Annotated in this window: 102 protein-coding genes, 3 tRNA genes and 1 pseudogene (2 of these 106 cut by a window edge); 52 read left to right on the top strand and 54 right to left on the bottom strand. The window is 66.1% G+C overall.

Annotated features, from left to right (window positions below; translation table 11 throughout):
• The 7 genes and pseudogenes from C8J40_RS13495 to C8J40_RS13465 all read right to left on the bottom strand — a co-directional run.
• Window positions 1-742, bottom strand: partial view of an OmpA family protein gene (locus C8J40_RS13495; RefSeq protein WP_132897441.1) — the 5' portion only. The gene continues 377 nt to the left of window position 1, outside the view; 742 of the gene's 1,119 nt are visible here — the first part of the coding sequence; it begins with the start codon at window positions 740-742; the stop codon falls past the left edge of the window.
• A gap of 119 nt (window positions 743-861) precedes the next feature.
• Window positions 862-1,365 carry a DUF2793 domain-containing protein gene (locus tag C8J40_RS13490; RefSeq protein ID WP_132897440.1) on the bottom strand — a complete coding sequence of 168 codons (504 nt, stop codon included), beginning with the start codon at window positions 1,363-1,365 and terminating at the stop codon, window positions 862-864.
• Between the two features lie 57 nt (window positions 1,366-1,422).
• Complete coding sequence (locus tag C8J40_RS13485) at window positions 1,423-3,567, bottom strand: phage tail protein (protein ID WP_132897439.1); 2,145 nt, start codon at window positions 3,565-3,567, stop codon at window positions 1,423-1,425.
• Window position 3,568: 1 nt separating this feature from the next.
• Window positions 3,569-3,712 carry a hypothetical protein gene (locus tag C8J40_RS13480; RefSeq protein ID WP_207901225.1) on the bottom strand — a complete coding sequence of 48 codons (144 nt, stop codon included), beginning with the start codon at window positions 3,710-3,712 and terminating at the stop codon, window positions 3,569-3,571.
• Between the two features lie 67 nt (window positions 3,713-3,779).
• A pseudogene (locus C8J40_RS20370) lies at window positions 3,780-4,142 on the bottom strand (hypothetical protein); the annotation flags it as partial.
• A 489-nt stretch (window positions 4,143-4,631) separates the two neighbouring features.
• The gene (locus tag C8J40_RS13470) at window positions 4,632-4,937 is read right to left on the bottom strand and encodes a hypothetical protein (RefSeq protein ID WP_132897437.1); all 306 of its coding nucleotides are present in this window, start codon (window positions 4,935-4,937) and stop codon (window positions 4,632-4,634) included.
• Window positions 4,938-5,112: 175 nt separating this feature from the next.
• Window positions 5,113-5,982 carry a 3-hydroxyacyl-CoA dehydrogenase NAD-binding domain-containing protein gene (locus C8J40_RS13465; RefSeq protein ID WP_132897436.1) on the bottom strand — a complete coding sequence of 290 codons (870 nt, stop codon included), beginning with the start codon at window positions 5,980-5,982 and terminating at the stop codon, window positions 5,113-5,115.
• 71 nt (window positions 5,983-6,053) lie between these two features.
• Here C8J40_RS13465 and C8J40_RS13460 point away from each other — a divergent pair, with 71 nt between their 5' ends.
• Window positions 6,054-7,208, top strand: coding sequence for a DUF1176 domain-containing protein (locus C8J40_RS13460; RefSeq protein ID WP_132897435.1), 1,155 nt, complete (start codon window positions 6,054-6,056; stop codon window positions 7,206-7,208).
• A 175-nt stretch (window positions 7,209-7,383) separates the two neighbouring features.
• Here C8J40_RS13460 and C8J40_RS13455 read toward each other — a convergent pair whose 3' ends face one another.
• The 5 genes from C8J40_RS13455 to C8J40_RS13435 form a co-directional block, all read right to left on the bottom strand.
• Complete coding sequence (locus C8J40_RS13455) at window positions 7,384-7,704, bottom strand: hypothetical protein (protein WP_132897434.1); 321 nt, start codon at window positions 7,702-7,704, stop codon at window positions 7,384-7,386.
• Window positions 7,705-7,802: 98 nt separating this feature from the next.
• Complete coding sequence (gene egtD / locus C8J40_RS13450) at window positions 7,803-8,780, bottom strand: L-histidine N(alpha)-methyltransferase (RefSeq protein WP_132897433.1); 978 nt, start codon at window positions 8,778-8,780, stop codon at window positions 7,803-7,805.
• Window positions 8,780-10,051, bottom strand: coding sequence for an ergothioneine biosynthesis protein EgtB (egtB, locus tag C8J40_RS13445; RefSeq protein WP_132897432.1), 1,272 nt, complete (start codon window positions 10,049-10,051; stop codon window positions 8,780-8,782). Before egtB ends, egtD begins: the two co-directional genes overlap by 1 nt.
• Window positions 10,052-10,112: 61 nt before the next feature.
• The gene (locus tag C8J40_RS13440) at window positions 10,113-10,706 is read right to left on the bottom strand and encodes a cob(I)yrinic acid a,c-diamide adenosyltransferase (protein WP_132897431.1); all 594 of its coding nucleotides are present in this window, start codon (window positions 10,704-10,706) and stop codon (window positions 10,113-10,115) included.
• A 297-nt stretch (window positions 10,707-11,003) separates the two neighbouring features.
• Window positions 11,004-11,234, bottom strand: a complete 231-nt coding sequence (locus C8J40_RS13435; protein ID WP_132735390.1) for a twin transmembrane helix small protein — start codon at window positions 11,232-11,234, stop codon at window positions 11,004-11,006.
• 130 nt (window positions 11,235-11,364) lie between these two features.
• Here C8J40_RS13435 and C8J40_RS13430 point away from each other — a divergent pair, with 130 nt between their 5' ends.
• Window positions 11,365-11,715, top strand: a complete 351-nt coding sequence (locus tag C8J40_RS13430) for a DUF3147 family protein (protein WP_132897430.1) — start codon at window positions 11,365-11,367, stop codon at window positions 11,713-11,715.
• A gap of 314 nt (window positions 11,716-12,029) precedes the next feature.
• Here the strand turns inward: C8J40_RS13430 and gluQRS are convergent, their stop codons facing one another.
• Window positions 12,030-12,866 (bottom strand): tRNA glutamyl-Q(34) synthetase GluQRS, encoded by an 837-nt coding sequence (gene gluQRS, locus C8J40_RS13425; protein ID WP_132897429.1) that lies wholly within the window; start codon window positions 12,864-12,866, stop codon window positions 12,030-12,032.
• A 92-nt stretch (window positions 12,867-12,958) separates the two neighbouring features.
• Between gluQRS and C8J40_RS13420 the strand changes: the two genes are divergently transcribed.
• The 3 genes from C8J40_RS13420 (at window position 12,959) to ppc (ending at window position 16,897) form a co-directional block, all read left to right on the top strand.
• Window positions 12,959-13,525, top strand: a complete 567-nt coding sequence (locus tag C8J40_RS13420) for an HNH endonuclease (RefSeq protein ID WP_128453801.1) — start codon at window positions 12,959-12,961, stop codon at window positions 13,523-13,525.
• A gap of 26 nt (window positions 13,526-13,551) precedes the next feature.
• A complete protein-coding gene (locus C8J40_RS13415; RefSeq protein ID WP_132897428.1) occupies window positions 13,552-13,926 on the top strand; it encodes an EF-hand domain-containing protein in 375 nt (124 codons plus the stop codon).
• Window positions 13,927-14,221: 295 nt separating this feature from the next.
• Window positions 14,222-16,897, top strand: a complete 2,676-nt coding sequence (ppc, locus tag C8J40_RS13410; protein ID WP_132897427.1) for a phosphoenolpyruvate carboxylase — start codon at window positions 14,222-14,224, stop codon at window positions 16,895-16,897.
• An 84-nt stretch (window positions 16,898-16,981) separates the two neighbouring features.
• Here ppc and C8J40_RS13405 read toward each other — a convergent pair whose 3' ends face one another.
• Entirely contained in the window at window positions 16,982-17,473 is a 492-nt protein-coding gene (locus C8J40_RS13405; RefSeq protein ID WP_165911455.1) for an acyl-CoA thioesterase, read from the bottom strand.
• Entirely contained in the window at window positions 17,470-19,524 is a 2,055-nt protein-coding gene (locus tag C8J40_RS13400; protein ID WP_132897425.1) for a S9 family peptidase, read from the bottom strand. The genes C8J40_RS13405 and C8J40_RS13400 overlap by 4 nt, the downstream gene beginning before the upstream one ends.
• A 629-nt stretch (window positions 19,525-20,153) precedes the next feature.
• Here C8J40_RS13400 and C8J40_RS13395 point away from each other — a divergent pair.
• Entirely contained in the window at window positions 20,154-21,962 is a 1,809-nt protein-coding gene (locus C8J40_RS13395) for an aminopeptidase P family protein (protein ID WP_132897424.1), read from the top strand.
• Here the strand turns inward: C8J40_RS13395 and C8J40_RS20365 are convergent.
• A complete protein-coding gene (locus tag C8J40_RS20365) occupies window positions 21,955-22,092 on the bottom strand; it encodes a hypothetical protein (RefSeq protein ID WP_165911454.1) in 138 nt (45 codons plus the stop codon). The genes C8J40_RS13395 and C8J40_RS20365 overlap by 8 nt on opposite strands.
• Window positions 22,093-22,181: 89 nt before the next feature.
• Here C8J40_RS20365 and C8J40_RS13390 point away from each other — a divergent pair.
• Together C8J40_RS13390 and clpB are read left to right on the top strand one after the other, a co-directional pair.
• Window positions 22,182-22,256, top strand: a tRNA-Thr gene (locus C8J40_RS13390).
• 317 nt (window positions 22,257-22,573) lie between these two features.
• A complete protein-coding gene (clpB, locus tag C8J40_RS13385; protein WP_132897423.1) occupies window positions 22,574-25,153 on the top strand; it encodes an ATP-dependent chaperone ClpB in 2,580 nt (859 codons plus the stop codon).
• 36 nt (window positions 25,154-25,189) lie between these two features.
• Here clpB and C8J40_RS13380 read toward each other — a convergent pair whose 3' ends face one another.
• Window positions 25,190-26,380, bottom strand: a complete 1,191-nt coding sequence (locus C8J40_RS13380) for an aspartyl/asparaginyl beta-hydroxylase domain-containing protein (RefSeq protein WP_243693380.1) — start codon at window positions 26,378-26,380, stop codon at window positions 25,190-25,192.
• Window positions 26,381-26,574: 194 nt separating this feature from the next.
• Here C8J40_RS13380 and C8J40_RS13375 point away from each other — a divergent pair, with 194 nt between their 5' ends.
• On the top strand, window positions 26,575-27,645 hold the full coding sequence (locus C8J40_RS13375; protein ID WP_243693379.1) for a hypothetical protein: 1,071 nt from the start codon (window positions 26,575-26,577) through the stop codon (window positions 27,643-27,645).
• Window positions 27,646-27,686: 41 nt separating this feature from the next.
• On the opposite strand, the gene C8J40_RS13370 is transcribed toward C8J40_RS13375, so the two are convergent.
• Window positions 27,687-27,953 (bottom strand): hypothetical protein, encoded by a 267-nt coding sequence (locus C8J40_RS13370; RefSeq protein ID WP_132897422.1) that lies wholly within the window; start codon window positions 27,951-27,953, stop codon window positions 27,687-27,689.
• Between the two features lie 78 nt (window positions 27,954-28,031).
• Between C8J40_RS13370 and C8J40_RS13365 the strand changes: the two genes are divergently transcribed.
• A complete protein-coding gene (locus tag C8J40_RS13365) occupies window positions 28,032-29,678 on the top strand; it encodes a sulfotransferase (protein WP_132897421.1) in 1,647 nt (548 codons plus the stop codon).
• A gap of 86 nt (window positions 29,679-29,764) precedes the next feature.
• Here the strand turns inward: C8J40_RS13365 and C8J40_RS13360 are convergent, their stop codons facing one another.
• Window positions 29,765-32,782: a TonB-dependent receptor gene (locus C8J40_RS13360; RefSeq protein ID WP_347812470.1), complete on the bottom strand. Its 3,018-nt coding sequence runs from the start codon at window positions 32,780-32,782 to the stop codon at window positions 29,765-29,767.
• A 246-nt stretch (window positions 32,783-33,028) separates the two neighbouring features.
• Here C8J40_RS13360 and C8J40_RS13355 point away from each other — a divergent pair, with 246 nt between their 5' ends.
• A complete protein-coding gene (locus C8J40_RS13355) occupies window positions 33,029-33,559 on the top strand; it encodes a hypothetical protein (protein WP_132897419.1) in 531 nt (176 codons plus the stop codon).
• 27 nt (window positions 33,560-33,586) lie between these two features.
• On the opposite strand, the gene C8J40_RS13350 is transcribed toward C8J40_RS13355, so the two are convergent.
• Window positions 33,587-34,570, bottom strand: coding sequence for a hypothetical protein (locus tag C8J40_RS13350; protein ID WP_132897418.1), 984 nt, complete (start codon window positions 34,568-34,570; stop codon window positions 33,587-33,589).
• 49 nt (window positions 34,571-34,619) lie between these two features.
• Between C8J40_RS13350 and C8J40_RS13345 the strand changes: the two genes are divergently transcribed.
• Window positions 34,620-35,585, top strand: coding sequence for a TauD/TfdA family dioxygenase (locus C8J40_RS13345; protein WP_132897417.1), 966 nt, complete (start codon window positions 34,620-34,622; stop codon window positions 35,583-35,585).
• Here the strand turns inward: C8J40_RS13345 and C8J40_RS13340 are convergent.
• From C8J40_RS13340 to xseA, 3 genes are read right to left on the bottom strand one after another with little or no spacing between them, the layout of a single operon-like run.
• Complete coding sequence (locus C8J40_RS13340; RefSeq protein WP_132897416.1) at window positions 35,582-36,430, bottom strand: M23 family metallopeptidase; 849 nt, start codon at window positions 36,428-36,430, stop codon at window positions 35,582-35,584. The genes C8J40_RS13345 and C8J40_RS13340 overlap by 4 nt on opposite strands.
• A complete protein-coding gene (locus C8J40_RS13335; protein WP_132897415.1) occupies window positions 36,427-36,627 on the bottom strand; it encodes a DUF2093 domain-containing protein in 201 nt (66 codons plus the stop codon). The genes C8J40_RS13340 and C8J40_RS13335 overlap by 4 nt, the downstream gene beginning before the upstream one ends.
• A gap of 15 nt (window positions 36,628-36,642) precedes the next feature.
• On the bottom strand, window positions 36,643-38,079 hold the full coding sequence (gene xseA, locus C8J40_RS13330) for an exodeoxyribonuclease VII large subunit (RefSeq protein ID WP_347812469.1): 1,437 nt from the start codon (window positions 38,077-38,079) through the stop codon (window positions 36,643-36,645).
• Here xseA and purD point away from each other — a divergent pair.
• From purD to C8J40_RS13315, 3 genes are all read left to right on the top strand, one after another.
• Entirely contained in the window at window positions 38,078-39,343 is a 1,266-nt protein-coding gene (gene purD / locus C8J40_RS13325; protein ID WP_132897414.1) for a phosphoribosylamine--glycine ligase, read from the top strand. The genes xseA and purD overlap by 2 nt on opposite strands.
• Window positions 39,344-39,534: 191 nt before the next feature.
• The gene (locus C8J40_RS13320) at window positions 39,535-40,341 is read left to right on the top strand and encodes a hypothetical protein (RefSeq protein WP_132897413.1); all 807 of its coding nucleotides are present in this window, start codon (window positions 39,535-39,537) and stop codon (window positions 40,339-40,341) included.
• Between the two features lie 175 nt (window positions 40,342-40,516).
• Window positions 40,517-41,653: a VacJ family lipoprotein gene (locus C8J40_RS13315; protein WP_243693378.1), complete on the top strand. Its 1,137-nt coding sequence runs from the start codon at window positions 40,517-40,519 to the stop codon at window positions 41,651-41,653.
• A gap of 500 nt (window positions 41,654-42,153) precedes the next feature.
• Here the strand turns inward: C8J40_RS13315 and C8J40_RS13310 are convergent, their stop codons facing one another.
• Window positions 42,154-43,455 carry a hemolysin family protein gene (locus C8J40_RS13310; protein WP_056063992.1) on the bottom strand — a complete coding sequence of 434 codons (1,302 nt, stop codon included), beginning with the start codon at window positions 43,453-43,455 and terminating at the stop codon, window positions 42,154-42,156.
• A gap of 195 nt (window positions 43,456-43,650) precedes the next feature.
• On the opposite strand from C8J40_RS13310, the gene C8J40_RS13305 reads away from it, so the two are divergent.
• Window positions 43,651-44,325 carry an OmpA family protein gene (locus C8J40_RS13305; RefSeq protein WP_132897412.1) on the top strand — a complete coding sequence of 225 codons (675 nt, stop codon included), beginning with the start codon at window positions 43,651-43,653 and terminating at the stop codon, window positions 44,323-44,325.
• A gap of 138 nt (window positions 44,326-44,463) precedes the next feature.
• Here the strand turns inward: C8J40_RS13305 and C8J40_RS13300 are convergent, their stop codons facing one another.
• The 6 genes from C8J40_RS13300 to C8J40_RS13275 all read right to left on the bottom strand — a co-directional run bounded on the left by C8J40_RS13300 (window position 44,464) and on the right by C8J40_RS13275 (window position 53,668).
• Window positions 44,464-44,811, bottom strand: a complete 348-nt coding sequence (locus C8J40_RS13300; protein ID WP_132897411.1) for a tRNA-binding protein — start codon at window positions 44,809-44,811, stop codon at window positions 44,464-44,466.
• On the bottom strand, window positions 44,798-45,472 hold the full coding sequence (locus tag C8J40_RS13295; RefSeq protein ID WP_056054264.1) for a glutathione S-transferase family protein: 675 nt from the start codon (window positions 45,470-45,472) through the stop codon (window positions 44,798-44,800). The genes C8J40_RS13300 and C8J40_RS13295 overlap by 14 nt, the downstream gene beginning before the upstream one ends.
• Before the next feature lie 247 nt (window positions 45,473-45,719).
• Window positions 45,720-50,222: a glutamate synthase large subunit gene (gltB, locus tag C8J40_RS13290; protein WP_207901232.1), complete on the bottom strand. Its 4,503-nt coding sequence runs from the start codon at window positions 50,220-50,222 to the stop codon at window positions 45,720-45,722.
• Window positions 50,223-50,242: 20 nt separating this feature from the next.
• The gene (locus tag C8J40_RS13285; RefSeq protein WP_056054255.1) at window positions 50,243-51,685 is read right to left on the bottom strand and encodes an NAD(P)-dependent oxidoreductase; all 1,443 of its coding nucleotides are present in this window, start codon (window positions 51,683-51,685) and stop codon (window positions 50,243-50,245) included.
• Between the two features lie 151 nt (window positions 51,686-51,836).
• Entirely contained in the window at window positions 51,837-52,646 is an 810-nt protein-coding gene (locus C8J40_RS13280; protein WP_132897410.1) for an undecaprenyl-diphosphate phosphatase, read from the bottom strand.
• A 68-nt stretch (window positions 52,647-52,714) separates the two neighbouring features.
• The gene (locus tag C8J40_RS13275; protein ID WP_132897409.1) at window positions 52,715-53,668 is read right to left on the bottom strand and encodes a complex I NDUFA9 subunit family protein; all 954 of its coding nucleotides are present in this window, start codon (window positions 53,666-53,668) and stop codon (window positions 52,715-52,717) included.
• 112 nt (window positions 53,669-53,780) lie between these two features.
• Here C8J40_RS13275 and C8J40_RS13270 point away from each other — a divergent pair.
• A tRNA-Leu gene (locus C8J40_RS13270) sits at window positions 53,781-53,867 on the top strand.
• A gap of 346 nt (window positions 53,868-54,213) precedes the next feature.
• Here the strand turns inward: C8J40_RS13270 and C8J40_RS13265 are convergent.
• A complete protein-coding gene (locus C8J40_RS13265; RefSeq protein ID WP_132897557.1) occupies window positions 54,214-54,972 on the bottom strand; it encodes a DUF1134 domain-containing protein in 759 nt (252 codons plus the stop codon).
• Between the two features lie 238 nt (window positions 54,973-55,210).
• On the opposite strand from C8J40_RS13265, the gene C8J40_RS13260 reads away from it, so the two are divergent.
• A tRNA-Ser gene (locus C8J40_RS13260) sits at window positions 55,211-55,303 on the top strand.
• A gap of 190 nt (window positions 55,304-55,493) precedes the next feature.
• Here the strand turns inward: C8J40_RS13260 and C8J40_RS13255 are convergent.
• The 5 genes from C8J40_RS13255 to C8J40_RS13235 all read right to left on the bottom strand — a co-directional run bounded on the left by C8J40_RS13255 (window position 55,494) and on the right by C8J40_RS13235 (window position 59,864).
• Complete coding sequence (locus C8J40_RS13255) at window positions 55,494-56,561, bottom strand: 5-(carboxyamino)imidazole ribonucleotide synthase (RefSeq protein WP_132897408.1); 1,068 nt, start codon at window positions 56,559-56,561, stop codon at window positions 55,494-55,496.
• A gap of 25 nt (window positions 56,562-56,586) precedes the next feature.
• Window positions 56,587-57,063, bottom strand: a complete 477-nt coding sequence (gene purE / locus C8J40_RS13250; protein WP_132897407.1) for a 5-(carboxyamino)imidazole ribonucleotide mutase — start codon at window positions 57,061-57,063, stop codon at window positions 56,587-56,589.
• Between the two features lie 218 nt (window positions 57,064-57,281).
• Window positions 57,282-57,968, bottom strand: coding sequence for a 2,3-diphosphoglycerate-dependent phosphoglycerate mutase (gene gpmA, locus C8J40_RS13245; RefSeq protein ID WP_132897406.1), 687 nt, complete (start codon window positions 57,966-57,968; stop codon window positions 57,282-57,284).
• Window positions 57,969-58,116: 148 nt separating this feature from the next.
• On the bottom strand, window positions 58,117-59,253 hold the full coding sequence (locus tag C8J40_RS13240; RefSeq protein WP_132897405.1) for a M14-type cytosolic carboxypeptidase: 1,137 nt from the start codon (window positions 59,251-59,253) through the stop codon (window positions 58,117-58,119).
• Complete coding sequence (locus C8J40_RS13235; RefSeq protein WP_132897404.1) at window positions 59,250-59,864, bottom strand: DUF4136 domain-containing protein; 615 nt, start codon at window positions 59,862-59,864, stop codon at window positions 59,250-59,252. Before C8J40_RS13235 ends, C8J40_RS13240 begins: the two co-directional genes overlap by 4 nt.
• A 157-nt stretch (window positions 59,865-60,021) precedes the next feature.
• On the opposite strand from C8J40_RS13235, the gene ykgO reads away from it, so the two are divergent.
• A complete protein-coding gene (gene ykgO, locus C8J40_RS13230; RefSeq protein WP_003046794.1) occupies window positions 60,022-60,147 on the top strand; it encodes a type B 50S ribosomal protein L36 in 126 nt (41 codons plus the stop codon).
• A gap of 4 nt (window positions 60,148-60,151) precedes the next feature.
• On the top strand, window positions 60,152-60,766 hold the full coding sequence (locus C8J40_RS13225; RefSeq protein ID WP_132897556.1) for an HAD-IA family hydrolase: 615 nt from the start codon (window positions 60,152-60,154) through the stop codon (window positions 60,764-60,766).
• A 108-nt stretch (window positions 60,767-60,874) separates the two neighbouring features.
• Here C8J40_RS13225 and C8J40_RS13220 read toward each other — a convergent pair whose 3' ends face one another.
• Complete coding sequence (locus C8J40_RS13220) at window positions 60,875-61,474, bottom strand: L,D-transpeptidase family protein (protein WP_132897403.1); 600 nt, start codon at window positions 61,472-61,474, stop codon at window positions 60,875-60,877.
• Window positions 61,475-61,679: 205 nt separating this feature from the next.
• On the opposite strand from C8J40_RS13220, the gene C8J40_RS13215 reads away from it, so the two are divergent.
• The gene (locus C8J40_RS13215) at window positions 61,680-62,381 is read left to right on the top strand and encodes a murein L,D-transpeptidase catalytic domain family protein (RefSeq protein ID WP_132735072.1); all 702 of its coding nucleotides are present in this window, start codon (window positions 61,680-61,682) and stop codon (window positions 62,379-62,381) included.
• 262 nt (window positions 62,382-62,643) lie between these two features.
• On the opposite strand, the gene C8J40_RS13210 is transcribed toward C8J40_RS13215, so the two are convergent.
• The 5 genes from C8J40_RS13210 to C8J40_RS13190 form a co-directional block, all read right to left on the bottom strand.
• Window positions 62,644-63,804 carry a glycosyltransferase family A protein gene (locus C8J40_RS13210; protein ID WP_243693377.1) on the bottom strand — a complete coding sequence of 387 codons (1,161 nt, stop codon included), beginning with the start codon at window positions 63,802-63,804 and terminating at the stop codon, window positions 62,644-62,646.
• Window positions 63,801-66,311 (bottom strand): DegT/DnrJ/EryC1/StrS family aminotransferase, encoded by a 2,511-nt coding sequence (locus C8J40_RS13205; RefSeq protein ID WP_132897402.1) that lies wholly within the window; start codon window positions 66,309-66,311, stop codon window positions 63,801-63,803. The genes C8J40_RS13210 and C8J40_RS13205 overlap by 4 nt, the downstream gene beginning before the upstream one ends.
• A 137-nt stretch (window positions 66,312-66,448) precedes the next feature.
• Window positions 66,449-68,362, bottom strand: coding sequence for a CocE/NonD family hydrolase (locus tag C8J40_RS13200; protein WP_347812468.1), 1,914 nt, complete (start codon window positions 68,360-68,362; stop codon window positions 66,449-66,451).
• A 361-nt stretch (window positions 68,363-68,723) separates the two neighbouring features.
• Window positions 68,724-69,023 (bottom strand): hypothetical protein, encoded by a 300-nt coding sequence (locus C8J40_RS13195; protein ID WP_132897401.1) that lies wholly within the window; start codon window positions 69,021-69,023, stop codon window positions 68,724-68,726.
• Window positions 69,024-69,068: 45 nt separating this feature from the next.
• Window positions 69,069-71,894: a pitrilysin family protein gene (locus C8J40_RS13190; RefSeq protein WP_207901231.1), complete on the bottom strand. Its 2,826-nt coding sequence runs from the start codon at window positions 71,892-71,894 to the stop codon at window positions 69,069-69,071.
• Window positions 71,895-72,174: 280 nt separating this feature from the next.
• Here C8J40_RS13190 and C8J40_RS13185 point away from each other — a divergent pair, with 280 nt between their 5' ends.
• Both C8J40_RS13185 and C8J40_RS13180 read left to right on the top strand, forming a co-directional pair.
• Window positions 72,175-72,852: a DUF6445 family protein gene (locus C8J40_RS13185; protein WP_132897399.1), complete on the top strand. Its 678-nt coding sequence runs from the start codon at window positions 72,175-72,177 to the stop codon at window positions 72,850-72,852.
• Between the two features lie 237 nt (window positions 72,853-73,089).
• Window positions 73,090-74,622, top strand: coding sequence for a M23 family metallopeptidase (locus tag C8J40_RS13180; protein WP_132897398.1), 1,533 nt, complete (start codon window positions 73,090-73,092; stop codon window positions 74,620-74,622).
• 149 nt (window positions 74,623-74,771) lie between these two features.
• Here C8J40_RS13180 and C8J40_RS13175 read toward each other — a convergent pair whose 3' ends face one another.
• Both C8J40_RS13175 and C8J40_RS13170 read right to left on the bottom strand, forming a co-directional pair.
• Complete coding sequence (locus tag C8J40_RS13175) at window positions 74,772-75,299, bottom strand: DUF177 domain-containing protein (RefSeq protein ID WP_132735376.1); 528 nt, start codon at window positions 75,297-75,299, stop codon at window positions 74,772-74,774.
• Between the two features lie 8 nt (window positions 75,300-75,307).
• Window positions 75,308-75,814, bottom strand: coding sequence for a ubiquinol-cytochrome C chaperone family protein (locus C8J40_RS13170; protein WP_243693376.1), 507 nt, complete (start codon window positions 75,812-75,814; stop codon window positions 75,308-75,310).
• 133 nt (window positions 75,815-75,947) lie between these two features.
• On the opposite strand from C8J40_RS13170, the gene bamE reads away from it, so the two are divergent.
• The 6 genes from bamE to C8J40_RS13140 all read left to right on the top strand — a co-directional run bounded on the left by bamE (window position 75,948) and on the right by C8J40_RS13140 (window position 82,694).
• Window positions 75,948-76,454: an outer membrane protein assembly factor BamE gene (bamE, locus tag C8J40_RS13165; protein WP_132735062.1), complete on the top strand. Its 507-nt coding sequence runs from the start codon at window positions 75,948-75,950 to the stop codon at window positions 76,452-76,454.
• A gap of 271 nt (window positions 76,455-76,725) precedes the next feature.
• Entirely contained in the window at window positions 76,726-78,159 is a 1,434-nt protein-coding gene (locus tag C8J40_RS13160; protein ID WP_132897397.1) for a glycosyl transferase family protein, read from the top strand.
• Entirely contained in the window at window positions 78,120-79,202 is a 1,083-nt protein-coding gene (locus tag C8J40_RS13155; protein WP_243693375.1) for a hypothetical protein, read from the top strand. Before C8J40_RS13160 ends, C8J40_RS13155 begins: the two co-directional genes overlap by 40 nt.
• A 76-nt stretch (window positions 79,203-79,278) precedes the next feature.
• Window positions 79,279-80,193 (top strand): sulfite exporter TauE/SafE family protein, encoded by a 915-nt coding sequence (locus C8J40_RS13150; RefSeq protein WP_132735058.1) that lies wholly within the window; start codon window positions 79,279-79,281, stop codon window positions 80,191-80,193.
• Between the two features lie 35 nt (window positions 80,194-80,228).
• Entirely contained in the window at window positions 80,229-80,948 is a 720-nt protein-coding gene (locus C8J40_RS13145) for a TIGR02186 family protein (RefSeq protein ID WP_207901230.1), read from the top strand.
• 144 nt (window positions 80,949-81,092) lie between these two features.
• Window positions 81,093-82,694, top strand: a complete 1,602-nt coding sequence (locus tag C8J40_RS13140) for a DUF87 domain-containing protein (RefSeq protein ID WP_243643212.1) — start codon at window positions 81,093-81,095, stop codon at window positions 82,692-82,694.
• 24 nt (window positions 82,695-82,718) lie between these two features.
• On the opposite strand, the gene C8J40_RS13135 is transcribed toward C8J40_RS13140, so the two are convergent.
• Window positions 82,719-83,255: a histidine phosphatase family protein gene (locus C8J40_RS13135; protein WP_132897395.1), complete on the bottom strand. Its 537-nt coding sequence runs from the start codon at window positions 83,253-83,255 to the stop codon at window positions 82,719-82,721.
• Between the two features lie 8 nt (window positions 83,256-83,263).
• Complete coding sequence (locus C8J40_RS13130; protein ID WP_132897394.1) at window positions 83,264-85,966, bottom strand: ATP-dependent DNA helicase; 2,703 nt, start codon at window positions 85,964-85,966, stop codon at window positions 83,264-83,266.
• Window positions 85,967-86,265: 299 nt separating this feature from the next.
• Between C8J40_RS13130 and C8J40_RS13125 the strand changes: the two genes are divergently transcribed.
• The 5 genes from C8J40_RS13125 (at window position 86,266) to C8J40_RS13105 (ending at window position 91,283) form a co-directional block, all read left to right on the top strand.
• Window positions 86,266-86,571 (top strand): hypothetical protein, encoded by a 306-nt coding sequence (locus C8J40_RS13125; protein ID WP_056053958.1) that lies wholly within the window; start codon window positions 86,266-86,268, stop codon window positions 86,569-86,571.
• Between the two features lie 56 nt (window positions 86,572-86,627).
• Complete coding sequence (locus tag C8J40_RS13120; RefSeq protein WP_132897393.1) at window positions 86,628-88,193, top strand: lysine--tRNA ligase; 1,566 nt, start codon at window positions 86,628-86,630, stop codon at window positions 88,191-88,193.
• 214 nt (window positions 88,194-88,407) lie between these two features.
• Entirely contained in the window at window positions 88,408-88,965 is a 558-nt protein-coding gene (locus tag C8J40_RS13115) for a 2'-5' RNA ligase family protein (RefSeq protein WP_132897392.1), read from the top strand.
• A 91-nt stretch (window positions 88,966-89,056) separates the two neighbouring features.
• Entirely contained in the window at window positions 89,057-90,061 is a 1,005-nt protein-coding gene (locus tag C8J40_RS13110) for a histone deacetylase family protein (protein ID WP_132897391.1), read from the top strand.
• Window positions 90,051-91,283, top strand: a complete 1,233-nt coding sequence (locus C8J40_RS13105) for an MFS transporter (RefSeq protein ID WP_243693374.1) — start codon at window positions 90,051-90,053, stop codon at window positions 91,281-91,283. The genes C8J40_RS13110 and C8J40_RS13105 overlap by 11 nt, the downstream gene beginning before the upstream one ends.
• Before the next feature lie 162 nt (window positions 91,284-91,445).
• Here the strand turns inward: C8J40_RS13105 and C8J40_RS13100 are convergent, their stop codons facing one another.
• Window positions 91,446-92,675, bottom strand: coding sequence for a dipeptidase (locus C8J40_RS13100; RefSeq protein ID WP_132897390.1), 1,230 nt, complete (start codon window positions 92,673-92,675; stop codon window positions 91,446-91,448).
• Window positions 92,676-92,772: 97 nt separating this feature from the next.
• On the opposite strand from C8J40_RS13100, the gene C8J40_RS13095 reads away from it, so the two are divergent.
• Window positions 92,773-93,885, top strand: a complete 1,113-nt coding sequence (locus C8J40_RS13095; protein ID WP_243693373.1) for an acyltransferase — start codon at window positions 92,773-92,775, stop codon at window positions 93,883-93,885.
• Here C8J40_RS13095 and C8J40_RS13090 read toward each other — a convergent pair.
• From C8J40_RS13090 to sucC, 4 genes are all read right to left on the bottom strand, one after another.
• A complete protein-coding gene (locus C8J40_RS13090) occupies window positions 93,871-94,632 on the bottom strand; it encodes a TonB family protein (RefSeq protein WP_132897389.1) in 762 nt (253 codons plus the stop codon). The two genes, C8J40_RS13095 and C8J40_RS13090, sit on opposite strands and share 15 nt — an antisense overlap.
• 458 nt (window positions 94,633-95,090) lie before the next feature.
• Complete coding sequence (locus C8J40_RS13085) at window positions 95,091-96,020, bottom strand: electron transfer flavoprotein subunit alpha/FixB family protein (protein ID WP_132897388.1); 930 nt, start codon at window positions 96,018-96,020, stop codon at window positions 95,091-95,093.
• Window positions 96,017-96,763, bottom strand: a complete 747-nt coding sequence (locus tag C8J40_RS13080) for an electron transfer flavoprotein subunit beta/FixA family protein (RefSeq protein WP_056064107.1) — start codon at window positions 96,761-96,763, stop codon at window positions 96,017-96,019. The genes C8J40_RS13085 and C8J40_RS13080 overlap by 4 nt, the downstream gene beginning before the upstream one ends.
• A 233-nt stretch (window positions 96,764-96,996) precedes the next feature.
• Entirely contained in the window at window positions 96,997-98,199 is a 1,203-nt protein-coding gene (gene sucC / locus C8J40_RS13075) for an ADP-forming succinate--CoA ligase subunit beta (RefSeq protein ID WP_056053980.1), read from the bottom strand.
• 198 nt (window positions 98,200-98,397) lie between these two features.
• Here sucC and C8J40_RS13070 point away from each other — a divergent pair, with 198 nt between their 5' ends.
• Both C8J40_RS13070 and C8J40_RS13065 read left to right on the top strand, forming a co-directional pair.
• Entirely contained in the window at window positions 98,398-98,928 is a 531-nt protein-coding gene (locus C8J40_RS13070; RefSeq protein ID WP_132897387.1) for a sterol desaturase family protein, read from the top strand.
• 44 nt (window positions 98,929-98,972) lie between these two features.
• Window positions 98,973-99,302 (top strand): PilZ domain-containing protein, encoded by a 330-nt coding sequence (locus C8J40_RS13065; RefSeq protein ID WP_055874768.1) that lies wholly within the window; start codon window positions 98,973-98,975, stop codon window positions 99,300-99,302.
• A 207-nt stretch (window positions 99,303-99,509) separates the two neighbouring features.
• On the opposite strand, the gene C8J40_RS13060 is transcribed toward C8J40_RS13065, so the two are convergent.
• On the bottom strand, window positions 99,510-100,448 hold the full coding sequence (locus C8J40_RS13060; protein ID WP_132735034.1) for a ribose-phosphate pyrophosphokinase: 939 nt from the start codon (window positions 100,446-100,448) through the stop codon (window positions 99,510-99,512).
• A gap of 97 nt (window positions 100,449-100,545) precedes the next feature.
• On the opposite strand from C8J40_RS13060, the gene gltX reads away from it, so the two are divergent.
• From gltX to C8J40_RS13010, 10 genes are all read left to right on the top strand, one after another.
• The gene (gene gltX / locus C8J40_RS13055; protein ID WP_132897386.1) at window positions 100,546-101,871 is read left to right on the top strand and encodes a glutamate--tRNA ligase; all 1,326 of its coding nucleotides are present in this window, start codon (window positions 100,546-100,548) and stop codon (window positions 101,869-101,871) included.
• Between the two features lie 513 nt (window positions 101,872-102,384).
• Window positions 102,385-103,050, top strand: coding sequence for an energy transducer TonB (locus tag C8J40_RS13050; RefSeq protein WP_132897385.1), 666 nt, complete (start codon window positions 102,385-102,387; stop codon window positions 103,048-103,050).
• A 55-nt stretch (window positions 103,051-103,105) separates the two neighbouring features.
• Window positions 103,106-103,453, top strand: a complete 348-nt coding sequence (locus C8J40_RS13045) for a hypothetical protein (protein WP_132735029.1) — start codon at window positions 103,106-103,108, stop codon at window positions 103,451-103,453.
• Window positions 103,454-103,467: 14 nt separating this feature from the next.
• Window positions 103,468-104,601: a bifunctional diaminohydroxyphosphoribosylaminopyrimidine deaminase/5-amino-6-(5-phosphoribosylamino)uracil reductase RibD gene (gene ribD / locus C8J40_RS13040; protein WP_132897384.1), complete on the top strand. Its 1,134-nt coding sequence runs from the start codon at window positions 103,468-103,470 to the stop codon at window positions 104,599-104,601.
• Window positions 104,601-105,212, top strand: coding sequence for a riboflavin synthase (locus C8J40_RS13035; protein ID WP_132897383.1), 612 nt, complete (start codon window positions 104,601-104,603; stop codon window positions 105,210-105,212). Before ribD ends, C8J40_RS13035 begins: the two co-directional genes overlap by 1 nt.
• Window positions 105,196-106,353: a 3,4-dihydroxy-2-butanone-4-phosphate synthase gene (gene ribB, locus C8J40_RS13030; RefSeq protein ID WP_132897382.1), complete on the top strand. Its 1,158-nt coding sequence runs from the start codon at window positions 105,196-105,198 to the stop codon at window positions 106,351-106,353. Before C8J40_RS13035 ends, ribB begins: the two co-directional genes overlap by 17 nt.
• On the top strand, window positions 106,353-106,775 hold the full coding sequence (gene ribH / locus C8J40_RS13025) for a 6,7-dimethyl-8-ribityllumazine synthase (RefSeq protein WP_132897381.1): 423 nt from the start codon (window positions 106,353-106,355) through the stop codon (window positions 106,773-106,775). Before ribB ends, ribH begins: the two co-directional genes overlap by 1 nt.
• A gap of 9 nt (window positions 106,776-106,784) precedes the next feature.
• Window positions 106,785-106,985, top strand: a complete 201-nt coding sequence (locus tag C8J40_RS13020; RefSeq protein WP_132897380.1) for a DUF4169 family protein — start codon at window positions 106,785-106,787, stop codon at window positions 106,983-106,985.
• Window positions 106,986-107,284: 299 nt separating this feature from the next.
• Complete coding sequence (locus tag C8J40_RS13015; protein WP_132897379.1) at window positions 107,285-108,100, top strand: DUF1206 domain-containing protein; 816 nt, start codon at window positions 107,285-107,287, stop codon at window positions 108,098-108,100.
• Between the two features lie 48 nt (window positions 108,101-108,148).
• A complete protein-coding gene (locus C8J40_RS13010) occupies window positions 108,149-108,523 on the top strand; it encodes a hypothetical protein (RefSeq protein WP_132897378.1) in 375 nt (124 codons plus the stop codon).
• Between the two features lie 6 nt (window positions 108,524-108,529).
• Here C8J40_RS13010 and C8J40_RS13005 read toward each other — a convergent pair whose 3' ends face one another.
• Together C8J40_RS13005 and C8J40_RS13000 are read right to left on the bottom strand one after the other, a co-directional pair.
• Window positions 108,530-109,024 (bottom strand): hypothetical protein, encoded by a 495-nt coding sequence (locus C8J40_RS13005; protein ID WP_243693372.1) that lies wholly within the window; start codon window positions 109,022-109,024, stop codon window positions 108,530-108,532.
• Between the two features lie 296 nt (window positions 109,025-109,320).
• On the bottom strand, window positions 109,321-110,409 hold the full coding sequence (locus C8J40_RS13000; RefSeq protein ID WP_132897377.1) for an alkene reductase: 1,089 nt from the start codon (window positions 110,407-110,409) through the stop codon (window positions 109,321-109,323).
• A 51-nt stretch (window positions 110,410-110,460) separates the two neighbouring features.
• Here C8J40_RS13000 and C8J40_RS12995 point away from each other — a divergent pair, with 51 nt between their 5' ends.
• From C8J40_RS12995 to ssb, 5 genes are all read left to right on the top strand, one after another.
• Window positions 110,461-111,453 carry a DMT family transporter gene (locus tag C8J40_RS12995; protein WP_132897376.1) on the top strand — a complete coding sequence of 331 codons (993 nt, stop codon included), beginning with the start codon at window positions 110,461-110,463 and terminating at the stop codon, window positions 111,451-111,453.
• The gene (locus C8J40_RS12990) at window positions 111,450-112,103 is read left to right on the top strand and encodes a COQ9 family protein (protein WP_132897375.1); all 654 of its coding nucleotides are present in this window, start codon (window positions 111,450-111,452) and stop codon (window positions 112,101-112,103) included. Before C8J40_RS12995 ends, C8J40_RS12990 begins: the two co-directional genes overlap by 4 nt.
• Window positions 112,104-112,276: 173 nt before the next feature.
• Window positions 112,277-112,552, top strand: coding sequence for a FeoA family protein (locus C8J40_RS12985; protein WP_060526089.1), 276 nt, complete (start codon window positions 112,277-112,279; stop codon window positions 112,550-112,552).
• 9 nt (window positions 112,553-112,561) lie between these two features.
• The gene (feoB, locus tag C8J40_RS12980; RefSeq protein ID WP_132897374.1) at window positions 112,562-114,436 is read left to right on the top strand and encodes a ferrous iron transport protein B; all 1,875 of its coding nucleotides are present in this window, start codon (window positions 112,562-112,564) and stop codon (window positions 114,434-114,436) included.
• Window positions 114,437-114,444: 8 nt separating this feature from the next.
• Window positions 114,445-114,887: the 5' portion of a single-stranded DNA-binding protein gene (gene ssb / locus C8J40_RS12975; RefSeq protein WP_132897373.1), read on the top strand. The gene runs 148 nt beyond the window's last position; only the first 443 of its 591 coding nucleotides appear in the window; it begins with the start codon at window positions 114,445-114,447; its stop codon lies beyond the right edge, outside the window.

Here is a 114,887-nt window from a genome sequence, read left to right as displayed (position 1 = left end):
GCGGAGGAGGCGGGGGAGGCGGCGGCGGCGGCGGCGGCGGCGGCGGCGGAGCAGCAGGCTCGCCGAAGTTGTACGTCACACCACCAAGGATGCTGTGCGAACGATAGCGACCGTCGAACACGCGGTTCGAAACGTCGACCAGCTTGACGTTCTCGGCGTTGAAGAAACGATACTTCAGCGTCGCGTCGATGTGGTCGGTCAGCGGTGCGCGGATACCGGCCAGGCCCTGATACGCGAACACGGTGTCCGAGTCGTTCAGGAAGTCGCCGCTGTTGTTGAGTGCGTACTGCGCCTTGACGCGAGCAACACCAACACCACCGCCGACAAAGCCCTGGATGCCATCGTCCGGACCGAAGTCCAGAAGGCCGTTCAGCATGAAGCTGAGCGCCGACGACGAACCACCAGCATAGTCGTAGTTGCCGGGGTTTGCGTTACCGCGAGCGGTACCCTGGAAGAACGGCGTGGTCGTGGTCGACGAATAGCCGTCCACGGTTGCCTTGCGGTAGCCGACTTCGGTTTCGAGGCGGAAACCGCCAAAGTCGTAGCCCATTACGGCGTCGACATCGTAGCCATAGTTATGATCGACCGAACCGGCATTGTTCAATGCGCCGATATCATAGTCGATGTCTTCAACGATCATCGCACCGCCTTCGACGCCTACGTACCACGACTTGTCGCGGGCGAGGGCGGGAGTGGCGAGTGCGGTGGAGGCGAGTGCCAGAACGACGGCAAGCTTCCGCATACTAATCCCCTTTCATGAGTGTCACACGGACATCGCAAACTCCCTATCCTCGGGCTTGTTTCCACGCAAGTTCACAAAAGTTAGAGGTGTTGCCGGAACGACACAGTTTTTGGGGTGTTTCAGGCCCCAATCAACCCGTGGCCGCGTAAACAGCCCAATATGGCGATAATTGCCGCCCGCGCCTGACTGTCGACGACGGTGCCGCCAGTCGGATCGGGAATCGCCGCCCGACGCGCGCCGACCACGTCGACTCCACCGATCGAGACGCGCGACCCTGCCAGCACCCCGATCGTCCAGGCCCCGCCGCTGAACCGCGCATATTGGCCATCGGCGATGCTCCACACCGTCATCCCCTCGCGCGCTACGACGAACCGCCACCCGCCGCTCGTCCACCCCGCGATCGCCCGCGCCTGCCCGGCCCAGCCACCGGTCGGCGCCGCACCCACAATCCACGCGCTGCCCGCCACCGGCGCGGCCGGCGGCGCATTGGTTCCCACCGCCAGCACGCTCGCCTGCACCGCCAGGTCGAGCAGCGCGAGCGCCTCGTTATGCGTCGTTTCCTTCTGCGCCTGTCCCGGCTGCAGCAAAGGCAATGCCAGCCGCGATGTGATGTCGTCACTCATCATTCGTTCCCCCGTTCGATTTTCAGGCCCGTTCGGTTTTCCAGGCCCGTTCGATTTTCAGGCCGGTACGATCAGGTCCGCGGCCAGCGACTCGCCGAAGACGCCGCGCTGCCGGACAGACACGCTGGCAGAGGCAGCACGCTCGGCCGCGGTCACCGTCACGAACGGGACGGCCGGCTCGACCTCGCGTGCGGTTCCCCCGGCGGTGACGGTCACGCGGTATGCCTCGACCTCCTCGGACAGCGGCGCGTCGACGCCGTCGATCCAGCGCCACCCCGCCCTGCTGCGCCGAGTCCACTTCACCGTCGCGCTCCCGTCCGCTTCGGCAAAGCAGCGCAGATGCACCGGCGACGGCGGCACCACCGACGCCCCCCGCATCACGCACCGCGTCTCGACCGGGGTGGCGTCGCCCACCCCCGACGCCATCACGCGCATCTCGCGACCGAGCACCGACAGCGGCAGGTCGAACGTGCGCGCCGCCTCCGCCTGAAGCAGCACGAACCGGTCGCCGACCATCTGCGCGCCAGCCGCCGCCTCGCTCCCCCGCCGCCCGCGCAGCAACCCACTCAACCGCCACCGCACGCCGCCCAAAGGTTCCGCCTGCCCAAACTGGACGAGTTCGTCGCCAATCAGCGCCAGATTGACCCCACGATCGAGCGCCGCCGCATCCGCATCGCCCAGTTCCATGTCCGCATTCGCCAGCACGACCTCGAACGCCCCCCGACGATCCACCAAAGTCGCTGGCGCCCCCGACGCCACCACCGCGATAGTCCCCAGCACCGCAGGCGCAGCCGTCGCTCCGGCCGCCACCCAACTCACCCCATCATCGACGCTGTAGAGCAAAGCCGCCTGCCGCCACGCCGCGCCCGCCCCTGCCGCCACCACGGTCATCCGCGGCGCGGTCAACGGCGCCTCCTCCAACCCCGCAACCTCGAAAGCCCGCACGATCGTCGCGCCGACGACTGCATCGACCGCCCCCGAAACCCGCCCGCTCGTCGCCGTCGCCGAAACCGAAGCCGCGACCAGCGGCACCAGCCCCAGCGTCGTGACCATTCCCTCGATGCTAACATCGGCCACCCGCCAGACGCCGCCCTCGCCCGCAATCGTCACGCAAGCGCCCGGCGCGATCGCCATCGCCCCGAACCCGGCCGCTACCGTCCGCCGCACCCGCCCGGCCTCGGCCCGCGCGAGCATCGCCTCCGCCACCGTCTTCGCCGCGCCCGCCTCGAGCACCGCCGGCACATCGGTCCGCTCATCGCGAACCCCCGCCCCCGGTCGCCGCGCGCGCTGCAGACCCGCCTGGTAATCGCGCGCCGCGTCGTAATAGCCGACCGTCACAGTCCGCGGCACGGTCTCGATCGCCGCCACCGCGCGCGCGCGCCGCACGCCCTTCCCCGACACCGCAAATCCCTCATCGGCTAGCGCGACAGTCACCCCTGCCGAGTCCCGCATGACCAACCCCGCCCCCGAAGGCGCAAACCAGGCCCCGCCAGCCTTCCCCAGCATCTCCAGCACCGCGCGAACGCTCCCGCCCGACGCCGCAAACCCGCCCACCGCCAGCGCCGCCGTCCCCGAAACCTCGCCGGCGAGCGCCGTCGCGATCGTTGACACCAGCACCACCCCCTCGTCGGCAATCACCTCGAACGTCAGCGAGGGAATCCGATTCCCGAAATCCGCCAGTTCCAACATTTCGAACACCGCATAAGCGGCCCCCCGATACGCCGGAGTCCCCGCCCCCTCCGCCGACGCGATCAACGGATCCGCCGCCTGATCCTCACCTCCCAGATGCAGCCGGAACCCGGTCCGCGTCTTGAAGTCGCCGCCCGCCCCGCGCAGCAGCTTCCCCTCCGCCCAGATCCGCCCCACCCTCAGCACCGCCCGCGCCGACAACAGCACCGCAAACGATGCCGCATAGGAATAGGTCGAGACGCTGGGCTGCCCCTTGCCCGAACGCGACGTCGCACGACTCTCGATCAGGTCGGTCGCCCAGATCACCGTCCCCGCCACGCGCATCGTCCCGAACAGCTTCGGGATCTGGCTGCCATAGGACGAGGTCTGCACCGCCAGCTCGGTCAGCCGCGGCCCCTCCTTGCGCGTGCCGAACAGCGCATGATCGACCGACTGCCCGATCAGCGCGCCGATCGCGCCACCGATCGGCCCGCCCACCGCGCTCCCCACCGCGGTCAATACCAAGGTCGCCATGTCACACCCCCATCCGCCACACGCCCAGGATCGGCCAAGGCGGCACACTCGGCCGCTCCACCACGCGCCGCAGTCCCGCATCCGCATGCACGAACCCGCCCGCCGTCCTGATCCCCAGATGGATTTGCCCAGGCCCCGCCGCCATCAACAGCACGTCGCCAGGCTCAGCCTCGGCAACCCGTCCGGCAGACCCCGCGGCCAGGACACGCACCCAGCCCCTGCGCGATCCCACCCAGCACCGCGGTCGCCAGCGGCAAGATCGCCAGCCGCCACAGCGCCCGATTGGCCTCCCGGTAATTCGCGTAGGAATTGTCCCCCGGCAGCCCGAGCAACATCGGCGGCACCCCGAACGCCAACCCATAATGGTCATCGACCGGATTAAAGCTCTTCAGGTGGATCACCTCAGGCCGGACCGGATCCGCATGCAACCGCGTAACCCGCTCCCCCACCCGGTAGCGATAGGCGGCCGGCCACCCGCTGGCATCCGCCTCCACCGCCACTCGCTCGGGCCGCAAAGCAAACAACTCCGCCGCGCCCCCATCCACGTCGCGCAACACCTGCACAACCGCAGCGCCAGATCGACACTCGTTATGGTCGGCGTACCACCCGGCGACCCCACGATCACGCCATTGCCACCTCGCGCACCAGCGCCAGCCTCGCGCCCGCCGCCCGGAACCACCGCGTCCCCGCCACCGTCCGCCGCCCGAGCCGCCTCTTCCGCGCGCCGCCGCTCGGCTCCGAAGCCCTCGGTCTTCGCCTCGCCGCACGTCGCCGCCCGCACCTCTTCGATCCCCGCCTCGATCACCGGCGCCGGGTCGATCCCCTCCAGCGCCAGCGCCATCAACGCCTGTTCGAGCCGACCATAACCCTCCGCCAGCGCCTCCCGCCACTGCGCCGCAAACACCGGGTCGCGCCGCCGCAGATAATAGGCGCCACAATCGGTCATCCCCATCGCCGCCGCCGAAGCGCGCACGTTGCACGTCGCGCTCAGCATCGCGAAAAACCCCTCGCGCCGTGCCTTGGTCCACCCATCCTTGCGCACCGCGGCGCACTGCACGATCCGATTAAAGGCCCAACACGGCTGCGACGAAAATTTCTCCAGATAAGTTTTCGAATACTTTGGCGACAAGGACTTTTCCCATCGGTCGCCCAGGAACGTGGCGGAGAAGGAGTGGAAAGGGTTTGTCATTGATCTTAGCCGCGAGTTCGAACGGATCGACCGGCACGAGCAAAGCTCCATCGGAGTCGGTCGCATTTGACCAAATCACCGAACTCGCAACGCGACCAAACACAGCTCCTTTGGGATAAGCAGCTAAAACCTCCTTCAGCCAGGCTGTAGCTTCAGGACTTTTCTCAACAAGATCCGGCATTATCGCCCTTCCCGAAGCCATGGTGGCACAATGTGCGCTAGCCGCAACCGATATAGCGGCGGCATCGTTCGACAGTCGAGGGACGGGCTGTTGATCATCAATGTGCCGGGACCGATAAGCTCTCAGGCCCTACTGCAACGAACGCAGCCGCTTCACCGAAACGGCTGCGCCCCCCTCACCGAGTAGGCACGGGCTCCGCCCCCGAATAATCATAAAACCCGCGCTTCGTCTTGCGCCCAAACCACCCGGCCTCGACATACTTCACCAGCACCGGCGCCGGCCGGAACTTCGGATCGCCCGTCCCCTCGAACAGCACGCGCGTAATCTCCAGGCACGTGTCCAGCCCGATGAAATCCGCCAGCGTCAGCGGCCCCATCGGATGATTGAGCCCCAGCTGGCACGCCAGATCGATGTCGCGCACGCTCGCCACGCCTTCACCCAGCGCAAAGCACGCCTCGTTGATCATCGGCATCAGCACGCGGTTGACGATGAAGCCCGGCGCGTCGTTGGCATGCACCACCTGCTTGCCGAGCTTTTCCGCAAACGCCTCGACCGCCGCCACCGTCGCGTCCGACGTCGCGAGGCCGCGGATCAGCTCGATCGGCCGCATCACCGGCACCGGGTTGAAGAAATGCACCCCCATGAACCGCGCCGGATCGGGCGCCGCCTGTGCGAGGCGCGTGATCGGGATCGACGACGTGTTCGACGCCAGGATCGCATCCGGCCCCAGCACCTTGCCGACCTCGGCGAAGATCTGGCGCTTGACGCCCTCACGCTCGGTCGCCGCCTCGACCACGATCGCACAGTCGCCCATGTCCGCCACACTCGCGACCGGCTCGACCAGCGCGAGCGCCGCATCACGCGCCTCGCCCGCGATCTTCTCCTTCTCGACCAGCCGGCCGAGCGCCTTCGCGATCCCCGCCTTGCCCTTGGTCGCCGCCTCCAGCGACACGTCGGCCAGCAGCACGCGGTACCCCGCCTGCGCCGAAACCTGCGCGATCCCCGCGCCCATCTGCCCTGCACCAATCACACCGATCGTCTGCACATCACTCTCCTGATTTGTTGCCCCCTCCCTAGCCGCTTTTCCCCGCGCTGCCAGCGCGCTAGGCTGCAAGTATGCTGTGCAAACCGATCTTTTCCGCCCTCACGCCCCTCCTGGCCCCCCTCGTCATGCTGCCGCTGATGACGGCCTGTTCGCCGAGCCAGCCCACGCCGCAGCCCAAGGCCGACTCCGCGCCCGAGGCGAAGACCAAGCCCGCTCCCGCAGCCCCGACGGCACCACAGCCGACCGACACGCACGCGCCGCCCAAGCCCGGCGCCACGAAGACCTTCACCGACTGGACCGTAGGCTGCGACAACGCCCTGCGTTGCACGCTCGGCTCGCTCCTCCCCGACGCGAGCATCGGCCAGGACAATCTCACGCTCAACCTCACCCGAGAGCCCGGCCCGGTCGCGAACGGCGGCGGCAAGATGTCGCTGGCGATCGAAACCCGCAACGACCAGGCCGCCACCAAGCGCCCGCCCGCCAGCTTCGTGGTCGACGGCAAGCCCATAGCCCTGCGCGACGCAACCGCGCTCGCCGCCGCAATCGCCAACGCCCAGTCGCTGAAGATCCTCGACGCGACCGGCGCCACGCTCGCCACCGTCTCGCTGAAAGGCGCCGCCGCCGCGCTCCGCTACATCGACGCGCAGCAAGGCCGGGCGGGCACCGTCGACGCCATCGTCGCCAGAGGCCCCGCCGCCTCGCGCGCGCCGACGCCAGCCCTCCCCGTCATCGCCGCGATCGCGCCCTCGGGCGCCGCCGCCAAGCTCACCGCCGCGCAGATCGCAACGATGCGCAAACGCGGGTCGTGCGATATCGGCAACTTCCCCGATGGCGCCGACCCGACCCAGTTCGCCCCCGAAGTTCACGCGTTAGGCGGCGGCAAGTCGCTCGCAATCCTCCCCTGCTCGACCGGCGCGTACAATCTGATCGGCGCGCTTTTCATCATCGACGGCACCACGATCGCGCCAGCCCAGACCGACGCCCCCTCCGGCTTCGAGGAAACCGGCGCCGACTCCGCGACGCCGGTAAAGAGCGTCGTCAACGGCAGTTTCGAGAACGGCGTCCTGACCAGCTACGCCAAGGGCCGCGGCCTGGGCGACTGCGGCGTCCACCAGAGCTTCGTCTGGGACGGCACCCGCTTCCGCCTGTCCGAGCAATCCGAAATGGGCGAATGCCGCGGCAATATCGACTACATCACCACGTGGCGCGCGAAGGTGGTGCGCTAACCCTCTTCCCTTCAGGGTCGGGTCGGGATGGGGCATTGCCAAACAAGGCACCACTCGTTCGAACGACAAGCTCGGCAACGGCACTGCCCAGCTAGAGACCCCACCGCACGCACAACCGCTTGCTTCTCGCACGACGGCAATGGTTCGAATGGGAAGTAAGCGGAATGGCCACCTTTCAAATCCCGGGAGTAATCTTCGGCCAATGGCATTTCGCGAGCGCCACAACGGCAATGAACGGAAACATAGCCTTGATGACCGTTCCAGCGCTCGCCTTCGTCAAAAGCATGACCACGGGGATTTGCAGCCCGAAACTGATATAGAGATCGCCCGGCAAGCTGAGACTGGTAGTAAAGCCCCCAAATCCGACCAGGGAACCGGCAATCCAAAACGGCTTTCCCTTAAGGCCGGATATCTTGCTGACGTGCCATCTCGCAACCAAACTCACGCCAATCGACACGGCAGCAAAGACGACGACAAAAATTTGAGATCCACTCATCGGCGGCGCACCCAAAGCGCTAATATGCACAACACCGCAAATGTCCGCAATTGAGCGATGCTGACGTTCCGCTGATCACCGCCGGATGCGCCTCCCACTCAGGGCGCCGGCCGCTCCACCTGAGCCTCGGCCAGATACACCCCGAACAGCCCCTCGGGATCGGTCCAGGCCGCCACCGGCGTCCAGCCACCCGACCGCAACAGGATCCGTGCATCGCGCGCGCCATATTTATGCGAGTTCTCGGTATGGATCGTCTCCCCCGCACCCATCTCGAACGACCGCCCATCGACGGTAAATGCAACGTCGCGCACCGCCTCCAGATGCATCTCGACCCGCGCGCGATCGTCGTTCCACACCACCTTGTGGCGGAACGCGTCGACCGGAATGTCGCCGTCCAGCTCACGGTTGATCCGCTCGAGCAGATTGAGGTTGAACGCCGCCGTCACGCCCTGCGCGTCGTCATACGCCGGCACCAGCACGTCCTCGCTTTTGATCCGGTCCATCCCGATCAACAGCATCGCGCCAACGCCAAGCGAAGTCCGCATCGCGCGCAGCAGGTCGACCGCCATCAACGGGATCATGTTGCCGATCGTCGACCCCGGAAAGAATCCGAGCTTGGGCGTGTCGGCGATCGTCTTCGGCAAGCTCAACGGCCGCATGAAATCGGCCTCGAACGGCAGCACCAGCAGGTCCGGGAACTGCTCACCCAGCACCTTCGACGATTCCCGCAGGAAATCGCCCGAGATATCGATCGGCACGTAGACCGACGGCGCGACCGCATCGAGCAGGATCGGCGTCTTGGTCGAAGATCCCGACCCGAACTCGACCACCGCACGCCCTGCGCCCGCAAGTGTCGCGACTTCGGGGCACGCCGTCTCAAGGATCGAACGCTCGGTCCGCGTCGGGTAATATTCAGGCAGGTCGGTGATCTTCTCGAACAATTCGGACCCGCGCCGATCGTAGAACCACCGCGCCGGAATTGCCCGCGGCCGCCGAGCGAGCCCGTCCAGCACGTCCGCACGGAACTGCGGATCGGCCAACGTCTGCTGGCCGTCCTCGATCTCAGGCTTCAACATCAGATATCTTTCGCGAGGCGCACGCCGGTGAACTGCCACCGTTGATGCGGATAGAAGAAATTGCGGTAGCTCGCCCGCGCATGGCCGCGCGGCGTCGCACAGCTCCCGCCGCGCAGGATGAACTGCGAACTCATGAACTTGCCATTATATTCGCCGATCGCGCCCGCCGCCGTCACGAACCCGGGATAAGGCCGATACGCGCTGCCGGTCCATTCCCAGACGTCGCCGAAGAACGCCGGTCCGCCCGCGGATGGCCGCGGCTCGACGGGGCCGGCGACATCCATCTGGTTGCCACCGGTCGCATCATGCAACGCCGCCGCCGCCTCCCATTCGAACTCGGTCGGCAACCGCGCGCCGGCCCAGCTCGCATAGGCATCCGCCTCGAAAAAGCTGACATGCGTCACCGGCGCCGCCGGATCGATCGCGCGCCGCCCGTCGAGCCCGAACCGCGTCCAGCCAGACTCGCCCTGCTCCCAATAAAGCGGCGCGACGATGCCCTCAGCCTTCACCCACGCCCAGCCATCCGCCAGCCAGTGCCGCGCCTCGGTATAGCCGCCATCGGCAATAAACGCCGCCCATTCGCCGTTCGTCACGGTCCGGTCCGCGATCGCATGCGGCACCAGCAACGCGCGATGTCGCGGCCCCTCGCAATCGAACGCGAAGCCCGCGCCGTCATACCCGACTTCGACGATCCCGCCCTCATGCGCGATCCAGCCGATCGGCCCCGGCATCTCGACCGGGACCTTCCGCGCCGCCGGCCACATCGCCGGCTCGAGCGGGTTCTCGGAAAACATGTGAAGGATGTCGGTTACCAACAATTCCTGGTGCTGCTCTTCATGATGGCACCCGAGCGCCACCAATTCTCGCGCCTCCTCCGGCAAATCCGGCAGCGCGTCGAGCAACGCCGCATCGACATGCGCGCGATACGCCCGCACCTCGTCGATCGAAGGCCGCGTCACCATCCCGCGCCGGTCGCGCGCGTGACGCCGCCCCTCGGCCTCGTAATAGCTGTTGAACAGGAACGGGAAGCGCTCGTCGTGCAGCACATAGCCGGCGACATGATCGCGCAGCACGAACGTCTCGAAGAACCACGTCGTATGCGCCATGTGCCACTTGGTCGGCGACGCATCCGGCATCGACTGCACCGTCGCATCCGCATCCGACAGCGGCGCCGCGAGCGCGAGCGTCAGATCGCGGACGGCGGCAAACCGCTCGGCCAACGGGGACGTTTTCGGCAGGCCTTCACGATCGGGACGAACGGGATTGGGCATCGATCTCTCCTCAGTTCTACGTCGAGCGAAGCGACGTTGGAACGCGAGCGACGATACGCGCCTAGTCGCGCGTGGCCCCCGGTCGCCAAAGAACGTCTCCGGCGCCGTTTTGGTTCACCGCCCGCGATGCCACGAACAGGAAATCCGAAAGCCGGTTAACATACGCTAATGCGGCCGGATTGAGCGGCTGTGTCTCGCTCGCACCGACGGCGGATCGCTCCGCGCGACGACTGATCGCGCGCGCCAGGTGCAGCGCGGCGGCTTCGGCCGATCCTCCCGGCAGGATGAAGCTGCGCAACGGTGCAAGGTGCGCGTTCAGCGCGTCGATCTCGCGCTCGAGCCGCTCGACCTGCGACGGCACGATCCGCAACACCATCTCGGACGGTGCGAACGGATCATCGCCAGCCTCGTCCGTGCCGGCCGGAGTCGCCAAATCCGCGCCGAGATCGAACAGGTCGTTCTGGATCCGGGTCAGCGCCGCCGCCATCGGCTGGTCGCCCAGCGCGATCACCGCCAAGCCGATCGCCGAGTTCGCTTCGTCGACATCGCCGATCGCCTGCATCAGCGCGCTCGATTTCGACACCCGCGATCCATCGACGAGCCCCGTCGTGCCGTCGTCCCCCGTCCGCGTGTAGATCTTGTTCAGCTTGACCATGAGTCTTCCAGATTGAAACGCAGTGAGGCCCCATCACCCAACGCTAACGTCGCCACCCGACGACGAAGTCGGGACCCAACGAAGAAATTCCGTACCCCCACAGTGCGCGAACCCAGCGCGCCACAGCACCCCAATCCGGCGCCCTACAGCACCCGAATCCGGCGCCCCACAGCACCCGTCACCCCAGCGGAGGCTGGGGTATCCCACGTGGTTCGCGACGCCCACCCAACAACGAGATTCCAGCTTCCGCTGGAATGACGGCAGAGTGCGAGCAACGTAGCCCCAATTGCAGTCCCCTTAGTTCCGCCCCGCCGCAAACAGGATCACCACCACGATCAGGATCGCCAGCGCCTGGAAGAAGATCCGCTGCTGCATCATCCGATTCGATTTCAGCGATGCCGCGCTCGGCCCACTGCCGTCGCGGACCTGCGCCGTGCCCTCCTGCAGGAACGACACGACGCCCCGCACCAGAGCCACGACGGTCGCGATCATCGCCGCGATCAGGAGGATGACGAGGAATGTGTTCATGACCAGAGTGTAAGCGCGCACCGGCGGGGTAGCAATGGCGTACCCGATGCCGGGAAATGACCCATGTTGCCGGGAAGCCTCATGGCGCCAACACCGTTGCGGAATGCCGCGCGGACGGCGCACATGGCGTATGCTCTATCTCGCGCTCAAAGCCCTGATTTCCGGTATCCTGATCGCCGCTGCATCGGAACTGGCCAAGCGCTATCCCGGTTTCGGTGCACTCGTGGCATCGTTGCCGCTTGTCTCTGTGCTCGGCATGATCTGGCTTTGGCACGACAAACCCGACCCCCGAACGATGGCCGCGCACGCCGGCGCGACCTTCTGGTACGTGCTGCCCTCGCTACCGATGTTCCTGCTGATCCCCGCGCTGTTGCGACATGGTGTACCCTTCTGGATGTCGCTGGTGGCGGGCTGCGTACTGACGATCGCGCTGTACGCGGCGATGACCTGGGCAGCGCCGAGACTGGGGATCGAGCTGTAGCGACGCGCTCCTCATCGATCCTCATCGATCAGCGCGACCACCCAGCACAAACACCACCCCGGCGAAGGCCGGGGCCCAGTTGGGGGACGTTGCTAACGGAGTGCCGCGCCTCGTTACTACGACCTTTCCAATTGGCCCCTGGGCTCCGCCGGGGTGGCAACACTGAGAAGCCACCGCGCGGCCACCATGTTTCCCCGCGAAGGCGGGGACCCAGTCTGGGCTCCCGCCTTCGCGGGAGAACAAGGAAATGCAGAGTGCGAGCCGTTATAAGGCCACCGTAGCCGAAGGATATTCGCACCACCTAGCTCAGGTGCTCACCTGACAGTCGCGAGCCGATCCCCACTCCGCACCCGAGCCGCCAACACCACCCCATCCTCCCCCGCCGCCCGCATCTCCGCCAACGACAACGCCCCATCGCGCTTAGCCAACCGCCGCCCCGCCGCATCCACCACCAGCGGATGATGATGATAGCGCGGCACCGGCAAACCCAGCAGCGCCTGCAACACCCGGTGCACGTGCGTCGCAGCAAACAAATCCACCCCCCGCACCACGTCCGTCACCCCCTGCGCGGCATCGTCGAGCGTCACCGCCAGATGATAGCTCGCCGGCGCATCCTTCCGCGCCAACACCACATCCCCCGGCGCCAGAGGATCTGCCACGACCCAACCCGCTGCAGCGTCATGCCAAGACAGCGCCCCCGTCTCGCCCACCGCCTTCGCCATATCCAGTCGCCAGCAGCACGCCCCCGTCCGCGCCGCAATCTCCGCCGCCGACAGCCCCCGGCAGATCCCCGGATAGATCGGCCCGACCTCCCCCTGCGGCGCAGAGGCACTCGCGGCGATCTCCGCCCGCGTACAGAAACAAGGATACACGAGCGCGCGCGCTTTCAACCCTTCCATCGCCGCGTCGTACGTCGCCAGCCGCTCCGACTGAAACACGAGCTCGTCCCACCGCAACCCAAGCCACGCCAGATCCTCGAGAATCCCGTCGACGAACTCCGGCCGACTCCGCGTCCCATCGATATCCTCGATCCGCAGCACGAACCGCCCGCCCCGCTCGCGCGCAAAGTCGTGCGCGCGGATCGCCGACGCCGCGTGGCCCAGATGCAGCCGCCCGGTCGGGCTCGGCGCGAACCGCGTCACGACACTCACCACGCTTGACCTGACGCCACGCGCCGTGCTGTCATGCCGTTGTCATCGCCATCGTCCATAGGGCGCCATGCGAAGCCTGAGTGGGAGGAGCCGTGTTTCACCCCGATCTGATGCGTCACCCGGATGGTTGTCCGGCGCTTGTGCTCAATGCCGATTACACGCCGCTTTCCTACTATCCGCTCAGCGTTTGGCCGTGGCAAACCGCGGTCAAGGCGGTGTTCCTCGATCGTGTCGACATCGTCGCCACCTATGAACGCGAAGTCCGCAGCGCCAATTTCGCGCTGAAGCTGCCCTCGGTGATCGCGCTCAAGCAGTTCGTCCGACCGTCGCAATTTCCCGCCTTCACCCGGTTCAACCTGTTCCTGCGCGACAAATTCACCTGCCAATATTGCGGCAAGCTGCGCGATCTCACCTTCGACCATGTCGTGCCGCGCGCGCAAGGCGGTCGTACTACGTGGGAGAACGTCGTCACCGCCTGCTCGCCCTGCAACCTCAAAAAGGGCGGACGCACGCCAAAACAGGCGGCGATGCCGCTCCACATCGAGGCGATCCGGCCGACCAACTGGCATCTGCAGGAACACGGCCGCAGCTTCCCCCCCAACTACCTGCACGACACATGGCACGACTGGCTCTATTGGGACGTTGAACTGGAAGCGTAACGGCCTTCAAGACGACGGGAGATTCTATGCAGGTGAAACTGGTGGCGGCGCTCGCCGCAGCGGGACTTTTTGTGTCCGCATGCGGCAACAAGGACGAGCAGCGCGCGCAGGCCGATGCCAACGCGGTAGGCTTCGTGCCCCCCTCGGTAACGTCGCGCCTAGATTTTGGCGCGAGCATGGAACGCCGTTTCCGCACGCTCGACCGCAACGCCGACGACCGCATCACCAAGGACGAACTCCCCGCACCGAACGCGCGCATCAAGGCGTTCGACCGCAACAAGAATGGCGTCATCACCGCGATCGAATGGAGCGAAGGCACGCTCGCCTGGTTCGACAAGATGGACCTGAACCACGACGGCACCGTCACGTCGGAAGAGCGCGCGGAATCGCGTAAACGCTGAGCGCTGGGCGGGCATGCCTTTGCGCCATCCTCAAATCCGGCTCCGCCACGCCCGACCCGAATCTGTCACCCCAGCCCCAAATCCGTCACCCCAGCGAAAGCTGGGGTATCTCTCGTTGCGCACGACGCTCGCCACACATTGAGCTCCCAGCTTTCGCTGGGATGACGAAGCAGGGATGCAAATCTAGGAACGCAAACAACTATATTACACTACCCCCGCCGTCTGCACTCGATTTCACGCATCACGCCCTCCATTCCCGGTTGACCTGAACCCTGCCGCAGCGCAGCAAGCAACCATGGCAAGCCTCCCCGCAATCGCGAACAATTCCGACATCCGCTTCCTCGGCAAACTTCTCGGCGACGTCATCCGCGCCTATGGCGGCGAGCGGCTGTTCGCGGCCACCGAGACGATCCGAAAAGCGTCGGTCGAGCGCCACCGCGACGCCTCCGAAGGCAAGCCCGGCGACGATCGCGCGGTCGATCTCAGCCTCGAAAAGCTCAGCCTCGACGAGACGCTAGATTTCGTCCGCGGCTTCATGCTCTTCTCGATGCTCGCCAACCTCGCCGAGGATCGCCAGGGCATCGCCGCGGAGGACGGCGCCGACCTCGCCTCCGCGATCGCCCAGCTCGAATCCGAAGGCATCGACCGCGCCCAGATCCGCACGCTGCTCGACCACGCGCTGATCGCCCCCGTTCTCACCGCGCACCCGACCGAAGTACGCCGCAAAAGCATGATCGACCACCGCAACCGCATCGCCGAGCTGATGGCGCTGCGCGATCTCGGCCGCGACACCACGCCCGATGGCGACAGCGTCGACGACGCGATCCTCCGCCAGATCGCGCTGCTCTGGCAAACCCGCGTCCTGCGCCGCGACCGCCTCTACGTCACCGACGAGGTCGACACCGCGCTCAGCTACCTGCGCGACGTGTTCCTCCCCGCGCTCCCCGCGCTCTACCAGCGCTGGGACCGCGCGCTCGGCGAACGCACGCCCAGTTTCCTGCGCCCCGGCAGCTGGATCGGCGGCGACCGCGACGGCAACCCCTATGTCACCGCCGACTCGCTCAAGACCGCGCTGGCGAAGGCGAGCGAAGCCGTGCTCGGCTACTATTGCGACGCAGTGCACGCGCTCGGCGCCGAACTCTCGATCTCGACCGAGCACGCCCCCGCCGACGCCGCGGTGCAGGCGCTTGCCGACGCCAGCGGCGACGATGCCGCCAGCCGCAGCGACGAGCCCTATCGCCGCGCGCTCTCCGGCATCTACGCCCGCCTGTCCGCGACGCACGACGCGCTCACGGGGAAGCACGCCCCCCGCCCCGGCCGCCTCGTCGGCGAGCCCTACGCCAATCCCGCCGACTTCCGCGCCGACCTCGTCACGCTCGCGCACGGCCTCGGCATCGCGCTCAAGACGGGCGGCGCGCTCGGCCGGCTGATCCGCGCGGTCGAGACGTTCGGCTTCCACCTCGCCACACTCGACCTTCGCCAGAACAGCGCCGTCCACGAGCGCGTCGTCGCCGAACTGCTGAAAGTCGCCGGCGTCGAGGACGATTACCTCGCGCTCGACGAGGATGCGCGCGTCGCGCTGCTCCGCCGCGAACTCGCCAACGCCCGCCCCCTCACCTCGCGCTTCGCCGAATATACCGAGGAAACCGCCGGCGAACTCGCGATCGTCCAGGCCGCCGCCGATGCGCACGCCGCGTACGGCCATCAGTGCATCACCAACTACATCGTCTCGATGGCGCAGTCGGTCAGCGACCTGCTCGAAGTGAACCTCCTGCTCAAGGAAGTCGGCCTCTACCGCCCCGGTGAGACCCCGACCGCCGCGATCATGGCGGTCCCGCTGTTCGAGACGATCGGCGATCTCGAAGCCGCCCCCGCCGTCATGACCGCGTGGTTCGCGCTCCCCGAGATCGCCACGATCTCCAAGGCACGCGGCCATCAGGAAGTGATGATCGGCTATTCCGACAGCAACAAGGACGGCGGCTACCTCACCTCCACCTGGCAGCTCTCGAAAGCCTCGACCGCACTAAAACCCGTTTTCGCCGCCGCCGGCGTCGGCATGCAGCTCTTCCACGGCCGCGGCGGCGCGGTCGGGCGCGGCGGCGGCTCGGCGTTCCGCGCGATCCGCGCGCAGCCCTCGGGCACCGTCCAGGGCCGCATCCGCATCACTGAGCAAGGCGAAGTCATCGCCGCGAAATACGGCACGCGCGACGCCGCGATGACCAATCTAGAAGCGATCGCCTCCGCCACTCTGCTCGCAAGCCTCGAGCCCGAACGCCTCTCCAACGCCGACAACGCCAGCTTCTCCGCGGCAATGGACACGCTCAGCGACACCGCATTCCACAGCTACCGCGATTTGGTTTATGGCACGGAGGGCTTCCGCACCTTCTTCCGCCAGATGACCCCGATCGCAGAAATCGCCGGGCTCAAGATCGGCAGCCGCCCCGCCAGCCGCACCAAATCCGACCGCATCGAAGACCTCCGCGCGATCCCCTGGGTGTTCAGCTGGGCGCAGGCGCGCGTCATGCTCCCCGGCTGGTACGGGGTAGGCCGTGCGATCGCCGATTTCGAGGACAAGGCGCTGCTGAAGGACATGGCGCAAGGCTGGCCGCTCTTCGCCTCCGCGCTCGCCAACCTGGAGATGGTGCTGGCCAAGTCCGACATCGGCATCGCCGAACGCTATGCCGGGCTCGTGGAAGACGACAAGCTCCGCGAGATCTTCACCACGATCCGCGACGGCTGGCACCAGACCCACGACGGCCTGCTCGCGGTAACAGGCCAGTCCCGCCTGCTCGAAAAGCACCCCGCGCTGGACGCCTCGATCCGCCTCCGCCTCCCCTATATCGAGCCGCTCAACCTCCTCCAGATCGAGCTGATCAAGCGTCGCCGAGCAGGCGAGGACGACCCCCGCATCGGCGAAGGCATCCTCCTATCCATCAACGCCATCGCGACCGCCCTGAGAAACAGCGGCTAATCCTCCCCGGAACGGGGAGGGGGACCAGCGAAGCTGGTGGAGGGGGCGGGCGGCAAAAGTACCAGCCGTGAGACTCGCCGTTGCCTAAGCACAACGCCTGTCTTCGCTCCGACACAACCGTAACGCTTGCGGCGCTCCCCCTCCACCACGCCGCTGCGCGTCGCGGTCCCCCTCCCCGTTCCGGGGAGGATAAAACGGCGCAGCGACATCCTCGCGCACCCGCATCAACCGCCCCGTCGCCCGATCCAGCAAAGCCCAGGTCGTCACCGCCTCCAGCTTCACCCGCCCATCATCGCCCAAAAACCGAACATGCCGATCGAACCGAGCCCCCTTCGGCGCGCCCTCGACCCAGGTCTCGCCAACAACCGTCTCCCCCGCGACGACACTCCCGCGGTAATCGATCTCATGCCGCGTCACGACCCACACATACGCCAGCTTGTGCTCGGCCGGCGCCACCGCCTCCCAATGTGCGGTTGCGATCGCCTGGATCCACTGCACCCAGACCGCATTGTTCACATGCCCCAGCTCATCGATATCCGCGTCCTGCGCCGTGATCGAGAGCGTGAACCGACTCACCCCGCGACGCCCAGCTGCCACAGCACGAACGCGTGTTCCTCCGCACCCTCACGCAGCGACTCGAACCGCCCCGACTTGCCGCCATGCCCCGCACCCATGTTGGTCTTGAGCAGCAGCACGTTGTCGTCGGTCTTCATCAGCCGCAGCTTGGCCGCCCACTTCGCCGGCTCCCAATAGGTCACACGCGGATCGTTCAGCCCTCCGGAAATAAACATCGGCGGATAGGCCTGCGCCTTTACGTTGTCGTACGGCGAATACGACCGGATCAACTCGAACGCCGCCTTGTCCTCGATCGGATTGCCCCATTCGGGCCATTCGCCCGGCGTCAGCGGCAAGCTCTCGTCGAGCATCGTGTTCAGCACGTCGACGAACGGCACGTCGGCGATCACCGCGCCCCACAATTCGGGATCGGAATTGACCACAGCCCCCATCAGCTCGCCGCCAGCCGATCGCCCGGCGATCGCGATCTTGCCCGCCGACGTCCACTTTGCGTCGACCAGCGCCTTCGCCACATCGACGAAATCGTTGAACGTGTTCGCGCGCTTCTCCAGCTTGCCGTCGAGATACCATTGCTGGCCAAGATCGTCGCCGCCACGGATATGCGCGATCGCATAGGCAAACCCGCGATCGAGCAAGCTCATCCGCCCGGTCGAGAAGCCCGGCGGGATCGCATAGCCATACGCGCCATACGCATAGAGGAACAAAGGCGCCGACCCGTCGCGCACGAACCCTGCCGGATACACGATCGAGACCGGGATCTCCGTCCCGTCCCGCGCGACGATCTTCAGCCGCTCGGTCGCGTATTTCGCCGCGTCATACCCGCTCGGGATTTCCTGCACCTTGAGCATCGTCCGCTCACCGGTATCGACGTCATAGTCGTACACCGTCCCCGGCGTGACCATCGACTCATACCCGAGCCGCAGCACCGTCATGTCATACTCGGGATTGTCGCCCAGCCCCGCGACATAGCTCGCCTCGGGAAACTCGATCCGCTTGCCCTCGGTCGGCGTCTCGTACCGATGAATCGCGATCTGATCGAGACCGTCCTCGCGCCCATCGACCACGAAGAAGTCCTGATAACACTCCACGCCCGTCATATAGAAATGCGGCGAGGCCGGAATCAGCTCGCTCCACGCATCCGGCTCCTCGACCAGCGCGGTGCAAAGCCGGAAATTCGGGTCGACGTCGTTGGTATGGATGAACAGCGTCCCGTCATGCTCGTCCACATCATATTCGCGGCCCACCTTCCGCGCCGAAACGAGGATCGGCACCGCCAAAGGCTCGTGCGCAGGCAGCAGATACAGCTCGCTCGTCACATGATCGCTGGTCGCAATCACGATCCACTTGCGCGAACTCGTCTCGCCGACGCCGACGCGAAAGCCCTCGTCTTCCTCGTAAAACAGCACGACGTCCTCGGAGATCGGCGTTCCCAGCCGGTGGAACCGCGCATTGTCCGTCCGCCACTGCTCGTTCGCCAGCCCGTACAAAAAGCCCGCATCGTCCGCGGTCCAGACGATCTCGCTGAGCATTCCCGGGATCACGTCGGGCAGGTGCTCGCCGGTATCCAGATCCTTGACCCGAACCTCGAACCGCTCGCTCCCGTTGTCGTCGATCGCATAGGCCAGATACCGCCCGTCATTGCTGACCGAGAACGCCCCAAGCCGGAAATACTCATGCCCCTCCGCCAAAGCCGGCTCGTCGAGCAACAACTCGTCGTCACCGCCCGCAACAGGTTTTCGCCACCATTTCTTGTACTGCCCGCCGGTCTCGTACGCGGTCCAGTACAGCCAATCGCCATCCTTCTGCGGCACCGAGGATTCATCCTCCTTGATGCGCGCCTTCATCTCTTCGTAGATCGTGTCGACCAGCGCGGTATGCGGCGCCATCTGCTCTTCGAAATACACATTCTCGGCAGCGAGATACGCGAGCACGTCGGCGTCATCGACTTCCGGATAGTTCGGGTCCTTCAGCCACGCATAGGGATCCTCGATCGTCACGCCATGCGTGGTGAAGCTGTGCGAGCGCTGTTTGGCGATGGGGGGCGTGGTCATCCCGGTGTGTTAGCCGTGCCCGGTGTGGAAGCCAAACGCCGTGGCATCGGAGAGAACCGATCCCCACCCCACCCCACCACCCCGGCGAAGGCCGGGGCCCAACTGGAAAGGTCGAAGTAACGGCGCACAGTCCTCCGTTACCATCGCCCCCCCCAATTGGGCCCCGGCCTCCGCCGGGGTGGTGCGATTGGTGCGAGCGACCGTGCACCAAACGTGTTTCCCCGCGAAGGCGGGGACCCAGTCTGGGCTCCCGCCTTCGCGGGAGAACAAGAACCGGAAACGTACGATAGCAGCTAAGAACACCACCCCGGCGAAGGCCGGGGCCCAGTTGGAAAGGTCGAAGTAACGACGCGCTGCGCTTAGTTAGCGACATCTCCCAACTGGGCCCCGGCCTCCGCCGGGGAGGTGACGAAAGTTCGCCGTAGACACAGCAACGATGTTGAGCCCCGCCCGCACCCGCTGTCCTACACATCTGCATTCTGTCACAACGCCCGGCATGAACCATGACCGCCAATCCGCGCCCATACCCATACCGTCGCGCCCGTCCCCCACGCCCACCAGGGGCAAGTATTGAAACCTCGCCAGCGTCTGCACTTTCTATACTTCACTTTTGACGAGAGACCGAACCGATGACCCCGACCGCCCGCTTAGCCGACCGCCTCGTGGCCCTCCGCGCCCAGCTAACCACCGATAATCTCGACGGTTTCGTCATCCCGCTCACCGATGAACACATGAGCGAATATGTCGGCGGCTACGCACAGCGCCTCGCCTGGCTCACCGGCTTCGGCGGCTCGGCCGGCACCGCGGTCGTCCTCGCCGACCGAGCCGCGATCTTCACCGACGGCCGCTACACGATCCAGGTCCGCGAACAGGTCGACGGCGCGCAGTGGGACTACGCCGACGTCCCCCAGACCAGCCCCGCCGCCTGGCTCGCTAAGCACGCCCCCGAAGGCGGCCGGATCGGCTACGACCCGTGGCTCCACACCGGAATTTGGGTCGCGGAAGCCACCACGGCCCTCGCCGACCACGGCGCGACGCTGGTAGCGGTCGACGCCAACCCCATCGACGCGATCTGGACCGACCGCCCCGCCCCCTCCCCCGCCAAGCTCACCGTCCAGCCCGACCAGTTCACCGGCGCGTCCTCCGCCGAAAAGCGCGCGAAGATCGCCGACTGGCTCTCCCAACAGAACGCGGACGCCGTCGTCCTCACCGCACTCGACTCCATCGCCTGGGCGCTCAACATCCGCGGCGACGACGTCGACCACACCCCCGTAGCGCTATCCTACGCGATCGTCGGCGCGGACGGCACCACCGACCTGTTCGTCGCCCCAGACAAGCTCGACGACACCGTCCGTCAACATCTCGGCAACGCGGTCCGCCTCCACGACCGCAGCGCCTTCGCAGCGGCCCTCGCCACCTATGCCGGCAAGCGCGTCGCCGCCGATCCCGAACGCGCGGTCGCCGCGATCACGCAAGCACTCCAGGCCGGCGGCGCGAAGATCCTCCCCCTGCGCGACCCCGTCGTCCTCGCAAAAGCCATCAAGAATCCAGTCGAGATCGCCGGGCACCGCGCCGCCTCCGCCCGCGACGGCGCCGCACTCGCGCGCTTCCTCCGCTGGGTCGAGAGCGAATGCGTGAAAGGCGGCCAGACCGAACTCAGCGCCGCCGCCAGGCTGCTCGCCTTCCGCGAACAGACCGGCGTTCTGAAGGACACGTCGTTCGACACGATCTCCTCGACCGGCCCGCACGGCGCGATCCCGCACTACCACGTCACCGAGGAATCGAGCGCGCCGATCGAACCCGGCCAGCTCTACCTGATCGACTCCGGCGGCCAATATGCGGACGGCACCACCGACGTCACGCGCGTCATGCCGATCGGCGAACCGACCGAAGAGATGCGCGACCGCTTCACGCGCGTCCTCAAGGGCCATATCGGCATCGCCACCGCGGTCTTCCCCGACGGCGCGATGGGCGGCCAGATCGACGCCTTCGCCCGCCGTCCGCTCTGGGAAGCCGGCCTCGATTTCGGCCACGGCACCGGCCACGGCGTCGGTGCGTATCTCGCGGTGCACGAGGGCCCGCAACGCATCGCCGCGCCCAACTACCCCGGCGGCGCAGCGATGGAGCCGCTACGCGCCGGCATGATGCTCTCCAACGAGCCCGGCTATTACAAGGCCGGCGAATACGGCATCCGCATCGAGAACCTCATCCTGATCGAACCGCGCGAGATCCCCGGCGCCGACCGCGCAATGCTCGGTTTCGAAACGCTCACCTTCTGCCCGATCGAGCGCACACTGATCGAGCCCGCGCTGCTAACGCCGCAGGAGCGCCAATGGGTCGACGACTATCATGCCAAGGTATTGGCTGTCCTCACCCCCGAAATGACCAATACGGAGGATCGCGCCTGGCTCGCTGGAAAATGCGCACCCCTTACTTGAACGGCTCGTCCCCGGTTGCAGGCGCGGCGCTTACCGCCCGCGCCTGCGCCTTCCGCCGCCGCAGGTTCTCGCGCAGCGCCGCAGCCATGCGCTCCGCCTTTTCCGCCGCCTTTCTATCCCGGTCATCCATAAATCCGCCCTACATCGCCGCACGACAGCTTGACAACCGCGCCGCCCTCGTCTCTTAGCCCCACTCCGCCGGCAGCGATGCCGACGAGTGCTGCCGTAGCTCAGTGGTAGAGCGCATCCTTGGTAAGGCTGAGGTCGTGAGTTCAATCCTCACCGGCAGCACCAGTTTTTTTGACTTCTCTCCCGCAGCGGGCGCTCGACGAGCACCCTGCGGAGAGAACCGTCACCTTGCCACCTCATGCTCGTAAGCTCGGCATTGGGAGCCCGCCACCGGCAGAAATGCCGCTCGCGCGAGCGTTTTTAGCGTTCCTGGCTAACCCCGACCTTGTCGCCACGTAAGCACGGCACGCCTCCAGGGTAGGCCGCTCCGGTTTTATGTATCGGTTCGATGGCACGTGCTAGCATCTCCCAAAAGCTCTTGTGTTGCTCAAATGCAACACCATCTTTTGGCCAGATACCGAACCATCCCACAGGAATTCGTCATGAACATCGACAAATTCACCGACCGCGCGAAGGGCTTCCTGCAATCCGCGCAGACCGTCGCGATCCGCATGAACCATCAGCGCATCGCCCCCGAGCATCTGTTGAAGGCGCTGCTGGAGGACGAGCAGGGCATGGCCGCAGGGCTGATCGCGGCCGCAGGCGGCGACGCCAAGCGCGCGACCTCGGAAACCGATCTCGCGCTGGCCAAAATTCCCGTCGTGTCCGGCTCGGGCGCGCAGACCACGCCGGGGATCGACAACGACGCGGTGCGCGTGCTCGACCAGGCCGAGCAGATCGCGAGCAAGGCGGGCGACAGTTTCGTTACCGTCGAGCGGCTGCTGGTTGCGCTCTCGCTCTCGCTCAACACCGCCGCGGGCAAGGCGTTGAAGGCCGGCGGCGTGACGCCCGAGGGGCTCAACACCGCGATCAACGCCGTCCGCCAGGGCCGTACCGCCGACACCGCGGGCGCCGAGGACCGCTATGATGCGCTCAAGAAATTCGCGCGCGACCTGACGCAGGCGGCGCGCGACGGCAAGCTCGACCCCGTCATCGGTCGCGACGAGGAGATCCGCCGCACCATCCAGATCCTCGCCCGCCGGACCAAGAACAACCCTGCGCTGATCGGCGAACCCGGCGTCGGCAAGACCGCGATCGCGGAAGGGCTGGCCCTTCGCATCGCCAATGGCGACGTGCCCGATACGCTGAAAGATCGCCGGCTGATGTCACTCGACATGGGCTCGCTGATCGCGGGTGCGAAATATCGCGGCGAGTTCGAGGAGCGGCTGAAAGGCGTGCTCGACGAGGTGAAGGCCGCCGAGGGCGACGTCATCCTGTTCATCGACGAGATGCACCAGCTGATCGGCGCGGGTAAATCCGAGGGCGCGATGGACGCGGGCAACCTGCTCAAGCCGGCGCTTGCACGCGGCGAATTGCACTGCGTCGGCGCGACCACGCTCGACGAATATCGCAAATATGTCGAGAAGGACCCGGCGTTGCAGCGGCGGTTCCAGCCCGTCATGGTCGGCGAACCGACCGTCGAGGACACGATCTCGATCCTGCGCGGGCTGAAGGAGAAGTACGAGCTCCACCACGGCGTGCGGATCACCGACGGCGCGATCGTCGCCGCCTCGACGCTGTCGAACCGCTACATCACCGACCGCTTCCTCCCCGACAAGGCGATCGACCTGATGGACGAGGCCGCGTCGCGGATCCGCATGGAAGTCGAATCGAAGCCCGAGGCGATCGAAAATCTCGACCGGCGGATCATCCAGCTGAAGATCGAGCGCGAGGCGTTGAAGCGCGAGACCGACGATGCGTCGGTCGACCGGCTCGACACGCTGGAAGGCGAACTCGTCAACCTGGAGGAGCAATCCGCCGAACTGACGACGCGGTGGAAGGGCGAGAAGGACAAGATCAACGCCGAGGCGCGGCTGAAGGAACAACTCGACGCCGCGCGGCTCGAGCTGGAGCAGGCACAGCGGTCTGGCGATCTCGCGAAAGCGGGCGAGCTGTCCTACGGCACGATTCCGGGATTGCAGCGTCAGCTCAACGAGGCGGCAGGCGCGACCAAGGGCGCGATGCTGCGCGAGGAAGTGACCGCGGACGACATCGCCGGCGTCGTCAGCCGCTGGACCGGCATCCCGGTCGAGAGGATGCTGCAGGGCGAGCGCGACAAGCTGCTCGCGATGGAGGCGACGATCGGCAAGCGCGTGATCGGCCAGGCGCACGCGGTGAAGGCGGTCTCGACCGCGGTCCGCCGTGCGCGTGCGGGGTTGCAGGATCCGAACCGGCCTTTGGGCTCGTTCCTGTTCCTCGGGCCAACGGGCGTCGGCAAGACCGAGCTAACCAAGGCGCTGGCCGAGTTCCTGTTCGACGATCCGTCGGCGATGGTCCGCATCGACATGAGCGAGTTCATGGAGAAGCACGCGGTCGCGCGGCTGATCGGCGCCCCTCCGGGCTATGTCGGGTACGAGGAAGGCGGCGTGCTGACCGAGGCGGTGCGCAGGCGGCCGTATCAGGTGATCCTGTTCGACGAGGTCGAGAAGGCCCACGGCGACGTGTTCAACGTGCTGTTGCAGGTGCTCGACGACGGGCGACTGACCGATGGCCAGGGGCGCACGGTGGATTTCAGCAACACGTTGATCATCCTGACGTCGAACCTCGGCAGCCAGTACCTCGCGAACATGGCGGAGGGCGACGACGTATCGTCGGTCGAGCCGCAGGTGATGGAGATCGTCCGGTCGCACTTCCGACCCGAATTCCTCAACCGGCTCGACGAGGTGATCCTGTTCCACCGCCTCGGTCAGTCGCACATGGCACCGATCGTCGACATCCAGGTATCCCGCGTCGACAAACTGCTCGCCGACCGCAAGATCGTCCTCGACCTGACGGATGCGGCGAGAGCGTGGCTCGGACGGGTCGGCTATGATCCGGTGTACGGCGCGCGGCCGTTGAAGCGTGCGGTGCAGCGCTATCTGCAAGACCCGCTCGCCGACATGATCCTGCGCGGCGAGGTCAAGGACGGCTCGACCGTCAAGGTCGACGAAGGCGACGGCAAGCTGGTGCTCCAGGTCGCCTAAGCGGAGCGAGAGCGGCGTTACCAACGCCGCTCTCGCTCAGTCGCCGATCTGCGCGCGAAGATCATAGCCGTTCGCGTCTGCTACAGGGAAGAACGCGCGCAGGACGTCGCGCTCCACCTCGGTGAGATACGGGTTCCAGACATCGAAGATTAGGATCGCACGCAGTTGATCGGAACGGTTCCACGCCTCGTGTTCGATCGTGTCGTCAAACGCCCACGCCTCGCCGACCCGCCATTCGCGCGTCTCACCGCCGACCCGGAACCCGCATTTGTCGGGCACGATCAGCGGCAGATGGATGATCGCGCGAACGTTGCTGACGCCGGTATGCGCGGGAAGGCGCGTGCCGGGTCGCAGCAGTGAAAAGAAAACGGAGGGTGCGCGGGCGGGCAAGTCGGCGAGCGGCAGTGCCTCGATCGCAGCGGCGGTCTGCGGACAGCGCGCGCAGGCGGCATCGTCACGAACGCCGTTTTTCCACAGGTGGAACGCACCCCAGTCGAGCCGGTTGTCGAGCGCCGACCATTTGTTCTCGGGCGTGCCTGGCTGCATCACTACATAAGGCTGGATGCCGGGCGAGTCCGCCGCCAGTAGCGCCTCCAGTTCGGTACGGATGATGTCGGTCTGCGCTTCGATCTGCGCGAGCCACGGAAAATGCGCGCGATCAAAGAACTCATCGGCGGGTAGGAACGGGACGTGCAGGCCGGAACAGATGTTCGTGTATATCCGCCGCCGCCCGATCAACGCGTCGATGCACCCGTCGACACGCCGCCGGTCGCCGGCCGCAATGCCGTCGCGCAATCGGGCAAGGCCAGTGTCGACCGCCTCGGCAAACGCCGCCTGCTGTCGCGCGACGAAGGCATGCGCGTGTGCCAGCATCGTATCGATCGCGGGCGTGCGGTCTTCGAGCAGCACCGACATCGCCAGGACCCCGCTCCAGCGTTCGGCGGCGCGATCGTCTTCACCGCGTCGCTCGAACAATTCGGCAAGCCGTACTAACGCCATGAAATGCCGCTGGTCGATCGCCAGCGCGCCTTCCAACGCGGCTTGCTCGCCGTCGTCGTTGCCACTCTCGCGCATCGCCGTGGCCAGATTGATGTGCAGTTCGGGCGCAACCGGATCGGCGGCGATCGCCCGCCGGAACAAGGCGGCAGCTTCGATCGGTGCAGCACGCGCCAAAGCCTGTCGTCCCAGGATATTGAGCGCAAGCGGATGATCGCCGGTCGTCGCCAATACGAGGCGACATAACCGCGCCGCCTCATCGGCATTTCCCGCTCGTTGCGCCTGCCTCGCCGCACCCAGAAGAGTCTCGATCTCCCTATGGCCCACAATTTGATTCATGCCCGCCCGTGCCCCCAAAATCGCGACCAAGCTTACCGCGATTGCACGGGTGGACAAGCGACCGTTTCGTCGCGCAGTTGGGCTATATGGTCAGTCCAACATCCCCGCAGTTTCCAACGCTCGCAGCAGCGGTAACCGCGACCGCATACGATGCCGAATGGCTGGCGCACCGCTATGACCCCGTCCAGGATGCCGTCCACCTTCTGCCGGTCTCCCGCGCCGTGCATCGCACATCGATTTTCCTGACTGAGGAACATCTGCCCGACGACCTGGAGCCGCTGGTTTTACCACGCCGTGCGATCATCGCTGCGGCGCCGCCGACCGCCCCGCTCCATTTCGTGTTCCACTCGGCCTTTTGTTGTTCGACGCTGGTCGCGCGCGCGTTTGACCGTTCCGGTTGGGCGATGGGACTGAAGGAGCCGACGATCCTCAACGATCTGATCGGCTGGCGGCGTCGCGGCGATAAGGGCCCCGACATGGCGAGCGTACTCGACGACGTACTCACCCTGCTGGCGCGGCCGTTCGCACCGGGCGAGGCGGTGATTGTAAAGCCGTCGAATGCGATCAACGCGCTCGCCGCGCCAATCCTGACGCTGCGTCCGGAGTCGCGTGCGCTACTGCTCTACGCGCCGCTGCGGACGTATCTCGGATCGGTCGCCAAGAAAGGTATCGACGGGCGACTTTGGGTGCGCGTGCTCTTGCTCGGGTTGCTCGACGACAAGCTGGTCGATCTCGGTTTTGCGCCACGCGACTATCTAGGGCTGACCGATCTCCAAGTCGCCGCGGTCGGCTGGCTTGCGCAACAGATGCTGTTCGCTCGGCTCGTCGAACGGTTCGGCGCGGACCGCGTGCGGACGCTCGACAGCGAGCGACTGACGGGAAATCCGGCCGTCGCCATGCGTCGATTGGTGACGCTTTTCGGGCTGGATCTGGATGATGCGGGCCTGGACGCGATCGTGACGGGCCCGGCGTTCACGCGTCATTCGAAGCTCGAAGCGGATTTTGGGATCGCGGATCGTGCCGAGGAGCACCGCGACGCCGCCGACACGCATGCCGACGAGATCGCAAAGGTCCTGGTCTGGGCGCAGGCGGTCGGTGCCGCCGCCGGGGTTGCGCTCACGCCCCCTGCCCCCCTCGTCGAGATGTCGCGCCGCTGACCGCATCCGGTCGAGACGCCTTGCGGCGGAGGCGCGTGCGTTCAGCCGCAGGGCTGTCCCATCGACACATCCTTGCAGGACGAGCTCCCGGTCGACTGGCGCAACAGATCGCGGTCGCGCTCCCATTCGCGTTTGGTCTTGCAGATACGGTAGCCGTCGACCAGCGATCCCGTCCTGATGAATTTCTTGCAGATCATCTTGGCGCCCGGATCGGCGGACTTTTCGCCAACGTCCTTCTGCGGCGGTGAAGCGACGGCACTGGCGGCGATCGGCATCAGCAACGCCGCGGCGACGAAGAAACGCATCATGGTCGAGTCCCTTGCATACCTGGGGGCGGTACCCCCAAGACTTGTGGCAGATCAGACGTCATTTCGAAAAGGCTAAAAATGCGACAGACGGGAAGCCGCAAACCCACCACCGCGCGCGATCCGGTATTGCGTGCGAAGATCGACCGCGCACTAGCGGGCAATGCGATCGCGCAGGCTGCAAAATTGGCCGAAACCGCGCTAGCGCGGGGCGATGTCGACCCGATGCTGCTCAATCTCGCCGCGTGGCAGCGCGAAGAGTCGGGCGATTACGCGGGCGCGCATCGCCTGCTCCGGCAGGCGCTTACGCTGGCGCCGGGGGATCCGCTGATCCTCGGCGCGATCGGCGCGGTACTGCGCAAGGAAGGTTTGCTCGACGAGGCTGCAGCGGTGCTCGACCAGGCGCTTGCAGTTGCGCCGTTTCACGCAGCGACGTGGCTCGAGCGCGGCTATGTCTACGATGCATTGCGATCCTGGGCGGACGCGAAGGTCAGTTACGCGCAGGCGCTGGCGCTCGATCCGATGCTGGCACCGGCGTTGGCCAAGCTCGCGGACGGGGCCGCGAAGGACGGCGATGCGGCAACCGGGCGCCAGCTCGCGGATCGTGCGCTGGCGATCGACCCGCGCGAGCCGACCGCGTTGTGCGCACTGGCGACGATCGACATCGAAGCGCGCGACGGGACGGCAGCGGAAGCGCGGATGACCGCCTTGCTCAAGACCGCGGTGAAGGGCGATGATCGCACCCGCGCCTTCACGCTGCTCGGCGACGCGCTCGACCGGCAGGATCGGACGCGGGACGCGTTTGCCGCCTATGGTCGCGCGCAGACGAATTTCCGGTCGATCTACACTGCACAATTGTCACCGACTGCGGACCGCCCCTCGCATCGCAGCTTTATCGAGACGATCGCGGCACAGGTTCGCGATACGCCCCCCGCCCCCCGCGCGATCGTCGACGGTGCGGTTGCCGGTGCGGCGGCGCGACACGTGTTCCTGCTCGGTTATCCGCGGTCCGGGACGACACTGGTCGAGAACGTGCTGGCGAGCGCACCCGACGTCGTCGCGCTCGAGGAACGCGATACGCTGGTCGATACCGACGAGGTGCTGGTCGCGAACGACGGGACGATGCCGTCGCTCGACACGCTCGACCTCGCAACGATCGACGCGTTGCGCGCGGCCTATTGGCGGCGGGTGACGACGATGGCGGGCAGCGTCGTCGGCAAGTCGTTCGTCGACATGAACCCGTTCAACGGGATCAAGCTGCCGATCATCGCGCGACTATTTCCCGACGCCAAGATCCTGATCATGCGCCGCGATCCACGCGACATCGTGCTCAGCTGCTACCGTATCAACTTCACCCCGAGCACCGCCGCGTGGGCGTTCAGCGATCTGGCGGAAACCGCGCGCCACTACGATGCGCTGATGCAGTTGACCGAATTGTGCCGCGATCGCCTGCCGCTGGCGTTTCACGAAGTCCGGTACGACCGGCTGGTGACCGACTTCGAGGCGACCGTGCGCGATCTCGCCGCGTTCCTCGACCTGCCCTGGACCGAGGACTTCCGCAAATTCGATCGCACCGCGCAGACGCGTGGCGTGCGCACCGCCAGCGCGACGCAGGTGCGCCGCGGCCTGTTCGACGGACGGGGGCAATGGCGGCGTTATGCCGACGACCTCGCACCGGTTCTGCCGATCCTAGCGCCCTGGGTCGAACGCTTCGGGTTCGACGCCTGAACGGAGAGCAGGGCGAAGACCTGGGACGCATAAAAAAAGGGGCAGGCCGAAGCCCGCCCCTTCTTCAGACGATCGGTGCGATCCGATCAGAACTTCATGCGTGCGCCGAACTGGAAGCGGCGACCGATCGCGTCATAGGTCGACGGGAAGGTGTTGCCGCTGTTGAACGACGTCGAACCGATCGTGCCACCGACGATCGGAGGCGCCTTGTCGAGCAGGTTGGTGACGGTGACCGTAAAGTCGAGGTTGTCGCCAACGCCGATGCGGGTCGCCAGATCGAGGTAGTTATACGCCTTGATCTTGCTAAAATCGACGACTTCGCCAGCGAGAGCGCCCGAGCCGATCGTACCGGCGAAGGCGGTGACGCCGTCTTCGACCTTCATGCTGCCAACGTGACGCCACAGGAGCGAGATGTCCGCAGGACCGAAGGTCAGCGTGGTACGCTGGTTCCACGTGAACGCGGGCTGGAGCGAACCTGCCGCGGAGCTTGGACCTGCCGAACCCGGCGAACCGCAGTTGCTGCTGTAGAGCCCGACGCACTCGCGATACTGCGAGATCGGCGTTGCCTTGAACTTCGAGCGGTTCGTCCAGTTGCCCTGGAAGCTGAGGTTCAGCTTCGTGAAGCCGAGATCGCGGCGATAGTTCGCACCGAGATCGATACCGTCGGTCAGGATACGACCCTGGTTCGACGGCGTGAAGTTCAGACCGCCCGTCGTTGCAGGATCGCCATCGAGAGCACCCGTGACCGGGTTGCGACGGATCACCGTGCAGAGCGGGTTCGAAGCGCTGGCTGCGTTGACGTTGACGGCGCCACCGGCTGCGACGCCCTGACCGAAGCATGCATCGATCGCGTCACCAGGCAATGGCTGCGAAATCGCATTGCGGATGCTGATGTTATAGTAATCGACCGTGATCGACAGACCCGGAATGAAGTGCTTCGGCTGGATGACGACGCCGAACGTGTAGGAGTCCGAAGTTTCCGGACGCAGTGCCAGGCTGCCGGAGAACGTTGCCGCCGGCTGTCCTGCAGTCGGGTTCCGGATCAGGCCGATCGAGGCTGCCGGAGCACCCTGCCCAAGGCAGACTGCTGCCAGGTTGGCGTTCGTTGCAGGCCCAGCATACGTTGCCGTCGTGCGGCACGGATCCTGCGCCAGGTTGGTCAACCCGACGCTCGATGGCGAGAACAGCTCGGCGATGTTCGGCGCACGAACCGCACGCTGATAGTTGCCGCGCATCTTCAGGCCATCAAACGGCTCCCAGCTACCGCCGCCCTTGTAGGTGGTCGTGTTGTAGCTCGGGTTGTTATCCGCGAACACCTTGTAGTCCGAATAGCGCACGCCAGCTTCGACCGTCAGGCTGCGGAAGAACGGACGATCCGCGATCAGCGGCGCGATCAACTCGCCATAGCCTTCGACGACTTCATAACCGCCGTTGAAGTTCAGGACTGCACCACCGGCGCCGCCGAGCTCACCCGCGGTCTGCGACAGCGTATCGGCGCTCTGCGAGCCCTTGTACTTGCGATACTCGGTCCCGGCAGCGAAGCCGACCGGCTCACTCGCCAATGGCGACGAGAAACCGAAATCGCCGGTCAGCAGCGCGCGGGCCTGGGCCAGCGACGCGAACTGACGGGTCGTGCTGTCTGCCGTCAGATACCCAATCTGGTTGGGCGTGATCGAACCGTCCGCACCGAAGATGTTGAGCGGAACGCAACCGCTGCCTGCGTTGGTGCCCGCACCGCCGGCGGCGAGGACAACCGTTTGGCCGCTCGCATTGACGGTCGTGACCGCAGGCGAAGCCGCGAGGCAGCTCGTCGTGTTGGTCGCGAACAATGCCGTGCGCGCACGCGACGCCAGCACATAACCCGACTGCGTCTGGCGGTTCTCCGACTCACCATAGCCACCCGACACGTCGAGGTTGATCGAGTTCGTGATCCCGATCTTGGCGCCAGCGTGGTAATCGAAGATCTGGGTGACGAACTGCGAGAGACGCGGACCGACTTCAGTGCTGCGACGACCGATCGTCGTCGTGATCGCGCGGAAGTTCGGGTCAGAGAGGCTCGTCGCCGATGCCGCTGCGGTGCACTCGGCCGCCGTCAGCTGACGGTTGATCAAAACAGGCGTACCACCGCCCGGGAACGAATATGCCGGGTTGGCAGCGCAGAATTGCGCGCGCGCCGTTGCCGGCAGATACGGATTGCTGAGCGGGATGAGTGCGGACGTGCCGAACAGACCCGACGGTGCAATCACCGTGTTGACGGTGTTCTTCGAGAACATGCCGCGCGTGTAGACTTGGACGTTGTCGGCGACATCGTAATGCGCGGCAGCGTACAGGTTGTAGCGCTTGAACGGCGTCTGGAACACGTTGTACGGATTGAAGTTGAAGCCGTCGCGCGAGGCCACATACGGACGCAACGTACCGGTCTCCGGCACGAGCGCATTCTGTGCGCTGCCAACCGTGAAGCGGCCTGGAACCGTCGTGCCCGAACCACCACGACCACCCGAGGTCGACGTGTAGTTGTTGAACGAGATGCGACGCGAACCCTGATAAATCGGGTCCGACTTCTGGTAGCCGATCGAGAGCACTGCGTTGCCCTTGTCATCAGCGAAGTTGCCGCCGATGGTCAGGTCCGCACGGGTCGACGCGCCATCGCCCTTTTCGGTGATGCCCTTGGAGAGGTTAAGCTCCATGCCCGAGAAATCGGAGCGGGTGATGAAGTTGCCGAGACCGCGAAGATCGACGAACGACGCACCGCCGTTGCCGTTGTTGACGTTCTGGCCGATCGACGCGACGACGCCCGGAAGATCGCGGATCAGCGACTCGGCGTTGCCCGACTGACGCAGCGCGATCTCTTCCTGGCCGATCACTGCAACCGGGCTAGACGAAATCAGGTTCGGGTTACGGATCAACGTACCGGTGACGACGACTTCGCCCGTGCTGCTCGCGTCTGCGGGAGGCGCCGATTCCTGGCTCGAAATGCCAGCGGCGGGGGCCGCGGCGTCGGTGCTCTGGATGCCCGTCTTGGGCTGGCTGGCGGGATTGGCGTCCTGCGCGAAGGCGGGATTGGCAGCGATCACGGCGCCGACCAGCAAGGTCGAAGCCAACAAGCGCGAACGATATGGAGCAAGCATGAAAAGTCCCCTTTCATGATCCGTTGTCCGGACCATCTTCCGACGTTTGCCGGTTAGATGTTGCGTTGCGTAATCGAATTGCGGCGGTTCGCCAACGGGGCCGTAACACTAGCGACATATTATTGCGGATTGTAGCAAGCGCGCCACACTCCCCTTCGCTCGACTTGTCGACCCAGCAGGATCGGCATAGCGTGAAGGCGACGAAATTGCGGGGAAAGCGGGATGACCGGACGGATTCTAATGGCGTCGATCGCCTTGATATGCTGCAGCCGCGAAGGTACGGCACAGGAGATGTCGAGCGGTAAGGTCATGGAATCGCTGTCGCATTGCCGCGCGATTTCCAGTGCCGAATCAAGGCTTGCCTGTTTCGACGCGGCGGCGGCTGCGATCGAAACCGCGGTCGAGGCGAAGGACGTCACGATCGTAGACCGCCAGGATATCCGAAAGGCGCGGAAATCGCTGTTCGGTTTTTCGGTGCCCCATATTCCGCTGTTCGGTGGCGGCGACCGCGACGACGGCCCCAAGACCGACGACTTCACCGAGCTGAACACTACGATCGCGAGCGCACGACCGATGGAGAATGGCCGGATCGAGCTCCGGCTGGCGGACAGCGAGGCGGTCTGGATGACAACCGATCCGATGTCGTTCCCGCCAAAGGCCGGCGCCAAGGTCCGTATCCGTCAGGGTGCGATGGGCAACTACTTCATCGCGATCAACGGCGAGCGCAGCGTGCGTGGCATTCGGGTGCGCTGAACACCGCCGCGATCACGTACCCGACGGTCAAACGGCGAGCGGAATAGCTCGCAGCGTCGCCAGTGCGGACGAGGCTTCTGTCTCGCGCGCGGCGATCCAGCGTTCGGCTTCGTCGAGATCGACGGAGAGCTCGGCCTCGACATCGTTACGGCGCGCCAAGCGATCGGCGTTTCCGAACGATTGTGCCGGGTTCTTCGAATAGGTCGCGAACAGCGCCCCCCCGACACGGGCTTCGATCTCGCGCGGTGACAGCGGTACGCCGAAATGCGCCGCCGCCGCGGTCAGGGCGGTGGTCGGATCCGCGAAGAACATCTCTGCATCCAGGCTGCGCGCGTTCACCATGATCCCCGCCGTGTCGGCGTATAGTTGCATCTGGGCGAGCCACAGCGCAGCCGCGCGCTGGGCATCGGAAGCATTGTGCAGCGCGCCGATTGCCCCGCCGACATGCTTGCCGAGCTGCGTCGTGACATTGCGGAGCCACGTCCGATGATTGTCGCTGCGCAGGATGGCAAACAGATACTCGCGCAACGGCAGATACAGAAATATCATCGGCGCGTCGGGCGTTGCCGCGCTGATCCGGGGGAGCAGGAAGTTGGTCGGGACGTTGCCCTTGACGATCGTTGGCAAGTCCGGGCGGTAGCGTTTCGACAGCATCGCGGTCGTCAGCGCCAGTCGTCCATCGGGTGGGCCGAAGGCGAGTTGGCGCAACGCCTGAGGCTCGCGCAACACGAGGTTCGCGTCGGCGTCATCTAGCGCACGTGCGAGCAGCGTCGATCCGCAATGCGCGACATGCATGATCCAGCCGGTCGGCAAAGACGCCGGAATGCTTTCGATCAATGCCGCAACGGGCACCCGCAGCGCACCGTCCTCAGCCGGCGAAATCCGCGCATCGAGGAAGATCGACCGGTGATAGGCGGCCCGGTCCATCGGCACGAACACCGCGGTGTCGCCGTCGAACGAATGCAGATAATGATCGGGCGAAGCGTAGAGATCGGCCAGCGTCAGGGTCATCGTCGCGGGTATAGCTCCGCTGCCGGATTGCCGCTATCCCTGCCCGGCCATGCCAAAGATCCACGCTCCCGAGCCCGGCCGCCCCTATGTGCTGGTCGAACCCGCAGACGAAGCCGGGATCCTCGATATCGACCCGGCGCAGATCGTCGCGCTCTACAAGACGCACGGCGCGCTGCTGGTGCGCGGGTTCGGCGCCGATGCTGCGCAATTCCGGCGGTTCGCGGGCAAATTCTGCTCGACCTCGGTGATGAACGAGAGCCCGGGGCGGCGACCAATCGAGCCGGAGTTCAACATCCATACCGTCGATGGCGGGACCGGGGCGTTTTCGCTTCACCCCGAATTGTCGCGCGAACCGTGGAAGCCCGACGCGGCGTTCTTCGCCTGCCTGTCGCCGCCGTCGCGTGGCGGTGAAACGCTGGTCTGCGATGGTGTCGCGCTGGTGAACGCGCTGCCTGACGCGCTGCGCCGCCTGCTCGAGGATCGACGGCTGCTGTATATCAAGCCGACCTGGCCCGAGCTGCTCGACTTCTGGCTGGGCGATCCCGATCCGAGCGACGCGGTGCTGGCCTCGCCGCCGCCGTCCTGCCCGTATTCCTTTCGGCGGATCGAGGGACAGGTGTTGCGGATCTTTACGCGGCCCGCATTGCATCGGCCGATGTTCATCGATGCGCAGGCGTTCGGCAATTTCCTGCTGTTCGCGCGGTTCAACAACAACCGCCCCGATTTTCCGCTGCTCGACGACGGCTATCCGGTACCCGAGCCGTGGCTGCAGGCGATCAAGGCGGCGGGGGACAGCGTCAGCGCCGCGGTCGCCTGGCAGGCCGGCGACGTGCTGATGCTCGACAATACGCGCTTCATGCATGGGCGCCGACCGATCCTCGACGCGAGCGAGCGGCTGATCGCGACGTTCTTCGGCTATGTGAACTTTGCCGAACGCGATCCGGAGGAACCGGTCGATCCGCCGTGGCGGCGCGGCGATTTTTATCCGCCGATCCCCCCCGGCCTGCAACGCTAGCCGCCGGGCATCGGCCCGGCGAGCAGCAGCGGATCGAGCTTGGCGTCGTTCCAGCGCAGGCTCCAGTGGAGATGCGGGCCGGTCGCGCGGCCGGACATGCCGACCGCGCCGATCGGCTGGCCCCTGGTCACGCGATCGCCGACCTTCACGTCGATCCGGGAGAGGTGCAGGAACGCGCTGTTGAGGCCCATGCCGTGGTCGAGCATCAGCAGGTTGCCCTCCAGCGTGAAGGGATGGTCGGCCGCGAAGATCACGACGCCGGCCGCCGGCGCGCGCACCACGGTCCCCGTCTCGCGCGCGATATCGATCCCCGAATGATAGGATCCCGCCTCGCCGTTGCGGTAGATGCGCTGCGATCCGAACAACGTCGAGATCCGCCCTGTCACCGGCCACGCAAATGCCCCTCGCCAGCCATCGGAGGAGGCGGAAATCTTCCGTGCATCGACGATCTGCGCGAGCTCGCCAGGACGGATGCGCGCGAATTCTGCCTCGGGGACGGGATATTTGGGCAGGGTGGACAGCCGCGAGATGTCCCAGCTTCGGGGTGCGATCGTCAGCGATTGCTGGATCGTGCGACCGTCGGCAAGTGTCGCGATCAGTGACGCTTGCGGGCCGGCGTCGCGGTCGAAGCCGGCGAGGAAGCGGCCGTCGGGCGCCAGCGCGATCGGCTTGCCGTTCAGCGTGACGGTGCGCGTTCCGGCGGGAGCGGTCCCGAGGATCAGCCCGCCCTGGCTGAGCGTGCCGGTCCAGCGAAAGGGGCTCGCAGTTGCGGTAGTTGGCGGCGGCGCTTGCTGGGCGGTGGCGCTGGTCGCGGCCAGCAGGATGAGCGCCGCCGCCCGGATCATCGTGGCGCCATCGCTTCGCTGGCGGCGGCGGCGGTGGAATAGGCTTCCTGGCGCGCGACGCTCCAGTAGCGCAGGTCTTCGAGCGCGATACGGTGGCCGGTCGCGGCGCACGGCACGTGGTCGCCGGGGCTGAGGACGCGGAAACCGTTCGCCATATAATGCAGGCGCGCGGCGCGGTCGGAGTTGGACATCAGCATTGCTAAAACTCTTCTTTACAGCAGGGTGGGCTGGCGCGGCGTCGCATCGGGCGCGGCCTTCGCCTTGGGGGCAGCATAGGTTTTGGCGGGGGGGCGCTCAAGGCCGGTGTCCGTCACCGCGTCGACCACGCCGTCGCGGAAGTGGAGCGTCAGGGCCCCCGCGTCGCGCGCCGACGTGGCGGAGGCAAGCGTCTCGCCGCCGGGTCGGGCGGTGACGCGGGCATAGCCACGGTCGAGGATCGCGTCGGGGTTGAGCGACTGGACGAGGCGCCAGGTTGCATCGAGTTGCGCGCGCTTCGCTTCGAGTTTGCGTTCCAGCGTGGCCGGGCGGAGCGCGGCGCCCGAGCGATCGAGACTGCCGCGCGCCAGAGTCAGGCGACGCTCCAGCCCGCGATCGAGGCGCTGGCCGAAATCGTCTGCGCGCTGGCGCTGAGGCCCGAGCAGCTGGTCGCGCTTCGGCAGCAACCGCGCCAGCGCGTCGAGCCGCTCGCGGCCGCGCTCGACATGGCGGCGCGCGCAGCGTTCGGTGCGGTTGCGGTGGCTATCGATCGTCAGCCGCAGGTCGGCGAGCACGGGCACCGCGATCTCGGCCGACGCGGTCGGCGTCGGCGCGCGCAGATCGGCGGCGAAATCGCACAAGGTCGTGTCGGTCTCATGGCCGACGGCGGAGATGATCGGGATCGTGCAGGCCGCCACAGCACGGACGACGACCTCCTCGTTGAACGACCATAGATCCTCGACCGAACCGCCGCCGCGCGCGACGATGACGAGGTCGGGGCGCGGCACCGGGCCGCCCGGCTGAATCGCGTCGAACCCGCGGACCGCGGCAGCGATCTCGGCGGCGGACCCTTCGCCCTGCACCTTTACCGGCCAGACGATGACGTGCGTCGGGCAGCGATCCTCGAGCCGGTGGAGGATGTCGCGGATCACCGCACCGGTGCCCGAGGTGACGACGCCGATCACCTTCGGCATGAACGGCAGCCGCTTTTTCCGCGTGCCGTCGAACAGTCCCTCGCCCGCGAGCTTCGCCTTCAGTTTCTCGAGCAGCGCCATGAGCGCGCCGGCGCCGGCCAGCTCCATCCGCTCGATGACGATCTGGTATTTCGAGCGGCCGGGATAGGTGGTGAGCTTGCCGGTCGCGATCACCTCGATGCCGTCCTGCGGCACGAACGCGAGGCTCGACGCATTGCCCTTCCAGATGACGCCGTCGATCACCGCCTGGTCGTCTTTCAACGACATGTAGCAATGCCCCGACGCGACACGCTTCCAGCCGGAGATCTCGCCGCGCAGGCGGACATGGCCGAACTCACCCTCGACCATCCGCTTCAGCTTGAACGCGAGTTCCCCGACCGACATGGCGAGTGCGTTGTCGCCGGCGACCGGCTCGGCTACCAGCCGCCCCATGTTTGCCACCATGTCGCTGGACAATTCATCGGAAAAGGGATCGGGCATGAACGTCCTGCTGCTGGGCTCGGGGGGGCGCGAACATGCGCTCGCGTGGAAGCTGGTGCAATCTCGCGGCCTCGATACGCTGTATGCCGCGCCGGGCAACCCCGGGATCGCGCGCGTTGCGACGCTCGTGCCGCTGGATGCGACGGATCATAGCGCGGTCGTCGCGTTCGTGCGCGAGCATGAGGTGGGGCTGGTCGTGATCGGACCGGAGGCGCCGCTGGTCGATGGGCTGGCCGATAGCTTGCGTGCCGCGGACATTCCGGTGTTCGGGCCTTCGAAGGCTGCCGCGCAACTGGAAGGGTCGAAGGGCTTCACCAAGGATCTGTGCCTGCGCGCCGGGATCCCGACCGCGGGCTATGTCCGTGTGAAAACGCGCGAAGAGGCAGATGCCGCGCTCGCCCGCACCTTCTCGCTGCCGGTCGTCATCAAGGCGGACGGTCTCGCCGCGGGCAAGGGCGTCGTCATCGCCTTCAGCGCGGCCGAAGCCGATGCCGCGCTTGACGCGCTGTTCGCCGACGGGGAAGCCGAGGCGGTGATCGAGGAGTTCCTCGAAGGCGAGGAGGCGAGCCTCTTCGTGCTGACCGATGGCGTGTCGCTGATGCCGTTCGGCTCGGCGCAGGATCACAAGCGCGTGGGCGAGGGCGATACCGGGCCGAACACTGGCGGGATGGGCGCGTACAGCCCTGCGCTCGTGCTGACGCCTACGCTGGAGAAGCGCGCGATCGACGAGATCGTCGCGCCGACGGTGGCGGCGATGGCGACGGAAGGCATGCCCTTCTCGGGCGTGCTGTACGCTGGGCTGATGCTGACGCCGCAGGGACCCAAGCTGATCGAATATAACGCCCGGTTTGGCGATCCCGAGACGCAGGTGCTGATGATGCGGTTCCAGGGCGACCTGCTCGCGACGATGCTGGCGACCGCGGAAGGGCGGCTCGGCGAGATGCCGGCGGCGAAGTTCAGCGACGAGACCGCGCTGACCGTGGTGATGGCAGCGGACGGCTATCCGGGGACGCCCAAGGCGGGCGGCGCGATCGTCGGACTGGATTCGGCACGGGCGGCCGGCGGCACGGTGTTCCACGCGGGCACGCGGCATGAGGATGGCGGGCTGGTCGCGTCGGGCGGTCGCGTGCTCGCGGTGACCGCGACCGGCGACGATGTCGCAACGGCACAGGCGAACGCCTACCGCGCGGTCGAGGCGATCGATTTCGCGGAAGGCTTCTACCGCCGCGACATCGGCTGGCGAGAGATCGCGCGCGGCGCGTAATCCAGTCCTGATCCTCCCCCGCCAGGGAGAGGTGGCTGGCGCTTGCCAGACGGAGGGGGAGGAAACCCCTGTTCCGTTTCCTCCCCCTCCGTCACCTTCAGCGACACCTCCCCCTTGCGGGGGAGGATCGTCAGGTACGAGCCAGCCGATTTGATCTCGCCGCCCGCAGCGCGCGGCGCTACGGTATGGGAATGAACGAAACTTCCGCGACTTCCGCCTCAGGTCTCAGCCTGCTGCCCGACGGCATCGCCACGCTGACCGCAATCCACTTCACGATCATCGCCGTGGTGGCGATCCTTGTGGTGATCGGTCTAATCTGGGGCATCCGGGCCAAGCGCAGCCGCACCAAGGCCACGCACGACGTGATCGCCAACGCCAAGGAGGCCGGCGTTCCCCCCGCGCCGATCGACGCTGAACCCGAAACGCGCACGGCCTCGCAGTCCCAGGTACAGGCGCAGACGGTTGCCCCGGTTACGCCGCCCCAGGTCCAGCCCCACGCCCAGCCCCACGCCCAGCCCCCGGTCCAGCCCCAACCCGAGCGCATGCCCGCGGTTCGTCCTGCCCCTGCGCCGATCGCCGACACGCCCGACTCTGACGTTGCGCCAACACCCGATCGTTTGGCCGACGAGCCGATCGCCGCGGCTGCGCCGCTGGAGGCCAGCCCAGCAACCGAAATAGCGCCGCCGACACCCCTCGAACCCGCCCCGATCGCACCAGCATCCGCACCCATCGAGTCGACACAGCCGGCACCATCCTATGCAGACGACCCCGTCACGCAATTGAAGGGACTCGGCCCGAAGGTCGCCGCGCAGCTCGGCGCGCTCGGCGTTGCGACGATCGGCCAGATGGCGGCGCTATCGGAGAGCGAGGCGCAGCGCATCGACGCGCAACTCGGCAACTTCACCGGACGGATGGGCCGCGATCGCTGGATCGAACAGGCGCGGCTACTCGCGGCGGGCGACAAGGCCGGGTTCGAGGCGGTGTTCGGCAAGCTGTGAGCCAAGCGCTCGAACTAATGACAACGCATCGAAGGTGTGCCGCGGGCCTGATCAGCTAACCGCGACCCTCGGCGGAAATGACGATTGGCTCTATGCTCCACGCGCGCCGACGGGCATGTCGGGCGCGCCGCATCTCGATGTAGGAGAGCGGCGGATAACAGGGCGATGAGTGCACATGCTGGTAACGATGAGCGCAATGCTGTTGACGGCTGCCCCCGTTCACGTGACGGCCGCGCCGATATCGTTGCCCGGCGATGCTGCGAGTGCGGCGCGACCCGGCGCGGTGCTGTCGCCTTTCGCGAGTGACTTCCCGGCCGCCGCGTCGATAGCGGTTTCGCCGCTTGCCCTGGCCGCGTCGCTTCCTGCGATCGAGATCCTCCCCCTGGGGCTGCCGACGCAGGACATTCCGCCGGTCGGCCCCGCTCCGTTGGGGACCCCTGCCCAACGGACTAGCAACGACATCCCCAAGGACATCGTCGTCACAGGCCGCAAGGAGACCGCGGGAGATCCGTTGCGCGCGGTCAACGCCGAGTCGTTCGCGGTGACGCAGAAGGTCGACGACGCCGTGATCGGGCCGGTCGCGCGGACCTATAAGAACAACGTGCCGAGCCCGATTCGCCGCGGCATCCACAATTTCCTCTATAACCTGCGCGAGCCGATCGTCTTCCTGAACTTCCTGCTCCAGTTCAAGCCGGGCAAGGCGGCGGAGACGGTCGGGCGGTTCGCGATCAATACAACGATCGGCGTGGCCGGCGTACTCGACATGGCCAAACGCAAGCCGTTCCATTTGCCGAGGCGCTCGAACGGGTTCGCCAACACGCTCGGCTATTACGGCGTCAAGAATGGCCCGTTCCTGTTCCTCCCGATCGTCGGACCGACGACGATCCGCGACCTGTTGGGCGGCGCGGTCGATCGCCTGATCCTGCCGGTCGGCGTCGGTCATCCGTTCACCAGCACGTCGTACACGGTGCCGGCGGGTATCCTCGGCGCGCTCGATCACCGGTCCGAGTTCGACCAGACGTTGAAGGATCTGCACGACAATTCGCCCGATCCGTACGCGGCGACGCGGTCGTTCTACCTGAACCGGCGGCAGGCGGAGATCGACCACCTCCACGGCCGCGTCGAGGGTGATCCTGCGGGCATGTCCGGGCCACCGCCGAGTGTCGTGCCGTTCGTGCCGAGTGACCTGGAGCCGGGGGCTAAGCCGGTTTCGGAAGTACCGGCGGAGAGTTCCAGTGCGCCTGCCGTTGCTGAACCCGGAGTTGCGGCTCCAGCCGTCGACGCAAAGACCGAGGCCGAGATTCGCCCGTAAACGAGAGCGGAGGCTTACCATCCCCTTTCCGTTCGTGCTGAGCAGAGATCTGCGCGCGGACCAAGACCACGATATCGGCCGCCCTTCTCCGTTCGTGCTGAGTAGAGACCGAGTAGCTCCGTCAGGAGCGTATCGAGGGCTCGTATCGAAGCATGGGTTCCGCGCGCCAACCCATCCTTCGATACGCCGCTTCGACAAGCTCAGCAGCTACTCAGGACGAACGGAAGGGAATAAGGACGGTCTGCGAACCGAGCAGGCGGCGAGAAAACCATCAATCCGCCCCTCAGGTACCGTACTCCGTCACCACAAAAGCCCGTCACCCCAGCGTACGCTGGGGTTTTCCAATTGGGATCCGTCGCGCGCAAAACGGGGAGATCCCAGCTTTCGCTGGGATGACGGTTGTTAGGAAGTCTCGCCAGCCGGAGCGGAGCGGATCAGAAGTATCTGTACGCCGGTTTTGCATCTGAACTTCGCCCAAGCACCCACGCCCGGCGGAGTCCTCAGACTTCGCTCACCAGCAACTTGTCGATGCGCCGCCCATCCAGATCGACGATCTCGAACTTCCAGCCCTGCTCGACAAAGCTCTCGCCCTCACCCGGCAGATGGCGGAACACCGACAGCGCCAACCCCGCAACGGTGGCGTAATCACGATCTTCAGGCAGGTCGATGCCGAGGCGATCGGCGAGCGAATCCGCCGCCATCGTCCCCGCCACCAGCAACGAGCCATCGTCACGCACGACGACCGAAGGCGCATCGTCCGGATCCGAGTCCGACTTGAACTCGCCGGCGATCGCCGCGAGCAGATCCGCCGGCGTGACGATGCCTTCGAAATGTCCGTATTCGTCGTGGATCAGCGCCATTGGCACTTCGGCTTCGCGCAGCGCGAGCAGCGCGTCCATCGCGTCGATCTGGTCGATCACGACCGGCGCTTTCCGCATCAAAGCGCGCAGGTCGATCGGCTCGCCGCGGAACAGCGCGGCGGCGATGTCGCGCGCCTGGACGACGCCCTTGACCGTATCAATCGAGCCTTCGCCCACCGGCAGCCGGGTGTGCTGCGAGGCGAGCAGCGTCTCGCGGATCTCGTCGGGGCCCCAATCGCAGTCGAGCCAGTCGATCTCGGTGCGCGGCGTCATCACTTCGCGGACCGGGCGATCTGCGAGGCGGACGACGCCCGAGATAATCGAGCGCTCATGCTCCTCGATGATCCCCGACTTCGACGCCTCGGCGACGATCATGTGAAGCTCTTCGGCGGTGACGTGCTCTTCCGATTCGCGGTTCAGGCGGAGCGCACGGAAGATCAGCGCGCTGGTCGAATCGAGCACCCAGACGATCGGCGCGGTGCCGATCGCGAGCCAGCGCATCACCGGCGCCATGAACGACGCGATCGCCTCGGGCGCACGCAGCGCGAACTGTTTCGGCACGAGCTCACCGATGATCAGCGACGCGTATGTCGTGAGGCCAATGACGATCGCGAACCCGGCGGTCTCCGCAGTCGAGGCGGACAGGCCCCACGCCTGCAACCGCGCGGCGGTCGGCATGCCGAGGCTCGAGCCCGAATAGGCACCTGCGAGGATGCCGATCAGCGTGATGCCGATCTGGACGGTCGAGAGGAACTTGCCGGGGTCGGCGGCGAGCACGAGTGCGGCGCGCGCGCCCTTCTTGCCCGAGCGTGCCATCGCCTCGAGCCGCGCTTTCCGCGCGGAGACGATCGCGAGTTCGCTCATCGCGAACACGCCGTTCAACGCGACGAGCGCGAGGATGATCGCGACGTCGATCCAGGGGAAGGGGGGAAGCGGTGCCATTGGCTCGGCGTCTCTTTGCAGGACAACGCCTCGTCGCACAACCGTCGATGCGTGCGAGGCGGCGCATACTCGACATCGGACTGCGAAGATGGTCAGGCTCGGTTCAGTGCGCAGGCGGAACAATCGTCGCGACACCGGGTTATCGGGCGTATCGGGCACGACGCCCACATTCGTCATGTCTCAGGGAGATTATCTATGAAAACCAAGATGTTCGCAGGCGCTGCACTCGCCGCATTGATCGCCACCAGCGGTTGCACGACCGATCCCGAGACGGGTCGCCAGACGATCTCGAAGACCGCGCTCGGCGGCATCGGCGGCGCGCTCGGCGGCTATCTGCTCGGCGACGTCGTCGGTGGCCGGCATGATCGGACCGAGAAGCTGCTCGGCGCGGGCATCGGTGGTCTCGCGGGTGCAGGCATCGGCGCATACATGGACAAGCAGGAGCGCGACCTGCGCGCGCGCACTGCCGGCACCGACGTGCAGGTGATCCGTCAGGGCGACGACCTGGTGCTCAACATTCCGTCGGGCATCACTTTCGCGTATGACAGCGCCAACGTGCAGCCGCAGTTCCAGCGGACGCTCGACCAGGTCGCGGACACGCTGTCGCAGTACAACCAGACGTATATCGACGTGTACGGGCATACCGATTCGACCGGCAGCGACGCGTACAACCAGACGCTGTCCGAACGCCGTGCGCGGTCGGTCGCGGACTATCTGGCGAGCCACGGCGTGCAGACAGCGCGCATCGGCACGCGCGGCTACGGCGAAACGCAGCCGATCGCGTCGAACGATACCGATGCGGGCCGGGCCGCGAACCGTCGCGTCGAGGTGAAGATCGTGCCGATCACGCAGAACGACCTGCGTCAGTAAGCTGGGCCTATCGAGGGTATTCTCCCCTCGCCTACCGTTCCCCCGCGAAAGCGGGGGTCCAGGAGCCAAAAACGTTACGGCTGGTACCCTGGGCTCCCGCCTTCGCGGGAGAACGGAGTTAGGCGGCGACCGGACGGTTCAAAACAGCCGGCCGCCGTTCGGGACTGGTCCGGTCGGCGTAATCAGCACTACCTTGCCGTCCGCATCGGGGAAGCCGAGCGTCAGGACTTCGGACATCATCGGGCCGATCTGGCGCGGGGGGAAGTTGACCACCGCAGCGACCTGACGGCCAACCAGAATCTCCGGCGTATAATACTCGGTAATCTGCGCAGACGATCGCTTCACGCCGATCTCGTCGCCAAAATCGATCCGGAGCTTGATCGCGGGTTTCCGCGCTTCGGGGAAGGGTTCGGCCTCGACGATCGTGCCGACGCGGATGTCGACCTTCTCGAAGTCCGGATACGCGATCATCTCAGAAATCGACATTGTCGTAGTGCGCCGGGGGTGAGATCAGCTCCATCCGTTCGGACAGCAGCGGGCGGAAGCTCGGGCGACTCTTGAAGCCGCGATACCAGCGCGCGGTCTGGTCGTGGCCCTTCCAGTCGATCCCGCCGAGGTAATCGGTCACAGAGATCTGCGCGGCCGCTGCCAGATCGGCGAGGCTCATGGTCGCGCCGCCGAGCCAGTTCCGGTGATCGAGCAAGTAATCCATATAGTCGAGATGCCCGACCGCGGCCTTCATCGCCTCGCGCAGGCCCTTCGCGTCGGGGGCTGTGCGGTGCGCGAGACGCTTGACCATGCGCTCGTGGAGCAGCGGGCCGGTGACGTCGCGGTAGAAATGCGTGTCGAACCACGTGACCAGCCGGCGGATCTCGGCGCGGTTGGTCGCGGTGCCGTTGATCATCGCCGCCTTCTCGACGGTTTCCTCGAAGAACTCGCAGATCGCCATCGAATCGATCAGCGGCGCCACGCCGCGCGATGCATCGACCATCACCGGGGTCTGCCCGGCGGGGTTCATGTCCATGAACTCGTCGCGGCGATCCCAGGGCGATTCGCGCACCAGTTCGTAGCCGACCCCCTTCTCGCCCAGCAGCAGGCGCACCTTTCGCGAGAAGGGACACAGGGGGAATTGATAAAGCTGCCACATGCCATCCGTTTAGGCGGTGGGGGGCGGCTGTGTCACTAGCGCGGGTTGGCGTCGCGTAAGAAGATTTGGTTCACGCGGAGGCGCGGAGACGCGGAGGTGTTGCGTTCGCAACGAGCGAAGCTCCTTCACCACCGATCGCAATAAGAGAAATGCAGAGGGAATTTAGCTCCGCGTCTCCGCGTGTCCGCGTGAAACCCTCTAACTTGCACCACCCCGGCGTGCGCCAGGGTGGTGTCAGGGCTTGGGGTTATTCCGCCGCGACCAGTTCTGCGCTGTCATCCAGCGGGTGCGACAGGCGGGTCAGCATTTCCTTCGGCACGATCTGCCAGAAATGGCCGGCAACACGATCCCAATCTTCCAGCAACCCCTTGGACCATTTGCTGTCGGTATGATCCGCATGATCGCGGACCAGGTCGAGCAACACGTCGGCCCAGTGGAGCGACTTCACGCGGTCCCAGGTGATGTTCTCGGGGTTGGCGCGCTTCGCGAAGACGCCGTCGGGATCGTAGACGAACGCCATCCCCCCGGTCATGCCCGCACCGAAGTTCGCGCCGACCGCGCCGAGCACCACGGCGATGCCGTTGGTCATGTACTCGCACCCGTTCGCGCCGCAGCCTTCGACGACGACGATCGCGCCCGAGTTGCGGACCGCGAAGCGTTCGCCCGCCTGCCCCGCCGCGAACAGCCGGCCCGAGGTCGCACCATAGAGCACGGTGTTGCCGATGATCGTGTTGTCCTGCGACGCCAGCGGCGAACTCACCGCCGGCCGCACGATGATCGTGCCGCCCGAAAGCCCCTTGCCGACGTAATCGTTCGAATCGCCGAACACTTCGAGCGTGATGCCCTTGCACAGGAACGCGCCGAGCGACTGCCCCGCCGACCCACGCAAACGGATCGTCACGTGGTTGTCCGCCAGCGTCGACATCCCGAACTTCCGCGTGATCTCGCTCGACAACCGCGTCCCCACCGCGCGGTGCGTGTTGCGCACCGAGTAGGTCAGCTGCATCTTCTCGCCGCGCGAGAACACCGCCGACGCATCCTTGATGATCTGCGCGTCGAGGCTGTCGGGGACTTCGTTGCGGAAGGTCGACAGGCTGAACCGGCGCTGTGAATCATCGGCATCGACCTTGGCCAGGATAGGATTCAGATCGAGATCGTCGAGATGCTCCGCGCCGCGGCTGACCTGCCGCAGCAATTCGGTGCGGCCGATCACGTCGTCGAGGCTCTTCACGCCGAGCCGCGCGAGAATGTCACGGACTTCCTCGGCGATGAAGGTCATCAGGTTGATCACCTTCTCGGGCGTGCCGACGAACTTCTGGCGGAGTGCGTCGTTCTGCGTGCAGATGCCGACCGGACACGTGTTCGAATGGCATTGCCGCACCATGATGCAGCCCATCGCGACCAGCGACAGCGTGCCGATCCCGAACTCCTCCGCGCCGAGGATCGCGGCGATGACGATGTCGCGGCCGGTCTTCAGCCCGCCATCGGTGCGCAGCCGCACGCGACCGCGCAGGCCGTTGAGCGTCAGCACCTGGTTGACCTCCGACAGGCCCATCTCCCACGGCGTGCCGGCGTACTTGATCGAGGTCTGCGGCGAGGCACCGGTGCCGCCGACATGGCCGGCGATCAGGATCACGTCGGCATGCGCCTTCGCGACACCCGCCGCGACCGTACCGATGCCCGCCGACGAGACCAGCTTCACGCACACGCGCGCACGCGGGTTGATCTGCTTTAGGTCGTAGATGAGCTGCGCGAGATCCTCGATCGAGTAGATATCGTGATGCGGCGGCGGCGAGATCAGCGTCACGCCCGGCGTCGCATGCCGCAGCTTGGCGATGAACTCGGTGACCTTGAAGCCGGGCAGCTGGCCGCCTTCGCCGGGCTTGGCGCCCTGTGCGACCTTGACCTCGATCTCCTCGCACGCGTTGAGATATTCCGCCGTCACGCCGAACCGGCCGCTCGCGACCTGCTTGATCGACGAGTTGGCGTTGTCGCCGTTCGCGTACGGCACGAAGCGCGACTTGTCCTCGCCGCCCTCGCCCGAAACGGCCTTCGCGCCGATCCGGTTCATCGCGATCGCCAGCGTCTCGTGCGCCTCGGGCGACAGCGCGCCGAGCGACATGCCCGGCGTCACGAAGCGCTTGCGGATCTCGGTGATCGCCTCGACTTGGTCGACCGGAACGCCCTCCGCGGGGAAGTTGAACTGGAGCAGATCGCGCAGATACACCGGCGGCAGATCAGACACGCCGCGCGAGAATTGCAGGTAGCTCGTATAGCTGTCGGTCGCGACCGCGGTCTGGAGCAGATGCATCAGCTGCGCGGAATAGGCGTGTGTCTCGCCGGTATGGCGCTGGCGATAGAAACCGCCGATCGGCAGCGTCGCCACCGCCGGATCGAACGCCGCTTCGTGACGGTCGGTCGCGTTGACGTGGAGCGAGGCGTAACCCTCGCCGCTGATCTTGGCGGGCATGCCCGGGAACAGGTCGTTCACGAGGCTGCGCGACAGGCCGACCGCCTCGAAATTATAGCCGCCACGGTACGACGAGATGACCGCGATGCCCATCTTCGACATGATCTTGAGCAGCCCCTCCTCGACCGCGACGCGGTGGCGGCGGAGGCATTCGGCGAGGTCGAGATCGCCGAACAACCCTCGCGACTGGCGATCGACGATCGCGGCTTCGGCGAGATACGCGTTCACGGTGGTCGCACCGACGCCGATCAGCACCGCGTAGTAATGCGTGTCGAGGCATTCGGCCGAACGGACGTTGATCGACGCGTAGGAGCGCAGGCCACGGCGAACGAGGTGCGTGTGGACCGCGGCGACCGCGAGCACGCCGGCGATGCCGACGCGGTCTTCGCTGATCGCCTCGTCGGTGAGGAAGATCTCGCTCTTGCCCTGGCGGACGGCTTGCTCCGCCTCGTTGCGGATCCGCTGGATGGCCGCGCGGAGCTTCTCCGGACCGCCACCGACGTCGAACGTACAGTCGATCTCGGCAACCGCATTACCGAAATGCGCCTTCAACCGCGACCAATGCTCGCCCGTCAGTACCGGCGAATCTAGCACGAGGACGCGCTCGCGCTGGTCGCGCACGTCGAGGATGTTGGCGAGATTGCCGAACCGCGTCTTGAGCGACATCACGTGGCGCTCGCGCAGCGGATCGATCGGCGGGTTGGTGACCTGCGAGAAATTCTGGCGGAAGAACTGGCTGATGAGGCGCGGCTTGTCCGAGATCACCGCGAGCGGCGTGTCGTCGCCCATCGAGCCGATCGCTTCCTTCGCGGATTCGACCATCGGCGACAGGATCAGCTCCATATCCTCCATCGTCTGGCCCGCCGCGACCTGGCGGCGCGCGAGCTCGGCGCGGTCGTAGCGGACGACGGCGTCCTCGACCGACGGGAGGTCGGCAAGCGTGTGGAATTCGCCGATCATCGCGGCGTAGTCCGCCTCGCCCGAGATGCGATCCTTCACCGCGCGATCCTGGAGCAGACGCCCTTCGTCGAGGTCGACCGCGATCATCTCGCCTGGTCCGAGCCGGCCCTTGGCGACGATCGTCGATTCGGGAACGACGACCATGCCGCTTTCCGACCCGACGATCAGCAGGCCGTCGGAGGTCAGCGTATAGCGTAGCGGACGCAGCGCGTTGCGATCCATACCGGCGACCGCCCAGCGGCCATCGGTCATCGCCAGCGCGGCGGGGCCGTCCCACGGCTCCATCACCGACGCAAGATACTGGTACATCGCGGTATGCTCGGGCGGCATGTCCGGGCTGGCGGCTTCGGGCACAAGCATCAGCTTGGCGGTCGGCGCATCGCGGCCCGAGCGGCAGATCGCCTCGAACACGGCGTCCAATGCGGCGGTGTCGGACGCACCGGCGGGGATCACCGGCTTGATGTCCTCCGAATTGTCGCCGAACGCGAGGCTCGCCATGCGGATCTCGTGGGAGAGCATCCAGTTCTTGTTGCCGCGAATCGTGTTGATCTCGCCGTTGTGCGCGAGGCAGCGGAACGGTTGCGCCAGCCACCATTGCGGGAAGGTGTTGGTCGAATAGCGCTGGTGGAAGATCGCGACGCGCGATTCGAAGCGCTGGTCGCACAGGTCCGGGTAGAAGACCGACAGCGATTCGGCGAGGAACAGCCCCTTGTAGATGATCGAGCGGCATGACAGCGAGCAGATGTAGAAGCCCTGGATCTGCGCCGCGATCACGCGCTTCTCGATCCGGCGGCGGACGAGGTACAGCGTCTTCTCGAACTCGGCGGCGTCCTGTTCCTCGGGCAGCGGCCCGGCGATCATGATCTGCTCGATCTCGGGACGCGTCGCCTGTGCCTTCTGACCGATCACCGACACGTCGACCGGCACCTGCCGCCAACCATAGATGGTGTAGCCCGCCTCGATGATCGCGCTCTCGACGATCGTCCGGCAATCCTCCTGCGCGCCGAGATCGGTACGCGGGAGGAAGATCATGCCGACCGCGAGACGGTTCGGCCGGACCTTGTGGCCCGACGCGGCGACCGCGTCGTCGAAGAAGCGCAGCGGCAGGTCGATATGCAGACCTGCGCCGTCGCCGGTCTTGCCGTCCGCATCGACCGCGCCGCGGTGCCAAACGGCCTTGAGCGCATCGACCGCGGACTGCACGACGCGGCGCGAGGCGCGGCCATCGGTGGCGGCGACGAGACCCACGCCGCAGGCATCGCCCTCGAATTCAGGGCGGTACATGCCTTCAGCGGCAAGACGAGCGCGTTGATCGATCATCGGAAAACCCTGTTCGTTGCTCATGCCGCCACCTTCGCGTTCGCAGCCTTGGTCTTCAGCCATTTGTGCATCGTCGCTGCCACGTCGCGGCCGTCGCGGATCGCCCAGACGACGAGGCTGGCACCGCGGACGATATCGCCCGCTGCGAACACGCCGTCGAGCGAGGTCATCAGCGTCTTGCCGTCGACCAGCACGGTGCCCCAGCGGCTCACGCCGAGTTCTGGGGTCGCGAACAGCGTAGGCAGGTCCTCAGCGTCGAAGCCGAGCGCCTTGATGACGAGATCGGCGTTCACCGAATAATCACCGGCGGGATCGGGTTCGGGCGCGCGACGGCCGCTCGCGTCGGGTGCGCCGAGACGCATCTTCCGGACCTTGACGCTCGACACCGTATCGCCGCCATCGAAGCTCTGCGGGCCCGAGAGCCAGACGAACTCGACGCCCTCTTCTTCGGCATTGGCGACTTCGCGTTGCGAGCCCGGCATGTTGGCGCGGTCGCGGCGGTAGAGGCATTTCACCGACTTGGCGCCCTGGCGGATCGCGGTGCGGACACAGTCCATCGCGGTGTCGCCGCCGCCGATCACGACGACGTCCTTGCCCTCGGCATTGAGGCTGCCGTCGTCGAACGCCGGGACCGCATCGCCGAAGCCCTTGCGGTTCGACGCGACGAGGAAGTCGAGCGCTGGGACCACGCCGTTCGATCCGCCGCCGGGCAGGTCCATCGCGCGCGCCTTGTAGACGCCGGTCGCGATCAGGATCGCGTCATGGCGCTGGCGGAGATCGTCGAGGCTCGCATCGTCGCCGACCGCGAAGCCCTCGTGGAAGACGATGCCCGCCGCCTTCAGCCGCTCGACGCGACGCATGACGATCGGCTTTTCCAGCTTGAAGCCTGGGATGCCGTAGGTGAGCAATCCGCCGGCGCGATCGTAGCGGTCGTAGACGTGCACGTCGTAGCCATGACCGCGCAGATATTCGGCGGCGGTGAGGCCAGCGGGCCCCGCGCCGATCACGCCGACCGACTGGCCGCGCGACTTGCCGGGGACCAACGGCTCGACCCAGCCATTTTCCCACGCGGTATCGGTGATGAACTTCTCGACCGAGCCGATCGTGACCGCGCCGTGCCCGGTGAATTCGATGACGCAATTGCCTTCGCACAGCCGATCCTGCGGGCATATGCGTCCGCAGATCTCGGGCATCGTCGAGGTCGCGTTGCTCAGCTCATACGCCTCGCGCAGGCGTCCTTCCGCGGTCAACCGGAGCCAGTCGGGAATATGGTTGTGCAGCGGGCAGTGGACCGAACAATAGGGCACGCCGCACTGCGAACAGCGCCCAGCCTGCTCCTCGGCGGGCTCGACCGCGTATCGCTGCGCGATCTCGCGGAAATCGTCGGCCCGCTCGTCCGCGGTGCGCTTGTCGGGATAGGATTGCTCCCGGCCGACAAATTTGAGCATCGAATCGTTCGCCATGATAGCCTCCGACAGCCGCGTTATTGCGCGATCGAAAGCTTGTCACGACTAAAACGGCATATATGTAAGCCATACTGCCCTATAAAAGGAGATAATCGCCGCATTTTTTTGAGAGTAGTTCTCAACAGGCATTATTAATACCGGAACGGTCCTATTTGCTCAGCAGCCAGATCAGCGCGGCAGATCCGGCAACGACGCGGTACAGGGCAAACGGCACGAACCCGTGCTTGGTGACGATCCCGACGAACCACTTCACGACCAGCAGCGCGACGACGAACGACACCGCGGCGCCGATCGCGATCGCGCCAAGCCCGACCCCGCCGCCGCTCGCGATCGCATCGCGGTTCTTCAACAATTCGAGCGCGCTCGCCCCCAGCATCGTCGGGATCGCGAGAAAGAAGCTGAACTCCGCCGCGGTCCGCCGCTCGACACCCAGCGCCAGCGCACCGAGGATCGTCGCACCCGACCGGCTGACACCGGGGACCATCGCCAGGCACTGCAGGAAGCCGATGCCGATCACCGTCTTCAGCGGAATGTCCGCGACGCCGCTGATGTCGCTGCGCGGCGCGAACCGCTCGACCGCGAGGATCGCGAAGCCGCCGACGACCAGCGCGATCGCGACGACTTCGGCATTCCCCAGCAACGCCTCGATGTACTTATGCAGCGCGAGCCCGATCACCGCCGCCGGAATGAACGCGACCACCAGGTTGCGCAGGAACAGCCAGGATTTTGGCTCGCGCCGAACCAGCCCCATGCCCACCGCCCAGAACGTCCGCCAATAAAGCACGACGATCGCGAGAATCGCGCCAAGCTGGATGACGACGTTGAACACCTCCCAGCGCCCCGCATCATAGCCGAGCAACCGGGTGGCCAGGATCAGATGCCCGGTCGACGAGACGGGCAGGAATTCGGTGATCCCCTCGACGATGCCGAGCAGGATGACGGTAAGAAGGTCGGTCAAGCAGGCGCTCCGGCGTCGCAGGTGTCAGAAAAGGCGCGGGTGTCAGAAAAAGCGTAGCACGGATGGGCTCAGTCCGCGTGGACCTGCGCACGCGTTTCGGCGCGTCGACCGAACCGTCCAGCCTTGCGAAAGCGCACCAGCCAGCCCGGCGCGACCGTCGACAGCGGCGTCGCCTCGATCCCGAACGCGGCGAGGCCATCGGTGCCGGTGACGATATTGTCGCTCTGCAGCATCGTCCACTGGTCCTTGGTGATCGGCGCGCCCGGCAGGAAGCCGCCCTTGGCGATCAGCGCGCCGGCGAAGTCCGGCAACTCGACGATCGAGGGATTGCGGCCGATCGTCTTGGCGATCCAGCGGATCAGATTGCCCATCGTGATGATGTCGGGGCCGCCGAGCTCGAAGGTCTTGCCGCCAAACGTGTCGGGATCGGACGCCGCTGCAACTACCGCGTCCGCGACGTTGCCGACGAACACCGGCTGGAACTTGGCGCCCGCGCGCAGCACCGGCACCACCGGCGCCTTGGCGATCATGCCGGCAAAGCGGTTCACGAACTGGTCTTCCTGGCCGAACACGATCGACGGCCGCAGGATCGTCGCGGTCGGGAACGCGTGCAGCACGGCGGCCTCGCCCTGCCCCTTCGACTTGCCATACGCCGACGCGGACTCGGGATCCGCGCCGATCGCCGAGACGTGGATAAGCGCGCCGACGCCCGCCTTCGCAGCCGCCTCCGCCACAGTCTGGGCGCCGAGCGCCTGGACGCGCTGGAAGTCACCCGCCAGCACGCCGACCAGGTTCACCACGACATCCGAGCCATGCACCGCATGCGCGATCGTCTCGGGCTTGGTCACGTCGGCGCCGACGAACTGAGTCTGGCCGAGCCCGCCGAGCGGCTTCAGGAAAAACGCCTGCCGGGGATCGCGCTGCGCGATACGGACGCGCGCGCCCGTCGCCAGCAGCGCCTGTGCGACATAGCGGCCGACGAAACCGCCGCCCCCGATCAGCGTCACCAGTTTGTCGTTCATCGCGCGTCCGTCCACTTTGTTTTGCCTGCCAATCACGAATAACCCCTTGCCCCAGCAACAGGCGTGTTGACAAGCATCGCGGGCCTCCCCTAGAGGCGCCCTCCTACCCCGTGCCCGGATGGCGGAATTGGTAGACGCACCAGCTTCAGGTGCTGGCGATCGCAAGGTCGTGGAGGTTCGAGTCCTCTTCCGGGCACCATTTTCCAAATGCGTTTGGAAAATCCAGATGTCGCGCTTAGCGTACCGTTTTTGATTGGCCTAAGTCTGCGACCAGATGGAATCCGAGCGGTTCACGTGACACTGACTGAACTCTTGGCGCTATCAGGTCGACGCGGCCGCATGAGATCGCCGCGCACCAGCCCTGATCTGTCCGATCTGCACCTCGCGAACTACTGATACGGCGCGCCGGGACCTGTTCAATACGGATATGCCTATTCGGTAACTCCCGAAAAAGGCGCCACCGTTAATCTGCAGATGCTCGATTCCGCCGGCGTCAACCACACTCTTTACGTTGCGGGTTTACGTTGCCGGCGATACCGACCACATCAGAACGGCAGCCATCGGCTCTTGTGCGTAAGATTCATATACCCGACGTTCACGCCTGCGCGCCAGCCAACGCCTAGCCGGATCGGAATCAAGACGACGTTGCCGCGGCGAAGGTAGGTCGCAGCGAATCCCCCCACGAGATAGAGGCGCCCTTCGACCGCGGGAAACCGCTTGTAGAGCTCTTCCGTGTCATAAAGATTGTAGACGAGCACGAAGACTTTGTTGGCGTCGCCACCGACATCGAAGCCCACCGAAGGCCCGGTCCAATAGACCGGCTGCTGGCCCTCGACCTTGTGGCTCATGATACCCGAGCCGTACCGCACGCCGAGAATGAACGCTCCAGAGGCCTCGCGCCCGGCGATATAAGCGTTGGGCTGACCTTGGTCCTTCAGTATCTTTTCAAGCAGCCCACCAAGTCCGGCCGCCCCTTTGCCGAACACGCCTTCACCGGCCGCCAGCAGATCATCGCGCTCGTAGGTGTCGGCGGCCTGCATCGTCGCTTCGGCGCGCGTTTCCGGGGCCTGCTGGCTAGCAGGCGGGGGAGGCGTAGGAGTAGGACCTGCCTGAACAGGGGGCTCCACATAGGTCGGGCGCGACGGCTGCGTCGCCGCCTGGCCGCGTGATGGCGTGGAATATGCCTGCGCGGAAAGGTCGCCATCGATCGCCTGGTTTGGATCGATCGTGCGGACCTGCGCCGACACGGTGCCCCCACAGAGGGCCGCCGCTAAGGCGCCAAGGCCAAGCCAGAAGCTACGCATGTCGATCGATCCCCACACTATCAAGGCACCCTGCCAACGGTAGGTTAACCGACGCGTGCCTTGCCGTGCAATGAACGAGCGCCAAGTACGTGTCGAAATCGGGCGAAGTCGGGCCAATTCGGGATGAGCGACGCGTTTGTCGGCCACACCCACCAAACCAGCGGAATTCGCGCAAACCGCCATTACAGCCGTTGCTCAGTACGCCGACCCTCGCTATAGCCCCGCATCTGCTGCAGCCGGAGACGTGGGTGAGTGGCTGAAACCAGCGGTTTGCTAAACCGCCGTACCGGGTTTACTGGTACCGAGGGTTCGAATCCCTCCGTCTCCGCCATTTCTGTATCAAAATTCGCTTTTTCTCGATGGGTCGCAAGGCGAACCGGAGTGCCTATCCCTGCAATTTTCGCGTCGATAGAGTACGGATTGAGGGATAAATTCGGCGGCGCGTCCCCCTCCTTACGCGGACTTAGGTCGGCTACCGGAAACGAGCCGTGGAACAGCCGATTATCGGACGGCATCCGCCGTTAGCGAGTGATCCGCGTGACGTGACCCATTTTCCGACCTGGCCGCGCGGTGCCCTTGCCATATAGATGCAGGTGGGCGCCGGACTCCGCGAGAAGGTTTTCCCAGCGATCGGCGTCGTTCCCAATCAGATTTTCCATCGTCGCTTCACGCCCGGTCAGTGTCGTCGCACCCAGCGGCAAGCCACAGATCGCGCGGATGTGGTTTTCGAATTGCGAGCACTCAGCGCCTTCGATCGTCCAGTGGCCGGAATTGTGTACGCGGGGCGCCATCTCGTTGAACACCGGGCAGTCCGCACCGACGAAGAACTCGCACGCCAATATGCCGACATAGTCAAGTTCGGCTGCGATCCGCTGTGCCAGCGCTGCAGCTTCGTCGGCTTGGGCCAGCACGGCGGCGGGCGCGGGGACGGACGAGTGGCGGAGTATCGCGTCGCGGTGGACGTTGAGTGGCGAATCGTAGCGCGCGATGCTGCCGTCGAGGCCGCGGGCGATCAGGATCGAGAACTCGTGTTCGAACGGCACGAAAGCTTCCAGCACTGCCAGCCCGCCGATCGCGTCCCACGCGGCTTGCGCCGCGGCGGGCGTGTCGATCTTGACCTGACCCTTGCCGTCATAGCCGAATCGCGCGGTCTTGAGGATGGCGGGGGTACCGATCGCCTTCAGGCCTGCCTGCAGGCTTTCGAGGCTGTCGACCGCAGCCCAAGGTGCCGGGCGGCCGCCGACGCTCTCCACGAAGCGTTTTTCGCCGATCCGCTCCTGAGCGACGCGGAGCGCGCGGGGGCTCGGGTGAACGGGGACGCGGTCTGCGAGCCATTCCACGGGCTCGACTGCGATATTCTCGAACTCGTAGGTGATGACGTCGCAGGCGTCGGCGAAATCAGCCAGCACGATGCGATTGTGATAACCGGCGCGCGTCATGGTCGAGGCGGACTGTGCGGCGACGCTCTCCTGGTCGGGCGCGAGGACGTGCGTGTGATAGCCGAGTTGCGCCGCGGCGGTGGCGAGCATGCGGCCGAGCTGGCCTCCGCCGAGGATGCCGATGGTCGATCCGGGGGGAAGCGGCGTCATGTCAGCGTCTTTCAGGCTATCGTGCTCAGATGGGGTCGGTCGCGACGGCGTCGGTCTGTGCGGCGCGCCAGACTTTGAGGCGCTCGGCCAGCGCATCGTCGGACGTCGCGAGGATCGCGGCGGCGAGCAGGCCTGCGTTGATGGCGCCGGGCTTGCCGATCGCGAGCGTGCCGACCGGGATGCCGCCGGGCATCTGGACGATCGAGAGCAGGCTATCCATGCCCTTCAGCGCCTTCGATTCGACGGGGACGCCGAGCACCGGGAGGTGCGTCATCGAGGCGGCCATGCCGGGAAGGTGCGCCGCGCCGCCTGCGCCGGCGATCACCACCTTAAGGCCGCGATCGGCGGCGGTGGTCGCGTAGTCGTAGAGGCGTTGGGGCGTCCGGTGCGCGGAGACGACCTTGGTCTCGTAGGCGACGTCGAGCGCGTCGAGCGTCTCGGCGGCGTGGCGCATCGTCTCCCAATCGGAGGTGCTGCCCATGATGATGCCGACTAGAGCCATTTCCGTCCCCGGATCAAAGGAGCGCCGTGCCTAGCGATGGGCGGGGGTTAGGGCAATGTTTTGGTGGGTGGATGGTATGTGCCACGCAAAACTGCACCACCCCGGCGGAGGCCGGGGCCCAATTGGGAAACGGAGCTAACCGGTGGCAGCGCTCCGTTACTGCCACCTTTCCAATTGGGCCCCGGCCTTCGCCGGGGTGGTGCTACTTAAGGGCGGCGTCAGCGCTCGCTGAGGTAGTAGCGGTCCGTCGCGTTCAGGTCGGCGTCGAGTTCGTAGACGATCGGCTGACCGGTCGGGATCTCGAGGCTGGTGATCTCGTCGTCGGGGATGTTCGACAGGTGCTTCACCAGCGCGCGGAGCGAATTGCCGTGCGCGGAGATCAGGATGCGCTGGCCGTCCTTGAGCGCGGGGGCGATCCGCTCGTCCCAATAGGGGAGGACGCGGGCGATGGTGTCCTTGAGGCTTTCCGTCTTGGGGATGGCGATGCCGGCGTAGCGGCGGTCCCTGGACAGGTCGAACTTGCTGTCGTCCTCCAAGACCGGGGGCGGGACGTCGAAGCTGCGGCGCCAGATGTGGACCTGCGCGTCGCCGTGCTTGGCCGCGGTCTCCGCCTTGTCGAGGCCGGTGAGTCCGCCGTAGTGCCGCTCGTTCAGGCGCCAGTCCTTCTCGACCGGGAGCCAGAGCCGGCCCATCGCCTCCAGCGCGATGTTGAGCGTCTTGATCGCGCGGGTCTGAAGGCTGACGAAGGTCTGGTCGAAGTCGAGGCCCTTGGCGGCCATCAGCTCGCCTGCGGCCTTGGCCTCGGCCTCACCCTTGGCGGTCATGTCGACGTCCCACCAGCCGGTGAAGCGGTTCTCGAGGTTCCAGGTGGACTGGCCGTGGCGGATCAAGACTAGGGTCGGCATTCGGGCTCCTGGGATGGCGCGGGTTGGTATCAACAACTATCCGTCATCCTGACGAAAGTCAGGACCCAGGGTAACGGGACGTCGCCCATCTTGGCTCTGGGTCCTGACTTTCGTCAGGATGACGGCAGATACGGTATGCCGTGGGCGATCAGATTTCGTCGATCATGCCGGCGAGCGTCTCGAGCATCGCATGCGCGAGCTGTTTCGAGCGCTCGGGCGACCAGCCGAATTCGGGATCGGCGTTGGCGTCGTGATCCTTGAACGGCATCTCCAGCGTCATCGACACCGCGCCGAAGCGCTCGGCGAGCTGGTTGGTCGACATCGACAGGTTCGCCGAGCCCGGTGCGGACTTGGGATAGCCCTTCTCGGTCTGGAAATCGGGCGTGTGCGCCGCGAGCCGCCGGCCGTATTCGTAGAACTTGTCGCCGTGCGCGTCGGTCCAAGAGGGGATGCCTTCGAAACCGGCGATGAAGTTCGCGGGGATCGCCTCGTCGCCGTGGATGTCCATCGCGACGTCGACACCGGTCAGGTCCATCGCGTTGCGGACGCACAGGACCTCGGGGCTCTTCTCAGGCGTCGGCGTGTGCCATTCGCGGTTGAGGTTCACGCCCACGGCATTGGTGCGCAGATGGCCCCGGCGCGTGCCGTCCGGGTTCATGTTGGGGACGACGTTGAAGGTCGCTTTCGCCAGCAGGTCCGCGGTGATCGGATCGGCCGAATCGGTCAGCCGCTCCAGCGCGCCTTCCATCCACCATTCGGTCATCGATTCGCCGGGGTGCTGGCGACCGTAGATCCAGACCTGCTTCGGCCCCGACCCGATCGTGAAGCAATCGATCCCCTGCCCGTCGAGCGACTGACCGAGTTCGCGGTGCGCGACGCCCGGCAGCAGCGCGGTGCGCGCCACCAACGCCTCGTGCATTTCCATCGTGTACGGCGCGAAATACGCGAACCAGGCGAGATCGGTATCGGCGGTGAAGTCGAATTCGAGCACGCCATTCTCATAGCGCGTCTCGATCATCCGCCACGCCTGGCGATCGGTGCTGGCGCGCGTCTTGTAATCCGGCCAACCGAACGGATAGGCCGACTTGCCCGCATTCAGGATGCGGTAGGTCAGGGTGCGGCCAGCCGCCCCCGCCACGCGGAAATAGAACCACTGGAAGAAATCGGACTGGAAATCGGTGACGATCTCGAGGTCGATTCGGTCTCCCTCGATGGCGACAACACGAATGTTGCCGCCATCGAAGGCTGCATTGATGGTGACGGGGCTCATGGTCTGTAGGGTCATTTCACCTGAATAGTGCGACCGGACTCGCCGGGGAACCCCATGAACAAGGCGCGAGCGAGCTTCCCGGCCTGGATATCGGTCGTCGCGTCGGCCTTGCGGGCATCGGCGAAGGTCTGCGCGCGGCCTTCCCAGACCGGCGACTGGTCGGCGCTGCGCTTGATCGTCACCGACAGCTCGGAGACGAGGATTGCGGTACGACCGCCGCCACCGATCGGGAAGCCGACCCCGCCGCCGAGCCCGACACCGCCGCCGCCACGACCGCCGCTGAAGCCCCCGCCGCCGAGACCGATGCTGAACGGCGCAGGCTTGGGCGGCCCGGCCTGCGTGGTACGGGTGAAGCCCACGGTCGCTACCAGCAGCGGCTTCGCGCCCGGTGCGGGGACGCTATAGCCGGCCTTCAGCAGTTCGCCCTGTACGGCAGCCGCGTAGGTCTTGAACTCGAGGCTGGCGGGGCCGCCGCCGGTGAGCGGCTGGACCGCGATCGTCCCGCGGTCGATCGGCTCGCCGAGATGATAGCGCAGCACCTCGGTCGGGGGCAGCGACGGTCCAGTCGCGCACGCGGTGAGGGATGCGCCTGCCAGCGCCAGGACCAGGATCGAACGTACCGCCATCGGGACTTCCTTAGAATGTTGCGCTATAGTAACGCTCCGACCAGCCGAGTGGGTTCCCGGATGGTAGGAGCGTGTCCGTTGCTTGACTTGGACACACCCCGCCATTAGGCGATCCCGTCTTTCCGCACACCTAGATTTGAAAAGAAGCGAATCGATCATGAAGATCCGCAATTCCCTGAAGTCGCTCAAGGATCGTCACCGCGATAACCGCGTGATCCGTCGTCGTGGCCGTACCTACGTCATCAACAAGACCAACCGTCGCTTCAAGGCACGCCAGGGCTAAACCCCTGGTTACCGCCGTCATTTTTGACGTCGGTCGTGTTCTTTACGACTGGGATCCGCGGATCCTGTACGAGCGCCTGATCGATGACGATCGGGCGCTCGACGCGTTCCTGCGCGATGTCGTGACGGTCGACTGGCATTTCCAGCACGACGCTGGCCGCGACTTCGCCGACACTTCGGCGGAGCTGGCTGCGTTGTATCCGCAGCATGCCGCGCTGATTGCCGCCTGGGGGCCGCGATTCAACGAGAGCATCGGTGCGCGAATCGCTGGCATGCAGGAGATCGTCGAGGAGCTGGACGCGGCCGGCGTACCGCTGTTCGCGATCACGAACTTCAGCCACGAGTTCTGGCCACCCTTCCGCACGCGTGAAGCCCATCTGTTCGACAGGTTCCGTGATGTGGTCGTGTCGGGCGAAGAGAAGATGGTGAAGCCGGATGCGGCGATCTATCAGCTGGCGCTGGAGCGATTCGGGTTGGCGGCGGAGGACGCGGTGTTTGTCGACGACAATGCGGCGAATGTCGCGGCGGCGCGAGCGCTCGGGATCGAATCGGTGCTGTTTACGAACGCAGCGGATTTCCGTGCGCGATTGGTCGAGCTGGGGCTCCCGATCGCAGCGTAGCCCTATCGCCTACCCGAAGCTTGTTTCCCCGCGAAGGCGGGGACCCAGCCTGGGCTCCCGCTTTCGCGGGAGAACAAGGAGGGGATTACTGCCCTCGCCTCTTTGCAATCACCGATCGAGCGAAATCGACTGGCGCAAATTGGCGATCGCGGTCTCCTGATCCGCGACCGGCGGCTCCGGGGCCACGCCACCCTCGAAATCATCCGTTACCGTCACGGTCGTCCCCAGCGTCGTCACCCCGAACAATTGCTTCGCAAAGCCAAGCGGTACGCGGATGCACCCGTGCGATGCGGGGAAGCCCGGATTCCGGCCCGCGTGGATTGCAATCCCGTCCCAGGTCAGGCGCTGCATGAACGGCATCGATGCGTCATCGTACAGGCTCGACTTATGAACCGCGTTCTTCTGCAGGATCGGATACGTGCCGAGCGGGGTATCCTTGCCATCCTTGCCGCTGGAGATCGTAGTCGCCGCAATCATCGTCGCGCCTCGATAGACGAACGCACGCTGCTCCAGCAGACTGATGACGATGCTGACCGGCTCGCTAGAGCCGTTGTCCTTCCAGACGAATTGGTTCGGCGAGAGCTCGGTCGCGGCCTGCTCAATCGGCATCGCCGCGATCGCGGCGGCCGATGCGGCCCACACGGGTTGACCCGCGAACAGCGCGAACATCAACCCCATTGCCGTAGCAGACTGCACGATCCTGCTCATCTCTTCGTAGCTCTCCGAGTCTCGATATTGCGTCCAACGCACGATTCTTCAGAACGTGCCGTCGCGCCGCTGAGTCGACGAAGCGACCCCAAGCCGGGGTAGTTCGAGGGAACGGACCCACAACCAGTGGAAATGGTTGCAGAATATTCACCGAAAATCTGCTATACGTTCGGTCACGGGAACTGGGGCAATTACGGGAAAATCGATGCACGACGAAGGTCTTGTGCGCGAACGACGCGCGCTTCTGAAGAACGGTTTGGTTTTGGCGGGGGCACTTGCGGTACCGGGGGCGGTATCCGCTACGCCACATCTTTCGCGGGCGCTGACCGCGCGCGATCTGAAGCCTATGACGCAGCCACCGCTGCCGCGGACCACGGTCGCGGTCACCTCACCGCGGGTGGTCCGGCCCGATCTGCTGCGCCAGGCGATGGCATCGCTGAGCCGTCACGGTAGCCGCATCCAGCATCACGACCGGATCGCGATCGCCGATTTCGCGGCACCGTCGGGCAAACCGCGGTTCCACTTCATCGATCTCGCCAGCGGACGCAGCACCTCGTTGCTGGTCGCGCACGGCAGCGGCTCGGATCCGGCGCATACCGGATATCTGGAGCGCTTCTCGAACCGCTTCGGCTCGAACGCCTCGTCCGAGGGCGCGTTCGTCACCGACGATTATTATGTCGGCAAGCATGGCCGCTCGCAGCGTCTGATCGGCCTCGATCCGACCAACGACAACGCGCTTGATCGCGCCATCGTCGTGCATTCGGCGTGGTACGCGAACAAGGACATGATCGAGAGCCACGGCATGCTCGGTCGCAGCCAAGGCTGCTTTGCGGTCGGCGAGCGCGATCTCGACCAAGTGTTCGCACGGCTCGGTGCCGGCCGGATGATCTACGCGGCGAAGGTCTGAGCCGTTATCCCAGCGAAAGCTGGGATATGCCCGTTTGCAGGCGTCATCCACCTCGCGAGATACCCCAGTTTCCGCTGGAGTGACGGAATTGTGAGGCGACATCGCGCACCCCAGACCCGACATCCAAGCGAAAGCGGAGATATCCCCGTTTTGCGGGCGTCACCCACCTCGTGAAATACCCCAGCTTTCGCTGGGGCGACGGTGATGGGTGAGGTGGGGATTTCTCCGGCAGATATGTTCGCCGCTACCTTATCGCGCGGCCCTACCCCGCTACCCTGCCCCGCCACCTCCCGGCGGTCTGTGCCATCCGGCTCTGCTCCATTCGCCGACGCGCGCGACGTACGCCGCCGATAAATCCCGACCACAGCAGCGCCTCGAGCCCGGCATAGCCAAGCCCGAGATGATCGGGTCGTACCGCCAGCACGTCGCCCAGCCGCACCGTCCCCGCGCGCAACCCCGCGCGGCCAATGTCGCCCCAGCGTCGCGCCGTCTCCCAGCGGATCAGGCGGATATCGTGGGCCGAGCAGGCGTGCGTCGCGAGAAAATCCGCCTGGATCACGCTCAGCGCGCTCCCCAACGTCGCCAGCGCGGCGCGGTCAGGAGCGGGGCGCTTGGCCATGCTGTGTTGGACGATCAGACCTGCGACCCGCGCGGCGCGTTCGTCGAACAACCGCGCATAGCGTTCGGTCAGCACGCGCACGGACGCCGCCTCCATGATGTCGACGAACCGCTTCGACACGCCGCCGGGATGGACGCGGTACAGCATCAGAGCCTCGTCCAGCCGCGCGATCGCGCCGAAGTGCTGGATCCGCTGATACAGGTCGAAATCCTCGGCATAGAGGAGTTCCGGTCGGGTCACAGGATCGAGCCGCCGGGCCACCTCGGTCCGCATCATCGTCGATGACCAGACCAGCGGGTTCTCGATACAGGTCAGCCACGCGACCAGCGCGGGCGTGGTGGTCGGCGCATAGCTGGACGGACCGACCACGCCTTCGGTCAACAACTCGGCGGCAGTGCCCAGCAATACCGTGTCCGGATGCGAGTCGAGATACGCCACCTGACGCGCGAAGCGATCGGGGCGGCAGATATCGTCATGGTCGAGCGCGGCGATGTAGCGCCCACGTGCCTCCGCAAACCCACGATTGCGCGCCTTCACCGGGCCGCCGTTCTTCGCCATCACGACCAGTCGCACGCGCGGATCGGGCCAGGCTCGTATCACCTCGCGCGTGTCGTCGGTCGAGCAGTCGTCGACCACGATCACTTCGAAATCCCCGAACGTTTGCGCCGTGAGACTGGCGAGCGTCTCCTCGATCAACCCTGCACCGTTGTACGCCGCCATGACGACGCTGATCACCGGTACGCTCGCACGCGCATCGACGGTCGGATCCTGCCGAATGTCGCTCTGCATTCCAGTCGAACTCACGCTGCTGCCATTACCTTCGATGTCATCACCTGATCGACGATCATGAGGCCCACATCGTTCTGCCATAACCACAAGCCATTCGCCTGCCCCGAAAAACTACGTTCCCCACCGAGCGGCCCCCACGGCACGAACCCGGCAGCGAGCCCAAGCCCGTACAGTCCCGAAATCGGCGCTTCGTCGGCATCGACGATCCGGCAATGGCGATCGACCATTGGTTTGCCGTCATGCGCCGCCAACGATATCGGCAGGCCGTCGCGGTCGACGATCGGCAGTGCGATCGGTCGATAACCGAGCGCCGCGATCACCAGATCCGCCTGTTCGACGACTGCGCGCGCGTCTTCGTCGCCGTCGCCGGCTATGCGGTGCAACGTCACGCGGGGATCGGGCGCACGACCGTCGATGCGGAGCATCCTCAGCACCAGGTCGCGCGCCTCGAGGCGAAATCCTGCAAGACGGTAGACGAACCCCGAGACCGGGCAGACGTCGTCGGGGTCGAAATCGGTGAACCCTTCGGCGTGCGCCGCTTCGACCGAATGATAGAAGGGGCGCAGCGGACGGCGGTGCAGCAGCGTGATGGCCCCCGCCCCCAGCGGCAGCGCCGGCTGACTCTTAAGCAGTAGCGCGATCGTCGTCAGCGCGCTGGTCGACCCGCCGATCACCGCGATCTTCGGGTTGCGCTTGCCGGTCAGGATATCGGCGACCTTCTCGAACCCGCCAACGGTCAGAACGTCGTCCGACTGGAGCAGCCGTCCGCTCGCAAGATCGACCAGGCTGCCGCCCGCAACGCGCTGCGTTGCGAGCCGGTCGAGCGGCTGGTGACCGCCGGTCGCGATGACGACGTTGCGCGCGAGTTGATCGAAGACATGCCCGTCGGACAGCCGGCGGATCTGTACGCTCCATAAGCCGTCGCCGACCCGTTTCGCGCCCAGTGCCTCGTGCCCGGTCAGCACGGTGCCGCCATTCTCGCGGACGATATCCGTCAAGCGGTCCCCGGTCGCGCGCAGCAGCGGCCCGACCTCGGTCAGCGGTACGCCGAGCGCACCCTCATGCGCCGCGACCGCACGCCCGGCGGGGTGATCGACTAGCCGCGCGAGTTCGGGATGCACATTGTCGCGCACCGCGGTCAGGAAGGTCTGCGCGGTCGAATCGGAGGTGATCGCGTAGCGCCCAAGCCTGCCACCACCGATCGCATTGCTGCGCTCGATCACCATCAGCCCCGACGCGGCCAGATCGGGTAGCAGGCCGCGCTTCGTCGCCGAGGTCAGCATCGCCGTCCCCGCAGGGCCACCGCCGACGACGATGACCGACGCGATCGCACCGCCGAGGCCGCGTACCGACGCCCGTCGGTCGAGCGGCTGGACGATCGCCGCGCACGCCGATGCCAGCGCGGTTGCCGCCCGCCGCGCATCATCGACCGACATCGTGTCGGTGATCGGCAACGACAGCATCCGCCCCGCGATCCTGTCCGCAACCGGCGTCGGCTCGATCATCGCGGTCGCCTGGAACCACGGCTGTTCGCCGAGATGCGGGCTAAAATACCGACCGCAGCCAACGTCGTCCGCCTCGATGCTCTCGACGATCGCGTCGCGGTGGTGCGCGATATGCTCGGGGAGCAGCACCGGCATGAACTGCATCGCGCGGCGGCGGCCTGACACCGCCTGGAACTGGAAATCGGGCAGCGTCGCGCGGTAGGTATCGTCCAGTTCCGCACGATGCCCGGCAATCGCATCGATCTCGGCGAGCTTGGCCTGCGCGATGATCGCGGTGATCTCGGGCAGCTTGGCGTTGATCCCGGGCAGCGTCGCATTGCGGCTGCCCTCGAAGCCGAAATTGCCCATCGACCGCAATGTCGCGATCAGGTCGACGTCGCCGCTGTGGATCAGCCCCCCCTCGCCGACCGCGAACGTCTTGGTCGCGTGCATCGAATGGACCACCGCGAACGGCGCGCGCGCGCCAAAGCCAACTCCCGCATCGTCGAGCGTCCCCAGCGACGAGGCCGCATCGACCACCACACCGACGCCGTAGCGCCGCTGGAAATGCACGTAGCGGTCGAGGTCGATCGCGTTGCCGAAGGTCGCATAGGGCACGACCACGCCGATCCGCTCACCGTGTCGCTGGAGCAGCCGCTCCTCTTCCAGCGCGCAGGCACCCCAATCGTCAGGATCGATATCGCAGACCAGCGGCGTCAGCCCGGCCCACGCCGCCGCCTGCGCGGTCGCGGCGAAGGTGAGCGCGGGCATCAGTGCCAGCGTGCCCTGTTTCGGGTTCAGACCGCCCGTCCGCATCCCCGACGCGTGGCGGATTGCGAGCATCAGCCCGAGCGTGGCGTTGCCGACCGCGAGGCATGCACCGTGGCCGCCGAACAGCTTTTCGGTCACCCCGGCCTCGAACGCGCGAACCTCCGGACCGTTGTTGCTGAACACCCCCGATGCCTCGACCCGACGCAGCGCATCAAGGTGCTCGCTCAGCCGCGGCGGGTTCGGCGCGATCAGGGGGAGGCGTTTCATCGGCGATCCGGTCTATTGTGCGACAGGTCTATGACCCACCGCCTCCTAAGAACCAGTTACGCGAGCAAACGCCAATATATGCAAGTTAGTCATTTCCTTACATCACCCCGGATCGCGTCCGGGGTGATGCAGGACTTTCAGCGTACCAGTGGCAAGCTGATATAGCTTTCGTCGGGACCTGCGACGGTGATCTTCTGCGTTGCCTTCACGTAATCCTTGGGTTGCGCGAAGAAGATGTTCGGGACGAAGGTCTGCGGGTTACGATCGTAGAGTGGGAACCAGCTCGACTGCACCTGCACCATGATCTTGTGCCCCGGCAGGAACACATGGTTGGTGGTCGGCAACGCGAACTTGTACTTGAGCGGTACGTTCGCCACGATCGGCTTGGCGACGGCCAGATCCTCGCGATACCGTCCGCGGAAGATGTCCATCGCGACCGACAATTGATACCCCGCCATCGCCTTTTCGCCGGGATAGACGTCCGGATACACGTCGATCAGCTTCACCACCCAGTCGCTGTCGGTGCCGCTGGTCGCCGCGGTCAGGTTCACTTCCGGAACACCGGCGATCGTCGTCGATGTAGTCAGCGCGTCGGTGGTGAAGGTCAGCACGTCGGGACGGCCGGAGACGGCGCGCTGGTCGTCGACCAGCCACTGTTTCCAGGTCGATCCGCTCGCATAGGTCGGCAGCGTCGGGCGCACGCGGTAGCTGACCGGCGTGGCCGGATCGGAGATATAGTCCGCGGTCGTTGCCGCGCCGCCAGCCGCCTGGAAGCCGAGCGCGCCGCCCGGCTTGAGGTAGAGCGGCGTGCCCGCCGTGGAAGCGGTCGGCCAGCTCTGGAGCTTCTGCCACTCGTTGCCGCCCGACTGGAACATCGTCACGGGCGCGACGTCCATCGCCGGCTGGTCGCTCTTCAGATAGTGAGCAAGGAATGGCGCGAGGACGTGCCAGCGCCACCATTTGGCGGTGTCGGCGTCCCATTTGATCGCACCCAGCGCGCTGCCGTCGCGCACCTCCTGGCCGTGATACCAAGGCCCCATCGACAGATAGACCATGTCGTTGGCGGTGTCCTTGGGCTCCAGCGCGCGATAGACCGCGGGTGCACCGTAGATGTCCTCCTGATCCCACAGGCCGCCGACGATCAGCGTCGGCACCTTCAGCGGCTGGCCCGCGAGCACGGTGTCCATCGCCTGCGTCGACCAGAACGAGTCATAGGCGGGATGCTGCGTGATCTTGCGCCAGAAGCCGAGCTGTTCGAGCCCCTGCGCCTTACCGATCGCACCCGCCGAGCCGCCCTTGAGGTAATAGTCGTAGTCGTCGGCGGTGTCGGTGATCCACGGCGTGCCGGCGTCCTTGGTCGCCTCCTGGCCGAGCACGTACGGCATCATGCCCTCGCGGAAGGCGCCGTTGTGGAACCAGTCGTCGCCGCGCCAGCCGTCGACCATCGGGTTCATCGGCACCGAGACCTTCAGCGCCGGATGCGGGTTGATCAGCGCCATCAGCGGCAGGAAGCCGTCATAGCTTATCCCGCTGATACCGACGCGCCCGTTCGATTCGGGGACGTGCTTCACCAGCCAGTCGATCGTGTCGTAGGTGTCGGTCGAATCGTCGGTCTTGGTCGGGTTCTGCGGCGTGCCGGCGCGCGCCGGGTTCATCATGTAGATGCCCTGTGATCCGTGCATCCCGCGGACGTCCTGGATCACGCGGATATAGCCCGCCGCGGCGATCACGTCGGCCGCGCCGTCGCCGTTCTGCAGAATTCCCGCATAGGTGCCGCTGTCGACCTTGGTTTGGCCGTCGGCATCATAGGGTGTGCGCGTCATCAGGATGCCCGCGTCCTTCGCGCCCTTGGGCACGATGATGACGGTGTGCAGCTTCACCCCGTCGCGCGTCGGGATCTCGACGACTTTGCGAACGTAATCGTAGCCGACGTCGCGCGGTGCCATCTTGGCGGGGCGCTCGTCGTAATTCTGTGCGGTCGCGGGGGTGGTTGTAGCGACGGCAAGCGTAGCAAGCGCGCAGGCTGTGAGCAGACGGGTCATTGATTTCATGTTCTTCTTCCTTCCCTCCCGGACCGAAAAAGAAAAGGCTCGCCTTTCCGTGCGGAAATACGAGCCCCTCCCATGGTAGCTAGCGAATCGATCGCGTGATCACCCTCCGCCAAATATCGTTACTCCAGCGAACGCTGGGGTCTTCCGCTTGGCGGGTGCCAGTGGCCGCTCGGTGAGATCCTAGCTTTCGCTGGGAGGACGATGTCGCGGTGGATAACGATACTCGCCCAAGACCGTCACCCCAGCGGACGCTGGGGTCTCCCGCTTGGCGGGTGCCGGTGGCCGCTCGGTGAGATCCTAGCTTTCGCTGGGATGACGGGGCCTCGGGAGGGTCTGGTGCCACGCTCTTTCGACTACTCCGTTACGCGGTCCGCGTGCCGGTCAGCGGGAAGCTGCCGAACGCGCCGGCTGCGACGCTGCCCTTGAGGACGCCATCCTCAACGGTCGCCTTGCAGTCGAGCGTCATTGGCATCGGCACGGTCATGCTCTGCTTCCAGGTAATCGTGTCGCCATCGACCTCGCCGGTGACATCCATGCCGCCCATCGCGCCCGACACCGCACCGGTGAAGGTGCTGCCGGCGCTGTTGACGGTCAGCGTCATCTTCTGGTCGCCCAACGGCGATTTGACCACGCAATCCCAGCTGCCATCGACGTTTGCCATTATTCTCTCTCCTGAAGCACCGCCCGGAACGCCCGGGCTCTGCAATTATTTGGCGCCGGCAACCGACGCCGCGGGGATGACCTCGACCGGCAAACCGATGCTGTCAAGCTGCGGTCGCACCGTCTTCGCATCGCCGACCACGACCCAGATCGTCTTCTTCGGATCGAGCGCCTGCTGGATCGCAGTGTTGAGTTGCGGCAGGTTAAGTCCCTGGTATCGCTGCGTGATCGTCGCGTAGTAATCGTCGGGCCGCTTCAGCAGGTCGTTCTGCTGCATTGCGCTGAGCACCGCGTCGGACGTCTCGAAATTGCCCGACAGCGAACGGATCGCGCCGTTGATCGCACGGTCGAACTCGACCTGCGTCATCGGCTCCTTGCCGAGGAACGCGCCGATGTCGCCGCGCAGTGCCGCGATCGAGGGGCCGGTCTGGTCCGCCTGCACCGGCGCCGACAGGACATAGGGCGCGGCCTGCTCGTTCTGCTGGAAGCGCCCCGACACGCCGTACGACCAATGCCTGGTCTCGCGCAGGTCCATGTTGACGCGACCAAGGAAGCTGCCGCCGAGCGCATCGTTTGCGGTCGCGATCGGCAGCAGGTCCTGCGTGCCCTTGAGCCCGGTCGGCACGCCGGCGACGATCAGCGACTGCGGGCTGTCGGGCCGGTCGATCAACACAATCTTCGGCGCGGACGGCGTCACGCTCGCCGGGAACTGCTTCACGCCCGCCGCACCTGTCGGCCGCCACGTCCCGAACCGCGCATCGAGCGCCGCCTTCACCTCGCCGAGCGGACGATCGCTGACGACGAAGATCTTCGCCTTGTCCGGCCGCAGCCACGCCTGCTGGAACGCGACCAGATCGGCACGCGTCAGCGCCGCCACCGCCTTCGGATCGCCACTGCCCTGCGCCTTGGCATAGGGCGATGTCGGCCCGAGCAGCTTCGGCAGCACGCGCGTCGCCAGCCCCTGCGGGCTGGTCAGTTCCTGCGCGATCTGCGCCAATTGCTGGTTCTTGACGCGCGCGACCTCGGCATCGGCGAACGCCGGATTCTGCGCGATGTCCGCGAACAGGTCGACCGCGGGTGCGAGGTTCGCACTCGGCACCTGGAGCGACAGGAAGGTCCGGTCGTTCGATGCGCCCGAACCGATATCCGCCCCCAGACGCTCCTTGGCTTCCGCCAGCGCGAGCGAATCGCGCGTCGCGGTGCCCTCGTCCATCATCGACAGCGTCAGCTTCTGCGTGCCAAGCTTGGTGGGCACGTCGGCCGCGACGCCGGCATCAAAGCTCAGCACCGCCTGCGTCACCGGCACCGCGTCGCGCTGCGCGTAGACCAGCTCGATACCGTTGCTCAGACGGGTGCGCTCGACCTTCGGGAAGCTCAGCCCCGCCACCGTACCGACCGCCGGCAAGGCGCCACGCGTGCCCTTTGGCGGCGCTTCGGGCGCGGGCACCACATCGGCCTTGGGCGGCACGACCGCATTGGCATAGGCATCGCGCGCGCCGGGCACGACGGTCAGCGAATAGGCGGGACGCGACAGCCACTTCGCCGCCGCCGCGCGCACGCTAGCGGGCGTCTCGGCCGCGAGCTGGAGCAGCTGTTTCTTGTAGAAGCCGGGATCGTTCGAATACAGCGCGCCTTCGGCAAGAGTCACCGCCTTGCCGCCGAACCCGCCGACCGATTCAAGCCCCTCCATCTTGCGCGCCGCCGTCGTTGTCGCGACGCGGCTGACCTCGTCGGCGGTCGGGCCGTTCTTGAAGAAGTCGGCGAGGATCTCGTCGATCCGCTTGGTTACCAGCGCGGGGTCGACGCCCTCGCGGACGATCGCCTGGATCTCGAACATGCCGAGCTGGCTGAAGCTGCTGTTCTCGGCGGAAATCCGCGTGACCAGCTTCTCCTTCTTGACCAGCGCGGTATCGAACCGGCTGCTGGCAAGCCCACCGAGTACGCCCGCCGCGACGTCCAGCGCGGTGCCGTCCTTGTCGTTCAGGCCGGGCACCACCCAGTTGCGGCTGATCATCACCGCGGCGACGCGGTCCTTGATCGTCTCGCTGACCGGCGCGGGCAGGGTCGGGATCGGCGCGGGCGGGACGATGCTCTCGGGGCCCTTGGGGATGCCGCCGAAATACTTCTCCGCGAGCGTTTTGGCGGTTGCCGCATCGACGTCGCCGGCGAGCACCAGCACCGCGTTGTTCGGGCCGTAATGATCCTTGAACCAGTCCTTCACGGTCTGCAGCGAGGCCGCGTCGAGATCCGCCATCGAGCCGATCGTGGTGTGGCCGTAAGGGTGATCCGCCGAGAACAGCCCTTCGGTGATCTTGTACTGTGTCAGGCCATAGGGCTGGTTGTCGCCCTGGCGCTTTTCGTTCTGGACGACGCCGCGCTGCTCGTCGAGCACGCCCTGCGTGATCGCGCCGGTAAGATAGCCCATCCGGTCGGATTCGAGGAACAGCGCACGGTCGAGCGCCGCGGTCGGCACCGTCTCGAAATAATTGGTGCGGTCAAAATAGGTCGTGCCGTTGAAGTCGGTGGCGCCGACCTGTTTCAACGGCTCGAAGAAATCGCCGGGTGCGTTCTCGGAGCCGTTGAACATCAGATGCTCGAACAAATGCGCGAAGCCGGTCTTGCCCTTCGGCTCGAACTTCGACCCGACGTTATACCAGACGCTGACCGCCACGACGGGCGCCTTGCGATCGGTATGGACGACAACGCGCAGGCCGTTCTTCAGCGTGAACTGCTGGTACGGAATATCGACCGACTTGACCAAATCGGCGACCGGAGCAGGGCGCGCTGCGGGCGTCTGCTGCTGCTGCGCCTGTGCGGCGGGAACCAGGAAGGCCGCGAGCGATACGCCGGCCAGAACGGTAAATTTCGACATCATGTGCAAGCGCCACCCCGGTTCGTCTGTTACAGGCAACATACGCACGCCGATCCCGACGGCAACAAGGATCGCGAAATCAATCGGTAACGGGCCGATCGGGTAGCTCCGCAGCAACCGCTCCGCTATCCAGCGGCATGAGCCAAGCGCCATCGAGCAGAACACCGCGCCTGAAGCGCGTCCTCACCCGGCGTAGCGGCCTCGCGGTGGGAACAGCCACCACTATCGTGTCGCACTACCCTGTTTCGACTGTCGCGATCGTACCACACAGGCGCGACAGATGATCCGCCCCAAGATTTCGGCGCGTCAGATCGGCATGCAGGATCAGCCGCTCGCGATCGTCGATGGTTTTCATCCCGACCCCGATGCGCTGCGTACCCATGCCGCCACGCATGCGTTCGAGCAGGGTCGCAACCATTATCCAGGGCTACGCGCGCCGCTGCCGGCGGGCTATCTTGCGGCGATTCGACCCGCGCTGACGGCGGTGTTGTCAGGAGTATTCTATCACAATGCCGGGTTCGCGACGATCGACGCGAGCTATGCGATGGTGACCATACCGGCCGATCGACTCACGCTGGCGCAGCGGCTGCCGCATGTCGATGCGGTCGATCCCGGTCGCATCGCGCTGGTGCACTATCTCAGCCCCGAACGGCGCGACGGAACCGCATTCTATCGACACCGTGCGACGGGTACCGAAACGGTCGATGCCGTACACGCACCGGACTATTACGCGCGCCTCTACGCCGAGCTGGCGCGCGATGGCCTGCCCGAGCCATCCTATATCGCCGGCTCGACCCCCTTGTTCGAGCAGATCGCGCAGGTCGAGGCCCGCTATAACCGGGCCGTGATCTATCGCAGCGCATCGCTGCACAGTGGCGTGATCGTACCGGACACCGTGCTGAGCGAGGATCCGCTGCAAGGACGCCTGACGATCACTGCGTTCCTGTTGCTCGACTAAAGCGGGGTCGCCGGACGCCACTCGGCGCCGGGCGGATCACCTGCGTGTTCGACGCGACGCGCCACCGCTTCATCGCGACGTGCCACCGGAATAGCGCCGTTTAAGTCGACTTTAGCATATTTTACGGCAGAGGACTGTCATCCGTGCACTGTGCGGCGATCCTGGTCGGCGATTCCTTGTCGGCGCCCCGGTTCGACGACCTCCTCGACTACCCCTTCAACCATCAAGGCAGCGCGCGTGTTTCTACGGGACGATCAGCGGTATGAACTGGCCGGCGTCGCGGTGACGCGGGGCCCTGTCTTGCGCATGCCGTCATCGGCAACACTGACGCCGCGCGAGTCGCCCGTCGACATCTTGCGCGGTGCGGCAACACGGATCGACTGGGTTCCGGACCTGGGCGCGCGGATCGGCAGCCTCGACTGGTGGCGCGGGTTGGCGACGTGCACGGCATTGTGCGCAGCAAGCTGGGCGTTGTCGCCGGGGATCAAACCGCTGGTCGGTGCGGTGCCGCCACCGCTTGCCGGCGCGGAATGGGACGAGGCCCGCGCACAGGGCATTACCGCGATCGGTCAGGGGGCAGCGACCGGCCGGCGAATGGCCGCCAACGACCTTGTCGCACCGCTTGCCGAGGTCCCCGAACGGCCGACGGTCGAGCTCTCCGCGACACTCGGCCAGGGCGACCGGCTCGATCGCGTCCTGATGCGCGCGGGGGTCGGTCGTCCCGATGCCGATGCCGCCGCCGCCCTGGTCGCGCAGGCGGTACCCCTCGACGACATCGCCGCGGGAACACGCATCGCGCTGACGCTTGGTCGACGCCCTGATCGCACCGTTACCCGACCGCTCGAAGCGCTCGACTTCCGCGCCCGGTTCGATCTGGGGCTGGCTCTGGCGCGCACCGCGACCGGGTTGGCGATGCACCGCAAGCCGATTGCGATCGACGCGACGCCACTGCGGATCCAGGGGCTCGTTGGATCGAGCCTGTACCGATCGATGCGCGCCGCCGGGGTGCCGGCCAAGGCGGTCGAATCGTACATCAAGGCTATTGCTACGCGCGTGTCGATCGGTCGCGACGTCGACCCGGCGGACAGTTTCGACCTGATAATCCAGCGCCAGCGCGCAGCGACCGGGGAGACGCGGATCGGCGACCTGCTGTTTGCCGGGATCGATCAGGGGCGACACAAGGTGCAACTCGTCCGCTTCGGGCCGGGCGGCGCGGATGCCGATGGTGGTGGCGACGGCGATGCCGGCGCCCCGCCGCGGACCGATGGCTGGTTCGACGCGAACGGCCAGACCGAGCGGCGCGCCGTGTCCGGCTTGCCCGTATCGGGGCGCATTACCTCGAACTTCGGCTTGCGGATGCATCCGCTGCTGGGCTTCACCCGCATGCACAAGGGCCTCGACATCGGCGCGCCCTATGGTGCGCCGATCCATGCCATGACCGACGGCATCGTCGCGTTCGCGGGACGGACCGGCGGCTATGGTAACTTCGTAAAGCTGATGCATGGCGGCGGCATGGCGAGCGGCTACGGTCATATGAGCCGGATCGCAGTGTCGTCGGGCACGCGCGTGCGGCAGGGACAAGTCATCGGCTATGTCGGATCGACGGGCATGTCGACCGGCCCGCATCTCCATTGGGAGGTGTGGAAAAACGGCGCCGCGATCAATCCGCGCAGCGTGTCGTTCGCCAGCGTCGCGCAACTGTCGGGCGCGAGCCTGCGCGCGTTCCGGGCGAAGGTGGCGGCGCTGCTAGCGGTGCGGACGGGGACCTGACGGCAACCCATCAATCCTACCACGCCAGAGGAGATGCCGCCGACAGTGGCGGAGGGGCGGATACGAAACACGGGGTCGTGCTTGCCACCCCCTCCGTCTGCCACGCGCCAGCCATCTCCCCCTGGCGGGGGAGTATCCGCAAATCGCGCCTAAGCTTTGCCCGCCATCTTCGCCTTGAGATCCGCGAACGCGTTGGCGGGGCGAAACTCATCCTCGCTGATCACCCCCGCCGCCGCCAGCGCCGCCGCCGCATTGGGCCCGCGCGGGAACGGATCGATCGCCAGCGCCAGCGTATCGGCCGCCGCTTCGCCCAGATCGATCGCGCCCCCCTCGATCGCCACTGTGTCGAGCGCATCGTCGGACAGTTCGACCTCGTCGCCTTCCGCCACCAGCTGTTCCACGAACAGCAGCGCGACCGGTTCGTCGATCCTGGTATCGAGCGGCTCATCGGTAACCGAGCACGCCTGCACCGCAGCCCCGGTGACGCGCCCCTTCACGACGATGCCGCTGTCGGTCCGCTTGATCCCGAACCGTGCCTCGAGTCGCGCGATCGATACCATCGCGAAGCGCTTCGCCAGCGCGGCACGTTCGTCCTCGTTGGCGACGATCTCGACGATCCGCTCACGCTCGCCGATCGTGTCGAGGCGTTCGGGGCGGCTGAATTCAGCCTTGTTCATACCAGGCGTCACGGTAGCTCTCCTGCGAGCAGTTTCATCATTGGCGTAGTTGCTAGCGCGGCATGAAACGCCATCAGCGACGTCCGCACATGCGCCAGCGCGGCATCGGCCGGCACCGCCCCTCGATACAGGTTTCGCAGCAGCGCTGGCGTAATATCTCCAGCCGCCAGTCCATCACGGTATGCGCCGAGTCGGCCGCCGAGCATGCTCATCATCTTGCCGATATGCTTGCCGACGATGATGTCGCCGATCCCGATTTCACGCAATTGGCCGTCCATGTCGTCGACAAAGCGTTCGGCAAGGCGCGCCGCGGGCTCGCCACCGGCGGGTTCCGCCTCGAGCCGTAGCATGACGACCGCAAGCAGAGTCGCGATCATGTCGAACCGGCCGTCGACGGTGTCCGGCACCGCACCGTCCCGATACCAATGCTCGGCACGCGCCCGCGTCACGACCGCGGTATACAGCGGCAGCGCTTCGTCCGGCTTCTCGCCGAGCAGTCTTCCCAACCAGCTCAATCCGTCGTCCTTCGCCCATCGACCGCGCACCGACTTGTTTGCCCGCGCATCCTCGCATATCGAGGCGATCGGCGGCCGATGCAATCGCATCGCAACCGTCACGTGTTTTCGCGTGCCCCGGTTGGGAGTTTATATGAGCGTGTTTTCCGCCCGTACGGGTCTCGCCGCCGCGCTTGCGGTCGTTACGCTTGCCAGCGCGGGCTGCACCCAGTTGCGCTCGCATCAGGGGTATGTCGTCGATACCGACCTGGTCAACTCGGTCCAGCCCGGCGTGGATAACCGTCAGTCGGTGCTCCAGACGCTCGGCAAGCCGACGCTCGCGGGTCAGTTCGACCAGGGAGATTGGTATTATCTCGCACGCGACAGCCGCAACCTGGCGTTCCGCAATCCGCGGCCCAACGCGCAGATCACGCTGCAGATCAGCTTCGACCAGAAGGGGACCGTCACCGCGATCCGTCGCGGCGGGCTCGATCAGGTTGCCTCGGTCAAGCCGTACGGCAAGACCACGCCGACGCTGGGTCGCGAACGCGGCTTCTTCCAGGATCTGTTCGGAAACATCGGTACGGTCGGCGCCGCGGGTGCCGGCGGCGGCGGTGGCAATGGCGGCAACACCGGCGGCGGTGGGCGCGATCGTCCGTAATCAAGGCTGAGTCCCACCGGTTTGGCCGTACCGCCTGCTACGCATCGGTACGGCCGGGCCGGGAGTGGATCGGCGCCGATCCCGAAAGGGGGGTGGGATCGCGGACGTAACGCCTCGCGATGACGATGGTTCGCAGGCCCCGCCCAAACCTGCATATTTTTAGTGACTCAGCGCCATCACTTGCGTCGCGGAGACCGCCAAACATCCGTTTCGGATCGGACTGAATCCGAAACGGACATATGCTGCTGTACCTCGTCGTCGGGGGTACGCCATGCTCGAGTCGTTCTGGATCATCGACGGCTTGGCGCGGGAAAGTTTGCTGTTTGCCGGAGTCGGGCTTTTTCTTGGCGGCATTGACGACCTGCTGGTCGACCTCGTTTTCATCGTCCGTCGGATCCGGCATTGCGCACGTCCCCGGCTGACGCTCGCGACTCTGCCGCCGCCACGATGCATCGGCGCGATCGCAGTGTTCGTAGCGGCATGGGACGAGGTGTCGGTAATCGGCGGCATGTTGTCGACCGCGCTGGATCGCTATCGCCATGACGATTACCGGATCTATGTCGGTGTCTATCCGAATGATCGGGGCACGATCGATGCCGTTGCCGCGATCGCCGAGCATGATGGCCGCGTCAGGATCGTGATCGGGCCGCGCGACGGTCCCACGACCAAGGCGGATTGCCTCAATACGGTGTGGCATGCGCTCGGCCGCGACGATGCCCGTGAGCACCGGCATACCAAGGCGATCGTGCTGCACGACGCCGAGGATGTCGTGCATCCGCAGGAACTGCGTGTCTTCGATTGCCTGATCGATCGGTACGATGTGGTGCAATTGCCAGTCCTCCCGCTCGTCCATCACGGGGCTCGGCTGGTGTCGGGACACTATGCCGACGAGTTTGCCGAGTCGCACGCCAAGCAGATCGTCGTCAGGACGGCTTTGGGGGCGGGAATGCCGCTTGCCGGCACCGGCTGCGCGATCGCACCCGACATGCTTGCCAGGATCGCGTTCGCGCGCGGCGGCAATCCGTTCGACGCGACCAGTCTAACCGAAGATTATGAACTCGGCTTGCGGCTGGCGGAGCTTGGCGCGCGCTGTATCTTCGCGCGGGTAGCAGCGGACGATGTCGGTGCGGTCGTCGCCGTGCGCGCCTATTTCCCCGGTACGATCCGCGAGTCGGTCCGCCAGAAGACACGGTGGATGAACGGCATCGCGCTAGCCGGCTGGGATCGGACCGGCTGGGCGAGACCGCGTGCCTTTGCCGACCACTGGATGCGGATGCGTGATCGGCGGGCACCGCTCGCCGTCGTCATTCTCGCGGTCGCCTATGTCGGAATGCTCGCCTGGGCATTGTCGATGGCGGCGCATCACTTTGCGGGTCAGGCAATGCCAGCGCTCGACCGGTCCCATCCGATCGCGCTCTGGCTGTTCATCGCCAACGCCGTCCTGCTGGCGTGGCGGCTGGGATCACGGATGGTGTTTACGGGTCGCAGCTACGGCGTTGGCGAAGCCTTTTGGGCGCTTCCCCGCTTCATCGTCGGCAACTGCGTCTCGTTGCTCGTCGCGCCCTGCGCGGTGGCGCGCTACATCGCCATGCTGCGGGGCGCAGCGCCGGTATGGGACAAGACCCGTCATGAATTTCCCGACGCCCCCGCAGCGTCGATCAGCGCATGCCACGGGTTCGGACCGAGCGTTCCAGCACCGGGATGACCGGCGGGCGGCCGTTGCGATTCCTCGCGCTGACGCTGGGTGGCTGGGTGTTGGTCAGGATTGCGGTACTGTTGTCTGAGATCGAGCCCCGTCAACCCTTGCCCATCCGCCCAACCTTAACGAAGATACTGGTACCGCCCGCCGCCGCGACGGTATTTCCCGCCGCCGCCGTATTCCCCGGTCCGCGCCAGATCGCATTCGTCATCCCGCCGTTGAGCGATACCGTCGTGACGCCCGCCCCGCCCGCCATCGTTTTCCGGGCGAAACCGCGTACGGATGTCGCGCTGCCCCCTAGGGTATCCGGCTTGCCGGAAACCTGGTCGCTGGACCACATCGCCGCCCAGTCTTTCGGGCAGCAACCTCCCGGCCGAACCGACGCACCGCCTTTCCTGTTAGCGCCGTTCGTGGTTCGCGGCGCGAGTCGGCTGAACGGTAGTGCATGGCTGCTGGTACGCGGGGGCCCGGCCGGTACCGTCTCCGGCGGCCAGCTCGGCGCTTCGCAGGCGGGGCTGCGGATAACCTACGCGATCGACGCTGCCCGCCGGTTCGCACTGTCGGCTCGGGTCGCCGCCCCGCTCGAGGGCCGCGGACGCGAAGCCGCGGTTGGAATCGAGTGGCAACTGACGAGGATGCCGATCCGCCTGATCGTCGAGCACCGTTTCGTTCTCGATGGTGGCCGCAACGGACCGACGATCGGCGTGCTCGGCGGCTATGGTCCTGCCGATATCGTCCCCGGTGTCCGTCTTGAAACATACGGGCAGGCCGGTGCGATCGCCCGCGACGGGCTCCAGACGTTCGTCGATGCCTCGGCTCGGCTGACCCATCCGCTCGGCACCGTCGCGACGGCCCGTCTCGATATCGGCATCGGCACATGGGCGAGCGCGCAACGGGCTGCCGAACGTTTCGACATCGGACCATCGGTCGTCGCCACGCTGCCGATCGCGCATAAATCGCTACGCCTGACGCTCGACTGGCGCGAGCGGATCGCGGGCGGCGCGCGTCCCGGCTCGGGACCGGCGCTGTCGATCGGCAGCGACTTCTGATCCCGTGTCCAAACACCGGGATCGGTGCTCAGTCCAGCCTAGCCCCGCGCGCGCAATCCGGTGTAACGCTGCTAACGTGGATCTGTATCTCCCCGTCGCCAACCTGTCGGTCAACGCGCTGGTCATCATCCTGCTCGGCGGGGGCGTCGGGCTGTTGTCGGGCATGTTCGGGGTGGGTGGCGGGTTCCTGACGACGCCGCTGCTGATCGTCTACGGCATCCCACCGACCGTCGCCGCCGCCTCGTCCGCAAGCCAGGTGACCGGCGCGAGCGTGTCCGGCGTATTCGCGCATTTCCGCCGCAAGGGCGTCGATACCAAGATGGGCGGGGTGCTGGTCGCAGGCGGCATCCTCGGCTCGTTCTTCGGCGCGTGGCTGTTCCGGCTGCTCCAGCAAAGTGGGCAGATCGATACGGTGATCGCGATCGTCTACGTTCTCATGCTCGGCTCGATCGGCGGCCTGATGGCGAAGGAGTCGATCGGCACGATCGGGCGGGCGCGCACCGGGCGTCCGCCGAAGGCGCGCAAACGCCGCCATCACCCGCTCGTCGCCGCGCTTCCGCTCCGCACGCGGTTCTACGCCTCGGGGCTCTACATCTCGCCGCTCGCGCCGCTGTTGCTCGGCTTCTTCACCGGCATCCTGACCATCCTGCTCGGCATCGGCGGCGGCTTTATCCTGGTCCCCGCGATGATCTACCTGCTCGGCATGGCGACCTCCGTCGTGGTCGGCACCTCCTTGTTTCAGACGCTGTTCGTGACCGCGGTCGCGACGATGGTCCATGCGACGACCACCAAAGCGGTCGACATCGTCCTTGCCGGGCTGTTGCTGCTCGGCTCGGTGGTCGGCGCACAGATCGGCGCGCGGTTTGCGAGCAAGTTCCGCCCCGAATATCTCCGCCTCGCGCTTGCGGTGATGGTGCTGCTGGTCGGCGCGCGCATCCTGCTCGGGCTGGTCTGGCGGCCCGAGGAGATCTTCTCGGTCACGCTGTCTTGAGAAAGTGGCCAATTCTGGCGTTCGCGCCGCTGCTGATGGCGCAGGCGAAGCCCGTGCTCGTCCCGGACGTATCGCAGCGCAATATCGAGATCGCCTACAGCTTCACCGGCGCAGAACTCCTCCTGTTCGGGGCGATTCTCTATCCCGGTGGCCGCCTGCCAACCGGCGAGCAACCGACCGACGTCGTCGTCGTCGTGAAGGGGCCGACCCAGTCGATCCTGATGCGCGAGAAGGAGAAGGTCGCCGGAATCTGGGTCAACGCGTCAAGGCTGCGCTACCGGTCCGCACCGAGCTTCTACGCGATCGCCTCATCCAAGCCGATCGACCGCCTCGTCGACGATCGGACGCGCGCGATCTACGAACTTGGGCTCGACAGCCTGCAATTGTCGCCCGCCTCCAGCGCCCCCGCCGACACGCAGGACCGCTTCCAGAAGGGCCTCGTCGACCTGAAACGACGTGCCGGCCTCTATTACGAGGCGCCACGGGCGGTCGAGATCACCGACGGCGTGCTATACCGGGCGCGCGTCTCGATCCCGGCGCGCGTACCGGTCGGCCGCTTCACCGCGGAGACGTTCCTGATCCGCGACGGACGCGTGCTGGCAGCCGCCGTGCGCGACATCGACATCCGCAAATCCGGCTTCGAACGCTTCGTCGCTCGCGCCGCGGATCGCTCGTCGATCGTCTATGGTCTGGTCGCGGTTGCCCTCTCGGTCTTTCTTGGTTGGGCGGCGGGCTGGATCGCGCGAAGGGTTTAGCGTTCCTTCACCATCCTCACCGGATGTTTACGGTCTTGCGTGCAAGACATTGGGTAAATGACTGGGGATCTTGCCAGAATGAGTGAAATGCCGGGACCCGATGCCTTCCTGCGCGCGCCATCGCCGACCAGTGGTTCCGTCGGCATGGTACCGCCTGCCCCGATCGGCGTCGTCTTCGCGATCGCTGGATCGAGCAGCCGTGTGTTGCTCGACCGCGCGTCGATCGGTGCGCTGTGCGACGATCGCGACCCCGTTGTCGCGGCCGCAGGTCAGGTCGGCGGTCAGGTGAAGATGCGCGTTGGCACGACGTGGCTGGTCGCCAACATCCGGTCGCTCAAGCTCGAAGACAATGCCGGCACCTGCATCGCCGCCGACATCGACTTTCTCGGTGAGGGCGACGAGGAACGCCTGACCGGCAAGCTCTATCGGTTCCGCCGCGGTGTGACGCGGTATCCGATGCCCGGCGCCGAGGTGTACCCGATCACCACGTCGGACCTGCAACAGGTCTATGCCGCCGAGGATCGCGCCAACATCACCGTCGGCACGGTGTATCCGACCAGCGACATCCCCGCCGCGCTCTATGTCGACGCGATGCTCGGCAAGCATTTCGCGCTTGTCGGATCGACCGGTACCGGCAAGTCGACCAGTGCCGCCTTGATCCTCCACCGAATCTGCGAACTCGCGCCGCAGGGCCATATCGTGATGATCGATCCGCATGGCGAATATGCGGCTGCGTTCAAATCGAACGGTGCGTTGTACGACGTCTCGAATTTGCAGATGCCCTATTGGCTGATGAACTTCGAGGAGCATTGCGAGGTTTTCCTCACCAGCAGCGGATCCGCGCGGCAGTTCGATGCGGACATCCTCGCCAAATGCCTGCTCGCCGCCAAAGCCAAGAGCCGTCTCGGTCAGGAGATCGCCAAGCTGACGGTCGATGCGCCCATTCCCTATCTGCTCAGCGACCTGACGACGATCATCAGCGCCGAAATGGGCAAGATGGACCGCGCCGGCGACACCGCGCCGTATCTACGCCTGAAAACCAAGATCGACGAGATCAAGGCGGACCCGCGCTATGGCTTCATGTTCTCGGGGATGCTCGTCGCGGACACGATGGCGAGCTTCCTAAGCCGGATCTTCCGTCTGCCCGGCGACGGCAAGCCGATCTCGATCATCGACGTCTCGGGTGTGCCGTCGGACATTACGTCCGTGGTGGTCGCGGTCCTTGCGCGGATGACGTTCGACTTTGCGATTTGGTCGCGCAACGAACCGCAGCGCCCGATCCTGCTCGTCTGCGAAGAGGCGCATCGCTACATCCCCGCCGGCCAGGAGACGAGCAGTGCGGTCGGTCGCATCCTCGGCCGGATCGCGAAGGAAGGCCGTAAGTACGGCGTGTCGCTCGGCCTCATCACGCAGCGTCCGTCGGATCTGGCGGAAGGCGTGCTGTCGCAGTGCGGCACGATCATCGCGATGCGCCTCAACAACGACCGCGATCAGGCGTTCGTCCGCGCGGCGATGCCCGAGGGTGCACGGGGCTTCCTCGATTCGATTCCGGCGTTGCGCAATCGCGAATGCATCATCTGTGGCGAAGGCGTGACGATCCCGATCCGCGTGAGCTTCGACGGGCTCGAGGAGTCGAAACGTCCGGCGTCGGGCGACCCACTCTTTTCCGAACTCTGGCGCGACGTCGGTGGTGAAGACCAGATCATCGGCAGGACGATCCAGCGCTGGCGGGCACAGGGCAAATAGGCCGCCGGTTTAGCCCCCGCGTGGTCAGTCCGCGTCGGGGCCTAAGGTCGGATCGAGATCGCGGGGGCGGATGAATCGGGTCAGGCGGGCGGTGGCCGACGTGATATCCGCCCAATCCCCTTCAAACTGGAGCTCGGCGATGCTGGCGGTCGGATATTTGTCCTCGACCGCATCGCGCAGCGGGTCAGCCCCGTCCGCCACCAGCATCAGGACGAGATCTTCCAACCCCGGATTATGCCCGACCAGCAGCGCGCTCTCGGCGTCGGCCGGAAAGCCGTGCACCACGTCGAGCAACGTCGCTGCCGACGCGAGATACACGCGACGGTCCAGCGTCGGCGCGATCATCCGGCCATAGCCCGATTCGATCTGCTCCAGCGTCTCCGACACGCGCACGGCGGGCGAGGCGATCGCATGATCGAACGCTAATCCTAGTGATCGCATATGCCGCCCGACCATCGCCGCGGCGCGCTTGCCCTTGGCGTTGAGCGGGCGATCAAAGTCACGCGCAACCGGATCGTCCCAGCCGGACTTGGCGTGGCGCAACAGCGTCAACGTCTTCATGGCAATCCTCAAGCGGGTTCGCGGCTTTCATGCCCTACCGGGGCCCGGGAGGAAAGCCGGCTCGCGACTCGGGCCACCGCTTCTTCGAGCGTTACGCGGGCGATCGGCACGCCCGGCGGGAACGCGCTGAGCAGCCGCGAGGGCATCGCGGCGGACAGCATCACGAACACGCCGGAATCATCTGCGCGCCGGATCAACCGGCCGAACGCCTGAGCTAAACGAGCCCGAACGAGGCGGTCGTCATAGGCCGAACCGCCGCCCGCGAGCCTGCGCGCGGCATGAAGCACGGAAGGCTTTGCCCAGGGCACGCCCTCCATCACGACAAGCCTCAGCGACTCGCCGGGCACATCGACGCCGTCTCGGAGCGCATCGGTGCCGAGCAGCGACGCGCCCGGATCGTCACGGAAAATGTCGACCAGCGTGCCGGTGTCGATCGGATCGACGTGCTGCGCGTGGAGCGGCAGGCCTTCGCGCGCGAGTCGATCGGCGATGCGGCCATGCACGCCGCGCAACCGTCGGATAGCGGTGAACAGCCCGAGCGTCCCGCCGCGGCTGGCGACGATCAGTTGCGCATAGGCGTTGGCCAGCGCGCCGATGTCGCCGCGCTTCACGTCGGTGACAATCAGGACTTCGGCCTGACGCGTGTAATCGAAGGGGCTCTTCGCCTCGAACCGTGCGGCGGGGCGCAGGAGATGCGGCGCACCGGTGCGGGCTTCGGCCACCTCCCAATCGCCGCCGCCGGTCAGCGTTGCAGAGGTAACCAGTGCACCATGCGCCGGTTTCAACACGATCTCGGCGAACGGCCGAGTCGGGTCGAGCCAGTGGCGATGCAGCCCGATATCGAACTCGCGCCCCTCGATCCGGTCGACCGCGAGCCAGTCGACGAAATCGCCATCGACAGGTCCGCCAACGCGCGCGAGCAGCGACAGCCACGACGCCACCGTCTCCGCGCGCCAACCGATCGAGGCGATCGCGCCCTCGACTCGTGCGCGGGCGGGCGCGTCCATCCAATCGGGGGCTTCGGCGAGCACGGCTTCAAGCCGGCGACCGAGCGTGACAAGTGGGCGGACGAGCGCGTCGAGCGCGGCGGCAGCGGGCGCGGCGGCCTCGATCAGCGTCGCATCGGGTTCGGCGAGTTCGGTCTCCAGCCCATAGCCCGCGTCGCCCGGCTGTTCGGCCCGCGCGTAGGTGAGCCCGCGGACGGCGGCGAGAAGCGTCTCGATCGGCCCGAACGGCGCACCTTCGCCGAGCCTTTGCAGCCAGCCGTCGGACGCGAGCGCGCCCGCCGCGGTGACCGCATCGCTGATCGCCCGCGCGCCCTGTTCGTCATAGCTGGCGAGATCGGACAGGCGCGCGGCAAGCCCTCGCCGGCGGCCGCGACCGCTCGATTCGGGGCCGAGGATCCAGCGGCGCAGTTCGATCGTCTCCGCACCGGTCAGCGCGGTCGCGAACATCGAATCGGCGGCGTCGAAGATATGATGGCCTTCGTCGAACACGTATCGCGTCGGTCGGGTGGCGAGTTCGCGTCCTCTGGCGGCGTTGACCATCACCAGCGCGTGGTTGGCGATCACGATGTCGGCGTCGGACGAGGCACGGGCGGCGCGCTCGATGAAGCATTTCCGGTAGTGCGGGCAGCCGGCATAGACGCACTCGCCGCGCCGGTCGGTCAGTGCAGTTGAACCATTGCGGCGAAACAGCGTCGGCAGCCAGCCGGGCAGGTCGCCGCCGACCATATCGCCGTCCGCGCTATACGCGGCCCAGCGTGCGACGAGATGCGCGAGGATCGCCGCGCGGCCTGCGAACCCGCCTTGCAGCGCGTCCTCCAGGTTCAGCAGGCAGAGATAATTCTCGCGGCCTTTTCGCGTAACGACCTTGGCCTTGCGGATCGCAGCGTCGGGATAAAGCCGCGCGGTTTCCTGGCCGAGCTGGCGTTGCAGCGTCTTGGTGTAGGTCGAAATCCACACCGCGCCGCCCGCCTTCTCCGCCCAGAGCGAGGCGGGGGCTAGGTAACCCAAGGTCTTGCCGATCCCGGTGCCGGCTTCGGCGAGGACGAGGTTGGGCGTGTCGCGCATCGCCCGCGGGGCGAAGGCGGCGGTGGCGGCGCCGGCGTAGGCGCGCTGGCCGGGGCGTTCCTCGGCGCCGTGGCCGGTAAGGTCGACGAGGCGCGCTTCGGCATCGCCGGGCTCGATCGTCACGGTGCGGGGAGCAGGTCGCGGCGCGTGCTCCTCCCATTCGGGGAGCGACGAGAACAGCCAGCGTTCGTTGACCGCCGGCTTCTTCAGCCGCTCGGCGACGACCGGCGCCCACGGCCAGCGCAACCGGAACAGCGATTGCGCCGCAGTCCACGCCCCTTCCCGCTCGGGCCAGTCGCCATCGGTGAGCGCCAGCATCGCTTCGGCAGCGCGCAGCAGGAACGGCGCGACCGCCGCATCCTCGCTCGGCACATCGAGCCCAGTAACCCGCGCGATCCCCTTCGGCGTCGGCACCGCGAACTGCGCCGGGCGAAGGAACGCGTAGAGTTCGAGCAGATCGAGCCCCGACAGATCGGGATACCCGAGTCGCTGCCCGACCAGCGGCGCGTTGAGCATGATGACCGGCGTGTCGGCGGCGATCCGGATCGCCTCGCCTCGCCCGATCGGACGCGCACCCTCGGCGTTCGCGATCCAGATGCCGGCGTGGCTGGCGTGGAGGGCGGGATAGGGGAGCGGCATCCTGGCGACCTTGCTGCAACGAGAACGAAAGGGCAACCTTTTGTGGAAGGGGATATGGTCAGCGGTGCGCAGGACCCCGATCGGGGATGCCCCGCCCCCGCCCGTCATCCCAGCGAAAGCTGGGATATTCATGGGGCAGGTGCTGCGATCCCCACGGGGATATCCCAGCTTTCGCTGGGATGACGGGGGGCATCGATACGCGAACTTATCCAAATTCGCCGTTACGCAACCGGTACGGTTCACATGCGTTGCGCACTTATCGATACTGGCCTTTACCTACATCAACAGGGACGATCATCATGCGGAAGTTTCTCATGGCGCTGAGCGCGCTCTCGCTCGCAATCCCGGCCGCCGCCGTGATTCCTACGGGCAAGGCCGAAGCACGCTCGAAGCGTGAGTATCGCGGCCATGACCGTCGTTACCGCGCAAAGCGTTGCCGCCATTCGAGCGGCACGACCGGTCTTGTCGCAGGCGGCGTCGGCGGTGCGGTGCTTGGCAATGCGGTCGGCGGCGGCTTGCTCGGCACGCTCGCCGGCGGCGCAGCGGGTGCGCTCGGTGGCCGTGCGGTCGACCGGACGATCACCGCGAAGGATCGTTGCCGCTAAGACGCATGCGGCGGTGGGGTGACGGACACGGGCGCAGGCGCTAATCGCCGAACGCTATGACCGATGACATCCGCACCGCCGCCCTCGAGTCCAAAGCCTGGCCGTACGAGGAGGCGCGTAAGCTCCTTAAGCGGTATCCGAACGGCAAGTCGGGCGATCCGGTGCTGTTCGAGACGGGCTACGGACCGTCGGGCCTGCCGCATATCGGCACGTTCAACGAGGTGTTGCGCACGACAATGGTGCGCAACGCCTTCCACGCCCTAAGCGATACGCCGACTCGGCTGATCGCGTTCTCGGACGATATGGACGGTCTCCGGAAAGTCCCGGACAACGTCCCCAACGGCGACATGCTGCGCGAGCATCTCGGCAAGCCGCTGACGCAGATACCCGATCCGTTCGGCACGCATTCCAGCTTTGCCGCACACAACAACGCGATCCTGCGCGAATTTCTCGATCGCTATGGCTTCGACTACGAGTTCGCGTCGTCGACCGAATATTACACCGGCGGGCGTTTCGACGAGGCGCTGAAGGGTGTGCTTGGCCACTTCCAGGGCATCCAGGACGTGATGCTCCCGACGCTGCGGGCCGAGCGTCGCGCGACCTATTCGCCGGTGCTGCCGATCTCGCCGACCAGCGGCATCGTGCTGCAAGTGCCGATCGAGGTGATCGATGCGGAGACGGGCCTGATCGCGTTCGAGGATGAGGGCCAGCGGATCGAGCAGAGCGTGCTCGGCGGCAAGGCCAAGCTGCAGTGGAAGGTCGACTGGGCGATGCGCTGGGTCGCGCTCGGCGTCGACTACGAGATGGCGGGCAAGGACCTGATCGATTCGGTCACGCAGTCGTCGAAGATCGCGCGCGTGCTCGGCGGACGCCCGCCCGAAGGCTTCAACTACGAGATGTTCCTCGACGAGAATGGCGAGAAGATCTCGAAGTCGAAGGGCAACGGGCTGAGCCTCGAACAGTGGCTGACCTACGGCCCCGAGGAATCGCTCGCGTTCTACGCGTATCGCGAGCCGAAGAAGGCGAAGTCGCTGCACATGGGCGTGATCCCGCGCGCGGTGGACGAATATTGGCAGTTCCGCGGCAATTATGCGGGCCAGGACCTGAAGCAGAAGCTCGGCAATCCGGTCCATCACATCCACGAAGGCAAACTGCCGACCGGCGAGCTGCCGGTGACGTTCGGGCTGCTCCTCAACCTCGTCGGCGTGATGGGCGATGCGAGCAAGGAGCAGGTCTGGGGCTATCTGGCGAACTACGTGCCCGACGCGTCCGCGGCCAAGTATCCCGAGCTCGACCGGCTGATCGGCTATGCGCTCGCCTATAGCCGCGATTTCGTCGCGCCGACGCTGAAGCGCCGCGCGCCCGAGGGCATCGAGGTCACGGCGCTGGAGCGGCTGGATGCGGAACTCGCCGCGCTGCCCGCGGAGGCGAGCGCGGAGGATATCCAGAACATCGTCTACGAGATCGGCAAGACCGGCGGGTTCGAAAACCTGCGCGACTGGTTCAAGGCGCTGTACGAGACGCTGCTCGGGTCCGAGCAGGGACCGCGTATGGGGAGCTTCATCGCGCTGTACGGCGTGGCGAACTCGCGGAAACTGATTGCTGAAGCGTTGGCGCGGTAAGCAAATCCGGCCAAGAAGCACCACCCCGGCGAAGGCCGGGGCCCAATTGGGATACGCTGTTAACAGGCTGCCACGCTTCGTTACTCTGACCTTTCCAATTGGGCCCCGGCCATCGCCGGGCTGGTATTTGAGTGCTCCGATCGCGCGCGCTTGCTAGACGAAAGCGGTGGAACATATTAGCAACAAGTCCACCTCCCCCGATTCGGAAACCGGCATGTTTCACCGCCCCCTCGCGCGTCATCGCCTGTTCTTCGCACTCCGCCCGCCGCTCCCGCTAGCGCGCCAGATCACCGAGGCAGCGGCGTGGTTCGATGGCCCCGAGCAGAAGCTGCGCCCCGAGCACCTCCACGTCACGATCGACATCATCGACGACCATGACCGCGTCTCGACCACGCTGGAACGCGACCTGAAGGCGATCGGCGATGCGGTCGAAGCAGCGCCGTTCGCGCTCCAGTTCGACACCGCGGTCGGCAGCGATCGATCCATCGCGCTGCGTCCACGCCACAAGAACGCCTCGCTCGCGGCACTGCATCAGCGGATCGCGGTGGCACGCGAGTCGGCGGGGCTGTCCCAGCGCAAAGGCTATCGGTTCAGCCCGCACATGACGCTCGGCTATCGCGACGGCCTGCCGTTCACGCAAGCGATCGCGCCGATCGGCTGGATCGCGGATGCAATCGTGCTGGTCCACAGCCATGTCGGCCTGACGCGCAACGACGTGATCGGCCGCTGGCTGCTGAGCGGCGACGACGATCGGCAACTGGCGCTGTTCTAGGCGCTCGAATTTGCCGAACGCGCGCGACCCGGTAGGACCCGCAAGGCGATCGGTTGGTTCTTCCCTCGTGACCGCGCAGCAAGGAGCGACAATGCGGCTGTTTTTCGACGAGGCCCAGCGGACCCATGCACCAGCGTGGGAACTGCATAACGGTGCATTCACGGCCTATGCGGAGACTCCCGCGCGCGTCGATGCGATCCTGCGCGCGATCGGTCCGGTCGAGGCGCCGGAAGATCGCGGCGGGGCGCCAATCCTGGCCGTCCATCCCGCGCCCTATATCGCCTTTCTCAAGGACGCAGCCCGACTTTGGCGGGAAGCCGGGCGCGAGGGCGACGCGATCCCCTACACCTTCCCGATCCGCGGGCGCCGGCCGCTCGACTTAACCCGGATCGATGCGCTGATCGGCGCGTACAGCTTCGACGCGACCACGCCGATCACGTCGCAGACCTGGGCCGCTTCCTATGGCAGCGCGCAGTCCGCGCTCGCCGCGACGCACGCGGTCCTCGACGGCGACCGCACCGCGTTCGCACTCTGCCGCCCGCCCGGCCATCACGCGGGCGCAGACTATTGCGGTGGATACTGCCACCTCAACACCGCCGCGATCGCCGCGCAGGCCGCACGCGACGCCGGTGTCGACCGCGTCGCGATCCTCGATATCGACTATCACCACGGCAACGGCACGCAGGATATCTTCTACACGAGAGGCGACGTGTTCTACGCCTCGGTCCATGCCGATCCGAAGACCGACTATCCCTTTTACTGGGGCCACGCAGAGGAAACCGGCGAAGCCAACGGACTTGGTACGACGCTGAACGTGCCCCTCCCGCACGGCACGCAAATCGACGCGTTCCGGGCCGCGCAGACCACAGCGCTCGACGCGATCGCCGCGTTCGATCCCGGCCTGCTCGTCGTCAGCTTCGGCGCGGACACGTGGGAGGGCGATCCGATCTCGCATTTCAAGCTGACCACGCCCGACTATGCGGTGTTAGCCGCTGACATCGCGGCCCGCGGGTGGCCGACCGTCATCGTCATGGAAGGCGGATACGCAGTCGACGCGCTCGGCCACAACGTCGCGAGTTTCCTGCGTGGCTTCTGAAGCGCCGATTGCGCTGGGCACGCCCGCCTACCGTCGGCTGACGCTGGCGATGTTGTTCGCGGGGTTCTCGACCTTCTCGCTGCTGTATTCGGTGCAGCCATTGCTGCCGCTTTTCGCCGCGCAGTTCAGGCTGACCGCCGAGGGCGCGTCGCTCGCGGTGTCATTGGCGACCGGGCCCTTGGCGATCGGCATCCTGTTTGCCGGGTTCGTGTCCGACCGCGTCGGCCGGCGTCCGCTGATGATCGCGGCGATGTTCGCGGCGGGGGCGCTGACGCTGGCGGCGGCGGTTGTGCCGGGGTGGAGCGGGTTGCTCGTGTTGCGCTTCCTGACTGGTGTTGCGCTCGCAGGCGTGCCGGCGGTGGCGATGGCCTATGTCGCAGAGGAGGTTGATGCGGGCTCGGTCGGTGCGGCGATGGGGCTGTATATCGCGGGCAGCGCGCTCGGCGGGATGGCCGGGCGGCTGGTCGTCAGCATCGTCGCCGATCTCGAAGGCTGGCGCTGGGCGCTCGCCGCGGTCGGCGTCGCAGGCCTCGCGATGGCGGAGGCGTTTCGCCGGCTCGCGCCGCTCTCGCGCAATTTCACGCCGAGCGTGGGACGACCGGGCGCGTTATTGCGCAGTGCCGGGTCGCTGTTCACCGATCGCGCGATGCCTTTGCTGTATCTCGAGGCGTTCCTGCTGATGGGCGTGTTCGTCACGATCTATAACTATGCGGGCTTCCGGCTGATGAGCCCGCCTTACAGCCTCAGCCAGGCGGCGGTCGGCGGCGTGTTCCTGCTGTACGTGCTGGGATCGGTGAGTTCGGCGAAGTTCGGGACGCTCGCCGGACGACTCGGGCGGCGGAAGGTTTTCTGGATCCCCGTCGTCCTGCTGATCGCCGGCGTCGCACTGACCGCGATGACGCCGCTCGTGCTGGTGATCGCGGGGATCGCGGTCGTGACGGTCGGCTTCTTCGGCGCGCATTCGATCGCAAGCGCCTGGGTCGGCAGGCGCGCGCAGGGTTCGCGCGGGCAGGCGGCGGCGTTCTATCTTTTCTTCTATTATATGGGGTCGAGCGTACTGGGATCGGCCGGCGGCTTCGCCTGGACGCATGCCGGATGGCCGGGGGTGACGGCGTTCTGCCTGTTGCTCGGCGTGGCGGCGTTGGTGATCGGGCTGGTGCTGCGCACGGTGCCGCCGCTCGTGGTGGAGCCTCCTGCGCCGCAGCGGATGCCGGATCCGTGACATCCCTCCATCCGTCATCCCGACCATTCCGTCATACCAGCGAAAGCTGGGATATCATCGTTTGACCCACGTCATCTGATACGGAGGAATACCCCAGCTTTCGCTGGGGTGACGGGATCTGGCGGGTTTGGTCGAAACTCGAGCAACGAGCACTCGCCCCTTCTACCGCGACGCCACGTCCGTCGCATCTACCGGCGGCATACCCACCATTCCCTTCGCGACCGCTTCGACCCGCTCCATGACGCGGAGGACGTTGCCACCGGACAGTTTCGCCAGATCGCCATCGCTCCACCCCCGCCGCGCCAGTTCCGCGAACAGCAGCGGGTAGCCGTCGACGCCCTTCATCGCGATCGGCCCGGTCCCTTGGATCCCGTCGAAGTCGCCGCCGATCCCGACATGATCGTGACCCGCGATCTTCGCGATATGCTCGACATGATCGGCGACCGTCGCGGCGGTGACCTGAGGCTCGGGATGCGCGGCGTCCCACGCCACCAGCGGCGCTGGCGATTTGGCGCCATAGACCCCTGCCGGCACGCCGACCGACTTCGCATAGGCCGAGCGCGCGACGTCCCAGGCGCGCCATTCGGCCGACAGGAACGACAGGTAGAAGTTCACCATCACCACGCCGCCGTTCGCGCCGATCGCCCGCAATAGAACGTCGGGAATGTTGCGCGGCGCGTCGGCGATCGCGCGCGCGCTGGAGTGCGAGGCGATCACCGGCGCCTTGGTCGCGGCCAAGGCCGCGGCCATCGTCGCGTCCGAGACGTGGCTGACGTCGACGATCATCCCGATCCGGTTCATCTCCGCGACCACCTGCCGCCCGAAATCGCTGAGCCCGTTGGCGCGCGGTGCGTCCGTCGAGCTGTCCGCCCAGTTCAGGCTCTTGCCGTGCGTCAGCGTCATGTACGCGACGCCAAGCGCGCGATACTGACGCAGCACCGACAGCCGCCCGTCGATCTGGTGCCCGCCCTCGACGCCGATCAGCGACGCGATCCGTCCCGCCTTTTCGATCCGTCGGATGTCGGCGGCGGTGGTCGCGAGTTCGAACGTCGTCGGGTTCGCTGCGACGAAGCGGCGGACGATATCGATTTCCTCCAGCGTCATCTCGACCGCGCGCGGCGCGTCGGCGGGAATGTAGACCGACCAGAACTGACCGCCGACATGACCTTTGCGCAGACGGGGAATGTCGGTCTGCAACGGGTTCGGCAGCCGTGCGGTGTCGACCGAAAGATCGACCGCCTCGACCTTCGCGTCGTGCAGATCGCGGATCTCCCAGGCGAGGTCGTTATGCCCGTCGATCACCGGACTCCGCTCCAGCAGGCGTTCGACTCGCCGTGATACGGCAGCGTCCGGGCTAGCCTGCACGGCCAGCAACAGGAATGCGGCGATCATGTCTTGGTCCCCAATAGCGTCCGCTTCATCCTGAAGGAGCTGTTCGCGTGCGACAAGCCGGGTAAGGCGCTCGCCGGACGCAGACGGAGGGGCGTAATTGGACACGGGAACGGCCGGAACGGCGCGCGGGGCGGACAGCCGCCTCTCCACCGCGATCGCGATCGCGCGGCTGACCGGGATCATGGGGATCGTCTATGTCCACGCCTGGACCGGGCGGACCGCGGAAGAGCTGGCGGCGGTCGCGTTCAGTTGGCAGGCGGTTCTCCGTACCGTGCTGAGCGAGATGTTCGGGCGCAGCGCGGTGCCGCTGCTCGGCATGATCTCGGGCTGGCTGGTGGTCTCGACCGCGACGCGCCGAAGTTACGGCCCGTTCCTGCTCGGCAAGGCGCGGACGATCCTGCTCCCGATGGTCCTGTGGAATGCGATCGCGATTGTGCTGGTCGGGGCGGCAGCAACGTTCGGCGAGCTGAAGGCACCGACGCCGTCAAGCATCGGCTGGACGCTGAACGAACTCGTGCCGCTCGTCCACGCCAACGACATCAACGTGCAGATGCCGTTCTTACGCGATCTTTTCGTGTGCATGATGCTCGCCCCGCTAATGGTACGCGCGTCGAGTATCTGGCTGGCGCTGGTCGCTTCGATCGTGGTCGTGTGGAGCGTGTCCGGCGTGCATATCCCGCTGCTGTTGCGGCCGCAAATCCTGCTGTTCTTCGCCGCCGGGATCGCCGCGCGGCGATTTGGCGTGGCAGAGAAGGTGGCGGGGTGGCCTGTCGTCCTCTGCGCGCTGCCGTTCGTGGTGCTGATCGCGCCGCGACTCTGGACCGCGTTGCTGGGGAACGTCTTCTTCGACGCGCATCCGCATGTGATGGCGGCGTTCGACATACTGTTTCGAGTGACGTCGGCGGTCTTGTTCTGGCGAGTTGCCTGGGCGCTGGCGGGGAGTGGCGTCGCGGAGCGGCTGCGTGGGATCGAGCGCTATGGATTTCTCGCCTTCTGCGATCATCTAGTGCTGTTGTGGCTGTTCGGGCCGGTGATCGGGCAGGCGACCGGTGCGCTGGGGGCGGCGCTGTATCCGGCGTATCTGCTGGTCCAGCCGTTGCTGGTGCTCGGGGCTACCGTTGCCCTTGGGCGGGGGCTGATGGCGCTTTCGCCAGCGGTCGCGCGGGTGCTAAGTGGGGGACGGCTCGGGCAGGCTTCAGTTACTGCGTGACGGGGGACCGAGCTGGTTCACCCATTCCTGGTTGTGGACGACGGTCGAACGAACCGGCTTCCCCGCAGCATCGAGCCAAGGCCGATAGCGGAAGCGGAGTTCGATCAGGCGGCAGGTGGTCGCGTCGAGCACCGTGTTGCCGCTGGAGCGCGTGACCATGCAGTGCGTGACGCTGCCGTCGGTCTCGACGGTGTAGCGCACGCCGACGACCCCGCCCGCGCCGATCACCGCCTCGGCGTTGGGGAAGTCCTTGTTCTTGAAGCGGCCCTTGAGGAGGCGGGGCGGGGTTTCGTCGCCGCCGTCGCCGTCGCCGTTTCCGGAGCGACCGCTGCCGGTGCCGGTCCCCTCGCCGCCTGCGCCCGTGCCGGGTCCGGGGACGGGCGCGGCGCCGCTTGTGGCGTCGCTGCCGGGGCCTGGCCTCAGTGTGGCGATAACCGGGGGCGGTGGAACGATCGGGGGGGCGATCGGCTTCGGGACGACGAGTTCGGTCGCCTTCGAGCGGAGGTTCGCGGGGGACGCTGCGCCGTTGGGACGGTGGCTTTTCGCGGGGCGGGGGACGATCTTTTCGGGCGGCGGCGGTGGAGGGGATTTCGGGCTAACTGCGAACGTCTTCAGCGCATCGGGGATAGCGGTGGGGATGCTGACGCCGAGCCCGAGGATCAGAGCATAGCCAATGACGGCGCAGAGTAGCGAAGCGCTCGCGGCAGATATCAGGCGGTCGCGCGGGTTCGGGTGGACGCCGTACATGCAGGGTAATTGGGGAGGCGGGTATTGTGCGGCAACTGTGCGTGAGGGCACGAGGAGGATCTCGGTACTCCGGACGTATTCGGTACTTATCTCGCTTCGACAGATGCACCTCCCCGGCGTAGGCCGGGGTCCAATTGGAAAGGTCGATGTAACGAAGGACCTTTGGTCGTTACCGCCGTTTCCCAATTGGGCCCCGGCCTTCGCCGGGGCGGTGGGCGATTTGTGTAAAATAGACCTGCGTTTGTGAACAAAACCGGTTCGGCGTCGGCAGACCTGTACGTTCGGCAGACACTAGAACGGGCGGCGCGACCTATGTCACACCGCCCGTTCTTGGCGCGCGACGCGGGAGTAAATCCCGCGTCGTCGGTCGGCGCTGGAGCGCCGCCGGCCGGCCTTTCGCGTGCGAACCTGCGCTTCGCTGGTTCGCAGCGGCGTGCTGGTGCACGCCTCGCTCATGCCTACAGCTTCGCCGTCAATTCCGGCACGATCTTGAACAGATCGCCGACCAGGCCGATGTCAGCGACCTGGAAGATCGGCGCGTCCTCGTCCTTGTTGATCGCGATGATGACCTTCGAGTCCTTCATCCCCGCGAGATGCTGGATCGCGCCCGAGATGCCGACCGCGACATACACTTCCGGGGCGACGATCTTGCCGGTCTGGCCGACCTGATAGTCGTTCGGCGCATAGCCGGCGTCCACGGCAGCGCGCGAGGCACCGACGCCGGCACCGAGCTTGTCCGCCAGCGGGTCGATCATCGCATGGAACTGGTCGCTCGAGGCCAGCGCACGGCCGCCCGAGACGATAATCTTCGCGCTGGTCAGCTCGGGACGCTCGTTCTTGGCGATCTCTGAGCCGGCGAAGGTCGACAGACCCTTGTCGCCGGTCGACGCGACCGCTTCGATCTCGCCCGAGCCACCCTCGGTCGCGGCCTTGGTGAACGCCGTGCCGCGCACCGTGATGACCTTCTTCACGTCGGTCGACTGCACCGTTGCGATCGCATTGCCGGCGTAGATCGGGCGCGTAAACGTGTCTTCGCTCTCGACCGACAGAATGTCGCTGATCTGCATGACGTCGAGCAACGCGGCTACGCGCGGCGCGATGTTCTTGCCGTGCGTCGTCGACGGCGCGACGAACGCATCGTGCGTGCCCATCAGCTCGACGATCAGCGGCGCGACGTTCTCGGCTAGCGCATGCGCGAACGCAGCGTCGTCCGCGACATGCACCTTGCCAACGCCAGCGATCTTCGCGGCCGCGGCAGCGACGCCGTCGACGCCCTGGCCGACGACCAGCAGATGGACTTCGCCGAGCTGCGAGGCGGCCGTGACCGCCGACAGCGTGGCATCCTTGACGGCCTGACCGTCATGTTCGACCCAGACGAGCGTCTTCACTTGGCGACTCCCATTTCCTTGAGCTTGCCGACCAACGCGTCGACATCGGCGACCTTGATCCCGGCCGAGCGCTTGGCGGGCTCGACCACCTTCAGCGTGGTCAGGCGCGGCGTCACGTCGACGCCGAAATCGGCCGGCGTCTTCTGCGCCATCGGCTTCGACTTCGCCTTCATGATGTTCGGCAGCGACGCATAACGCGGCTCGTTGAGGCGAAGATCGGTGGTGATGATCGCGGGCAGCTTCAGCGTGTCGGTCTCGGCACCGCCATCGACTTCGCGCGTCACGTTGACCGAGCCGTCGGCGATCTCGACCTTCGACGCGAACGTGCCCTGGCCCCAGTTCAGGAGGCCGGCGAGCATCTGCCCGGTCTGGTTGTTGTCGTCGTCGATCGCCTGCTTGCCGAGGATCACGAGGTCGGGTTTTTCCTCCTCGACGATCTTGGCGAGGATCTTGGCGACGCCGAGCGGCTCAACCTTGGTCTCGCTGACGACGAGGATCGCGCGGTCGGCGCCCATCGCGAGCGCGGTGCGGAGCGTTTCCTGCGATTTCTGCTCGCCGATCGAGACGACGACGATCTCGGTCACGCCCTTGTCCTTCAGGCGGATGGCCTCTTCGACTGCGATCTCGTCGAACGGATTCATGCTCATCTTGACGTTCGCCAGATCGACGCCCGTTCCGTCAGCCTTCACGCGGGGCTTCACGTTGTAGTCAAGCACACGCTTGACCGGCACCAGCACCTTCATCGGGATTCCTTCCAAGGTGGATATAGTTCGTTCGCTGACGGCGTTACCCGGCGGCGTTGGCGCGACAGATGGCTGTTTTACGTCGTTTTCGCAAGTGCGGTATGGAAACATCACCATGCCGTAGCGTCACGCCGATCCACCTGTCCGACCAGTCGTGATACCAACGAAAAAGGGCCCGGACGTTTCCGTCCAGGCCCCAATTTCGCACAATCAGTATGCGTCGTCGAAGGCGGTTAGGCCGCGACCTTCTGCACCTCTGCGACGATCTTCTTGGCTGCATCGCCAAGGTCGTTCGCGGGAACGATCGCCAGGCCGGAGTTCGCGAGGATCTCCTTGCCCTTCTCGACATTCGTGCCCTCGAGGCGGACGACCAGGGGCACCGAGAGGTTCACTTCCTTCGCCGCGGCGACGATGCCATCGGCGATGATGTCGCACTTCATGATGCCGCCGAAGATGTTGACCAGGATGCCCTTCACGTTCGGATCCGCGAGGATGATCTTGAACGCCGCCGTCACCTTCTCCTTGTTGGCGCCGCCGCCGACGTCGAGGAAGTTGGCCGGGAACATGCCGTTGAGCTTGATGATGTCCATCGTCGCCATCGCCAGACCGGCGCCGTTGACCATGCAGCCGATGTCGCCATCGAGCTTGATGTAGGCGAGGTCGTACTTCGACGCCTCGAGCTCGGCGGGATCTTCCTCGGTCTCGTCGCGCAGTTCGAGCAGGTCCTTGTGGCGGAACAGCGCGTTGCCGTCGAACGCAACCTTCGCGTCGAGCACCATCAGCTTGCCGTCGTTCGTCACCGCGAGCGGGTTGATCTCGATCTGCTCGGCATCGGTGCCCATGAACGCGTCATACAGCTTCGACGCGGTGTTCGCGGCCTGCTTGGCGAGATCGCCGGTGAGCTTCAGCGCGGCAGCGACGGCGCGGCCGTGATGCGGCATGAAGCCGGTTGCCTGGTCGATGTCGATCGACTGGATCTTCTCGGGCGTGTCGTGCGCGACCGCCTCGATGTCCATGCCGCCTTCGGTCGAGACGACCATCATCACCCGGCCGGTGGTGCGGTTGAGCGTCAGCGCGAGGTAGAATTCCTTGTCGATGTCGACGCCATCGGTGACGTACAGGCGATTGACCTGCTTGCCCGCGTCACCCGTCTGGATGGTGACGAGCGTGTTGCCGAGCATGTCGGTCGCGGCCGCACGAACCTCGTCCTCGGTCTTGGCGAGGCGGACGCCGCCCTTGGCATCGGGGCCCAATTCGACGAACTTGCCCTTGCCGCGGCCGCCGGCGTGGATCTGCGCCTTGACGACATAGAGCGGTCCGGGAAGCTTCTTCGAGGCCTCGACCGCCTCCTCGACGGTCAGTGCCGCGAAACCGGCAGGCACGGGGACGCCGAACTTGGCCAGCAGTTCCTTGGCCTGGTATTCATGGATGTTCATCGGGAAGGCTCCACGCAATTTTTAGGAAACTCGGGAATTGGTTGGGCGTAAAGCACAGGGCGACCAGCAAATCCACCCTTAAGGCATTTGCAGTTGCGTCTCGTTCGCAATAGAGGCGTATCGAGGCTGAGTTGATCTGGTTTTCTCTGGGACTATTCGCCTTTTGCCGTCGCGCCTTACCGCCCCTGTATGCACGGCATGGCGATCTGGCTCGGCATCCTCCTGTTCCTCGGCACCGTGATCGGCATGGAGGCGTTCGCCTATGCCGCGCACCGCTGGGTCATGCACGGTTTCGGCTGGTTCCTGCATGAGAGCCACCACCGCGCCCGCCACGGCAATTGGGAGCTGAACGACCTCTACGCGGCGATCTTCGCGGTGCCGTCGTTCGTGCTGCTGCTCGGCGGCGTGCAGCTCGGCTGGTGGCCGGGGTTCGCGTGGATCGGCGCGGGAATCGCGGCCTATGGCGCGATCTATTTCGGGTTCCATGACGTGATCGTGCACCAGCGCATTCCGACCCGGTATCTGCCCAAGTCGAAATACATGAAGCGGATCGTCCAGGCGCACCGGCTCCACCACGTCGTCGAGACGAAGGAGGGCAATGTCAGCTTCGGCTTTCTGGTTGCACCCAAGCCCGAGGATCTGAAGGCCGAACTCAAGCGGCGATCGCGTGAGGGGATTCGCGCGCCGGCCCGGTCACGGGCGGCTGCATCCCAAGCTGCCGAATCGTAGGGCGTTTGGAGAATAGTAACCACTTGGGGAGCAGTGTCCCGGACATGACACAGCCCGTCCCCATCCCTCCCGCCGAACCGAAGGGCGAGGAACTCCGCCAGGCGCTACGCAAGGCCGTCAAGATGCGCGCGCACCTGCGCGATCGGGGCCAGACGCGATTCGAAATCGAGGTGACCGACCTGTCGCTTTCGGGATTTCGCGCGGAGACTAGCTTTACGTTGTGGCCGGGGACCGTGGTGTGGCTAACGCTGCCGGGTCTGGCGGCGCTGGAGGCGGTGGTCGCGTGGCGTGACAAGTTCAAATATGGCTGCGCATTCGCCAAGCCGCTGCACCCTGCGGTGTTCGATCACATCGTTGCGCTGAGCCAGCGATAGGACGCTAGCTTGTTCTCCTGCGAACGCAGGAGCCCAGAATTACTCCGCCCCGGCTTTGGTTACCCTGAATTCCGCGTCCGCAGGAAAACAGCTAGGGACGTCGGCAAAGCCGTCGTCGGTCGGTTCGGTGTTCCCGAACCGCCGGCCGATCCGGACGCTGCTCGCTATCGAGCACCGGCGCGGACGTTGCCGCGCCTGCGTCCGTCTTCAGTCGAACAAACTCGACACGCTCGTCTCATCCGCGATCCGCTTGATCGCCTCGCCCAGCAGAGGCGCGATCTGCAAGTGGCGGATCTTGCCGTGTGCGCCCTTGATGACGTCGTGGTTGCCGATCGAGTCGGTGATCACCAATTCGCGCAGCTCCGAGCCCTCGACTCGCGCCACCGCGCCGCCCGACAGCACGCCGTGCGTCACGTAAGCCACGACGTCCTCCGCGCCCGCTTCCTTCAACGCCGCCGCCGCATTGCAGAGCGTGCCCGCCGAATCGACGATATCGTCGATCAGGATGCAGAACCGCCCCTCGACCTCGCCGATGATGTTCATCACCTCCGACTCACCCGCACGCTCGCGGCGCTTGTCGACGATCGCGAGCGGCGCGTTGTCGAGTCGTTTGGCGAGCACGCGCGCACGGACCACGCCGCCGACGTCGGGCGAAACCACCATCAGGTTCTTGCCCTTGAACCGCGCGAGGATGTCCGCCGACATCACCGGGGCAGCATAGAGATTGTCGGTCGGGATATCGAAGAATCCCTGGATCTGGCCGGCATGCAAATCGACCGATAACACGCGGTTCGCGCCGGCGACGGTGATCAGGTTGGCGACCAGCTTGGCCGAGATCGGCGTACGCGGGCCCGGCTTCCGGTCCTGCCGCGCATAGCCCATATACGGGATCACCGCGGTGATGCGGCGCGCCGACGCACGCTTTAGCGCGTCGATCATGATCAGCAATTCCATGAGATTGTCGTTGGCGGGATAGCCGGTGGACTGGATCACGAACACGTCCTCGCCGCGGACATTCTCGTTGATCTCGACGAAGACCTCCTCGTCCGCGAACCGCCGCACGCTGACGTCGGTCAGCGGAATCTCGAGATAGGCGGAGATTTCCTGCGCCAGCGGCAGGTTCGAATTGCCGGTCATCAGTTTCATGAAGCTATTTCCCGCTCGATATTCCGCACCCCTTAGGCGCAGCTTTCCGTTGGTGGAAGGGTTTGCCCGTCGCCGCGCCGCTCCGTACAGCGGCGGGATGACCGTGATCACTCGTTTCGCCCCCTCGCCCACCGGCCGCCTGCATGTCGGCAACATCCGCACCGCGCTCCACAACTGGATGTTCGCGCGGGCCAATGGCGGCAAGTTCGTGCTCAGGATCGACGACACCGATCCCGAACGTAGCGAAGAGCGCTTCGTCGACGCGATCCGCGCCGATCTCGACTGGCTCGGGATGACGCCCGACGCGGAGGAGCGGCAGTCGGCGCGGTTCGCGCTGTACGAGGCGCGGTTCGCGGCGCTGGTCGCGAGCGGGCATGTTTATCCCGCGTACGAGACGACGCAGGAGCTCGATCTGAAGCGGAAGATCCAGGCCGGGCGCGGATTGCCGCCGATCTACGATCGCGCTGCGTTGGCATTGACCGAAGAGGCCCGCGCTAAGCTGGAAGCGGACGGCGTAAAGCCGCACTGGCGGTTCAAGCTCGATCACGACTCGGCGATCGCGTGGGACGATTTGATCCGGGGCGCGGCGCATTTCGAGGCGAAGACGATGAGCGATCCGGTCATCCGGCGCGCGGAAGGGTCGTGGCTGTATATGCTGCCATCGGCGATCGACGATGCCGAGATGGGCGTGACGCACGTCGTGCGCGGCGAGGATCACGTGTCGAACACCGCTCTCCAGTTGCAGATGTTCGCAGCGCTCGGCGTGACGCCGCCGCGGTTCGCGCATGAGGCGTTGCTGACGGGGGCGGAGGGCAAGCTGTCGAAGCGGCTTGGCTCGCTCGGCGTCGATCATTTCCGCGAGGTCGGGATCGAACCGCAGGCGGTGCGCGCGCTGCTGGCGCGGATCGGGACGAGCGACCCGGTCGAGCCGATCGCCGACGCCGCGCCGCTGATCGCGGGCTTCGACTTTGCGCGGTTCGGGCGCGCGCCAGCGCGGTTCGACGAGGCGGAATTGTCGGCGCTGAACGCGCGGATTTTACACGCGCTGCCGTTCGAAGCGGTGGCTGAGCGGTTGCCCGAGGGGATGAATGTGGCGGCCTGGGAGGCGGTGCGGCCGAACCTCGTGACGCTGGCGGATGCGGCGGATTGGTGGAGGGTGATCGAGGGACCGATCGTGGTCGAGGGCGACGTGGAGGCCGAGTATCTCGATCAGGCGCTGACAGCGGCGGGGGAGATCGATTGGTCGAGCGACCCTTGGCACGCGCTGACTGCGCGGCTGAAGGCGGAGACCGAGCGGAAGGGCAAGGCGCTGTTCCTGCCGTTGCGCCGTGCGCTGACCGGGCGCGATCATGGGCCGGACATGGCGGCCTTGCTGCCGTTGATCGGGCGCGAGCGGGCTTTGGAGCGACTCGCAGCGCGGTGATCTCGCGGTCACCGACAAAGTTCGACCCGTAAAAAGCATGTTCTCCCGCGAAGGCGGGAGTCCAGTCTGGGCTCCCGCCTTCGCGGGAGAACAAGAAGGGGCGGGCCGGCGGTCGATCCGAGCGAATCGGATCATCCCTCGTCGCGATAGGGAAGCCCCACCCCTTCCCAAGCACCACCCCGGCGAAGGCCGGGGCCCAGTTGGAAAGGTCGCAGTAACGAAGCGCCGGCTTCAGTTAGCAACGTCCCCCAACTGGGCCCCGGCCTCCGCCGGGGTGGTGGATGTATCGACGATAGGTGCTGCCCAACTGGCCGAACCCGCACGTCAGACCTGTCCGTCGTGTCCGTCGTGTCCGTCGTGTCGCGGACGTCACTGGCGCCGATCAGACGCCGATTCGAAAGCACCCGCCTCGCCCCCCCCAACCCCCTTGCCTCTGAAATGTAATGATGTACCATCCCAAACGGCGGTACCTATCTCGCCGCCATCCTCAAGGAGAAACAGGGGAGACGGACCATGTACGCGGATCGACCAAACCGGACGGGCGGATTCAATCCCGGGAGCCTCGGCGTCGCGCTGGCTATCAACTGCGCGGTGATCGGAGCCTTGTTCTTCGCGGCGCCTAACGTGCTGCCGTTCGTGCCCGACAAACCGCTCATAACCTATGTGCCGTACACTCCGCCGCCGCCACCCGAACCGGTGCCGCCCGCCGACCCGCTGATCCGCCAGCAACCGCGTCCCGCCCCACGTCCTGATGCGCCGATCACAATAGTGCAGATACCGCAAACCGACGGCTTCACGGTCGCCCCCGATCCGCTCCCCTACACGCTGCCGATCGGCATCGAAGGCACCGGAACAGGCACCGTCACGGTCGATCCGCCAAAGCCTGCCCCCGTGTTCGTCCAGCCGGGCATCGACCCACGCTACGCCGCCGATTTCCAGCCGAGCTATCCATCCGAGGAACGCCGCGCCGAACGCGAGGGTCGCGTCGTCGTCCGCGTGCTCGTCGGCACCGACGGCCGGGTGAAACAGGTCGAGCGGGTCAGCGCGACGACCGACACCTTCTACCGCGCGACGCTGGAGCGGGCGCTGGCGAAGTGGCGGTTCAAGCCCGCGACGCGCGACGGCGTTCCGGTCGAGGCATGGCGATCGATGGCGCTGACGTTTGTCCTCCAGAACTAAAGCTTAAGGGGGGCGGGGCTGGCCTAGCCGGCTCCGTCCCCCTATCTTGGCGCGCATGGGCTTTTTCAGTCGCTTCACGCCGATCGTCGCCTATCGCGACCTGCGGCTTTTCCTCAGCCAGCGCCGGCCGTACGAACTCATCTTTCTCGTGGCCGCGCTCGGCGTCACCAGCTTCCTGATCTACGCGTTCATGAAGGATTCGTACGTCGAGAAGGAATATCGCCCGAAGATCATCTATGTCGAGCAATGGCCCGCGGATCGCACCGACGCGCAGATCGTCGCGCAGCAAAAGATCGACGCGCCGATCAAGGCCAAGGCGCTCGCCGAGCAGAAGGCCCGCGAGGATGCGCAGCGCGCCTCGTTCAAGCGACTCGACGACAAGCTCAAGGCGATGGGAATCTGACCGACTCGCGCTGGATGGGGGCTGCACTGGCGCTCGCCGAGCGCGGTCGCGGCAGGACGGCGCCCAACCCCAATGTCGGCTGCGTGATCGCGCGCGACGGGCGCGTCGTTGGACGCGGCTGGACGCAGCCGGGTGGTCGTCCGCATGCCGAGGCAATGGCGCTGGCCGAGGCCGGTGCGAACGCACAGGGGGCCACGGCTTACGTCACGCTCGAGCCCTGCGCGCATCAATCGTCACGCGGGACGGCCTGCAGCGAGCTTCTGATCGAGGCTGGCGTTGCGCGCGTTGTCGCAGCGCTTGAGGATCTCGACGCTCGAACGTCCGGCCAGGGGTTCGCGCGGCTTCAGGCGGCAGGCATCATCGTCACGCGCGGCATTCGCTCGGACGAGGCCCGTCGTTCGATGGCGGGGTTCCTGACGCGGCAGGCACTCGGCCGCCCCCATGTCACCTTGAAGCTGGCCACCTCGCTCGACGGCTGTATCGCGATGGCGGACGGATCGAGTCGCTGGATCACCGGCCCGGAGGCGCGGGCGCACGCCCATCTCGAACGGAGTCGGCACGAAGCGATTCTCGTCGGGCGCGGCACGTACGAGGCCGACGCACCGCGACTCGACGTGCGATTGCCGGGCTTGGAAGAGCGCGCGCCGAAGCGCGTACTCCTGTCGACCAAGCTTACCGTTTCCCCCTCCCCCTCCCCCCGTCATTCCAGCGAAAGCTGGAATATCCCCGTTGCCGGCCACGACGGAGCCTCACGGGGAGACCCCAGCTTTCGCTGGGGTGACGGAATTGGGGCGGGTGACGAAATAACGGTTGCAGACGGAATGATCGTGGAGCGAGGAGTTGGAGCAGATGGCCACGCAAATTGGACCGTCATCCCCTCCCCTTCCGACATCGCCACCCTCCCCAATACCGACCACATCCTCGTCGAAGGCGGCGCGGCCGTAGCGTCGGCGTTCCTGTCCGCGGACTTGGTCGACCGTATCCTCCTCTACCGTGCACCGATCCTGATCGGCGGCGGCAAGCACGCACTCCGCGAAATCGGCCTCACCGACCTGACCGAAGCGCATGGTCGCTGGGCGGTCGTCGATGCGCGGCAACTTGGCATGGACAGGCTCGAGGTCTACGAGCGCGAACGAAACGAGGCATAATGTTCACCGGAATCGTCACCGATATAGGCACCGTTACGCGAGTGGAGTCGCCAGGCGATACCCGCGTCGTCGTCGCGACCGCCTATGATACCGCCACCGTCGATCTCGGCGCGTCGATCTCCTGCTCGGGCGTCTGCCTGACTGTCGTCGATAAAGGCCCCAACTGGTTCGCGGTCGACGTCTCCGGCGAGACGATCAGCCGCACCGCCAAGGACCAGTGGACCGAAGGCCGGAAGTTCAACCTCGAACGCGCGATGAAGCTCGGCGACGAACTCGGCGGTCACATCGTCACGGGCCATGTCGACGGCCTCGGCACCGTCGTCGCGGTCAGTGAGGAAGGCGGCTCGCACCGCGTCACGATCCGTGCCGGCGCCGACATCGCGCCGTTCATCGCGCCCAAGGGTTCGGTCACCGTCGACGGCGTCTCGCTCACCGTGAACACCGTTCAGGACATCGATGGAGAGGTCGAGTTCGGCCTCAACATCATCCCGCATACCTGGAGCGTCACCACGCTCGGAACGATCCACGTGGAACAGTCGGTCAACATCGAGATCGACGTCCTCGCCCGCTATCTCCAACGCATGGAACATTACCGTGTCAAAGCCAGCTGAACTCGCCCGTCTGAAGCACGGTTATCTTTCCAGCCCCGAAGAGATCATCGATGAAGCGCGTAACGGCCGGATGTTCATCCTGGTCGATGACGAGGACCGCGAGAACGAGGGCGATCTGGTCATCCCCGCGCAGATGGCGACGCCCGAGAAGATCAACTTCATGGCCAAATACGGCCGTGGCCTGATCTGCCTCGCGCTGACCCGCGACCGCACCGAGGAGCTCGGGCTCGAACTGATGAGCCGCAACAACGGCACCCGGCACGAAACCGCGTTCACCGTGTCGATTGAGGCGCTCGAAGGCGTCACCACCGGCATCTCGGCGGCGGATCGCGCGCGCACCATCGCGGTGGCGGTCGATGCGACCAAGGGCAAGCCGGACATCGTCACCCCCGGCCATGTCTTCCCGCTGGTCGCGCGCGACGGCGGCGTGCTGATCCGCGCTGGCCATACCGAGGCGGCGGTCGACGTCGCGCGGCTTGCCGGGCTAAACCCCTCGGGCGTGATCTGCGAGATCATGAACGAGGACGGCACGATGGCGCGGATGGACGACCTCGTCACCTTCGCGCAGTTCCACAACGTCAAGATCGGCACGATCCGCGACCTGATCGCCTATCGCCGCCGCTACGATCACCTCGTCGAGAAGCGCGCCGAAGCCAAGTTCACGTCCGAATGGGGCGGCGACTGGACCGCGCTGACGTTCTGGAACAAGGCGACCGGCACCGAGCAGGTCGCGCTCGTGAAGGGCAAGATCGACCCGGCCAAGCCGACGCTCGTCCGCATGCACGCGCTGTCGCCCTTCGCGGACATCTTCGGCGAATCGGGCGATCGCGGCCGTATCCTCGCGCGCTCGATGCAGATGATCGCGGACGAGGGCGCGGGCGTGATCGTCGTCATCAACCGCCCCCGCAGCAACACCTTCACGTCCGCCGTGATGAAGAAGGCAGGTGCGGAGATCACCCCGGACATGGAGGAACTGCGCGACTACGGCGTCGGCGCGATGATCCTGACCGAGCTCGGCGTCCACGACATGGTGCTGATCACCAACACGCATCACACGCTGGTCGGGCTCGACGGCTATGGGCTGTCGATCGTCGGCGAGCGGCGGATTGCTTCCCTGGATACTGAAAAGAGCTCCAACTAATGGCCCTTCTCCTCATCGTCGAAGCGCGCTTCTACGATCACCTTAACGACCTCCTCGTCGAAGGGGCGAAGGCGGCGATCGAAGCGGCCGGCCACACCCACGAGACGATCACCGTGCCCGGCGCACTCGAGGTCCCCGGCGCGATCGCGCTGGCAGCCGAGAGCGAGACGTTCGACGCGTATGTCGCGCTCGGCGTCGTGATCCGCGGCGAGACCTATCATTTCGAGATCGTCGCGGGCGAGAGCGCACGCGGGATCATGCAGCTGACGATGGACGGCTTGGCCGTCGGCAACGGCATCCTGACGACCGAGAACGAGGCGCAGGCGCTTACGCGCGCGCGTCCGACCGAGGGCGACAAGGGTGGTGGTGCGGCGAACGCGGCGCTGGCAATGCTGGCGTTGAAGGACCGATTCATCGCGTGAGATGGGCGCGTGGGTGAGGTAATCAACCTTCGGCTTGCACGGAAGCAGCGGGCTCGGTCCGATGCCGCGGTGCGCGCGGATCGGAACCGGCGGGTGTTTGGACGGACGGCCGCGGAGAAGGCAGCGGAAGCGGCTGTGAAGGCTCGGATGGACAGGACGCTGGATGATGCAAAGCTAGAAAGCCCCGCACCCGACAAACCTCCGGAATAACCTCAACGTCACCCTTCCCCTGACTAAGGATGAGCGTGGTACTCAGCGTTGTCCCTCGTAATTCTCTTCGCGAACGCCGCGTCTGCGATCCTCCCCCGCCAGGGGGAGGATCGTTTGAGTGGCGTCGTGCGGCACGATGCCCTTCCTTGTTCTCCCGCGAAGGCGGGAGCCCAGTCTGGATCCCCGCCCTCGCGGGGAGACAAATCCTAGGATAGCGGCCGACGCCACACTCTCCGCCGCCCCACCGCAGGAACGTCGCGACCCCCGCGCCGTTATGCCCCCGTAACAAAGGGGCGATCATGATTTCGGATGCGAATGCGACGCTGCTCGCCAAGCTCGGCTTTGCCGCGCGCGGGGTGGTCTATATCCTCGTCGGATGGTTCGCGATCGATGCGGCGCTGCACGGTGGCGAGATCGCCGACAACCAGGGTGCGATCGGATCGATGGCGGGCGGGCCGCTCGGCCCCGTACTGCTGGCGATCGTCGCGGCGGGGCTGCTCGGCTACGCGATCTGGCGGTTGACCGAAGCCGCAGCGAACCCGGAGCAGATCACCCGCGATGCCAAGGGAAGTCTCAGGCGGATCGGCCATGTTGTCAGCGGCATCACGCACTTGATACTCGCCTGGACTGCGGCCCGGCTCGCACTCGATCTGGGCAAGGGCAAGATTGCCGTCTCGCCTGGCGACGAGAGCGCACGCGACTGGACCGCGTTGCTGCTCGACCAGCCCGCCGGCCGTATCCTGGTCGGCGCGGTCGCGATCGGGATCCTCGTCGCCGCATTCCAGCAGGCGCAGAAGGCCTGGCGCGGCAACTTCATCCACGATTTGCGCGGCGATGCCCCCGCCCCCGGCTATGTCTGCACGATGGGCCGGATCGGCTACGGCGCACGCGCGCTCGTGTTCCTGATCGTCGCAGGGCTGTTTGGCCTCGCCGCCTGGACCGCGCATGCCAGCGACGCAGGCGGCGTGGCGGAGGCTTTGGAACGACTACAATCGCAACCGGGCGGCAAGTGGCTGCTCATGCTGACCGGGATCGGTCTGGCGCTGTTCGGCGCATACAGCCTGATCGAGGCACGCTTTCGCCGGCTCCACGTCGACCTGCCGGGCACCGATTGAACCGAACGACAGCATATCGTTAAGATGCGGCGCTTAACGAAGATCAGTATGTACACGATTACCTTCGACGTTCCGACCAAGACGCTCACCATTGTTACCGAAGGGTTCTGGTCGCTAGCGACGACTGCGGCATTCTCCGCCGAGCTGCTCGCGCGGGGCACCGCTGCTCGCCTGTATCACGGCCGGTTCGTCGTGCTCGCCGACCTGCGCAAGGCGGCGATCCAGCCGTTGAAGGTGGTCGATGCGCTCGAAGCGATGATGCCCAAGGCGCTCAAGGTGACGTCCGCGCCGATCGCGGCAGTGGTGGCGTCGCATTTGGCCAAGCTCCAGACCGAACGCTATCTGAAAGCCGAGAACTGCCGGACCTTCCTCGACATCGACGAGGCAAAGGCCTGGCTTGCGGGTGATAGCCACGCCGCCTGACGGGCTTCAGTCCTGCGGTGCGGTCTCGAGCAACGCCGCCTCGACCTCTTCGATCGTGATGCCGAATGCGCCGGCAAGCCCCGACAAGGACGCGCCACGATCGGCTAACGTGCGGATCCGCGCAGTGTCGACGATAGTCTTGTAGCTGCGCGTGTCGCGGTCGGTCTTCGACTCCTCGCCGCTGCGCGCGAGCGCGCCCGAACGGCGGCGTTTGGAGATCTTCAGCGCCTCGACGTCGTTGGTCGGCGGCGCATCGAGCCGCGCTTTGATCCGCTGATCCTCCTCGATCCGCCGGCTTTCGCGGGCGCGTTCGCGCTCCTGGGACTGGAGGTCACGCTGGGCGGCTCGCGATTCGGATCGCTGTTCGGACGCGGCCAGCCGCTCCTTCGCGCGCTGCTCGCGGCCGTTGGCGCGCTCCTCCGCCCGCTTTGCGGCCCGGTCGGCGGTGCCGGGCATGAGCGGGCCCGTTCCCCTGCCGCCGCTCGGCCAGCCGTCGGTCATTGCATATCCTGTCGTCACCGATGCGCCGTACGACGCGGAGGCGCGCTGCTAGGCGATGGCAGCACCGGTGACTAGGGGCTCCACGTCGTCACCCGACCATCCGCCCCCTCGCCGTCACCCCCCCGCCGTCATCCCAGCGAAAGCTGGGATCTCACCGTGGGGCGAACGTCGCGAACCACGAGGGATACCCCAGCTTTCGCTGGGGTGACGGTTTTGGGAAGGCTGTCGGAGTAAGGTGCCTTAGTAAGTTGGCGGAGCAAGGCGGCCAAGCAAGGCCGCGACTTGGAGCGGACGGGTTACGCGTTCGCAGTTTCCAGCGCAGGGTAGTCGATATAGCCCTCGGGGCCCTGGCTGTACCACGTCTTCGCATCGTCCTTCGCAAGCGGGGCGCCGGTGCGCAGGCGCTCGGGCAGGTCCGGGTTCGCGATGAACGTGCGACCGAAGGTGATCGCATCGGCATTGCCCGAATCGAGCTCGGCCTGCGCCTCCTCGACCGTCGTGTAGTCCGAGTTGACGATCAGCACGCCCTTGAAGACTTTCCGGATCGCCGGGCTGAGCTTGGGCACGTCGGTCTTGCCGAACGTACCGTCGGGGCCGGGCTCGCGCAGTTCGAGGAACGCGATGCCGAGGTCGGATAGCGCCTTGGCGGCGGCGGTGAACAGCGGCTCGGGGTTGCTGTCGTCGACACCCTGCGAATCACCGTTCGGCGACAGGCGGACGCTGGTGCGGTCAGCTCCTGCGACCGAGATCACGCGCTCGGCGACCTCGCGGAGCAGGCGAACGCGGTTCTCGATCGAGCCGCCATATTCGTCGGTGCGGAAATTGGCGTTGTCGCGCAGGAACTGGTCGATCAGATAGCCATTCGCCGCGTGGATCTGCACGCCGTCAAAGCCGGCCGCGAGTGCGTTCCTGGTCGCCAGCTCGTAGTCGGCCAGCAGGCGCGGGATCTCGTTGGTCTCGAGCGGACGCGCGACCTCGAAATCCTTCTTGCCCTCGAACGTGTGCGCCTGGCCTTCGGTCGCGGTTGCCGACGACGACACGGGCTGCGTCTCGTACACCGACGAATGGCCCTGGCGACCCATGTGCCATAGCTGCGCGACGATCCGGCCGCCAGCGGCGTGGACCGAGTCGGTGACGGGCTTCCACGCGGCGACCTGCGCGTCGGTCCACAGACCCGGCGCGAACGGCCAGCCGAGGCCTTCGCGGCTGATGCCGGTGGCTTCCGAGATGATCAGGCCGGCGCTCGCCCGCTGCGTATAATACTCGACCATCATGTCGGTCGGAACGGCATCCTTGTCGGCACGCCCACGCGTGAGCGGCGCCATGATGATGCGGTTCGGCGCGTCGACGGCGCCAAGGGTAATCGGATCGAATAGGCTAGGCATGGAAGCTCCTTATTGGCCTGACGGGGGGAAGATAGGAGGCTACAGCGCGGCATGCATCGCCCCGACCCGCAAAGATTATCTAGCGCGCCCGATACGCCGCGCGGTTTGACGACGGAGGCGAACAGTGTCGCTGCGCCGGGCCTGATCGCGTTCGCGGCGCTGGTGGTGGCGAACGTCGCACTCGCATTCGGGCCGTGGTTCGTCCGCGCGACCGAGGTCGGACCGGTGGCGGCGGGGTTCTGGCGGCTGACGCTCGCGGTGCCGTTCCTGGTCGTCCTCGCGGTCCAGCAGGGCGCGCGACCCAGGCGGCTCGGGTGGAAATTATGGGCCGGGCTGCTCGCGGGCGGGGTTTGCTTCGCGGCCGATCTCGGTACCTGGCACCTCGGGATCCTGCGGACGACGCTCGCCAACGCGACGCTGTTCGGCAACGTCGCGACGCTGATCTTTCCGATCTACGGCTTCCTGATCGTACGAAGATGGCCGACGCGGACGCAAGGGTTCGCGCTGGCGCTGGCGGCGGCAGGCGGCGCATTGCTGCTCGGGCGGTCGTACCAGCTCGATGCGAAGAACCTCGCGGGCGATCTGTTCTGCCTGCTCGCGGGGCTGCTCTACACCGTCTATTTCATCCTGATGGCGCGCGCCCGGGCGACGCTCGCCCCGGTTTCCGCGCTGACCTTGTCGACGCTGGCGGGCATCGTGCCGCTGCTGGTGTTCGCGCTGGCGATGGGCGAACGCGTGCTGCCGACGCACTGGGAGCCGCTGATCGGGCTCGCTTTGTGCAGCCAGGTGCTCGGGCAGGGGCTGATGATCTATGCGCTTGGCCGTTTCACGCCGCTGGTGATCGGGATCGCGCTGCTGATCCAGCCGGTGGTGGCGGGGCTGGTCGGCTGGCTAATATATGGCGAGCGGCTCGGCGCGGCGGATCTGGTCGGCGTCGTGATGGTCGCGGTCGCACTGGTGCTCGTTCGTCAGGGCCCTCCCCCCGAATTACCTCTTGAAGACGCGCTTGATACGCCTGATTTTGGACGGCAGGAGACGGTATGACCCAGGACCTTACGCTCGATGAAATCCGCGCCCTGCTGGCGCCCGGCATCGCCGCCAACGCGGCCTTCGACGGTTGGAGCGACGCCGCGCGCGACATGGCCGCCCAAGCGGAAGGCGTAGACACCGACGTCGCCGCGCTGGCGTTCAAGGACGGCCCGGTCGACATGATCGACGCCTGGTTCGCGCATATCGACGGCGTGATGCTGACCGCGGTGCCCCCCGAACGGCTCGCATTGATGAAGATCCGCGAGAAGATCACTGCATTGGTCGAGGCGCGACTCGATGCGACGTCGATCGATCGCGAATCGCTGCGCCGTGCGGTGGCGATCCTCGCGCTCCCGCAGAACCTGGCAAAGGCGACGCGGCTCGGCTGGCGGACGGTGGACACGATCTGGCGGACGGCCGGAGACGTCTCGACGGATTATAATTACTATACCAAGCGGATGATCCTTCTCGGCGTGTACGCATCCACGATCACGGTGTTCCTCGACGACGAGAGCGAAGGGCTGGCCGAAACGCGCGCGTTCCTCGGTCGCCGGATCGACGGGATCATGCAGTTCGAAAAGGCCAAGGCCGGCTTCCTCAAGCGCACCGAGCACAGCTTCAGCCTGTCGCGATTCGTTGGTCGGCTGCGCTATCCGACGGCCTGAGGGCGGTACCCTATCCCGTCATCCTGGGCTCGACCCAGGACCCAGAGCCACGAACGCCGTCCTGTTTGGCTCTGGGTCCTGACTTTCGTCAGGATGACGGGACGTCGAGACGGTCGTGACCCGCGGCGGTTAGGGCTTCCCTTCCCACGGCGTTACTGATAATCACTCGCATCATGGACACTCGCCCCGATCGTTCCGTCAGCCTCGAAACCCTGCCGCGCAAGCAGCACGCTATTGTTGCGGCAATCGAGTGGGCGCGGCTTGCCGGTCCCGAAGCGCGTCGCCTGCGCGAACTCGGCTTCGACGAGGGTGTCGATGTCGAGGTGCTGCACCGCGCGACGCTCGGTCAGGGACCGATCGCCTGCCGGATCGGCCGCATGACCGTCGCGCTCCGTCGTGCGGTTGCTGGTGCGATCCACGTCTCGCCAATGCCTGCCGCGGCTGAATAATCCCATAAAATGAACGCAGCACCGCTGGTTGCGCTGGTCGGCAATCCCAATGCCGGCAAGAGCGCGCTGTTCAACGCGCTCACGGGTGCGCGCCAGAAGGTCGGCAATTATCCCGGCGTCACGGTCGAGCGGAAGGTCGGGCGGCTGATGCTCGACGACGGGCGGCCCGTAGAACTGGTCGACCTGCCCGGTGCGTACAGCCTCGAGCCATCCTCCCCCGACGAGCGCGTCACGCGCGACGTCGTCACCGGCACGCAGGACGGCGAGCGCCTGCCCGACGCGCTGGTCGTCGTCGTCGATGCCGCCAATCTCGACAACCACCTCCGCTTCACGCTCCAGCTGATCGCGCTCGGCCTGCCGGTCGTGATCGCGCTCAACATGGTCGATCTGGCGGAGCGCGACGGGCTGAAGCTGGACCCGAAAGTGCTCGAACGCGAACTCGGCGTGCCGGTGATCCCGACCGTCGCGGTGCGCAAGCGTGGCCTCGACGAGTTGAAGGCGGCGCTCTCGGGCATCGTAATCAACGGCCCGATGCGCCTCCGTAAATCGGACGGCAGCGTCCAGGACGACATCGTCACGCTCCAGCGCCGCGCGCGCGCGATCGCCACGTCGGCGACCGTATCCGAGACGCAGGTCCGTCGCTGGACGCACATGCTCGACGCGGTCGCGCTGCATCCCGTCGCCGGGCCGATCCTGCTGCTCGCGATCATGTTCCTGATGTTCCAGGCGGTGTTCAGTTGGGCGCAGCCGTTCATGGACGCGATCGATGCGGGCTTCACCGCGTTGCAAGGCTTCCTGACCGCCGAAATGCCCGATTCGCTGCTCCGCTCGCTATTGGTCGACGGCGTGATCAAAGGCGTCGGCGCGGTGATCGTGTTCCTGCCGCAGATCCTGATCCTGTTCCTCTTCATCCTCGTCCTCGAAGCCAGCGGCTACATGGTCCGCGCGGCGTTCCTGATGGACCGGGTGATGGCGAGCGTCGGGCTCTCCGGCCGCGCGTTCATTCCGCTGCTGTCGAGTTTCGCCTGCGCGATTCCGGGCATCATGGCGACGCGGACGATCGACGACGAGAAGGACCGGCTGACCACGATCCTGATCGCGCCCCTGATGACGTGCTCGGCGCGCCTGCCGGTCTACACGCTGATCATCGGCGCGTTCATTCCTAACACGCAGGTGCTGCCGTTCGTCGGGTTGCAGGGGCTGGTGATGCTTGGCCTGTACGTGATGGGCATCGTCGGCGCGTTCGTCGCCGCGCTGGTGCTGCGCCGGACGGTGACCAAGGGCGTGTCGTCGGGCTTCATGATGGAGATGCCCAAATACCAGTGGCCGCAGTGGCGCGACGTCGCCATCGGCCTGTGGAGCCGCGCGCAGATCTTCCTGAAGCGCGCCGGCGGGATCATCCTGACCTCGACGATCATCCTGTGGGTGCTGCTGAGCTTCCCCAAGCCACCCGAACAGCCCGCCGGTGCGCCGAAGATCTCGGCGGTCGATTATTCGGTCGCCGGGCGCATTGCGAACGGCATCGCGCCGATCTTCGCGCCGATCGGCTTCAACCGCGACATCGTCCTCGCGCTGATCCCGGCGATGGCCGCACGCGAAGTCGCGGTCGCGGCGATCGGCACCGTCTATGCGATCGACGATCCCGAGAGCAACCAGGGCGGCAAGGCGATGGTCGAGAACCTGCGCGGCCGCTGGAGCCTGCCGACCGCGCTCGCCTTCCTGATGTGGTTCGTGTTCGCGCCGCAGTGCATTTCGACGATCGCCGTCACCCGTCGCGAGACCAATGGGTGGAAATGGCCCGCCTTCATGGTTGGCTATTTGTTCGCCGCCGCCTACATCATGGCTGGCATTACATACTGGCTGGCGGTGTTCGCCGGCCTCTGAGGGGCATCATGGCAGGCAGCGTCAACAAGGTCATCATCGTCGGCAATCTGGGTCGCGACCCAGAGAGCAAGGCGTTCCAGAACGGCGGCAAGGTCGTCAACCTGCGCATCGCGACGTCGGAGTCCTGGAAGGACAAGATGTCGGGCGAGCGCAAGGAAAAGACCGAATGGCATTCGGTCGCGATCTTCAACGAGGGTCTCGCGAACGTCGCGGAGAAGTACCTCCGCAAGGGCTCGAAGGTTTATATCGAGGGCGCGCTCCAGACCCGGAAGTGGCAGGACGCGCAGGGCCAGGACAAATATTCGACCGAGATCGTGTTGCAGGGCTTCAACAGCGTCCTGACGATGCTCGACGGTCCGAATGGCGGCGCAGGCGGTGGTGCAGGCGGCGGCGGCGGTAGCCGCGGCGGTGGCGACGACTGGGCAGGCGGCGGTGGCGGCAACGACTTCGG

The organism is Sphingomonas sp. PP-CC-3A-396, assembly GCF_004343105.1.
In the GTDB taxonomy this organism is placed as follows: Bacteria; Pseudomonadota; Alphaproteobacteria; order Sphingomonadales; family Sphingomonadaceae; genus Sphingomonas.
The sequence above is the reverse complement of the archived record's forward strand: the minus strand, read 5'-3'. Positions and strand labels throughout refer to the sequence as shown.

Excerpts from the sequence above, each read along its gene's own strand:
- C8J40_RS13490 (WP_132897440.1), bottom strand. The coding sequence starts at position 1,365 with ATGAGTGACGACATCACATCGCGGCTGGCATTGCCTTTGCTGCAGCCG.
- C8J40_RS13485 (WP_132897439.1), bottom strand. The coding sequence starts at position 3,567 with ATGGCGACCTTGGTATTGACCGCGGTGGGGAGCGCGGTGGGCGGGCCG.
- C8J40_RS13480 (WP_207901225.1), bottom strand. The coding sequence starts at position 3,712 with ATGGCGGCGGGGCCTGGGCAAATCCATCTGGGGATCAGGACGGCGGGC.
- C8J40_RS13470 (WP_132897437.1), bottom strand. The coding sequence starts at position 4,937 with ATGCCGGATCTTGTTGAGAAAAGTCCTGAAGCTACAGCCTGGCTGAAG.
- C8J40_RS13460 (WP_132897435.1), top strand. The coding sequence starts at position 6,054 with ATGCTGTGCAAACCGATCTTTTCCGCCCTCACGCCCCTCCTGGCCCCC.
- C8J40_RS13455 (WP_132897434.1), bottom strand. The coding sequence starts at position 7,704 with ATGAGTGGATCTCAAATTTTTGTCGTCGTCTTTGCTGCCGTGTCGATT.
- egtD (WP_132897433.1), bottom strand. The coding sequence starts at position 8,780 with ATGTTGAAGCCTGAGATCGAGGACGGCCAGCAGACGTTGGCCGATCCG.
- egtB (WP_132897432.1), bottom strand. The coding sequence starts at position 10,051 with ATGCCCAATCCCGTTCGTCCCGATCGTGAAGGCCTGCCGAAAACGTCC.
- C8J40_RS13440 (WP_132897431.1), bottom strand. The coding sequence starts at position 10,706 with ATGGTCAAGCTGAACAAGATCTACACGCGGACGGGGGACGACGGCACG.
- C8J40_RS13435 (WP_132735390.1), bottom strand. The coding sequence starts at position 11,234 with ATGAACACATTCCTCGTCATCCTCCTGATCGCGGCGATGATCGCGACC.
- C8J40_RS13430 (WP_132897430.1), top strand. The coding sequence starts at position 11,365 with ATGCTCTATCTCGCGCTCAAAGCCCTGATTTCCGGTATCCTGATCGCC.
- C8J40_RS13415 (WP_132897428.1), top strand. The coding sequence starts at position 13,552 with ATGCAGGTGAAACTGGTGGCGGCGCTCGCCGCAGCGGGACTTTTTGTG.
- ppc (WP_132897427.1), top strand. The coding sequence starts at position 14,222 with ATGGCAAGCCTCCCCGCAATCGCGAACAATTCCGACATCCGCTTCCTC.
- C8J40_RS13400 (WP_132897425.1), bottom strand. The coding sequence starts at position 19,524 with ATGACCACGCCCCCCATCGCCAAACAGCGCTCGCACAGCTTCACCACG.
- C8J40_RS13395 (WP_132897424.1), top strand. The coding sequence starts at position 20,154 with ATGACCCCGACCGCCCGCTTAGCCGACCGCCTCGTGGCCCTCCGCGCC.
- C8J40_RS20365 (WP_165911454.1), bottom strand. The coding sequence starts at position 22,092 with ATGGATGACCGGGATAGAAAGGCGGCGGAAAAGGCGGAGCGCATGGCT.
- clpB (WP_132897423.1), top strand. The coding sequence starts at position 22,574 with ATGAACATCGACAAATTCACCGACCGCGCGAAGGGCTTCCTGCAATCC.
- C8J40_RS13375 (WP_243693379.1), top strand. The coding sequence starts at position 26,575 with ATGGTCAGTCCAACATCCCCGCAGTTTCCAACGCTCGCAGCAGCGGTA.
- C8J40_RS13370 (WP_132897422.1), bottom strand. The coding sequence starts at position 27,953 with ATGATGCGTTTCTTCGTCGCCGCGGCGTTGCTGATGCCGATCGCCGCC.
- C8J40_RS13365 (WP_132897421.1), top strand. The coding sequence starts at position 28,032 with ATGCGACAGACGGGAAGCCGCAAACCCACCACCGCGCGCGATCCGGTA.
- C8J40_RS13355 (WP_132897419.1), top strand. The coding sequence starts at position 33,029 with ATGACCGGACGGATTCTAATGGCGTCGATCGCCTTGATATGCTGCAGC.
- C8J40_RS13350 (WP_132897418.1), bottom strand. The coding sequence starts at position 34,570 with ATGACCCTGACGCTGGCCGATCTCTACGCTTCGCCCGATCATTATCTG.
- C8J40_RS13345 (WP_132897417.1), top strand. The coding sequence starts at position 34,620 with ATGCCAAAGATCCACGCTCCCGAGCCCGGCCGCCCCTATGTGCTGGTC.
- C8J40_RS13340 (WP_132897416.1), bottom strand. The coding sequence starts at position 36,430 with ATGATCCGGGCGGCGGCGCTCATCCTGCTGGCCGCGACCAGCGCCACC.
- C8J40_RS13335 (WP_132897415.1), bottom strand. The coding sequence starts at position 36,627 with ATGCTGATGTCCAACTCCGACCGCGCCGCGCGCCTGCATTATATGGCG.
- purD (WP_132897414.1), top strand. The coding sequence starts at position 38,078 with ATGAACGTCCTGCTGCTGGGCTCGGGGGGGCGCGAACATGCGCTCGCG.
- xseA (WP_347812469.1), bottom strand. The coding sequence starts at position 38,079 with ATGCCCGATCCCTTTTCCGATGAATTGTCCAGCGACATGGTGGCAAAC.
- C8J40_RS13320 (WP_132897413.1), top strand. The coding sequence starts at position 39,535 with ATGAACGAAACTTCCGCGACTTCCGCCTCAGGTCTCAGCCTGCTGCCC.
- C8J40_RS13315 (WP_243693378.1), top strand. The coding sequence starts at position 40,517 with ATGCTGGTAACGATGAGCGCAATGCTGTTGACGGCTGCCCCCGTTCAC.
- C8J40_RS13310 (WP_056063992.1), bottom strand. The coding sequence starts at position 43,455 with ATGGCACCGCTTCCCCCCTTCCCCTGGATCGACGTCGCGATCATCCTC.
- C8J40_RS13305 (WP_132897412.1), top strand. The coding sequence starts at position 43,651 with ATGAAAACCAAGATGTTCGCAGGCGCTGCACTCGCCGCATTGATCGCC.
- C8J40_RS13300 (WP_132897411.1), bottom strand. The coding sequence starts at position 44,811 with ATGTCGATTTCTGAGATGATCGCGTATCCGGACTTCGAGAAGGTCGAC.
- C8J40_RS13295 (WP_056054264.1), bottom strand. The coding sequence starts at position 45,472 with ATGTGGCAGCTTTATCAATTCCCCCTGTGTCCCTTCTCGCGAAAGGTG.
- gltB (WP_207901232.1), bottom strand. The coding sequence starts at position 50,222 with ATGATCGATCAACGCGCTCGTCTTGCCGCTGAAGGCATGTACCGCCCT.
- C8J40_RS13285 (WP_056054255.1), bottom strand. The coding sequence starts at position 51,685 with ATGGCGAACGATTCGATGCTCAAATTTGTCGGCCGGGAGCAATCCTAT.
- C8J40_RS13275 (WP_132897409.1), bottom strand. The coding sequence starts at position 53,668 with ATGAACGACAAACTGGTGACGCTGATCGGGGGCGGCGGTTTCGTCGGC.
- C8J40_RS13265 (WP_132897557.1), bottom strand. The coding sequence starts at position 54,972 with ATGCGTAGCTTCTGGCTTGGCCTTGGCGCCTTAGCGGCGGCCCTCTGT.
- C8J40_RS13255 (WP_132897408.1), bottom strand. The coding sequence starts at position 56,561 with ATGACGCCGCTTCCCCCCGGATCGACCATCGGCATCCTCGGCGGAGGC.
- purE (WP_132897407.1), bottom strand. The coding sequence starts at position 57,063 with ATGGCTCTAGTCGGCATCATCATGGGCAGCACCTCCGATTGGGAGACG.
- gpmA (WP_132897406.1), bottom strand. The coding sequence starts at position 57,968 with ATGCCGACCCTAGTCTTGATCCGCCACGGCCAGTCCACCTGGAACCTC.
- C8J40_RS13240 (WP_132897405.1), bottom strand. The coding sequence starts at position 59,253 with ATGACCCTACAGACCATGAGCCCCGTCACCATCAATGCAGCCTTCGAT.
- C8J40_RS13235 (WP_132897404.1), bottom strand. The coding sequence starts at position 59,864 with ATGGCGGTACGTTCGATCCTGGTCCTGGCGCTGGCAGGCGCATCCCTC.
- ykgO (WP_003046794.1), top strand. The coding sequence starts at position 60,022 with ATGAAGATCCGCAATTCCCTGAAGTCGCTCAAGGATCGTCACCGCGAT.
- C8J40_RS13220 (WP_132897403.1), bottom strand. The coding sequence starts at position 61,474 with ATGAGCAGGATCGTGCAGTCTGCTACGGCAATGGGGTTGATGTTCGCG.
- C8J40_RS13215 (WP_132735072.1), top strand. The coding sequence starts at position 61,680 with ATGCACGACGAAGGTCTTGTGCGCGAACGACGCGCGCTTCTGAAGAAC.
- C8J40_RS13205 (WP_132897402.1), bottom strand. The coding sequence starts at position 66,311 with ATGAAACGCCTCCCCCTGATCGCGCCGAACCCGCCGCGGCTGAGCGAG.
- C8J40_RS13200 (WP_347812468.1), bottom strand. The coding sequence starts at position 68,362 with ATGAAATCAATGACCCGTCTGCTCACAGCCTGCGCGCTTGCTACGCTT.
- C8J40_RS13195 (WP_132897401.1), bottom strand. The coding sequence starts at position 69,023 with ATGGCAAACGTCGATGGCAGCTGGGATTGCGTGGTCAAATCGCCGTTG.
- C8J40_RS13190 (WP_207901231.1), bottom strand. The coding sequence starts at position 71,894 with ATGTCGAAATTTACCGTTCTGGCCGGCGTATCGCTCGCGGCCTTCCTG.
- C8J40_RS13185 (WP_132897399.1), top strand. The coding sequence starts at position 72,175 with ATGATCCGCCCCAAGATTTCGGCGCGTCAGATCGGCATGCAGGATCAG.
- C8J40_RS13175 (WP_132735376.1), bottom strand. The coding sequence starts at position 75,299 with ATGAACAAGGCTGAATTCAGCCGCCCCGAACGCCTCGACACGATCGGC.
- bamE (WP_132735062.1), top strand. The coding sequence starts at position 75,948 with ATGAGCGTGTTTTCCGCCCGTACGGGTCTCGCCGCCGCGCTTGCGGTC.
- C8J40_RS13160 (WP_132897397.1), top strand. The coding sequence starts at position 76,726 with ATGCTCGAGTCGTTCTGGATCATCGACGGCTTGGCGCGGGAAAGTTTG.
- C8J40_RS13155 (WP_243693375.1), top strand. The coding sequence starts at position 78,120 with ATGCCACGGGTTCGGACCGAGCGTTCCAGCACCGGGATGACCGGCGGG.
- C8J40_RS13145 (WP_207901230.1), top strand. The coding sequence starts at position 80,229 with ATGGCGCAGGCGAAGCCCGTGCTCGTCCCGGACGTATCGCAGCGCAAT.
- C8J40_RS13140 (WP_243643212.1), top strand. The coding sequence starts at position 81,093 with ATGGTACCGCCTGCCCCGATCGGCGTCGTCTTCGCGATCGCTGGATCG.
- C8J40_RS13135 (WP_132897395.1), bottom strand. The coding sequence starts at position 83,255 with ATGAAGACGTTGACGCTGTTGCGCCACGCCAAGTCCGGCTGGGACGAT.
- C8J40_RS13130 (WP_132897394.1), bottom strand. The coding sequence starts at position 85,966 with ATGCCGCTCCCCTATCCCGCCCTCCACGCCAGCCACGCCGGCATCTGG.
- C8J40_RS13125 (WP_056053958.1), top strand. The coding sequence starts at position 86,266 with ATGCGGAAGTTTCTCATGGCGCTGAGCGCGCTCTCGCTCGCAATCCCG.
- C8J40_RS13120 (WP_132897393.1), top strand. The coding sequence starts at position 86,628 with ATGACCGATGACATCCGCACCGCCGCCCTCGAGTCCAAAGCCTGGCCG.
- C8J40_RS13115 (WP_132897392.1), top strand. The coding sequence starts at position 88,408 with ATGTTTCACCGCCCCCTCGCGCGTCATCGCCTGTTCTTCGCACTCCGC.
- C8J40_RS13110 (WP_132897391.1), top strand. The coding sequence starts at position 89,057 with ATGCGGCTGTTTTTCGACGAGGCCCAGCGGACCCATGCACCAGCGTGG.
- C8J40_RS13100 (WP_132897390.1), bottom strand. The coding sequence starts at position 92,675 with ATGATCGCCGCATTCCTGTTGCTGGCCGTGCAGGCTAGCCCGGACGCT.
- C8J40_RS13090 (WP_132897389.1), bottom strand. The coding sequence starts at position 94,632 with ATGTACGGCGTCCACCCGAACCCGCGCGACCGCCTGATATCTGCCGCG.
- C8J40_RS13080 (WP_056064107.1), bottom strand. The coding sequence starts at position 96,763 with ATGAAGGTGCTGGTGCCGGTCAAGCGTGTGCTTGACTACAACGTGAAG.
- sucC (WP_056053980.1), bottom strand. The coding sequence starts at position 98,199 with ATGAACATCCATGAATACCAGGCCAAGGAACTGCTGGCCAAGTTCGGC.
- C8J40_RS13070 (WP_132897387.1), top strand. The coding sequence starts at position 98,398 with ATGGCGATCTGGCTCGGCATCCTCCTGTTCCTCGGCACCGTGATCGGC.
- C8J40_RS13065 (WP_055874768.1), top strand. The coding sequence starts at position 98,973 with ATGACACAGCCCGTCCCCATCCCTCCCGCCGAACCGAAGGGCGAGGAA.
- C8J40_RS13060 (WP_132735034.1), bottom strand. The coding sequence starts at position 100,448 with ATGAAACTGATGACCGGCAATTCGAACCTGCCGCTGGCGCAGGAAATC.
- gltX (WP_132897386.1), top strand. The coding sequence starts at position 100,546 with ATGACCGTGATCACTCGTTTCGCCCCCTCGCCCACCGGCCGCCTGCAT.
- C8J40_RS13050 (WP_132897385.1), top strand. The coding sequence starts at position 102,385 with ATGTACGCGGATCGACCAAACCGGACGGGCGGATTCAATCCCGGGAGC.
- C8J40_RS13045 (WP_132735029.1), top strand. The coding sequence starts at position 103,106 with ATGGGCTTTTTCAGTCGCTTCACGCCGATCGTCGCCTATCGCGACCTG.
- ribD (WP_132897384.1), top strand. The coding sequence starts at position 103,468 with ATGGGGGCTGCACTGGCGCTCGCCGAGCGCGGTCGCGGCAGGACGGCG.
- C8J40_RS13035 (WP_132897383.1), top strand. The coding sequence starts at position 104,601 with ATGTTCACCGGAATCGTCACCGATATAGGCACCGTTACGCGAGTGGAG.
- ribH (WP_132897381.1), top strand. The coding sequence starts at position 106,353 with ATGGCCCTTCTCCTCATCGTCGAAGCGCGCTTCTACGATCACCTTAAC.
- C8J40_RS13015 (WP_132897379.1), top strand. The coding sequence starts at position 107,285 with ATGATTTCGGATGCGAATGCGACGCTGCTCGCCAAGCTCGGCTTTGCC.
- C8J40_RS13010 (WP_132897378.1), top strand. The coding sequence starts at position 108,149 with ATGTACACGATTACCTTCGACGTTCCGACCAAGACGCTCACCATTGTT.
- C8J40_RS13005 (WP_243693372.1), bottom strand. The coding sequence starts at position 109,024 with ATGACCGACGGCTGGCCGAGCGGCGGCAGGGGAACGGGCCCGCTCATG.
- C8J40_RS13000 (WP_132897377.1), bottom strand. The coding sequence starts at position 110,409 with ATGCCTAGCCTATTCGATCCGATTACCCTTGGCGCCGTCGACGCGCCG.
- C8J40_RS12995 (WP_132897376.1), top strand. The coding sequence starts at position 110,461 with ATGCATCGCCCCGACCCGCAAAGATTATCTAGCGCGCCCGATACGCCG.
- C8J40_RS12990 (WP_132897375.1), top strand. The coding sequence starts at position 111,450 with ATGACCCAGGACCTTACGCTCGATGAAATCCGCGCCCTGCTGGCGCCC.
- C8J40_RS12985 (WP_060526089.1), top strand. The coding sequence starts at position 112,277 with ATGGACACTCGCCCCGATCGTTCCGTCAGCCTCGAAACCCTGCCGCGC.
- feoB (WP_132897374.1), top strand. The coding sequence starts at position 112,562 with ATGAACGCAGCACCGCTGGTTGCGCTGGTCGGCAATCCCAATGCCGGC.